Raw genomic sequence first — 115,343 nt, 5'->3', positions numbered from 1 at the left:
TCACGGCAACGCCGGATAGCGCGCCGGTGGGTCAAGACCACTCCATCACGGTTACCGAGGATACGGCTTACACCTTTAGCACCGCCGATTTTCCGTTCACCGACGCCGATGGCAACAATCTCAGCCAGGTCTGGATCGAATCCCTGCCCGGCGCAGGCACCTTGTTTTTAAACGGTGTTGCCGCGCAGGAGTTGGACGCCATCAGTGCCGCGGACATTCAATCCGGAAAATTGACCTACACACCGGCTGCCAATGGCACGGACGCAACCAGCTTTTTATTCAGTATCGTCGATAGCGGCAGTAACTATGGCGGCGGCCAAACCCTAGATAGTACGGCCAATACACTGACCATCAATATCAGCGCCGTTAATGATGCGCCGGTCCTGTCGGCCACTGAAGGCACGACGCTGGCTTACACCGAAAATGGCAGCGCCACGGCGATAACCGCGACGCTGGCATTGAGTGATGCCGACAACACCAACCTAAGCGGGGCAACAGTACAAATCACCGGCAACTACGCCAGCGGGCAGGACGTACTGGCATTCACCAACCAAAACGGTATCACCGGCAGTTGGAATACTAGCACCGGCACACTGACCTTATCCGGCACGGCCACCGTTTCTCAATACCAAACCGCGCTGCGTTCTGTTACCTATCAAAACACCAGCGATGCACCGTCCACCGCCAGCCGCGCCGTGAGTTTTAGTGTGACCGACGGCACGACGGCAAGTAACATTGGAACGCGCAGCATCTCGGTCGCGGCGGTCAATGACGCGCCGGTGTTGAGTTTTGCCACTGGCAGCGTCAGTTATCCGGAAAATGCCGGCGCCGTGATATTGGCACCCACTGCGACCGTGACCGATGCTGACTCGACAGATTTTAACGGCGGCCAGTTGGTAGTTTCGTTTAGCGCCAACGGCCAAGCAGAAGATCGTCTGGCGATCCGTAATCAAGGCACGGCCAGTGGACAAATCGGCGTGTCGGGTAGCAATGTCAGCTACGGTGGGGTCGTAATGGGTACTTTCACCGGGGGTACCGACGGCACGACACCTTTGGTCATCAGTTTTAACAGCAACGCCAGCGTGGCCGCTGCGCAGGCCTTAGGGCGTAACATTACTTATCAGAATGTCTCGGACGCCCCGTCAAATTTGGTGCGTACCTTACAAGGGTATCTGACTGATGGCGATGGCGGCACCAGCAATGTGGTGTCCGGCACACTCAGTATTATTGCCAGCAACGACGCCCCGGTTGTGACCAGTGCCAGTCTGACCTTGAGCGAGGGCCAAACCGTCACCCTTTCGGCGGCGAACTTCGGCGTAACCGATCCGGATAACAACAGTTTCACCTACACGGTCAGCAATGTGTCCGGCGGTATTTTCCAGCTTACGACCAACCTCGGCTTCAACATCAACAGTTTTACCAGCACGCAACTGTCTAACAATCAAGTGCAATTTGTTGACGATGACAATGAAGTCGCGCCTAGCTTTAGCGTTGCCGTAAGTGATGGCTCGGCGAATTCGAATACTCTGGCAGCAACAATCAACTATACCGCCGCCAACGAAGCGCCAACGGACATTGCCGCGACCCGCTATCTGTCTGAGCAGAGCTATTTGACAAAATCGATGTATGACTTAACCCTCGATACCGGACATAGTGGCTACGGCATTGTCCTGGACGGGGTCAGCTACGCCCGTGGCTTGGGAACTCATCCCGCCGCTAGCGGCAATGGCTACGGTTATGTCGACTATGCGGTCAATGGCGCCACATCGTTCAAGGCCACAATCGGCATCAACGATTACCAAACCGGCTCGTATGGCAAGGTGCAGTTCTATGTGTATGTCGATGGTGTACAGACTTATAGCAGCCCGATTCTAAACTCCACCAGCACACCTATCGACCTGAACATCGACGTGACCGGAGCCAGTACGTTAAGGCTTGCTATCGACAACGCCAATAACGGCAACGCTTTTGATCATGGTGTTTGGGCCAATGCGCGCCTGGAAGGCGGCACTGTTGCCTTGGCAAGTATCGCCGAGAATACCGCCATTGGCACGGTCGTAGGCTCGGTTGTGGGGGTTGATAACGATCTGCGGGAAAATTGGAGTTATGCGCTGATCAACGATGCAGGCGGACGTTTTGCGATAAACGCCAACACCGGCCAAATCACCGTCGCTAACGACAGTCTACTTAATTATGAAGCCGCGACCAGCCACGACATCATCATTCGTGCGACCGACACTGGCGGGCTCAGCGTCGATAAAACATTTACCATCTCGCTGGCTGATGTTAACGAGGTGCCGGTCATCAGCAGTGCGTCGCTGACCTTGAATGAAGGCGATACCGTTACTTTGTCATCGGCCAACTTTGGCGTCAGCGATCCCGACAATACCAGCTTCACCTACACGGTCAGTAGCGTCAGCGGCGGTTACTTCCAATTGAGCAGCGCGGCGGGTAACTCGATCACGCAATTCACCAGTGCCGATTTGAGTGGCGGTCTGGTGCAGTTCGTCGATGACGGCAACGAAGTGGCGCCGAGTTTCAGTATGACTGTTAATGACGGTGCGTTGAATTCCAACACGTTGGCCGCAACGATCCATTATACGGCCGTCAACGACAACACCCCGGCGATCAGCTCCGGCAGCAGCGCCAGCGTCAATGAGAACAGTCCGATCAACACCGTGGTCTACACCGCCACCGGTAGCGATGCCGACGGCAACCCGATGACATGGAGTCTAAGCGGTACTGATGCCGGGTTATTGACCATCGACGCCAATAGCGGCGCAGTCACCCTCAACGCCTTCGCCGATTACGAAAGCAAGTCCAGCTACAGTTTCGATGTCGTCGCCAGCGACGGCACCTTGAGCAGTAGTCAGGCCGTGACCTTGGCGGTCGCCAATCTCAACGACAATCCGGTCTCGGCGGTCAGTGACAACAATGCCACCGCCAACAGTGTCGCCGAGAACACCGCCAACGGCACGGTGGTGGGCATCACGGCGTTAGCGAGCGATGCCGACACGGGGGCGACGATCAGCTACAGCCTGACGGACAACGCCAACGGGCGCTTCGCTATCGACAGCAGCACCGGTGTGGTCACCGTCGCCGACGGCAGCCTGCTCGATTACGAGGCCGCCACCAGCCACAGCATCACCGTGCTGGCGACCAGTTCCGACGGTTCGACTAACAGCCAAAGCTTTACAATCAATATAACCAACCTCAACGACAATGCCCCTTTGCTCAGTGCAACCAATTTGACCCTGAGCGAAGGCCAGACGGTGACACTGAGCGCCGCAGATTTTGTCGTCAGCGATGCAGACAGTAGCGATTTCACTTTTACCATCAGCGCGCTGACAGGGGGTTACTTTCAACTAACAACGGCCCCCGGCATTGCTATCACCAGCTTCACCGGCGCGCAACTCGCCGCCAATCAAGTGCAATTTGTCGACGACGCCAACGAGGCTCCGCCAAACTTCAACGCTACAGCCAGCGATGGCACACTTAATTCCAATACGCTGGCCGCGACCATCAACTACAGCTCGCTCAACGATGTGCCAGTCCTGACCAGTGCCAGCCTAACGTTGAATGAAGGCGAGACCGTCACCCTTTCGGCCGCCAACTTCGGCGTCACGGACCCCGACAACGCCAGCGTCACCTATGCGCTCAGCAGCGTGAGTGGCGGGTATTTCCAACTCACCACCAATCCCGGTATCAGCGTCACCAGTTTCAACAGCACCCAGCTGGCCGCCGGCCAGGTGCAGTTTGTCGATGACAGCAATGAAGTGGCGCCGCGTTTTGATGTCACGGTCAGCGACGGTAGCCTCAGTTCCAATACCTTATCCGCGACGATCTACTACACCGGTATCAATGATGCACCGATCATCAATAATCTGGGCTTGACGGTAAGCGAGGGGGAAACGGTCACGCTTAGCGCGGCCCATTTTGGGATAACCGATCCGGATAGTGACAGTTTTACTTACACGGTCGGCGATGTAACGGGGGGGTATTTCCAATTGGCATCCCGTGCAGGATTACCGATCACCGGCTTTACCAGCGCCCAGCTGACCGCCAACCAAGTGCAATTCATCGACGACGGCAACAATGAATCGGCGCCGAGTTTTAGCCTCTCCGTCAACGACGGATTAGCGGGCTCCACCGCAATAGCCGCCAAGATTAACTATATTGCATCTAACGATACGACGAGTACTTTGCACGACATCATTAGGTATAATCCAAAAAATGGTTTGAATGATAAAAATCAGGGAGACGACGCTCAAACACATATTTCAGCAAGTCAGCACGCATCCACCGATCAATTTGCGGTGATTGTTGATTTAACCCCCCATGCCGATCAATTAACGCATGAATCACCACCAGATAAGCAGGCAACAGACAATCGATTTATCTTAGAATCCAACGCATGGATTGATAATGGAAATAGCCCGCGCTTATCCGGACTGATGGACACTAATAAAAACGAAGAACCACGCAGGAACGAAACTAGCCGAAAATACCACTTTGAATCCAGAATTCCCTCGATCGATGAATACAGAATTGATAGCCAGACGACTTTAAGCGAGCAAGAAGAAGTGGAGTTTTGGAACAGATTGGAAAACATTCACAAGCAAATGAGCGACCCTACGGTCGTAGAGGACGCCAATCCGGTAAACATTAAAATCATTCTGGGGACCAGCGCCGGTCTGACTGCCGGATTTGTCAGCTGGATCTTGCGGGCTGGGTCGTTAATGGCCAGCTTTATGTCCACGGTACCCTTACTGAAACGCTTTGATCCATTGCCTATAATGCGATCAGTCAAAAAATCAAGGCTGGCAAAAGACAATGAAGCCAAAGAGCTTGACTCAGTATCCTCCCTCTCTGAAGACACCCCGTGATGATCAGAAACTGTTTGCTTGAGTTTCGGTTTAATATTCCGACATCGCATCATTTAAGATCATGGACGCCCTAAAAAAAGCGGTCGGAGTTTTATTGCCGGCAATGCGCATCAGTCTGGCTTTAGTAATGCTGAGTATCTGCTTACTGTTTGCAGCGGAAATGTTGGGTTTCATGCCGGATAAATCCAGTTTTATGCTGGAGTCGCGCAAACAAATCAGCGAAGCGCTAGCCATTCAATTTTCCACCATCGCCTCCGATCAAGACCCACACCGCATTGAGCGAATGCTCAATGCCTTAATCAAGAGAAACCCGGACATTCTCTCCGCCGGCATCCGCTTGCAAAACAATCAATTAATTTTTCAAGTCAACGATCACGTTAAAGAATGGGCCGATTACGATAGCCAAAAATCCACGTCCACGCATTTGGTGGTGCCTATTTTTCGCGACTCGGAAAAATGGGGGGATATTGAATTTAAATTCGCGCCGATAGCCGGAGAATCGGCCTCAGATTTTCTTGAACACCCCAGTTTTAAAATGGCGATATTCTTTTTGGTTGTCGGCTTTTTTATTTACTTGGCGTTCATGCTCAGAACCTTGAAAGTACTCGACCCCAGCGCCGTGATTCCCGACCGGGTCAACGCGGCTTTCGATACGCTGGCCGAGGGCGTCATCATCATTGATGAGTACGAGCAAATTGTCTTGGCCAATGATGCCTTTCTGAAAAAAATCGCCAGCCCTACGTCGGCTTTGCTAGGGAAAAAGGCCTCGCAATTAAAATGGAAAAGCGCGGACGATTCGACCACCGACGTCTACCTGCCCTGGCAAACTGTTTTAAAAACCGGCAAAAGTTCGATTGGCGCGCATCTGAAACTGACTAGTCCTGACAATGACACATTTAAATTTGTGATCAACGCATCGCCCATTCTTTCTGGCAACGACACAGCTCAAGGGGTATTGATCACGCTGGATGACATCACCGAAATAGAAGAACGCAATACCAAATTGCAAACCATGGTCAGCAAGTTGGAGGAAAGTCAGGCGCAGGTTAAAGAGCAAAACAGGGAATTGCACTTTCTGGCCACCAGGGACTCTCTGACCGGCTGTTTGAATCGGCGAGCATTTAACGAACTGTTTGAAAAGGCGTTTGCCGATGCCCTGCAAAACAATTTGGAGCTGTGCTGCATTATGGTCGACATCGACCATTTCAAACGGGTTAACGATAATTACGGTCATGCCACCGGTGACGTCATCATCAAATTGCTCGCCGAAATATTAACCAACAACACCCGCAAAATTGATTTGGTTGGCCGCTACGGCGGCGAAGAGTTTTGCATCGTGCTACCGGGTTTAAGCGTAGACGAAGCCATTACAGTGGCAGAGCGTATTCGGTTACGCATCAAATCCGAATCAGTCGCCCGTTACGAAACCGGACCCTGGGTGACCGCGAGTCTGGGTGTCGCCAGTATCCTCGACCAACCGGAAGACCCGAGCGAATTGAACAAATTTGCCGATGAAGCGTTATATGTTGCCAAGGAATCGGGCCGAAACCGCGTTGTGCGCTGGCAACTGCAAAACGAATTTGCAGAAAAAATTAAACCCGACCCACAGCCCGTTGAAAAAACTCTACCTGCACCGCAACCAGAGGCCGCTAAGGCCGCCGATGATTGTTCTCATCAATGACTGAATGTTGGTTCGAATGAAAGGAGCTATCAAATGATGAATCGATACAGCACAGCAACAAAGTTGGCTTGGAGCCGGTGAAAATCAAGTCACGCAAAAAATCACGCAAGCCAAATTTCAGGCACAAAAAAACCAGCTCTGATTTCTCAGCAACTGGTTGATTTGTATATCAATTTGATGGTGGGTCGTGTGCGATTCTAACGCACGACCATCGCATTAAAAGTGCAACTTATGAATCATAACTAATTGTTTTAATTGTATTTTTTATAAACACCAAGTCGCGTAAAGTCAGTACCAATCACAACCAAGCATAACCAAGTCGCGTAAATCTCGCGTAGGGTATTTGGTGGATTCGCAGCCTTCATAAGGCTAGTGAAAAGCTTCACCTTCAGTGGGTTCAACAAAAGCCAAAACGCCTTCTTCCTCGATTGCCGACATTGCTTCATCGAAAGCAAGCTGGTCGGTTTCAAATTGATCCTCCCAACATGTTGAGTAGTTATTTTGGTCAATGATCTCAAGGAACCAATTCGTATCAGCGGATTTGAAAATATTGATTTCAATAGTACAGCCGTCTTTAGATACGGTACAGTTTAGCGGCGAGTAAGTTAATTCTATGTCGTTAGTCATTTTTGCAAAAGTATGATTTGGTGCCTTCAGGCTTGTAATCTCTGCTGAAATTAGCTTCAGCCAGTATCAACGAAACTTGTTCTGTTTGTCCAACGCGGATGATTCCAGTCTTTCCAAAATCCAGAGGTGGTGCCGAAAAATTGAACACTTGGTTAAGTGAAAAACCCTGCTACTTTTGAACGTCCGCAAGGACAAAGCAATGGAGCAGAAGATGTCCAAAAAACCGAGAAGAAAACATTCACCGGCCTTCAAAGCCAAAGTTGCGCTGGCAGCACTGACTGGCGATCAAACCCTGACCCAATTGACCCAGGAGTTCGAGGTCCATCAAAATCAGATTGTCGATTGGAAGAAGCAGCTGAGCGAGCGGGCTGCCGAAGTGTTTGGGAAACCCGCGGAGTCCGAATCGCCACCCGTCGATTTGCAAGCCCTGCATGCGAAAATCGGCCAACTGACGTTGGAAAACGATTTTTTACTTGTGCCCTGTGGGTAGAGGGCGCGCTCACCAAGGCGGGATTGCTGATACCCAAGGGGCACAAGGCGCAAAGCGATGATCGACCGTCAATCGAAGTTACCCATCAGCCGGCAGGCCGAGCTATTGGACATCAGTCGAGGTAGCGTGTATTACTTGCCCAAGCCGGTTTCGGAGCCCGATTTGGACATCATGCGCCGACTCGACGAACTGCACCTGAAACACCCGTTCATGGGCGCTCGCCAGTTACGGGATCGGCTCAATCTGCAAGGCATCCCCATTGGCCGCAAACGGGTGAAAACCTTGATGATGAAAATGGGCATCGAGGCGGTGTACTGCATGCCCAATACTAGCAAGAAGACGCTGGGGCATGAAATTTATCCTTACTTGCTGCGCGGCATGACCATCAACCGTGCCAATCAGGTCTGGGCGCTGGATACGACCTACATCCCGCTGGCCAAAGGCTTCGCTTATTTAACGGCGGTCGTCGACTGGGCCACTCGCAAAGTCCTGGCCGCCAAGGTCGCGATTACCCTGGAAGCCTGTCATGCCGTGGACGTGTTGGAACAGGCTTTCAAACGCTACGGCAGGCCGGATTGAAATGGTTTAATGAAGCCGGACACTTCTAAAAGCAGACCTTAGGTGCGAACCGCTATTCATCGCAACGGGGTATTGGCGCGTATTTATCCGCCGCTGTAATGCGTTACGTCTATGACCGTAATTATTCCTTCACGTCTCGCTGGCTCGATGGCGGTCTATAGATTCAGAATGTCTCAAAGCCTCCGGCCTGTTTAACGGGCCTTTTTTTTGTCATTTTTTCGATAGGGGAAAAATAATATGAAACAACACGGCGTCTATTATGTGACGGGTGGTTTACGGTCTGGTAAATCGCTGATTTGTACCCGCAAGATTCAGGAGTTTTTGCAACAGGGTCGAAAAGTAGCTACCAATTTCGATTTAAGGTTGGAAAATATGCTCCCAGCTCATAAAAAAGATGTGACCTGTATTCGTATACCAGATCATCCGAATGTTAATGATTTAAATAATATCGGGCTTGGCTACGATTCCGACGATCCTGACGACTATAACGAATCAAAGTTCGGCCTATTGGTTCTCGATGAATTGGGAACGTGGATGAATAGTCGAAATTGGCAGGATAGACGCTTATAGAGATCCTCAGAGATAGGCACCGATCGAGATTTTTTAGACTTGGTTTCATGATAATGAACCATATTGTTAGACAAATCGGATAAAGCCAGGCTTTGAGCCTCACCCCACCTAGCACCTGTAGCCAGGCACACCAACGCTATCAGGTAAGCATCAGATTCGCTTTTTTCGAGATAAGAAAAGAGCTTTTTTATCTGGTCAGTTGATAAGAAAACCGTTTTAGGCTCTGAAAGGCGTATTTGCTTTATCGCTGAAAAATGGTTTTTCCCCTCGTATTGACCAGAACGGATTAGGTCATTAAATACAGCTTTGAATGTTTGCAATTCACGGTTAAGCGTAGCCGGTTTAGTGCCTTCAGTAATACGAGCCGAGCGATATTCAATAAACACAACAGGCTTAAAAACGGTCATAACGGGATTACCCATTTTTGCACTAGCTTGAATCATACGCTGAAAGCTATCCTGGCCTGAATTAAGCAACTGGCCTGTAGACTGATACCAAAGATTAACGAAGTCTGAAAGCTTACGGGTATCCTTTTTCGGCAACGTGTAACCAGGATCAACAGCAACACGAGATTGAACTATTACCTCGTAACGCTTAGCAGCCACCTTAGTATCGAAGGTTTTGCGTATGCGCTTATGACCCCTGCCGCCTGGCTGAATATCAACGAGCCATTTTCCCGACTTTTCATCTTTTTTAATCATTGCGGTTAATCCCGCCTTTCAAGCTTATCAGCCAAGTCCATTAAAATATCGTCGGCTGTTTTGTTTCGCCGGATGTACATAGAACACAGCAAATCCCACAACCCAGAGTGCAATAAATGCTGTTGAGCCTGGCTAAAAGTTAAGCGCTTTTTGCGGTAAATCGAAGCTAATTGACCGAAACAAATAGAAACACTCCTATCGTTTGGCAGACCATCTTGAAGAGCAGATTTATATTTCCGTTGATAATCAATATCCAATTTTCTTTGGTGGTAAAAGTGAAGATCATCACGGAGCCATTGCCAAAAGGGATTAATGTAAGTAACTGAATCGTCAAGCCTAAAATTATTTAACGCATAAGACCACAGCCCCGACAAATGAGACGCTATATCTTTCAACGACTTAGCAGAAAAACCGGAACCATTAGCAAATTGCTCAACAACAGAATGATGAAATCGGGCCTCAAATCGCCAAATCGGAACATCTAAATCAAACTGATCAGATTGCACCCAAACAGGCAACCACAAAGGAAGCTCGCCTTTATCTTTTACTGCCTTGCCCTTGTCATACACGGCGAACTGCAACGAATCAGCCTTGCCAAAAGTAAACGATTGAGACTTGCCATAAACAATGGCCGCATCATGGGCATCGAGCTCAATCGATTGTATGCCGCTGTTACGCATGACACGACGCGCGCGGGTAGTGATACGGGAATCAAGATCAGCAGGCGGAATATAACCTTGAACATCGGCGCAAATATGAACAGCAACGCCAGAGGGTGAAATTTGATCAGCGAAGAGCTTAGCAGTTTCGGTTAAATGGTCGTCTATCTCAGTGATAGAGCGACTAAGCAGAAAAACCGGGGAACATTGTATTTTTAAATGCGGCCCGTTGGTTGTAATCGTATGTTGAAAAGTAGAGCCATAAAAGACGATCAACCCGAGATCATCGCAGTGCAATTTAAAGCGATAACCAGAACGGCCACCGTGAGAAACGCGCCATTCAGAACCGCTTAATTCAATAGATTCGCCAAAGCCCCTATCATAAGCATCCTGGATTTTAGCTATAACATTAAAATCCGGAAGGCAGTTATAAAGCTGCCTAACAGTGTCTAAACCATGATGAAGGACAAGCCAATCACGACTATCAACAATATCGCCTTGATAGTTGGCGAATAAATAACTTTTTTCATCAAAAAAAACACCTGAGTCAATTCGGGAACAATCTTTCACCATTCTAGCCATTTTTTTTTCCTATATTGAAACGCTTTGTGACGGCACAAAGCTTTTTAATTACTTTTATTAGGACGTGCTACAAGGCCGTCCACTATTGAGTGACTGCCTGTATTGCCTGCTTGAAAAAGCCGGGATTCTCACCCCCGGCCCCACTTGCAGCGGCGCCGGTGGCGGAAGAATCCGGCACATCACAAGACACGCTTAATTTGCATTCGCCTTTAGAAACGGTCATTAAGCAGTTGCTAATAGAAGTAACGGCATAACCCATTGAAACGATTTTTTTACTTGTTAAAGAATCATCACCATTACGAAGGGTATAAACGACGCCATTAGGGCCACTAGATTGACCGGTAATATTCACGGTTTTAAATTGATCCAAATCAGAGCAATCAAGCTCTTTTTTTGGAAGTTGAGGGGCGAGAGGCATAACAGGGATTGCAGGCACAACACGTTTATCCAAATCGGCAAGCTTGCCGTCAATTTTTGAGGTTTGATAAATAGCGTAAGCAGTGAGAGGCGTTAGCACCAAAGCAAGGCAAGCAAGCAGGGCAGAAGTAACGAAGGCCAAATAAGCGCGAGCGTTCAAAAATTCTTTGTAAAACGCCCAGTTTTTGACGGGTGTATAGCGACCGACTAAATACCAGGGCGGCAGGTAAGACGACAAAAACACGGCGTTTGCATTATCTTGCGGTACAAACTCTTGAGTAGTGCGATAGGCCCGGTAGAGATCAGAGCCGCGATATAGCCAGCGATCAGCGACTGTTGCCCGGTTGCCTTGACCGTTTTTGACTACTGCCAAATGACCGTCAGGCAGCTTTAAAGGATTACCGGTAATGGCCTTCCAAAGCGGAGACAAAACCGGGATGGCATAGGAACCCAGGCGACGACAAACAACGACATATTGATTTGCGGTAGCTGCGGCTACTTGATTATCAAGTAATTCTAAATCCTGAATAATTAGCATCAATATCCATCGCTTTTTACCACTATGCAAAAGCCAATCAATGACAGTTTTGCGGCTTTTACATGATCGCTTAATTCTCGGCCGGCTGACTGATAGCTATTCGACATTTACACGCCGGCTTTATGAGTCGGGAATAAATCTCCCTGAAGGTCAGCGAACCCATGTTTTAAGGCATACCTTCGCTTCTCATTACATGATGAATGGCGGTAACATTCTTGCGTTACAAAAGATTCTAGGCCATTCGTCATTAAACATGACAATGAAGTACAGCCACCTCGCGCCTGATTATTTACGTGAAATTTTACAAATTAATCCGGCGTTGACACTTTGTTGACACTGCCAGCAAACAGGCAAAAAAAAAGCTGTAAGGCGTAAACCTAACAGCTTGATTTTCTTAGTCATTTAGTGGTGGGTCGTGTGCGATTCGAACGCACGACCATCGCATTAAAAGTGCTCAAGATGCATTGTAACTGATTGATTTAATTAATTAAATCAAGACTCCCGTTGCACTAAGTAGCAGTACAATGCATAACGTACCACAACCGAATCACGCAAAAGTCACGCACGATTTTTTGAGGCTTAATCGTGCAATCTTCATCTCTTATGCCTTAGATGCACCCATTCGGATTGAAGTGTATCGATTTATTTAAATGTATACATGATTCGTAGTATATTTATGAATAAATTGATACATTCGAGATATTGCTATGGATAAAATCAAAAATCCTTTTTCACCCGGTGCTGGATCGCCACCTCCTGAAATGGCCGGACGGGACGCCATTCTGGAACACGCTCGGGTATTGCTGGGACGTGTGCGTGCTAAGCGCCCGGAAAAAAGCTTATTACTGACGGGGCTGCGAGGCGTTGGTAAAACCGTTCTATTAAACGATATCGAGCGTATGGCGATTGATGCCGGTTATCGCACGCTGTTGGTTGAAGCGCATGAAGGTAAACCCTTGGCTGTTTTACTCGCGCCGCATTTGCGACGCCTGCTATTTGATCTCGACAGGCTGGCAGGCGCCGGCAATAAAGCCAAACGCGGCATTGCTGTTCTAAAAAGCTTCATCGGCGCCATCAATATCAAAGTGGGCGACTTCGATATTGGTCTGGATATCGAACCCGAATCAGGATCGGCCGACAGCGGTGATCTGGAGGTCGATCTTCCCAGTTTATTTACGGCTGTCGCCGAAGCGGCAGAAGAACGTCAGGTCGCAGTGGCGATACTCATCGACGAAATTCAGTATTTCAGTACGGATGAATTGAGCGCTTTGATTATGGCCATGCATAAAATGCAACAGCGGCAATTGCCCTTGGTGCTGATTGGCGCGGGTCTGCCGATTTTGCCGGGCCTGGCCGGAGAGTCCAAATCCTATGCGGAACGGCTATTTAGTTTTCCGGAGGTTGGGCCATTGCCGGAGCCCGATGCCTTTACCGCCATCCAGGAGCCGATACGCGCAGCAGGTGAATCGATCGAACCAGAAGCCTTGCAGGAAATTTACCGCATGACGCAAGGTTATCCGTATTTTCTCCAGGAATGGGGCTATCAGGCCTGGAACCACGCTGTAACATCGCCCATCACTTTGCAGGATGTCAGAGAAAGCAGTGCCTTGGTTTCCAAACGTCTGGATGAAAACTTCTTTCGCGTGCGCTTTGATCGATTGACGCCGCGCGAGAAAAACTATTTGCGCGCCATGGCAGAACTCGGTCAAGGTCCGTACCGGACGGGTGACGTTGCCGATAAGCTCAACGTTAAGATTAATACTTTGGGGCCGGTACGCGCCAGTCTGATCAAAAAAGGCATGGTCTTTAGTCCGTCCCACGGCGACATGGCCTTTACCGTACCCTTGTTCGACGAATTCATGCGTCGCGCCATGCCCAATTTCAATGTCTGAAGCGGATGGCCTCATTCCCGCATCGCAACAACACTGTCTGCCTCTTTGATGATTCATGAAAGTCCTGATCTATAACGAACTCGATCCAAAAACCATCCCCGGTTTTGCCAAACTGCAAGGCTATCTGGAAAAAGACGACTTCAAATCGGCAGAGGTCAAAAAGGTCGGTGACAATCTCTACCGGGCCCGACTTAACCAGCGCGATCGCTTGTTGTTTGCCATCTATCGTTATCAGGAACAACGCTATGCGCTGATTCTGGAATTCATCAAAAACCACGCTTACCAGGATTCGCGCTTTCTGCGCCAGGTCAGCACGATCGATGAAAGCAAAATCCCCGACATCTCGGCAGTATCCATCGACGAAGCCGCAGCACTGGTTTATCTCAACCCCCAGCAGCCGCGTTTCAACCTGCTGGATAGAATCATCTCTTTCGACGAGCGTCAACAAGTCATTTATGACTTGCCCGCGCCGTTGATCGTGATCGGTTCAGCCGGCAGCGGTAAAACTGCGCTGACGCTGGAAAAAATGAAACATGCGGTGGGCGACGTGTTATATGTCACCCAATCGTCTTATCTGGTCAACAATGCGCGCGACCTCTATTACGCTCACCACTACGACAACCCCGAGCAACAGATCGATTTCTTGTCGTTTCAGGAGTTTCTGGAGAGCATCCATGTGCCGGCAGGCAAGCCGGTCAACTTTGCGGCGTTTCAAAGCTGGTTCAACCGTCATCGCCAAGGCCATGCATTGAAAGACGCGCATAAACTATTCGAGGAATTTCGTGGTGTCATCACCGGTCCCGCCACCGACAAAAGTTGGCTGAGCCGCAAGGATTATTGTTCTCTTGGTGTCAAGGAATCGATCTTCCTGGCCGAAGAACGTGATGCGGTTTACGACGTATTCGAAAAATATCTGCAGTTTCTTGCCGATAATGCACTACACGACCCGAACATCGTCAGTCATCAATACCTACAATCGCTTCACGCCCATTACGATTTTGTCGTGGTCGACGAAGTGCAGGATCTGACCAATATTCAGCTGTATCTGATCTTGAAGTCCCTGCGCCACAGTCGGGACTTTCTGCTGTGCGGCGACTCGAATCAAATCGTGCATCCCAACTTCTTTTCCTGGGCCAAGGTCAAAAGCCTGTTTTACCGGCAGGACGATTTACAAACCGGCGATGAGTTGATCCGTATCCTCAACACCAACTACCGCAATTCACCGCAAGTAACCGAAATTGCCAACCGGATTTTAAAGATCAAAAATTTGCGCTTCGGCTCCATTGACAAAGAAAGCCATTACTTGGTGGAAAGCAACGGCCACCATCAGGGTGAAGTGCTGTTTTTGCAGGACACGACAGAGATTCGCCGGGAACTGGACAACAAGACCAAGGCGTCGACCCGCTTCGCAGTGATCGTCATGAGTGCCGAGCAAAAACCGGCAGCCCAGCAGCATTTCGGCACGCCGCTGATCTTTACCATCCAGGAAGCCAAGGGCCTGGAGTACGAAAACATCATTCTCTACAACTTCCTCAGCCAGGAAGAAACCCGTTATCGGGACATCAGCAAGGGTGTAGACGCCGCCGATTTGCAGCATGATCTCAAATATGCCCGCGGTAAGGACAAGACTGACAAATCGCTGGAGATTTACAAGTTTTACATCAATGCACTGTACGTCGCGCTGACGCGGGCGATCAAGAATTTGTATTGGATCGAAAGTCAACCCAAACAGGCCCTGCTGGACTTATTAGGCTTGGGCGAAGCCCAGGCCAGTCTGCAACTAGCCAGCCAGAATTCCAGTCTCGACGCTTGGCGACAGGAAGCGCATAAGCTGGAATTACAGGGCAAGCAGGAACAGGCCGAGCGCATCCGCAGCGAAATACTCAAGCAAAAAACGCCGCCCTGGCAAGTGATCGATGCGACGGCATTGCCTGAGTTGAAGCAGAAAGCGCTGGCCGGCAACGACAAGCAGGCCAAAATGATGTTGTTCGAGTACGCGCTGGTCTACGAAGACCTCGATATCATCAACAGTCTGTTGAAAGCCGATTTCAAGGCCGCCAAACAGCCCGACAAAGGCCTGCAACTGCTGCAACAAAAGCACTACAGCGCTTACAGCTTCAAAAAACCCGATGCGGTGTTGAAACAAGTCGATCAATACGGCGCCGATTTTCGAAACATCTTCAACCAAACGCCGTTGATGGTGGCCGCCTGGATAGGCAATGCCGAAGTCATCAAGGCCATGGAAGCGCTCGGCGCCGATACCGAAAAAGTCGATAGTAACGGCCTGACGGCCTTTCAAATCGCCCTGGCACAAAGTGACCGTAGCGAAGCTTACGCCAAGAAGAAACTGGCCGATATTTATCCGCATTTGGAACCCACCAGCATGAGCATTCAGGTCGATGGCCGCCTGGTCAAACTGGATCAACACACGATGGAGTTTTTCCTGTTGAATCTGATGATCGCCTTGTTCTACCGGGTCATGCCGAACAAACTCCGTTACCGTATCGAGGGCTTCACCACACAGGACTTCATCGACGCAATTCAGCATTTGCCGGTCAGTATCCTACCTGAACGCCGCAAGCAAAGAGCCTACCTGTCCAGCATCCTGGCCAAAAATGAACTCGACAAAGAGGATAAGCACAACCGCAAGCTGTTTTATCGTGTGATGCGTGGCGCTTACATTTTCAATCCCAAGCTGGCGATTAAGGTGGAAGGCGAATGGGTCAATATTTACGATCTGCTCAGCATAGATAAACTGATGCCTCAGTACGAAGCGAGGCAAGACTGGTGGCGAGCCGATTACAACGCTTATCGCGAAAAAAGTATGGCAGCGTGTAAAGCGGAGTTGAAGCGATTAATAGCGGACAATCAGGTGGCTGTTTAAAAGGGGCGTTGGTAAATTTTTGACTGAAAGTAATACAACCGATTTTGCCGATTGCATTTATCCAAAGTGTCCAGTTAGCAAAATCCTGGGCCTGGAAATTGGATGTCCATAAAGGAGACCTTGGCGACATCAACCAACCGGCCACTATGCGACACTCAATTACTTAAACGTTTGACTGCTACAAGCCAGAAAGCTGTCTTTCAACGTTGAGCAATGCTTGAAGGTTGTGATGAGTTTACGAGTTGCACCAATCGCTAATGAGTATTCAGAACAGAATCCAAGGCTTGAAAATTTTCAGTTTCACCGATACCGAATTGCATAAACGCTAAAATAATTTCGGCATCGCGAATAATTCTATACTTTTCAGCACCTGCCCGAGTGACGATCCAAACTGCTAATAAATTATTTCTCACCTTTATTGCTGCTACGCATAAACTTGCAGGCCTTCCCTGTTTGTCAAGCTGGCAATAACTTGATGGCGTTTTGTCGATAAATTTCATTTTTTTCAACAATTCGCTAACACTGCAGCAGTTCCCGAGCTGAATGCGTTCAAGTAAGTTAACGCTGTCTTCTCTAACCAAAGTAAACTCACCTATTCCATGGAAATCAATATGTTTTTCTGCTGGGGTTGTCAAGCAAACTCGGCGAGCCCATTCTTGGCTCAGCATTTTACAAATCTCAGGAAACCAAATTGAACCTTCTGTTCGGTAGTCAGGGAAGCGGCTGTAACCTTCGAGTGGAATGTCTAAAGAATTTACGACAATTGGCTGATTGGCCTCAATTTTTTCTATGGGCAACCCGCAAAACTTGTCCTTCGCGCTGCACACGGTGCGCCTAGTCGATATAGCAACCAATGGCAATCGAATTATTTGATCAGCAATAGATATCCGAACATCATGAGCTAAAGAAGGCAAAGGAAAAACCGGTTCGGGTTTGGGCTCTGAGCCACATGAGCTCAACAAAACTAAAAGCAAATACGCTTCAAATTTAACTTTCAAATTCATACAATACCTTAAATGGCAGATCATGAAGCACAGCCGACATTAAGCATAGATCTATGGATGTCGCCTTAGGGTCGGGTGTTGACCGTCCGCTCATCAGATACATCGCCGGAAAGCTGACATTGAATTCCGATTCCCGAAAGCTGCCGTTCGTCACTGTACCCAACCGACCCAGGCTGTGTCAAAACGCAAGATTTGGTAAAATAAGCTCACGGCCAATCAACCGGGAGTGCAGATGAAACGCTTCATTCAAAGTACAGACCGAAGTCAGATAACCCTGTTTCCTGAGCAACTGGAAGATTATATTGCTGACGATAATCCTGTTCGCGTGGTCGATGTATTTGTAGAACAACTCGATCTGGGCAAATTAGGATTCGATGGGGTTTCTCCCATGAAAACAGGACGCCCAGCCTATCATCCCGCTATTCTTCTTAAGCTATACATCTACGGTTACTTAAACCGAATTCAATCCAGTCGCCGCCTGGAACGCGAAAGCCAACGCAATCTGGAGCTGATTTGGTTACTGGAACGTTTGACACCCGATTTCAAAACCATCGCCAACTTTCGCAAAAATAACGGCAAAGCTATCCGCAAGGTCTGTAGTCAGTTTGTCATGCTGTGCCGGAAGTTGAATTTGTTAACAGAAGCCACCGTTGCCATCGATGGCAGCAAATTCAAAGCGGTGAACAATCGTGACAATAACTTTACTACCAATAAGATCAAACGCCGCCGCGAACAAATCGAAGCCGGCATCGAACGCTATCTATCCGCACTGGAGACGGCAGATCGTCAGGAAAAAGCTGATTTTACCGAAGCCAAAATCCAACGTCTGCAAGAAAAAATTGCGATGTTGAAAGCGCAAATGGCCAAGCTTGATACCCTCGAAGCCGAATTAGAAAAAACTCCAGATAAGCAAATCTCTCTCACCGATCCTGATGCACGATCCATGGCGACGAGTGGTCGCGGTAGCGGTATGGTCGGTTACAATGTTCAGACTGCGGTCGACACCCAAAATCACCTGATCGTCGCTCACGAAGTGACCAACGTCGGTCATGATCGAAATCAATTAGCCAACATGGCTGAGCAAGCCAAAGCCGCGATGGGTGTAGATGAACTCAGTACCATTGCGGATCGTGGTTACTTTAGTGGTGAAGAAATTCGTAAATGCCAAGAAGCCGGGATTACAGCGTTTGTCCCCAAATGCGTCACATCCGGTGCTAAAGCCGATGGTCGTTTTGATAAGGCCGATTTTATATATGATGCTGTGAAAAACGAATACCAATGTCCGGCCGGCCAATCCTTAGTTTGGCGTTCATCCAGAGTCGAGCATGGCATGACTTTGCACCGTTATTGGAGTTCCGCCTGTCGACAGTGTGATTTGAAGGCAAAGTGCACCCCGGGTAATGAAAGGCGTGTTTCCCGGTGGGAACATGAAGCTGTCCTTGAAGCCATGCAGGCACGTTTGGATCGAGCGCCAGATAGTATGCGTATTCGGCGGCAAACAGTGGAGCACCCCTTTGGTACTCTAAAAGCCTGGATGGGTTCAACCCACTTTTTGACCAAAACACTCGATCGTGTCAGTACCGAGATGAGTTTGCATGTATTGGCATACAACCTTAAAAGAGTGATGAATTTACTGGGAACGGTTGCTTTGATGGAGGCAATGGTGGCCTGATGGCCATTGTTGCTTTTTTTACCCATTAGCCATGGCTTTGAGCATCAATTTGGTCAAATTTAGCCGATAAACCTGTAGAGTCCCCGTTCAGAAAACAAGCTGCTTAGAATGGCCTGAGCTCAACAGAATTCGTCCAAACCTTCGGTCCATTTCATTCTGTCGACGTTTTTACACGGCCTGGACCCTAAGCGGCCAATCAAACGACAGAATAGCGGACATTCGGGCGTTTGATTCCGGCAGATTGTCAAAGCTACACTTTCAAGCTGGCTGGAGTGAACATTTACAAGACTTTAGGCTTCTTGGTTACGCCACGCTTTGAGCACAGCAGCAAAGTCAATATCAGCGGGATCGGTGGTCCAATGCCTGTAGAACGAAGCATCATCGCTGGCTGGTTTCGGGTCCGGAATGTCGATGCGTATACGAGTAGGCATGAGGACTGAATCCCCCAACAGAACGCACTCACCTCGCCGAAGTGTTGAGAAGAGGCTCGCTATTCCACGCACCGAGTCTGGAAGGAGACTTTTGACGTATGACTGGTCTTCAGGATTCGAAATACGGAGACATAAAAAGCTGTTGCATTGAGAGAGAATGGTTGATGAAACCTCTCGGGGACGTTGGCTGATGACTGTAAGGCTCACACCGTACTTGCGCCCTTCCTTTGCTATTCGCTCAGCAGAATGTCTGGCAGCTTCTGAGGTTGTATCGCGTTCGTTGAGATAAATATGAGCTTCATCGGCGAAAACGGCGATTGGATGCCGAGCCTTTTTGACCCGTCTGTACCAGTAAGCGAAGTCAAATATACAGCGGAGAATCAGAGATATAACTGACCCACGAACGTCAAATGGAACAGGGCTGAGATCAATGACGACTATCTTCTTTCTATCGCCTTGCTTCTCACCTAGTAGGCGACGGAATAGCTCTTCCATCGACGCGCTGGTCAAATAGGTTTTGGGTTTGAATATTAAATCGTATCGACGGTCATTAAGCCGCGAGTCGATTCGCATAAGCAAGCGCGTAAATTGGCCGAAGAGCGGTCCCTGTTTCTCCTTTCCAGCCGCACCGGGTACCATCTGCGTGTCTAACTCCCTAAACTCCTTGAGTATCGCGTTGAAGTCAAAGAAGACAGGGGTGTCAATCGTGATCTTGGTTATCCCAAGTGCAAAACGGCGTGCAAAACTTTCCAGGGTCCTGGGGAAAAGAGCGTTGAAAAGTTTCCACCCCAGGTTGTTCAATGACCGGCTTTTTGCCGGAGAAACCTGGAGTGATAAAAATGGATGTACTACCCGAAATCAGGCGACTGCATTTTGTTGAGGGCGTGACCATCAGCGACTTGGCCAAACAGTTCAATTTGTCCCGTCCTACAATTCGTAAGCATCTCAACACGGTTGAAGAACCGGTTTACCCGACGCGTCAACACCAACCGCATTTGAAACTCGGTGCCTATATCGAGCAACTGACGAACTGGCTGGAAACGGATGCCGTCTTACCTGGCAAAAAGCGCAAACGCACCGCACAAAGGCTTTATGAATGCCTGCAAGTGGAAGGCTATGTGGGCGGTTACAGCGCGGTACAACGTTTCGTCAAAGCCTGGAAACAGGCCCGCTCATCAACGCCCACTATCAAGCAAGCCTTCGTTCCCTTGTTATTCCCTGCCGGTGAGACCTGTCAATTTGACTGGAGCCATGAAATTGCGGTGGTTGGCGGCATGGAACAGACGGTGAAAGTGGGCCACTTTCGCTTGAGCCACAGCCGACAAATGTTTGTGGTTGCCTATCCTTGCGAAACCCAGGAGATGGTGTTTGATGCCCATAACCAAGCCTTTGCTTTCTTCGGCGGCGTACCCAAGCGTATGGTGTACGATAATCTGAAGACGGTGGTTGATGCGATATTCGTAGGGAAGGAGCGTCGCTTTAATCGACGTTTTTTGACCCTGGCTAACCATTACCTGTTTGAACCCGTGGCGTGTACCCCTGAGTCTGGTTGGGAGAAAGGCCAGGTTGAAAATCAGGTCGGTAATATCAGTGAATGGCTGTTTACGCCGACACCCAAGTTTTCCGACTTTGCCGAACTCAACGCCTGGTTAGCCCAGCGTTGCCGAGAGCTGGCTTTGCGTCCACATCCTGATCAGCGGACACGCACGACCGCCGACTTGTTTGCTGAAGAACAGCCGTTACTGATGCCGATCAAAGCGGTCTTTGATGGCTACGTAGAAACGATGCGTCGCGTGACCTCATTGTGTCTAATCAACATCCATCGCAATCGCTACAGCGTGCCCGCGCAATGGGCTAATCAGGTAGTATCGGTACGTGTTACAGCAGGCAAAATACGCATGGTCGCCAATGGCCAAGTGATCGCTGAGCACGCGCGCCGCTTCGGGCGTGATCATTTGATTTGTGATCCCTGGCATTATCTACCTGTGCTGGAGAAAAAGCCTGGGGCACTGCGTCACGGTGCGCCGTTTGTGACCTGGGATTTGCCGGTGCCGATCAAGGTCATACGTGACCGCATTCTCAAGCAAGACAAAGGTGATAGAGCGTTTGTCGCGTTGCTGCAAATGGCCCGTGACCTGGGCGATGCGGGATTGGATACCTTGGAAGTGGCTTGCGATCTTACCCTGCAAACCGGCGTGATCAGCGCCGCTATTGTCCTCAACGAGATGCGCCGCCTGACGGAAGAGGCCAAACCCAAAGCTCTGGATCAGTCTGCTGTATCGCTACCGACGCTGACAATCGAGCCCATGGCTGATTGCAGTCGCTACGATGCATTACGGAGCGAACGACATGTCCATTGATCGTGCGCTGCAACTGAAAACCTTGCATTTGTATGGCATGGCGGCAGCCTGGGGTGAATGGCAAGCCGAATACAGCAACCAGCAAAAACCAATGATGCCCGAAGTCTGGCTGGATCGTTTAATCGCTGCTGAACAAGCGGATCGTCAAGCGCGAAGCCTTAATTATCAACTCAAGGCGGCCCGATTCCCCATTCATCGGGATTTGTTAAAAATCGATTGGTCAGAAACGCCGTTGCAACAAACCCGCATCGAACAACTGGCGACCGGAAACTTCATGGAACAGGCGTATAACCTGATCCTGGTCGGGGGGACGGGTACGGGCAAAACCCACTTGGCTACAGCCATTGGCATTGCCGCGATCCATCAAGGCAAACGCGTTCGTTTCTATAACGCCGTTGATCTGGTTAACCAATTGGATAAGGAAAAACAACAAGGTAAGGCTGGCAATCTGGCCAAGCAACTGACGGCGATGGATGCCGTTATCCTGGATGAACTGGGTTATCTACCGTTTCCAGCATCAGGCGGAGCTTTGCTGTTTCACTTGATCAGTCAGCTCTATGAGAAAACCTCATTGATCATCACCACCAATCTGAACTTCGCCGAATGGGTACAAGTGTTCGGTGATGCCAAGATGACCACGGCACTCCTAGATCGAATTACTCATCATTGCGACATCTTGGAAACCGGCAACGATTCTTATCGTTTTAAACACCGGAAAAAGGCGGTGGAAAACCAATAACCCTATGGTTTAACTGGAAACTATTCGACGCTCTTTAGTGGAAAATTTTCAAAGCCGTTTGACATATCCCAAGCTTCTTGTTCTCGTCAGGCGTTTCCTTGGCTGACTGAAGCACTTCCTTGAATTTAGCAATCTGATTAGGTGCGGCCGATTCACTTCGATCTACCATCAGGCCAAGAAGCTCTTCCGAATTCATTAACCAGTACGGGAGCTCAAGGTCTGCGGCCGAAATGATGTCAGCGTCTTTCGCGAATGCCTCAGAATATTCGCCATGAAGATCAAATAGAACGACAGTTGCTTGTTTAAGATTTGAAATTTTTTGGAGCAAAGACGCGACCGTCCAGGATTTACCACCGCCAGTTTGACCAAGTATTGCGGCATGTCTTGATAGAAATGAGTCAAGATTAATTTTCGCCAATTGATCCGGTTGCAGAGACAATGTGCCGAGAGTGAAATCTCCCTCCGCGTAGCTGGCGAACACGGAACTGACCAGTTGTGGTGATGCAGCAAAGACCGGTGCATTTACGGTAGGCAGTACATCTGTTCCTCGTTCAAAAGTGCCTACGCTTCCGATAGTGCCAACAGGCACAGTTACCAGCGCACGTGAAGTTGGATCAAGAAGAAGGGCTCCCGTCAGAGCTGCGTCTTTTGATTCACCTGCGGTATACCGCCCTTCCTTCATCGTGATGCCTACCACCATACAAAGCAGGCTGGCGGCAGGAAGTGCCACCACTACAAATGTCCCAGGCTGACCAATTACTACTGGTACAGGACCAGAGTCACTCGACAGATGCACTGTCATGTTCTCGGGTACGCCTAATTCGCCTGTTTCGTCAGTCTTATAGTCAATAACATTGACGAGAATCTCATCGCCGGACACACCGCAGACTTTGCCGATCTGGTAATTCATGTTTTCCTCCGTTAGAAAGCTTGAGCGAATTGATCAAATTGCCAGAGCGTCGTGGTATCAGTGGTTTCCGCTGTTTTCGACCAAGCGTGAGTTGGGAATGCTCCGACGAAAGTTGGTAATGTCTTGAATTCGGCTAATCCGGGTGGATCGAACCCGCAAAGAGCTGTCAGTCGACATCTTCCTGCGCGGAGTGCCGGTAGTAAGATGTTTTGGTTTATGTGTTCGTCTCCATAGCTAAAGCCACAACTGATGAGATATTTGCACTCACTACCGATAGCCCTGCTCGCCAGTGCAAATAACTGATCATATGGTGGGCTTAGGGTGTCCATTACCTTTCGTCGTCGCGGCAGCACAATTGTGCGCGGCAACGTCGGGGCAAGGGAAGTGGGGTGTTGCTCAAGTATTTGGGTTTTGTCCACATACCATGATAAAGAACCATGCAGTTTGACTAGTTTTACGACTAGGCCTGCATGAGGAACGAATCGTTGACCGTCACTGGTACCATGTAACTGTCCGAAGCGTCCAATATCATGAAAACTGGTAGTTGTTCCAGAGAAACCATTCTCCAAGCGAACACCAGTCATTGCTGCGGCAGTCTCAAACAGGACGTCATAGTTGGTTGTAAATATCCAGACAGTGCATGGAAGACCAAATGTTCTGCGTTTCAGTCCCTGAAAAAACCTGATGTGATGGTCAAAATTTGGAGCAGTTACGGACAGTAGTGTTTGGACTATTAATTCCCTTAGGCGCCACTCTAAGTTTGCGTATCTTGGGTCACCGGAATTGAGCGAGTGCGCAATCGTCAAATCGGCAATCTCTTCAATATTTGGCGTTGCCGTTTTGTCATCGTATGTTTGACCAGTTGCATTTAATACGTTGGTTAGGTCAATCCTTTCTGTTGCTGTGAGTTCTGCTACGACTTGGCGTGTCAATGTGGTCATTAACGGATAGCCAGCCTGAAATGAAGCGCCGGCTCCAAACAGGAAACCGATGCCGTTAATGGATTGATTAACGTTGGGTAGTAGTTGGTCGAGCGTCAATGCCAATTTCGCCTCCTTTTACTGTCTTGTGGCTATAAATCCAGCTGTTTTTTACAGTCTAAACGATATTTTGCATTCTGACGTTGTTTAAGCGCTAGGACAGTTCCTTCAAATACCCAATGACTGCAAACGATAAAAGTCTTGGTTGGCCGCTTTTGGCCGTTGTTATTCTGTGAAAATGTAAGTTTGCTCGCCTAATACCTGACATTCAGCTGATTCAACGAATACATGAACTCTTGAAGTTGGAAAGTATGGCCGACAGCCCTGTAATTGACTTCATTCAAGACAGTTTTAGCTAATAGACGTCATGGATTTTTATTCAGTCTAGCCGCCAGATGAGTAATTCTGCGCTGTGATTTTTGATTTTTCACAGCCATCGCCAGCGCTTTGGGCTGGGCAATCACGACGACTAATTGTTTGCCACGCGTGACGCCGGTATACAGCAGATTGCGTTCCAGCAGCATAAAATGCTGCATGGCCATTGGAATCACCACCACCGGATATTCCGAGCCTTGCGATTTGTGCACGCTGGTTGCATATGCCAGCGTAATTTCGTCCAAATCGCTGAATTCGTAGTCGACCTCCCGATCGTCGAATAAGATCTTGACCTGGCTTTCTTCAAGATCGATGGCTTTGATCACTCCAATGTCGCCGTTGAAGACTTCCTTGTCGTAGTTGTTGATCCGCTGAATCACCTTATCACCCGGCGCATAGGTATTGCCGAAACGGGTAATCTTGGGTTCGCTGTGTCCGTTTAACCGCGCTTGCAATTCGACGTTCAACGACCGCGCTCCCAGGCCACCGCGATTCATAGGCGTCAGAATCTGCACGTCGTTGACCGGATGAAATTTAAAACGCTGCGGAATCCGTTCGAGGACGACGTGCATCAATTTTGCGAAAATCTCCTCAGGTGTTTCGGCGTAGAGGCAATAAAAGTCGCTGAGGCTTTCAGTTTTATCCACCACAGGTATTTGCCCGTGGTTAATCCGGTGCGCATTCGTGATGATTTTTGAGGTACTGGCTTGGCGGAATATCTCTGTCAGACGCACGGTGGCAATTTGACCGGAATCGATGATGTCGGCCAGCACCGATCCGGGGCCGACGGAGGGTAATTGATCAACATCACCAACAATTAAAACCGCAGCCTCCGTCGGTATGGCTTTTAGCAACTGATTCATCAACACCACGTCCATCATCGACGACTCATCGATCACCAAGCAATCGAGGTCTAGCGGGTTTTCGTCGTTATGCTTGAAGGCAAACTGAGTCGGATCGAACTCCAGTAGACGATGAACGGTTTTCGCTTCCATGCCAGTCGATTCAGTTAAACGTTTTGCCGCTCGACCCGTCGGGGCGCACAAACCGATTCGCACCCGTTTCGCTTTGAGAATCTTGAGCAGACTGTTGACCAGCGTGGTTTTACCGACACCGGGGCCGCCAGTGATCACCGAGACTTTATGCTGGAGTACCAGCCGAACTGCTGCAGCTTGCGACTGCGACAAGGTCATGCCAGTTTGCCCTTCAACCCAAGGAATGGCTTTATCCGCGTCAATCACACCCCATGTCGCATCACCTTGATTTAATCGGTTCAGATGGACGGCACAACCTATTTCAGCACGGTGTAAAGGCGTCAGAAAAATGAATTCGTCGCTGCCGTCGATTTCGGCGATCAAATTGCCTTCGGTTAATTCTGCCGCGATCGCTTGATCGATAATCGGCAATGGAATTTCCAGTAGCTTCGCCGCCATTTCGCACAGATTGCTGCGAATCGCAGCGCAGTGGCCTTCGCCGGACCATTCCTGCAAGACATGCCGGACACCCGCTTGCGCTCGCAGCAGGGATTGCGGGCCGATGCCTAGCTTCTGGGCCAGCGTGTCAGCCGTCTTAAAGCCGATGCCGTGAATATCCAGTGCCAGGCGATAGGGATTTTCGCGCACTTTCTCGATGGCCTGATCACCGTAGGTTTTGTAAATGCGCACCGAACGCGAGGTACCGACGCCATGGGATTGCAGAAAAACCATGATCTCCCGAATCACTTTCTGTTCAGCCCAGGCACTGGTCACACGCTCCTGGCGTTTCTTACCAATCCCCGGTAATTCCAACAGACGCTCGGGTGTTTGCTCAATCACATCGAACACCAGCTCACCGAAGGCTTTGACCAGCTTTTTGGCAAAATGGGGGCCAATGCCTTTGACCATGCCGGAACCCAGGTATTTTTCGATGCCGTCCAACGTGGTCGGAGGCACAATTTTTAACGAGATGGTTTTGAATTGCTGACCATGCTGGCGATCATTGACCCAGCAACCCAGGCATTCGATGTATTCACCCGCTGTGACACTAGCGGCCGAACCGATCACGGTAATCAGTTCACGATAACCTTTGACCTTGACCCGTAACACGCAAAATCCCGAGGCCTCGCTATGGAACGTGACGCGCTCGATGGAGCCGTGTAGTTTCTCAACGGGGTTGTCGGCAGAATGTGATGGGCTGGGTTGGAAATCCATGCTGAATTCGCTATCCCTAGCGTTTTTTCATCAAGTCATCGAGTGTCAGGCCGCAGTTAGGCGCGAAGGACAGCATAAAAAATCAGACCTCAGGCTGATCCATTGCTTCAATATCCCGTTCAAGTTGTTCGGCAGCTATTTCAAATTCAGCATTGCCGGCTTTCAATTCGGCCTGGCATTTCAGGTAGGCGGATATCTTGTCAGCCGCTTTGATGATTTTCTGATGAGCTTCAGACATTTGCTGGTGATCGATCAAAACCCGGAAATCGGGTTGTAATGCTTCAGGCAGTAGATTCAATAACTCTTGTTCCGCTTGCTGCTCGATTTGCTTGTAGGCACTGAGAATTGCTGACGAATGGTATTTGATGGGTGTGGGCATATCACCGGTAATGACTTCAGTGATGTCATGGTAAAGGGCTGCGGTTGCAACGGCATTGGCATCAACTTGACCTTCAAAATAGCGGTTTTTGATGAGCGCCAAGGTATGGGCAATGACAGCCACTTCCCAGCTGTGCTCCATGACATTTTCTTCATGGGCGTTGCGTTTCAGTCCCCAGCGTTTAATCCATCTTAAGCGCGAAAGGTAAGCATAAAAATTCGAACTAATCGATGGTGACATGGGGTTAAGAAATCCTAAGTTTGTTCAAAGCAGATTAAAACACTGCAGCGCAATAGCCTTAATCTTACTGCCGCTGAATCGTTATCCCCAAATTCTGTGGATAACATTGTTTAAAATATAGGGTTAGTTCATCTAACCCGCTGTTCTACTTAAAGGCTAATCAAATTGGGCAATAATTGGTCATCAATACACCGTGACGTTTTACATTCACCAGTTACTGTGGCGGAAGCTGTCGCTCGGTTGTTACTGGTTCTGGAAGAGAAGGACCAACTGACAATAGCGGCAATGGAACCGAACAACCTGATAGACCTGCATTTCGGGCTTGGACTGGCGATTCGAAATGCCTACGACCTTCATAATCCGGATAATCCGTTACTGCTAGAATGTTCAACGTCCCATCCTGATGACGCTGCACTTTTCATCATTCATGCTCTGTGGCAACGGCTACAGTAAACAACCACTTTACGGATCAACAGATTGCCTGCGTTACGCCTTACCTTTGGATTTTTTATCGTTCTATGCTGGAGCGGTGCGCATGCTCACCCCGGTAAGGTTAATACCGAAGGTTGCCATACCCATCGAAAGAGGAGTGAATACCACTGCCATGAAGATCGCATCAAGGCAAAAGTGGAACCGGTCGTGCCACCCAGTGAAACAGCGCAGCCACCTGCCCAAGTGCAAGCCAGCATGGAGTCGAATGAGTTTCTTAAGCTTGATTACGAAGGATTCACCCTTTGGATTGATTGCAAAGAACGAGCCGCTATCCGATTTCGCTATACCGCCCAGCGAGACAATGGCAATGTAAAGCGCTACGATCATTTCGAGTTGGGGCCAGGTGCACCAGCAGCGTGCCAACAGTTCAGTAGCCAGGCCTACGGCAATGGCTATGACCGTGGTCACCAAGTGCCCGCAAATCATCTTGATGACTCGGTCAATGCGATCCATCAATCGAACTATATGGCGAACATCTTGCCTCAAACCTCGCAGATGAATCGAGGTGCCTGGTTGCTTACGGAGGAAATCATCGAGTGTTACCGAGATATTGATGATCTCTTAGTCCTAGGCGGCATAATCTGGGGTCAGGATACCAACAACGATATTTTTGCTTCCAGTCATGGCGTACGCACCCCCGACTACTTTTACAAAGTGATCGTACGGGGCACGGGCGCCGATGAACGGGCAATTGCCTGGGTAGTGCCGAATTCCACTGAGGCCACGAAACGCAATCTGGATCACTTTTTGGTAACGATTGACGAACTGGAAAAACTTACAGGAGACCAATTTCCAGTTGCCGATTATGCAAAACATGACAAACCAGCCACCAGCTGGTTAATTCCATGCGGCTGTAACAAAAGTTAATCCTGGCCTGGAGTGACCAGCTAGGCTACTAGTCATAAGCACCCAGTGAATTGCCATTGATAAGCAGCCCTTGCCATAAGTTTTCCTTCGCTTTATCATTATAAAAATTCATCGAGATCGATTAATTATTCACTCAATATGGCATATGATCACCTGTCGACTGTCAACGATCCTTGGATCCAAACGCCTTAAAGTCGCCGACGTATGTCACGCAACAGGCATTGCGCGGGCGACGGTAGATCGCTATTACTACGATCAGGTAAAAAGCTTTGATCGCGAGGTGCTTGCCAAGTTGTGTCGCTATTTGCAGGTAAAGCCGGGTGATCTACTGGTATTGGTCGACCAACAAGATCTATTTGAATCGTGGGAACAGCCCATTCAGCCCAGCGAACCGAAAATCAAGGGAGGCGTATGATTGAGCGCGAGGTGAAGGTTTTGCTTGATGCCAATGCGGTGAAGCAAGTTCAAGTTCATTATGCCGTTATGGCTCAAGGTTACATGGTGGTCATCAACGGACAACCATTGGAAACGACCAAACGTGAAACCAAGGAATTTAAAACCTTGGACGCGGCAGCCAAACAATTATTCAAACTGGGGATTGCGGATTTTTCAGTCAAGCTAAAAACCTGTACTGGCTGAATAAGTCGACATACCATTTTTTTTGCTTCAAGGAATTCGAAGTGGGCGTAATCAGAAACTGCATTTTTGGCAAACAATGCGATAAAAAATGGGCCGAGTTGACTCAAACGGACAATCAGGACGTTCGCTATTGTTCAACCTGTGAACAGAATGTTTACTTGTGCCAGGACGAATACACTTTAGCCGAGGCGATCCAAGCGAATCGTTGTGTTGCCGTTGATATTGATGAAAACGTGCGGCTTTTAGGTGAGCCATTACCTCTCCCTTATTCATAGGCTCATGCCTCTCTCTGCCTCATGAACATAAACGAAATGGGATGTTTGAAACTATGCGTGGGTGAACGCTTTGATCATGACATGCCCGCGGAAGGCATGAGCATAATCCTAGCCAATGGCACGCCTTTGCTGACGTTTAATTTTTCGGCATCCCCTCGAGAAATCCAAGCCTTTCTGAATGGGAATACTTCGTTTGCGTTATTCGCAAAAGCCGAACTCATTTTGTTTTTATTCAAAATCGACGGCTTTCTGGATTGGTCGGATTTGGCGTTTACCATTCATCTAGCCGGTGATGAGACGATTGATGAGGGTGGTGCTTATTTGCCCATTAATCTGGTCTTGGTGGATCCCGACACCAAAATTGTCAAAGGTCTACGCATAGTGACGGTTTCACCGGATTTCAGGTCAAGATTGGCCGAATTGATTCGAAAACAAGCCTCAGAGCCGTTTGATACCATAGCTTATTATCGTGCCATTGGCCGTCTTTACGAAAGATACCCCGCGGCAAGCGATTTACTTAAACAAGCAGTGATTATCGAACAAGGTGGCAAGACACTACCCGCAAGCCATGGCTAGCGGCATTCATGGACATTTAACCCAGACCCGGTACGAGAATGACGAAATCCCAACTCATCGAAAACATCAGCCTTAGATTGCCTCATCTACTGCAACGTGACGTTGAAATGGCCATTAACATCACCATTGATGCGCTGACCCACCATTTGGCCCAAGGTGAACGCATTGAGATTCGTGGATTTGGTGGATTCTCTGTTATTCAACGAGCCGCTCGGATAGGGCGTAACCCCAGGACAGGCGAACCAGTGAGTTTGCCCATTCGGTATACCTCGCACTTTAAGCCGGGGCTGAATTTACGTGAGCGTGTTGAACAGTCGAGAACCGCGTTTCCCATCACGGATGATTAGACAAAACACCTTCCGTCATGCCTAAAGGCAATCAGGGTAATTTGCAGTTAAAGGCATATTACCCACTGACTGGATTGCTTTCGCTCCGTTTTTTTTAAAAAAAATCTTCACTCGTACAATAAAAGTCGTATTTGACTTTTATTGTACGCAACTCGCCCTAAATCCTGCTCACAATAATGGCCATCCCAACCGGAGGTCATTATGGAACCCGTTGCCATCCCCCAATCGATCGACGATCCGATCCACATTTTATTGTGGAGCGCGGACGAGATCGTACCCTTCATGGTCAGCATGCTGACCGGCATGTTGATCGATCAATTCATTCCGGGCTTAGCGCTCGGGTTGATTGCGGTCAAGTTTTACCGGCGTTTTCGCGATAATCGGCCTGACGGCTATACCTTGCATGCGCTGTATTGGCTGGGCCTGTTGCCCAGTCGCGCGCAGACCATACCCAATCCCTACATCCGCCGGTTCCTGCCATGAGATGGTCGGATTTTCTGCAAACCTGGGACGGCCACGAAACCGAAAATCGGTTTAGCCGCGTCGTCATCATTGGTTTGTTAGTCATTTGCGTGATTACCTCGCTGGCTGCCTGGCGAACCGAACGTAGCATCATTCTGGTGCCGCCGAGCTTGACGCAGGAAGTCGAAGTCACACGCAGTCAGGCATCCAGCGAGTTCAAAGAGTCCTGGGGATTGTTCCTGGCCGAATTGCTTGGCAACACCACGCCAGCCAATGCCGACTTTCTGAAAACCGCAGTCGAGCCGTTATTGGCGCCGGATATTTACCGCAGTGTCCTGGATGCCATGAGCGATCAAATCAAGGCCATCAAGATGGACCGGGTCGCGATCAGTTTTACGCCGCGTCATGTCGATTACGAAGCCGAGAGCAACAAAGTCTTCGTCAGCGGCGAACTGAAAAGCCAGGGCCCCAGTTCCAAACCGGACGTGAAGCTCCGTACCTACGAATTCATCATCGCCATTAAAAACTATCGGCCCCGGCTGGAATACATCGACGTGTATCCGGATTCCCCCAGAACACTAGCCCGTTTGAAAGCCACCCAAGGCCAACCGCATAAGGCTCAACCATGAAACGATTGTTGCACCCCTGGTTATTGTTTTGCTTCGCCAATGGCGCTTGGGCCGCCGATGATTTACCGGTGACGGTGTTGCCACCGGTCACCACCGTAGCCGAAGAGTCGTCCGCATCGCCATCACAGCCCGTTGCCACGTCTCAGCCGGATTTAGGCATCGAGTTACCCCCGGTCGATGCCAGTGTCTTGAAAGCCGCCAAACAGCAAGCGGCAGCGTCAAACGCAGTCTCAGCCACATCCATCGGCCCACAGCATATTTCGGTTAAACCCGGCATCAACGAACTGATGCCGATTGCCGTCGGCCACTTGAATCGGCTGGTCACACCGTTCGAACATCCGGTGGTCACGACCACCAGCCAGGCCACCACCAGCACCAAAGGCAAAATCGTCTATGTCGCCACCGCCGACGAAACGCCGGTGACCTTATACATCACCCCTGGTGACAATCAGGATATTGCCTTGTCGCTCACATTGATCCCCAAACGGATTCCTGCGCGGGAAATTCACCTTGATCTGGATAAAGACAGCTACCAACTACTGAACCAATGGCAACGTTCGGATGCCGGTAATCGAAATTCTGGCCAACAGGAACAAGCCTACATCAGCCAGCTAAAAACCTTGTTCCGGGATTTGGGTTTGCAAAAGACCCCGCCTGGTTATTCCCTGCGCGAACCCAAGCCGCAAGAACAGATTCACTGCCTGCAAGACCGGGTGCAGATCAAAACCGGTCAAGTTCTGGAAGGTCAGGACAGGCTGATCTTGGTGGGACTTGCCAAGAATACTGGCGGCGACATGCTCGAGTTCGACGAACGTAGTTGTGCCACGACGCAACAGGACGTACTGGCCGTTTCAGTTTGGCCCAACGTGGTGTTGAAGCCGCAGGAAGCCACCGAATTGTATGTCGTGGTCCGACAATCGCCAGAGGGGTCAGTCAGTTTGCGTCCTTCATTATTGAGCGGAGGGCAACGGTAATGGCGGTCGTCGATACCTGGTGGACACGCTTGAGTCCGGCAGCCAAACGCAATCTGGCCGTCGGCAGCATCGGTACCGTGCTGTTGGCGGTCATCATCGCGTTAGCCACTGTCACCCCGGACGTCAGTAAACCGTTGAGCAAACAGGCGACCATCCAACATATATTGACCGATAGCGATCCACGTTCACTGGGCATCGACGGCATTTCCGCGCAATTGCGCGATCTGCTACAGAAAAACGACGAACAAGCCCGCCGACTAGCTGCGATCGAAGAACAACAAAAGCGCGAACGGCTATCCGACGAAATTCGTTTCAAACAATGGACCACCGCTGAGCGCGAAGCCTATGAAGCCAAATTGCAAGCTGTCACCGGTGAAGTCGAGTCGTTGAAGAACAAAGCGGTCACACCCGCAGTCACCGGTAACCCAGGCGATGCCAGTCAAAACGCACTGGAGCCATCGAAACAAGGAAGACTGTCAACTCTCCGTCCAAACAGTGCGCCCTTCGATAACAGCCAAGACGATCTCAACCGCGTCTTCGAGCAAGCGGCTATTCCTGGACCGACACCGGGCAATACCGGCGTCTCGGGAGGACGAGCCAATAGCCAGGCGCCGGCGGTGATGCAGATTCGCGTCATCCAGGAGGGCGCTAAGCACTCCAACGGTAAAGATAAAGACGCCGCGCAGACCACAGCTCACGGCCAGTCTCAGCCAGGCCACGCAAACAGCGACGTCTTCATCCCGGCCGGCAGCATTTTAACTGGCGTATTGCTGAATGGTCTGGATGCCCCGACTGGCCGCAAAGCCAAGAAAGAACCGATGCCAGTGCTGTTCCGGATCAAGAAAGAAGCCATCTTGCCCAACCGTTTCCATGTCGATGTCCGCGAGTGCTTTTTGTTGGCCGCCGGCTTTGGCGATTTGAGCGCTGAGCGCGCCTATTTTCGCGGCGAGACCTTTTCCTGCGTGCGCCAGGACGGTGGCGTGATCGAAGTGCCGATGAATGCCTACGCCACCGGCGAAGACGGCAAAAACGGGGTGCGTGGTCGCGTGGTCTCCAAACAAGGTGCGTTACTCGCCCAGTCCATGATGGCCGGTTTCCTGCGCGGCTTTTCTGATGCCTTCGGTCGTAACCAGATTCCGGTGCTGATGACCGGCGGCATCGGTGCGCTATCTGGTACCACACCGTTTCAAAGCGCCTTTTCCTCGCAGTCGATGGAAGGCGGTGCTTTGCGAGGCGCAGGTTTTGCCATGGAACGGCTGTCGCACTTTTACATGGACATGGCCGAAGAGATTTACCCGGTCATCGAAGTCGATGCCACCCGCCAGGTTAACTTCATCGTGCAAAAAGGCACGGCATTGAAGCTGAAAACCCCAAGCTGATTCTAACCCTAACCCTAACCCTAACCCAAAGGTCGTTATGACATTCCGCCACATACCTTTATTACTGGCCACGCTATTCAGTACATCGATTGCTCTGGCCGCGAATCCGCCAAAACCAGCGGTCTCGGATATTGCTGCAGGCTTGCTATCGATCAAAATCGACGGCATGCAAGACTTGCCGATCTCAGGCCTGAAGATGGTTAAGTCCGGCGAGCAGACAGTGTTTATTTCCAGCAACGGCCGCTTTGCCTTTTACGGCGGCAAATTGATTGACATCTGGACTCAGCAAGAGATCAAGGAACTGGCGGATATCGACAAAATCGCCAACCGTATCGACCTGTCACGAATGAAACTCAAGGCTGACGATCTGGGTGCGGTAACGGTCGGCCATGGCAAAGCCCAAGTCCTAGTGTTCATCGATCCGCGCTGCCCTTACTGCGGCAAGGTCATGAAAGACCTGCAAGCCTTGCAGGACCAGTACACCTTCAAGCTGGTGATGGTCCCCATTCTCGGTCCCGAATCGCAAAACATTGTCGTGCAACTGGCCTGTCAGTTGGGATCCAGCGATGCCAAGCTCAAAGACAGTGTACGTGACCGACTCTTGAAACAGGACTACGTCGGCTTACCGACCGAACCGCCCACTCAATGCAACAAAGAGCCGCTGCAAAAAGCCGTGGTCACTGCCAAGTTATTCAATTTGAAGGGTGTGCCATTTCTGATTGCGCCTGACGGCCGCACTCACAGTGGCGCACCCGAGGTGTTAGCTGATTGGTTGGCCGATAAACCGAAACCGTCGCCCAGTCTGGCAACAACGCCCGATACAAACGCACAAAACACAAACGCCACGGAGAAAAAGCCATGAAACGCTTTCATCAGTTTTCTATTTATAGCCTCAGTGTACTGCTGATCGCCATCACCACCGGCTGCGCCACCGACTACGGCTGTAAAGGCATGCCGGACGAACCCAGCTGTCTGTCGACGACACAGGCTTACCAAGTCACTAATACGGCGATAACGGAAGCGCCTCCGGAAAATAACCCCAATTCGGAGACAAACTCATCAACGGCACTCGTACCGCCGTTACAGCAACCCGTACCCAAGATCGAAGATCCCACGCCGATTCGTACCCCATCGCAGGTCATGCGCATTTGGATCGCGCCTTGGGAAGATGCAGACGGCGATTTGATGGTGTCCAACTACGTCTACACCGAACTGGAACCCAGGCGTTGGATGATCGGCAAGGCGGCACCCACCGCCAGTGCGTCGTTGATTCCCTTGCAAGTCGAACAACGTCCACCGGAGAGACGCGCCAATGTCGATACCGGGGACGACGAGCGTCCAGTCAATGGATTGAGCAAATCATTGCCTTGATGGGGTAACCCATTTAACCGCAGGTCCCACACACCCTGCGAGACTGAGCGGGCAACCGCTTAAAAACCTGCCGGACTAACCGTCCGAGATTCGACGGGCAACCGTCCTTTAACTTGAATGAGGATATTTTTGATGAAAACGTCATATCGAAGCGGGGTCTTGATGGCCTTGGCATCGTTATTGTTTATGTTGATGGCCAATGATGCCATGGCCGGTACCGCTGGTACCGAGTTCAGCACCGTCTGGAGCTTGCTGACCGGCTGGGTGGAAGGCTTGCTCGGCCGCATTATCGCTATCGTGTTTGTCATCGTTGGCTTAGTCGCCGGTGTCGTGCGCGGCAGCATCATGGGCTTTGTGCTGGGCATTGCCAGTGGTGTCGGCCTGTTTGCGGCACCGACCATTATCACCAACATCGTGACTGCCACGATTTAGGCCTCACCACGATGACCGGTTCAACGATTGATACCGAGACTGCGGCGGGCAACCGCCGCCTTGCTTCATTGGCACACGATAATCGGACCGTCAGGGTTCAAGACGCCAATGGCCAGCCAATCAACCCCTGCCATCCGGCCAGAGCCCGGCAGCTGAAACGCAACCACCGCGTATCGCTGGTGTGCCGGCATCCCTTTACGATTCGTCTCGATCCGGAATGTCCCGTTGAAGACCTGCTGCAGTTTTTTGAAGAGGATATCTTCCTATGACCACCGCACAACGCCCCCGTGCCGACCAACTGTTCCCGGTACTGGCTTATGAGTACGACCATCATCTGTTCTTGATGGCCGATAGCAGCCTTGGCTTTGGCTTTTTGTGCCGGCCGATGACCGGCGCCGATGCCAGCGTTTCTGCGCGAGTCAACGTATTACTGAATCAGGACTGGCCGCCCGAAACGCTATTACAAGTTTCACTGTGGACCTCGCCGGATATCGAAGAGTCACTGGCCGTGATGCAAACCCGGCGATTGAAACAGCAAAAACGGACTTATAAAACCATGACCCAGGCTAGTATCGAGTTCTTGCGGCAAGGCACCACCAAACCGCCGGAAGCGATTTCCGGAGCACGCCTCCGGCGCAGTCATATTCTGGTCACGGTCAAACTGCCGATGGCCTATCCCAGACCCAGTGAACAAGACATCCGTCGTGCCAGTGAATTGCAACTCGCTACCCAGCAATCGCTGTCGACTATCGGCCTGTATCCGGAACTATTGGGCGCCGATCAGTATGTGCGTATTCTGAACACGATTCTCAACTGGCAACCCGATGCCGGCTGGAAAGATCGGGTGGTACCCGAGTGCGATCCGACCACACTGATCCGCGACCAATTGCTGGATTACGACAACGCCTTACAGACCGACGAAAAAGGGATTTGGCTTGGCTCAAAACGCGTCAAGACGCTGTCCGCCAAACGCACCCCCGATCATTTTTATTTCGGCAGCGCCAAAAGTTACTTGGGCGATATTTTGTCCGGCACCCGTGGCATTCGTCAAAATGCCTTGCTCAGTCTGACCCTGCATTACCCCGATGCCGAATCAACCCGCACCCGTCAGGAAGGTGTCCGGCAATTCATCACCAACCAGGTTAATACGCCAATTGCCCGGTTTTTGCCGGTGTTGGTGCAGCGTAAACACCATTTCGACGTGTTGTTCGATGCCTACCGTGACGGCGACCGGCCGATCAGGGCCTATTTCGGAGTGTTGCTGTTTTGCGACGAAGCCGAAGAAGCCGCAGCCGTGTCCAATGCGCGGGTGTATTTCCGGGAGCTGGGTTTTCAGCTGTTGGAAGACAAGTATTTCTGCCTGCCGTTTTTCCTGAACTGTTTGCCATTTGGTCCCGAGCGTTCGGCGATTGCTGATTTGAAACGCTACCGCACCCTGGCTACCCGGCATGCGATTCCGTTATTGCCGCTATTTGGTGATTGGGCGGGCACCGGTACGCCGACCTTGAATTTCGTCTCAAGGAACGGTGAGCACATGGCGGTATCGCTATTTGATACCACCGGCAATTACAACCTGTGCATTGCCGCCGAATCGGGTAAAGGCAAATCATTTCTGACCAACGAAATCATAGTCAGCTACCTGACCGAAGGCGCACAAATCTGGGCGATCGATGTTGGCCGCTCCTATGAAAACCTCTGCGAGGTACTGGAAGGCGATTTCGTCAAATTCACTCACGGTTCGAGCATTTGCATGAACCCATTCGAGATCGTGCAAAACTTCGAGGAAGAAGCCGATATGTTAGCCGGCTTGGTCAGTCAGATGGCGGCACCAACCGAGAAACTGACCGATTTTCAAACCGCCGGTCTGAAACGTATTCTCAAGCAACTGTGGACCGAAAAAGCACAGGCAATGTCCGTGGACAACATTGCAAAATGTCTGTGCGCTGAAACCGATCAACGTTTAAAAGATGTCGGCGAACAGTTGTTTCCCTTTACTACCCGAGGTGAATACGGTCGCTACTTCAATGGCCGCAACAACGCCAAATTCACCAATGACTTTACCGTGCTGGAACTGGAAGAACTCAAAGGCCGCAAACATCTGCAACAAGTCGTACTTTTGCAGCTGATTTACCAAATCCAACAGGAAATGTATCTCGGTGAACGCAACCGACCCAAGATCGTGATCATCGACGAAGCGTGGGATTTGCTGACTGAAGGTGATGTGGCCAAGTTCATGGAGCACGGCTACCGGCGCTTTCGAAAATACGGCGGCGCGGCAGTAACTATCACCCAATCGGTGAACGACTTGTACCGCAATGCCGCAGGGCGAGCCATCGTTGAGAACTCCGCCAATATGTACTTGCTCGGTCAAAAAGCCGAAGTCATCGAAGGCATGAAGCAGGATCGCCGTCTGCCGTTGTCCGATGGCGGCTACGAGTTACTAAAAACCGTGCATACCTTGCCCGGTGCCTATTCCGAGATTTTCTTCATCACCGAAATGGGTTCCGGTATTGGCCGGCTGATCGTCGATCCGTTCAAACGCATTCTGTTCTCCACCAAACCTGAAGACGTCAACGCCCTGAAGCAGTTGCGTCGCAAAGGCTTGAGTCTGGGTGATGCCATTCAACACCTCATCGACAACCGCAGCAGCAAACCCAGGGAAAATAGTTATGGATCCTAAATCGCAATGGCTCAGCACCGTTTTAGTCGCAGCCTGTCTGGGCGGCGTCAGCGGTTGGCTGGCGACACAACAGCAGCTACAACAACCCTTGGCGCGCCTGAATCTGGTCACACCTGTGTTCGTGCTCGATCGCGCCAAGCTGATTCAAAGCATTCCACCCAATGCGAGCCAGGAACACATGGCCAAGATCGTCGATGACTGGCAGGGCCAGGCCAAAAAGCTCAGTGATGCGGGCTATCTGGTGATCGATTCGACCGCGGTGGTGGCTGCTCCGGAGGACGTCTATGTTGGACACGCCGGACGCTAAACGTATGAATAAACCACGGGCACATTCACGACCAAATTTGGGTAAGTTTCTGCTCAAGGCGGTACCGATCTTGTTGCTGGTGTTAGCGGTGGAGCGTTATATCGGCCAACGTTTTCTGATCGGTGGCGACGACCAGGTCGACCGCTGTCTGCCGGACAAATGGATATACCTGATCGATACCCACAACAAGGACATCTGGCGCGGCGATTTGATTGCCTTTCGCGCCGAACGCATGGCGCCATTTTTCAAGGATGGGCAGATCATCGTCAAAATCGCCGCCGGCGTCACCGGCGACACCATTCACGTCGATCCACAGCACACCACGATCAACGGCGAACGAATCATCGACGGGTTGCCTTTAACGGAGAAACTCCAAAAGCCTGCGACCCAATTCAAACGTCATGAAACCATTCCACCGGCTGCCTACTGGGTAACCGGGCAAACCGACAAAAGCTTCGATTCACGTTACTGGGGCTATGTCTACGACCATCAAGTGATTGGACGGGCCTATGCGTTGTTTTGAGCCCCATAAATTTCCTTGGCGGCAAACGGCGGTCTGTTTGTATTGCTGGTTCAGTGTGCAATCGGTTCAGGCGGAAGAAGCTTGGCTGCGACGTTCTCAGGCTATTTTGCAGGCATTAGAAGGTCAGGCTAGACCGGATTGGTTGAATGGCCAATCTGAACAGTTGGACGTGAAACGCCAGGCGCAACAAGTGTTGGAAGCCTCACAGGCGATCCAAACAGAGGCTCTATCGACTGGATCGGAAAACGTCCAGCCGACATCCATTTCGAACAAGCCACTCACGCTGTTGTTTGTTTCCTTCTCGCTGGGTGAGTCCGCACTGAAAAGCATCTTCGAAGAATCGGCAGGTCGGGAAGACATATTGCTGGTGTTGCGCGGCCCAAAGCCTGGTCAAAAACTACCGGCGTTAATGGCCGATCTCAAGCGATTGTTGAAAGGCATTGATCCTCTGCCCAACATCGTGATCGACCCCACCCGTTTTCAGCGCTGGTCGGTAACGTCAGTACCGGACATCGTTGTCGAACAGGAAGGCAAATCTCGGTTACACGTTCGAGGTGTCAGCAGTCTGTCTTGGCTGGATGAGCAACTCAAAGTCGGCAAACAGGGTGATTTGGGAACGATGGGCGATGTTAGCGAGATTGCCGAAATCGACTTGCTCGAAGAGCTCAAACGCAGGATGGCGGCCATCGACTGGAAACAAAAGCAGCAACAGGCCATCGCTCGATTTTGGGCACAGCAAAAATTCGAAGAGCTGCCTGTGGCTCGGGAAGATCGTGATCGGACTTTGGATCTAACCATCACCGCCCCGCGCGATCTGGCAGCACCAAATGGACAGCTGGTCATCCGTGCCGGACAAACCGTCAATCCGTTGGACAAAATGCCGTTTGGCTTATGCCTGAAGGTGTTCGATGCCACGGAGCCGGCTCAAGTCGAACTGATTCAACATCAGTCCTGCCACGACAAACAGGCCCGCGTGATGTATCTGGCCACGTCGTTGCCGCGTCAGTCCGGGTGGGACAGCTTGCAGCGTTTGGAAACCATGCTGAAAGCACCAGTGTATTTACTGACGCCGGATGTGCGGAACCGATTTCAGCTACAGCATGTGCTGGCTATCGTTGAACAATCCGGCAACCGTCTGGTGGTTCATGAACGAAAACTGCCGGTCTCAACAGGAGATCGATCATGAAACGATTCATTTTCCATTTTGTCTTGGGCGGTTTGATAACACTGGCAACCCCGCTTTATGCCGAAACCAATACGAATAGCGTCGATCCGTTGTGCTCCGATGCCGAACTGTGGTCCGGCAAACTGATCACTGATATTTGCTGGAGCTGTTTGTTTCCGATTCGGGCGGCCGGGGCATCGCTGGGTGGCGGCAATGTGCCCAGTATTGCTACCGACGAGAAGTTTTGTTTCTGTACCGATAGCATGAACATTCCGGAACTCGGTATGACCATGGGCTTATGGAATCCAGCTCGATTGATCGAGATCGTCCGCAATCCCTGGTGTTCGCCGGCACTGGGCGGCCATAAGTTCAGTGCTTCAAATGTGCGCTTGATCGCCACGACCGGCAAGGCGGACTTCGATGCCAGCGAGATGTCGTTTTTCAATTACCACTATTTCGCCTTCCCGCTGACCATCCTGCTGGATTTGTTCTGGGATGGCCGTTGCAACAGTGATGGCTATCGGGACTTTGATTTGCTGTATGTCTCGGAACTCGATCCGACCTGGAATAACGACCTACTGGCGTTTTTTACAAGTCCGGAAACGGCCCTGTTCGCCAATCCGGTGGCCATTTCCGCCTGTGTCGCCGATGCCGCGGCGGCGGCCACCGGCAATCCCCTGGATGCTTTGTTCTGGTGTGCCGGCGCTTGGGGGCATATGTATCCCTTATCCGGCATCTCGCCGACCAGTTACGGAACCGATCCCAGGATTACCAGTTTGTTGGCTACACGCGCCACAGCCTCCTTGCATCGACGCGGGCTGGCCTGGAAAACCTCGGGCAACGATGCCTTATGCGGCGGCTATATCTATCCCTTCATTCCCAAATCGCAATACCGGTTGTCGATGTTTTATCCGGTTGCGGAAACAGACTCCAATCACGCCATTGGCGAGACGACCTTCAAGTGGGGTGCGGGGCGGACTTATCCGGGGCCGGGGGAAGATCACATATATATCCAATTTCGATGGCAAGACTGCTGCGTGGGTTTATGAGGCGATGAAACAATTCTTTGATCCCCAAGCATTCGCCACACAAAGCCTGTCTGCGGTGCTGTGCGTAACCCTGGCCTGGACACCGTATGGTGTTTCCTGGGCGGATGCGATTCAGGCGGCTGGGCGCGATGGCCAGCAACTGGGCCAGCAAGTCCTCGACGGCTTTGCCTTTCCGCTCGATACTGGCAATGGTTCGCTGAACTTGAATCCGGGAACGGATCAAGAAAGCGCCATTTCAATCGGCACACTGTTTCCGGATACGAATAGCACATCCACCACGACAAGTGATTTCGCCAATCTCTACGGCAACAACCCCGGAACGATCGCAGCCGGGTTGGACGCACAGACTGTATTGAACGGCGAAACCAGCTTTACCGGTGAAGCCTATCGAACCCTGATCGACAACGCCCACCAATCGCACCCGGACTTACACGCCGATCCGATATGGGAAAACGGCGACCAAGTGTTTGCCGATTTCACCCCATGGGCACAGTCATTCACAGACTGCACGACCACCACGACCCAAACCGACACTCTGCAATCAGTGCGAGTGCCTGATTATCAGCTGTGTCTGCGGCAACCGACGGTGCCGCAAAGCTGCACCGCCACCCACCAAGTCCATGTCGAGCCCTTGATTCGCTTCGTCAGTGGTGATGGTGGGTTTTCCAGTTGCGGGCCGGGCTGCATGGATTTGTATGTCGGCCGGGTGGGTGATGATTATTGGGAATCGGATTGCGGCTTGTTTACCTGGCAGGTCAAATACGAGGTTTTGCATCCGGAAGCCATCACCAGCGCCACGCTTGAGTACGTTAAATACGATGACCACACTCGGGTCTATTACGATAATCAGTTGATCTATACCGGGGCCAGTGGCTGGTTCGGGGATTGCGAGCTTTACACCAGTTGGAACGAATATCCCAACACCAATGTGCTGTATGCCTTCAATAGCAGTGGTATCAAGGTGTTCAAAGAAGAAACCCGCGTATCTGGACGCGGCGAAGGTTATTCGCGGATTCGGCTGCGCTATGACCTGTCAAAACTGATCACCCAGGACGAATGGAGTTGGAGCGGACCGAATTGCCAGAATCTAGCCAATGCGATTACCGATGGTATTTGCCAGGCTGGCAGCCAATTGAGTTGCACGAACGATCCGGCCAATGCGTCGGGTTGTTACGTCGATCCCACTTCGCAAGTCATGGTCTGCGGTTCCGACTTGGCACAGGCCCCGGTGGTCAGTTCGACCGGGATTCGCAATACTTGCATGAATATTCAAGCCTCAGGAAACTGCGATCTGAATCAGTACGGCCAATGCTGGACCGATACCGCCGGTACCCACTGTTTAGAACCGCCGGCGAACGGCATACCCAACAAAACCTGCGTGTCGTTGGAAACCCAAGGCTGTTCATTTATCAAAAGCCAATGTACCAGTGTGTTAGCCTCCGGCACCTGCTGGGACAGTGTCGATACCTACGACTGCGGGCAAACAGTGGCTATTCCCGGTATTCAAAGCAATACCCAACAACAATGCGCCGGACCGATACGTTGCATGGGCGAACAGTGCATGACCGTGAATCGCACTCAGAGCCAGGATTTCAGCAAGGCGGTAGCCTTACTCAATAGCGCCCAGCAAATGGCGATGGATCTACATTGCGATTACGCCAACGCCGATTTGCAGCAAAAGGATCCGACTACCTGCCAGGTATTTCAGGGTAAACCGGCCAGTTGCAAAATGGTCGGTGGCGCGCTCAGTCTGGTCGATTGCTGCGAAACGCCCTCGGGTGCCATGGGGCTGGGACGTTACATTGATTTACTGATCGCCACCAGTCAGATGGACAGCGCGGTGATGGCTATGGACAGTACCTCGGCGATTCGGGGCGCCTGGGAAACCATGCGCACCCCGTTCACCTTAGCCGGCGATGCCTGGAACAGTTTTCAGGCGGATTTTGCCTCGACGGTAAATGACCTGGTCGGCACCGACATGCTCAGTACCAGCGATATTGCCTCGCAAGGGTTACTCGACTCGCTGAAAGGCGAATTGATGAAGTCGGTGGCGGAATGGATCGGCCAGACCTTTGGCGAAGCGGCCGGCAATGCCTTGTTCAGCGCTGGCGGCCAGGCTGCCTTTGACTCGGCGGGCAATCTAACCCCGGCCGCGCAATCGGGTGGTGTGCAATTAGGCGGCGGCGCGGCAGTGGCCGGACAATTACTGAGTACCTTGATGGCCGCTTATACGGCCGTGATGATCATCATCATGATTATCCAAATGGTCTATTCCTGCGAGGAACCGGAGTACGAACTGGCCGCGAAGAAACAACTGAAGGTCTGTAAGGATCTGGGTAGCTATTGCGAAAGCAAGGTATTGGGCGTTTGCATGGTCCGTAAGGAAAGTTACTGCTGCTACAACTCGCCGCTCGCGCGCATCCTCAACGAACAAATCAAACCGCAGCTGAGCATGGACTTTGGTACGCCGGAAAGTCCGAGTTGCACCGGTATCAGAGTTGCGGATCTGGACAGGGTCGATTGGACTCAGGTCAATCTGGACGAATGGTTGGCGATTCTGGCGCAAACCGGGCATCTGCCTAGCGCCGCCAATGCCGCGTCCATGCTCAATCTGGATCAACTCACCGGTACCGGCAGCCGCCTGAATCCGCAGAAATACGGCGCAGCCTCCAGCGGCAGGCAGGATACCTTAACCCGCAGCCAAGGCCGGATGACCGATCTGGATGTCCCCAGGGTCAAACGGCAGTCGGAACTGGAGGGCTGGGGAATGGGGCCGCAATAATTGCGGCCAGAGACTTACTGAGCGGCGTCTTTTAAGCCTTTACAAGCTACCTTTATAGTCGTCTAATCAGTGGACTGCACAGTGTAAAATCAGATTCTGTCTAAATGATTGTTTTTATTATAAAGTATGACAGTAGATCTCAAAAAATTAACATAATCATTCTTATGCGAAGTCACAAATATTAGTGCAATAGCGTCATGTCCTGTTTTAGCAACGTTGAAATGTCCTATCAGGAGTCACTTAACCACGCGTTAATTTACCCGGGGGTCGGTAGCTAAATTCGCTCGTAAGGATAGACGTTTTTATAGTTCCTATTGAGATAGGAACCAACGGATGAAGCAGTTCTCAGATTTTCAAACTCGTATTCGGTTACGCCTTTATATACATATACTGAACCATCAAGGAACTGAACATATACCCCCTGATTCTCTGCATCGTAACCTACAGCAGATATGTTTGATGAGCTAACTTGGTGCATTTCTGGCATTGGCATAGTTTCTCCTAATTGAATGTTTGGTTTCTCCAGTTACGGACACTAGTATTGTATTCTTCTACCTCTGGTCGGGTGTTTGTCCAAAGTTTCGATGGAATTGGATCAGAACTTTTTACCGCATTATCAGCTTGGAAAAATTTGATGCGTGAAGGGATGCGAACGGCCTCACCACTTATAATGGCTTCTCCCGTTCTCAAACTTGAAAGCACATCTGCCATTTCGCGTAACTCGTCCTGCATTGCTGATGAAACATGCCCCTTATCACGTGTATTCGTCATTCTCAGAGCGATAATTGAGCCACATTGGCTTAAAACAGTTTCGTCTAACTCTGATGGTCGTTGTGTGACGAGCAGCATACCAACTCCATACTTTCTCCCCTCCTTTGCAATCACTTGAACAGTCCGTGAAGAGATGGAGTCCTCGCCAGACTTTAGGTAGGCATGAGCCTCATCCAAAACAACGAGCAACGGTTGCTTTTTCCCCCCGACGAGAGTGTTTTGTCCCCAATAAAGCGCGTCGTAGGTGATCTTTAAAATGCAGCCTGCAATTGTCTGCATAATATTTGATGGAATTGTAGATAAATCCAAAATTGAAATTGGAGTGCCGTGGCTGAACCAAGTTGAAAACAATTGTGGTAAGTCATTAGCCGTCATCCCATTGATGTCTGGAGAATAGCCACTCGGCCTGAATAAAAAATTATAGCGTTGATCCAAAAGACGAGAACGCATGCCGTCTAGGAATCCAAGGATGCCTTTTGCTTTGGTGTTTAGAAATGGAGCACTAGTTCCTAAACCGGCTGGTGGATACTGATTTGATCTCAGTGTCTCTGCGTCTCCTTGAACTATTAGGTCTTCTGGTGTTATTCGGTCAGCCTTAAGGGTTGTTCGTTCAAAATTATCCAATTCGAACCAAAGTTGGTTAATAGAAAATGGAATTGGGCTATCCGCAGTAATTGCTTCTTCCCGCAAGTCGCCAATGGCCGTAGCCGAGACTCGCTTAAGCTCCAGAACCTTACTGCGAATATAATCTTCATTCTGATCGGAGAGTTTCCCCGGAAATATTGCCATTAGCTCCTTAAACGGAAGTGCCCAGAAAGGAACGCACAACTCCCCTTCACCAAGTTTGGCATTCGCCTCCACTCTAAAAACACGGCACTTTCCAGACAATGAGCTTGCATACTCACCATGGGGATCGATCATAAGAATTCTATTGCTCGGAAGCGGTTTTTCAGCAATTGCTTTAACGACAATGCTTACAGCGTTTGATTTGCCGCTACCTGTTGAGCCAATAATCGCACAGTGTCTGGTTATAAGCTTGTCCATGTCCAGTTGCGCGGAGAGACCTTCAGATGCACTTTGATTGCCAATAACTATCGACGACTGGGCATCGTATCCCCCATATACAATACGAAGGTCTTCATTTGTTACGAGGTGTACTTGGTCACCAGAAGTTGGTGATTGCAAAACTCCTCTCTCAAAGGAAGCGCCAATCTGCTCGCCGACTAGTATCATTCGTAACCATCGATGTCCGTCAACGATTGATGGATTTTCTTTGTACGCGATTAGCAGAGGCTCTGGCATTGCCAGCATGCCAGCCTGTGTAATGAGGCCATATAGGTTAGCGTATCCGAGGGGAATTTTGAGGAATGAGCCAATTTGCCCAATTCTATAAACAGTACCATCCACTATCGGCATGTTAGATGGATAGCTACTCGCCATTTTGATCGTCACTGAATTACCACTGACGCTCTCGACCTCTCCAATATGTGTAGGGTTATGTTTCATGCTGATTTTGCAGAATCAAAAACGGTTTCAGTTGTCGATAATCCATAGAGGAATTTAGTAAGCTGGCAAAAATCTGGGAGAAGAAATCTACCGGCCCCCGTCCATTTTTCATTTCCTTTATGTTCACCTGTTTCTTCGGATGGCATGGCTGCGTCTTCATCAAAGTATTGATCGATTCGAATTGATTCATCGGATTTTGGCTCACTCCTTAATTGCCATTTACCGAACTTACCGCCGATTACCGCATGTCTTAACCCATAAACTGACATTTTCCCACTAGTTCCATGTGTTGCCATGGAGCGAACTTTATCGGTTGCATCAGTAAGCCCAAAAACTGTTTTATCGTCACTATCCTTATATTGGTCGTAATATAGTGCGATAACGTGGGAGTTCGCTCCGCGCCTCAGTGAGGTCGCTATCCGTTCATTAATATGATTGTCTCCGAAAGAGTAGCCACAAGTAATTAGAACCGCATCGTCTTGTTGTAAAAACGTACAAAGGCGATCAATAAGACCAACATAAGGTTGCTTTTTTGATGTGTTGTATTTTAGGTGAGATGGATAAATCAAAATTGATTCCGCAGTCGCTGAGTTATTTCGGATTACCGCTTTATCGCTCTCACGGTATGTCCAGCCTAGAGAACCGTGCATCTTCCACAGCTTCACCAAATGTGGATATGCCTCGACATCTTCAACGGCCTCAGGGCAGAAAAACGGCTCATAACTTCCCGAAAATCCGTCGAAATAAGGTATTCCAGAACCTTCCAGAGCTATTTCAAAAAGATAGTCATAGTTGGTGGTAAAAATTTCTGCGGGGAAGCTCCTTCTCGCTTTTGAAACCCAGCTCGAAAGTTTTGAATGTGCCAGATTACTTCTATCTTCTGGCTTTAAAGTTTTATGAATTGACACAAGGTTTACTACATGACCTTTGACGCAAGTGGCGAGGTCTGCAAAACCTGAAGAATTGAGCCCATTTAGCGTTCCACATCCAATGACCGCTCTTTTGGCTTCAATGCTAGAAAGGAGCGATTCAATGTTGAAAAGCTCGTCGCCGATTTCTGCACGTATCTCATTAACCGCAGTGGCATATATTTCAGAACACTTTTCAACTTCAGAGACTATCTTAATAGTCATTTCAGAGACGGCTGGCACGCGGGTTGATGGGATGCCAGTTGCAAAAGATGAACCCGCTCCGAAGAGAAAACCGATGCGCTTTTTGTCGGAAATTAATATTTGATGGATACCGCGAATATATTCGCGTGGGTCGTGTGTGTGCAAATTCATAGTGTTTTTTCCGAACCAGTTGGTTGAGTTTTGGGGCTCGCTCGATAACCCGCAGACGACAAGGGCTTGCGTCAATCATCCACTATATGCAAGATGCCAAAATAGCTTGATTAAACACATCCCCACTACTTTCCAGCAAAGTGAAGTTTTCTTTCGCTCGGGTGATGCCCGTGTAGATCAGTTCACGGGTGATAACAGGACTTCTGTTTTCAGGCAGTACCAAGGCAACGTGACTAAACTCTGAGCCCTGGGATTTATGGACCGTGATGGCAAAAGCCGTTTCCACATCCGGTAGCCGCATCGGTGATATCCAGCGTATCTTGATGTCAGCCAAGGGATCGTCGTTTGGAAATGCCACCCTCAGTTTTCCGTTGCTGTCTTTAAGTGTAATGCCGATATCGCCGTTCATCAGGCCCAAATTGTAATCATTCCGAGTCACCATGACAGGACGGCCTTCATACCAAAGGCTGGGTTTTTGTTGTGGAAACAACCAGTCTTCTATCCGCTGATTAATCTCTTCAATCCCCCAGACACCACGGCGCAGAGCGCAGAGCACCTGAAAGGTATCGAAGGCTATCAGTACTTGTTTAGCCCAGTCATCGTATTGGGTGCTATCGGCAGGACGATTTTCCTCGATCACAGCCAGATAATAGCCATAGCCTTGACGATCATTTGGTTTGCCGTCCTCCTTGACGCCGGCATTGAGAGTCACCAGCTTTTTTAACAAGCGGTTTGCCGCATCCTGATTAGGCTGTTCTCTCAGCTTTAAATAGTCTGCACGCGGCTCAGGGATTAAATCCGCATAAGTGCTGAGATTATTCAAGACGGTTTGGGCTTGCTCGGCATTTCCCGCGTTCACCGCTTTGGCCAATTGGCCGATACCACTGAGTTCATTAAACCGATGGCTGTAGCGAAGCATGATGGTTTGTTGGTTGATCGCCGACCCCGTGTTGGCGGGCTCAACTAACAGCTCACCCGCATACTGGCTAATCCATGCCCGTGTTGATTCGTCGTAGGCGCTGTTTTCGGCGCCAAGGCATAAATCCCCCATCACTGAACCGGCTTCGACAGATGCCAATTGATCCTTGTCGCCCAGCAAAATCAATTGGGCGGTATCCGGCAGCGCATCGAGCAACGAGGCCATCATTTCCAGATCTATCATCGAGCCCTCATCGACAACCACAATATCCGCGACGATGGGATTATCTCGATGATGAACAAATCGCCGAGAGTCGTGCCGGCTTCCCAGTAAGCGATGCAACGTGCTGGCTTTCTTGGGGATGTCTTGTTTGATGTCCTCACTGACGTTCAGATGATCCAGCGCCTTGCCAATGGATTCACTGACCCTAGCGGCCGCTTTGCCGGTGGGTGCGGCTAATAAAATATTCAGCTTTTTCGTGTGGTTTGATTCGTATTGAGTTAGGTTAATCAATAGTGCTAAAAGCTTCGTCAACGTCGTGGTTTTACCGGTACCCGGTCCACCGGTAATTATGGTAAACCGCGAACGCAAAGCCAACACACAGGCGATTTTTTGCCAATCTGGGATCTTTGAGTTTTCAGCTGTTTCAGGGATAGCAGGAAACAAGGCTGTTAATTGATCGCGCAACGCGACGGGCAAATGCTCTCGGATTGGCAGCAAGCGTTGTTGAATACTCGTATTCAGGGTTTGTTGATAGTGCCAGTAACGCCGTAAATATAAACGCCCCCCTTCCAAAACCAAAGGTGTGCTGCCCTGCCCCAACGCAACCAGCTTCGATTGTTTCAGCGCCGATAGCCAATGTTCCAAATTAAATGCTTGCAGCGCCGATAACTCGCGGTTTGCCAATTCATGCTCGACTTTCCAGGCATCATCGGTCGGAATGGCCAGCGTTAAGCCAGGCTGTTGACAGAGTTTTTCTAAATCCAGATACACTTCACCTCGATCCAGCTGGTGACTGACCAGAGCCCCGGCCCACAGGACGGCATCGCTCGCATCCTGATCCTGATCGAGCAGAAAACGCACGAACGCTCTGTTCAAGTGGCTTAACCAGCCCCGCGCTATCCAGAGTTCCATGTGTTCCAGTACGGATAATCCTTGTGTCATAGCGCTTCTCCCTTGAGCATCGCTGCTGAAAACAGCGCATCCAGGCCTTCGATCAATTCACGCGGCGGTTTAGTCAACAGCCGGCCACCGCTTGGGCTTTGCGATCCACGCAGAAACAAGTAAAGCCCGCCGCCAATATGTTTTTCGTAATCGTACTGTGTACCCAAACGCACCTTCAGCAAACGATGCAACGCCAATAAATAGAGTGAATATTGCAAATCATAGCGTTTTGACAACATCGCCTGTTCCAGTGCCTGTAGCGTATAACTCGCATCATCATTGCCCAGGCTATTAAACTTGTAATCCACCACGTAATATTGCTGCTTATACACAAACACCAAATCCATAAAGCCTTTTAATAAGCCGTTGACGAATCTCGGCAGCAAACTCGGCCGGGGTCGTCCGGCAAAGGTATGTCGGGTCACCAGCTGGTCTAAGGCATGAACATTTACGGAGTCTGCCCCCAGCAGAAACTCCATTTCAGCTTGATAGGCGTCGGCACCCAGTTGAGCCAAACTCAGATTTTCACCTTCCAACAAGGGCATGCTTAACCAGACCGATAATGCCGAGGCAATAATCTCTTGTTTGTGAGCCCATTCAGTGGCCGAAAAGCCCTTTTGGATTAACTGTAGACCGAGCGCCGGATTGGCCTGCACAGCCGAAAAACCTAATTGTGCGCACTGCTCCAGCAGGTCATGAATCAACACCCCAGGCCCTGAGCCTCGGGCTAAACCGTGGATGCCGGCCAGTGGCCTTAGCGTCGGCGCGACATTCAGGTCCGCTTCATCATTTTGTTTATCGTCCCGAGCGGTTTCCAGCTCCTGCGGCAGAGGCGGTTGCTCCTCCTGAATCAACGGGGTCTCTTCAATTTGCAAGGCGCTGTAGCTCGCCACCCACCAATTATTGGCAATTCTGGCGGCGGCGATTCGCGTGGATTCCAGCTGGTCCGTTTGCTGCGGGGCCAGGTAAGGCTTATCGTTGATGGTTGGTAAGCCGGTCAACAGGATGGACTCGCAACTGCCTTTCAGGTGCGTCAGTTGTGAACCCAACGCGCCGACGGACAGTCCGGCTTGCCAGTTCAACAGAGAACCCATGGCGGATTTTTCCAGCTGGCATTCCTTGGTATTGCCGAATTTAATCGGCGCAACTCCTAACCAGCAGGCATGCTGCGCTCGGGTCATGGCGACATACAGTAAGCGCAAGTCTTCCTGCAGGCGTTCTTCATCGCTTAACGCCCTAATGTCATCCGCCTTCGTCAAATCGATGTTGAGGGTTTGCTGTTCATCGTGATAGCGATAGTGGGTATTGAAACGGCTGTTGATTTCCCGAAAGCTGCATATAAAAGGCAGAAACACCAAGGGATACTCAAGGCCCTTGGATTTATGGATGGTGACGATTTTGATCAGATTGGCATCGCTTTCCAGACGGATAATACCTTCGTCGCCGGATTGACTACTCTCGGCTTCGATAGCCTCCGCCAGATAACGGATTAAAGCCTGCTCGCCTTCGAGCTGGCCGCTGGCTTGTTGCAGAAGCTCCGCCAGATGCAATAGATTAGTGATGCAGCGTTCGCCTTCACTGTCCGCGGTGAGCCGCGCATGCAAGCCATAATCGCTCATCAGTTGCCGCAAGGTCGGCAAAATACCATCCTGTTGCCAGCGCGCCTGATACCCCAGGAAACGTTCCAATTGCTCTTCCCAGCCGGGCTCATCTATCGCCAGTTGCTGCAGCGCTTGATAAGACCAACCAAAGGTGGCGGTACTTAACGCGGTGCGCACCTTGCGTTCATTACGCGGTTCGGCGAGCGCTTTCAGCCACAGCAAGAGGTCTGTAGCCTCACGGCTGGCAAAGATCGAGTCGCGCTCGGACAGATAGACGCTACGCAATTGGCGTCTGGCCAGTGCGTTTCGCATCACTTTGGCTTCGGCGCCGCTTCTGACTAAAATCGCAATATCCGAGGGCTGTAAGGACTTTAACTTTTTTGACGATTTAAAACCGGTACGGCCTTGCGTCGCCAAATTCAGCAAGCCCACAATCTCGCTGGCCGTCACTTCGGCCATGGTTTGCCGATATTCCGGCAGTCCCACGGGCTTTAGCTGGCCATCGGCGTCGGTGATATCCCAATGCCAGAGCGTTAAGGCCGGCGCCGCCAGATCGTTGATGACCCAGTCATCTTCACGGCCCTGGGCGGCCACCGCAATGAACGGCAAGGGATTATCATTCTCGCGTTTGAACCGAAAGGCCCCGTTGGGCTGCTGATCGGCATATAGAAAGACCTGGTTCACCGCGTCCACCAGATGTTGGGTAGAGCGGTAGTTAGTGCCTAGCGTGTAATGCTTCCCGGCCGTATCCTGATGTGCCCTGAGATAGGTATAAATATCGGCGCCCCGGAACGAGTAGATCGCTTGTTTGGGGTCGCCGATCATCAAACAACCCAATTCTGCATCACCCTCTGCCGGATACAGAGTGGAAAAGATACGGTATTGCACCGGGTCGGTATCCTGAAACTCATCGATTAAGGCGATGGGGTATTGCTGCCGAATCACGCTTGCCAAGCGCTGACCGTTGTTGCCTTGCAGGGCTTGATCAAGGCGGGTCAGCATGTCATCGAACGTCATCCGCGCCACACGTTGCTTTTCACTGTCGTAACGGTTGCGAATCCAGTGGATGGCGTGTTTGATCAATTCCATTTTTAAATTTGGTAGTGCAGCGAGCTCTCCTGGCAATTGGCTAATCGCCTCAAAGCCAGGATGCACGGGCGGCGTTTGTCCTGCATTGGCGAGATTTTCCATGCCGGCCGGCGTTAAACTTTTAAAGCCCGTTCCTAGATCAAGCGTCTCCTGATTTGGATCTGAACTCCAGGTGACGAGTTTATCGATCCAGTTTTGAATGTAATTGGATTTATAATTTTTGGGAGGTAATACTTTATTTTTTGTTGCTGTTTCCAAGAGGGATTTAATTTCATTCGCCCATTGCCCCCAAGGCTGCTTGAGTGAGTGCAAAACCCCTTGTTTAGCGGTATTGACTGCCGTCATCAAGGTTTTGATGTCTTGATCTGGCGTCAGGCAATTCGCAATGGGATCGGCGTTATTTAACAGCGAACGAATTTCCTTCAGCAAGTTATCCGGTTGCTGGAAAAGACTATAGAGCGCCAGAAAATCCGCGTCATCGTGCGCGATGTCGTAATAGAACGTGCGCCAATAATCCCTGACGACTTCATTTAATAGCTCGGTATCATCGGTATTGACCTCTTGATGAAATAGACTGCCACTATCGAACGCATGTTGTTGCAACATGCGATTACACCAGCTGTGGATGGTGTAGACGGCCGCTTCGTCCATCCAGTTGGCGGCCAGTTCCAGACGCCGGGCACAGGCTGACCAGAGAGCCGGATCATAATCCGCGCGGATGGCTTCCAGAAAGGCATCGCTTTTCACCGGTTGCTCACGGAAAAAACGCGCGACCTGGCTAAGACGTTCTCGAATCCGTTCGCGCAACTCTTTAGTCGAAGCTTCGGTAAACGTGACCACCAGAATTTCCGGTGGCAATAACTCACGCCTTGGAAGCGAGTCGTCGGGTTGATGCCCCAGTATCAAGCGCACGTAAAGTGCCGCAATGGTATAAGTCTTACCCGTCCCGGCGCTGGCCTCAATCAAGCGGGTCCCGGACAAGGGAAACGTCACCGGATTTAACGCAATAGCCGTACTCATTCTGACGCTCCCTGTGCGATTTCGGTTTGCTGGATTTGATTAAAGGCCGGTTGATACAGCGTTTCCACCCAATATTGAAAAGCCTTGTCTTGATCGGTGTTTTGACCCGACTTTTGAGCGGTTTCCTGAGGGCTTTGGTTTAAACTGGCAAAATCCGGAAAGAATCGTGTCAGATAGGCATCATAATCTACCTCCCCTGGCGTCCAATCGTCCCCTTGGTATCGGCTGATGGCTTTTTCCAGGGCTTTATCCTGATCACTGTTGGCAGCGGCGGCCAGCCAGGCAAAAGCGGTTTTGCAGGCCACCGGCAACGGGGCTTGCATGCCTTGGTGATACGCTTCGACCAGGGATTGCAGGTGCGCATAAGCTTCGGCTTGATCAATGGCGGGGATTTCAATCACCGTATCGGCGGCAATCACCAGCGTCTGTACCGGTAAATGATCGGCACACGCCGCCAGATGTTGCACCCAATGTAATAACAAATTGGGGTATTTGAGGGTCTTGTCTTTATTGATCAATCGCTGAGCGGTCAAATAAATCAAGCCATCCCCCTGCTGATCGCTGCTACGCCGTAACTGGCTCAAATCACCCGTCAACTGTACCGTCACCCCATCGGCCAGGGTAAAGGGCGGCAAATGGGTGGCATGAGCTTCGAGTTCGCTGGACCAGACGGGCAGTATTGCTTGGTACTGCTGCCAAGCCAATTTGACCGGTTCGCTGATGGCGTCATAGGTGGCCTGAGCAAACCCGCCTAAAGGCAGCAAGCCCTGCTGGGCCATGGCGGATTGTTGCTGGGTAAAAAACGCCGCGGTGTCATCGAGATCGGCGCCGTTCGCCTGTTCGCTGTTTAAGCGTTGCAGCAAGGCTTCACTCAATACATAGGCTTGCAACGCGTCAAAGCCAAAGGGTTCATGATCTTCGCTGGTGACCGTTTCCTCATCGAAGCCAAACTTCAGGGTATGATTGCAGAAGGCTTTGACCGGGGCTTTCAAAAAACGAGCAAGCGACTCCAGGGTAAGCGTAAACCCTTTTTCTTCCGGATTGGGTACGGATCGCTCGGATAAATGGCTATCCGTTGCCGGCTCATACCATTCCCGCGCATAGGTAAACAGCCTTGGATCTCGATTTTGCAAGACATAGGCCAGGCTAAACGGTTGCAATGGATGTTCGACGGTCAAGGACGCCAGTAAGGAAACCTCATCCGCAAGCCGCCATCCCTGAGCTAACACTTCGCGTAATTGACTGATCAACACGGAAGGCGGTCGCTCACTGTTATCGCGTATGCTGCGTCCCACCCAGCTGATATACAGCTGCTGCCTTGCCGACAATATGGCCTCCAGAAACAGGTACTGATCGTCCTGCCGGCGCGAACGGTCGCCGGGACGATATTGGCCTCGGTGACTCATCAGATCAAAGCTGGGCGCTTGTTGATTGCGCGGATAGTCGCCATCATTCATGCCCAACAGGCAAATCAGCCGGAACGGAATGGCGCGCATCGGCATCAAGGTACAGAAGTTGACGCGGCCACTGAGGAAGCGTTGATGCAAGGACGGTTCATCCACGCTGGAGAGCCAGGCCTCACGCACCACATTAATCGGCATCGTATCCGTTTCCATTAAGCCCGCTTGCTCGCAGGACTGGCCCCACTTAGCTAAGGAACTGGTCAGGATTTCCAGGGTTTTTCGTTCCTGGTCGTTGCTGACGCTAAAAAGGTCCTCCAGCAGCGCTAACAAGGTCCGTTGCCAATCTTTGATATTTTGTTCACGCTTGAGTAACAAGGCGTATTTCTCAAGCGACTCCAGCAGAAAGGATAAGTCGCCCACCCATTGCGCCTCAAGCCCGCCAATTTCCGCATAAGGCTCGATCTGTGCAAAGGCCTCGCCGGTACCCACCGCATAACCCAATAACATTCGGCGTAAACCAAACTGCCAGGTATTGGCCTCCAGATGGGACGGCATACTCACCGCTTGGGTGCGTTGTTCGGCATTCAAGCCCCAACGAATGCCGGCTTCTTCTATCCATTGATGTAATTTGGGAATTGCCGCTTCATCGATAGCAAAACGGGCTCGCAGTGCCGGCACTTCCAGCAAGCCCAGAAATTCGCTGACGGCAAAACGCGATTCGGGTAAATTCAGTAAGGCCTCGACGGCCACCAGCATGGGGTTTTGACCGCGTTGCTGTTGGTCGGCCAAACTGTAGGGAATATAGCGCGGATCATCCGCTTGAATCTGGCCAAACACCGCGCGGATATGCGGCGCATATTGATTGATGTCCGGCACCATCACAATCACATCGCGCGGGTAAAGCGGTTCCCGGTGTTGTTTGGCAGCGGCAAAACGGGCGAGCAACTGATCGTACAGAATTTCGACTTCACGCTGCGGGCTGTGGGCGATATGAAAGGCGATGGAATCATCCGCTGCGGGTAGGAGCATGGGCTCTTCCGGCAAAGGCTCCAGATCGAGAATGGATTGCTGGAGATGTTGCAATAAGCTGCGTTGACCGAGTTCCCCATAGTCTTTGAATAGATCGATTTTGTTCTGCGGCCAATGCCAGTGTTTATAGTGCTGGGTTTCATCAAAATGGTCCAGCAATCGAATGTAATCACGCCCCTGTTTACCCCAGGCGGCCAATAATGGCGGCGCATGCAGATGCAGTTCTTCGACGGTCAATGAAGACGTCATCCCCGCTTTATAGGACTGACGCCGCCGCTCGGCTTTGAGGAGTTCTTTGTCTTCGATTATGTCGGCCCAATAATGCTGGCAAGGGTTATGGACAAACAACACAATCTGACAAAACTTACCCAGCTTGGCCAACACTTCTAGCGATTGTTGCGGCAGGGACGATAACCCAAACAAAATAATCCGCCGAGGAATCCCCGCAGGACGCTGTTCCAGCGTGTCGATATGCGTCATAAACTGCGCATGTACTGAAGCGCGACTGGCGAACAGCATGGATTCCTCGCCCAAATCCTTAAGCACCGCCCGCCATAAAAGGGCTTGCCAGTGCTGTTGTTCGGGTAGAGGCTTGATCTCACCGTGGGCGTTGCGCAACACATCATTCCCTTCGGCCCAATCCGACATCCAGTCCGAACGGTACACCTGATATTGGTCGAACAGATCCGCAAGTTGTTCGGCTAGTTGATAGCGTTTACGGCTGTTGCTGTCATCCGCCAAAAAGCTGGCCAGGGTTTCAAAACCAGATTGAGTAATCAGCTTGGGCAACAAACGATACAAACGCCAAATCAGTGGGGCTTTGGCCAGGAGTTGCTCTTTGGGAATTTGCTCGCCCAATACCGCACGATAGGCACTCCATATGAACAACGAGGGCAATTGCACTTTAGTCGCGGCGACAATGCCTAATAAGGCGTTTTGAGCCAAATTTTGTTTTAACCACTGCCCCATGCCATTGCTCTGCACCAGGAAAATCTCGTTCTCCAAGGGGGCTAGCGGGTGTTGGCGTAGCCAATATTCCACGACATCCAGGAGTTCTTCCAGTTGATTGGAATGAATCACGGCAATACCGCTATCCAGTGGGCTGATGTGATTTGATTCGGTCATGTCGGTTGCTTTATGGTTTTAGAGTGTCCAACTTGGAATGGGACCATTGATTCTAATCATCGCTCAGCTATTAATAGGAGGCATATAAATCTGAGGCGGCAGTTAATAGATCGGGAGCATTCGCCAGCGTAACCAGTCGTAAAACACCCATAAATAGTTATTTTGAATAAAATACCGAAATAGTGCACCGCCTGGTTTTGCATGGTCTTCAACTATTGAAATATTTGACGGATGTCGAAAATCGAAGCATTATCATTTTCACGAATGATGAAGTTGTAACTTCTGAGTATTTCGGAAAATTTTAAAAGTGTAAAATCGCCAGTGCCGCATTTATCAGGATGACACCATATTGATGTTCGGGTAAGGGCTACATGTTGACGGCAAAAAAACGGCCGATACTCATAAATACTGCAAACACCAGCTTTCAAAAATGGACAGGGTGTACCATGGAAAGTCGAAGACTGCTTAGGATTTTTTGATCGCTTGATTTTCGTAGCACCCTCAATGTATTGAATTTCAAGTTCAGAAATAGATACGTCGTAGTAACAACATGAACTGCAACCCTTTTTGCAGGGAGTGAATTGATGAACAAAAGAAAATAATTCATCCATAAAGCTGTAGAGATCCTTAAGCTTCGTTAACGGATTACCTTGATGATTAAAAAACTTCGTTAGCAACAAGCCTTCTCTCTTTGCCAGTCTGTTTGGTAATCGGATAATAACGATTTCAGAGTTTTTGCGAGCATTTTCTTGTTCTAATTCGAGTTCTTTATTCATGAAAAATCTCTCAATCGCATACAGCCAACATGCGTGTAAAAATAGGACATAGTGGCGAATATTTGTTGAATTTATAAAATATTCTGTATATTTCAATTAAATCAGCTGCCTATTCCGATTTCAAAGCCGCCATTAATTCTGAATCAAAAACTGCTAGTCATATCAATAAATTAGTCATTTATCAGGACGACCAATTTTTCAGCACATAATCAGATCTAGGGTACCCTGAAAAAACCACGCAACTTATCATTGCCCTCCACCAAGGCATTAGCACGACGAACTAGCTGCGAGCATGTCCAGTTAATGTCCCAAGGTACTTCGTCCAGTTTTTCTGCTATCTGCGTATAGTGCAGCCAGTCTTTGGTGCAAACTGACAGCACCCTTCTTCGTAATTCGATCTCATCTTCTACGATGACGTCACTATCATCCCAATACTTGTCACACCAGACAATAACATGATTCCATATGATGAAATGGCTGCAGCAGCCGGTGTCACGCCATACTGAGGGAAACACCGAAATCTGGTTGCGTTTCCGATAAAAGCGCCAAGCTTTATCTGTGCGCGCATCCAGATTGATCGTGAGCGTCTCTCCACAGCCATCAGGACAACGCATAACAAATGACCGGAGCACACCTCGATTTACTAGAACGAAATCGCCAGGCTGTTCCATTAAGGTATCGGCATCACGACGGTGAGATACAGTGCCTCTGTCCCGAATTCTTTTAGCTTTTTTTTTCATGGGAACTTTTCTCTTTGGGTCTTGATTTGGCTGATAATATGTGCGCCAATTTCTAATGCAACAACGCGACGTCCTCTATCGGTGATTGACTTAGGTGAAAATTTGCACCATCGCCACAGCGCAATCACTAAAGCGATAGCATACTCGTGCGGGTCGCTCTGTTCATAAATACTAAAGGCGCGAACCCGTTGCAAACAACCGAAAAGCCAAAAGTCAGGTCTGGGCGCTGAATCCCGATCGGGTGTGCGCAAGATTGCGTCGAGTTCGTAAAATGGACGGATATTTTGTTCCCATTCTTTTAGTTTAAACTGTTGACTCGCATTTTCTTCATCCGTGCAGGTAAAAACTAATGCTACCTCTAGCATTGCTACGTCGAAACAAATCGGAGCTCCCTTTCCAAACTCATTAGTTCCCTTCACTTCACCAAGATCAATTAAGATTGCGTCATCACCACGCACTCGAATATTGTCACCATGTAGGTCGCCATGAATAATGGCGGATCGATGCTCGAATGAAATATTTTTAAGAGTCGCCCATAGTGTATTGACATTAATTCCTGCATTTTGAATTGGCTCAGAATCCAAATAATCCTTTTGAATTTTATCGGGAGAAATTATTCCAAGTCGTTCGGCAGCCAGTGCGAGTGATTCATTAGACTTGGTTTTCTGCCAAGCAATGTCACGCCAACGTAGTAGTGTTCGATTAAATAAATTGGAAATTGCATTTTCTGCCCGGCCAGCTCTTGCAGCAATTAACATAGATTCAGAGTTTTCAACGAAGTCTGCGACATAAACTGACTTTGAAAATCCTTCTACATACACTTCAAGATTTGGCCTTAACTCAAACGGTATGAATGGTGAAGCATCCTTCATGGCTCCAACTTCAAGCTCTAGCACTTTGCGCTCCCCAATTTTAACTAAACGTGGTAGTGTCCAGTGAGCGGTCGAACTCAATCTCCGTTTTTCGTAAGCCATGAAAACTCGGGATGTAGTGAATCCGGATTGAAGTTCATGAATGCGTAATTCTTCCGCATTCTGAAAGGCTCGACAAATCAAAAGACGCTCATCCGATTTAAGCTTTTCGGAATGGTCGAGTTCCACAATGTTGATGTGCTTCCATTTTAGAGCCGGTTGATACTCTATAATATTGTCGAAATTTTGTTGCCTTAAATCGTTTAGAAAGGTTACTTCTTCGTCCCAAGGGAATACAGGGTCAATTAGTTTTAAATATTCTTCATGAATTCGCGATTTATCTTTGCGATTAGCTAAAATAAGGACAAGGATTCCATGATTAATAAAGCGTGGCAGTTGTCTATAAGTAACCTGATTGAATCTCGCATCATTCGCTTCATGGCTGAATACCACGATTGAGGTTACGCCAAGCAATGAATCATTGAGATCGGCTACATCTGGATTCTCCAGTACCGTGAAACCCCGCTTGTTTAACCTATCAAAGATGCCAGGTAATGGAGTTGGACCATACCACAAAAGTTTTCCAGGCATACTCATACGTCTCTTCATTCTAAAAAGCTCAAATGCCGTGAATCCCCAGCAGCTATAACGCCATTCGCCCCGCAGATAGGGCAATCAGGATCAGGTTTAGTAGCAAACACGCGCACATTACCCGTTAATGCATCGTAGGATTGCCATCTGGCGCGCACGGGAGTTCCTGTGAATGCAGCTAGAAACATTGTCACCGCCAAAGATACCATCGTACTATTGATGGAAATAACAGCTGGTTGGTTAACACCGCCTCCACCATTAAAGTACGGATCAGATTCACGTTGTTCTGGAGTCATTAATTCTTCGCGGATGACTCGCGCATCGAGTGCATTACTGCATAGAAGGCACGGTAAACCGGGAGCTAGCATTTGGGTGCGTCCTGTTACAGCGTAAACGTGATTATCTCTCAAGGTAATTGATACGCCGATATCGAATGCGGGAATGAGATATTGGAAAGCAAATTCCGATAAAAAGGCTCTGCTCACGTGAGAATCAGTACACATAAAAATGCAGTCCGCCGAGCACATTAATCGCCTTGCGCTTTCGGTAATGACGGAATCCGCGTAAATATGAACTTGAGCGGATGGGTTAATTGTGCGAATAAGGATGGACGCAACATCAATCTTCGATTTTCCAACGGATTCAGGCTGCGTACCAACTACACGATTCAAATTGGTTTCTTCTACAGTGTCAGGGTCAATGAGAATAAACGTCCCAACACCAAGATGCGCTAATTGTTGCACGGCGACCGATCCAGTTCCTCCCAAGCCAACGATTACAACCGATAAATTGCGTAATACCCTTTGACCGTGCTCGCCAAATGCTCGAACTTGTCGGTCATAGCGTTCGTTATTTTCGTCCTCTGAATTTCTCGTGGCTGGAAAAGTGATTATTGAGCCAATTTGCCGCACAGAAATAGATTCTTGAGTTCCAAACCACCGAGCTTTTAGTTTTCCATCGCAGAGTATCATTGAGAACGCGTCTCCATCAGGAATACGCTTTTTTATAAATTCGACAAGCCCAAATTCGGTTGCATCATCTATTAAAGAAAACTCTGTTGCCCCCTTGGGATGCGTATGCAGCAGCGCCAAATGTTGTTTTTGTTCGCGAGCACGCCTAGTTATGCGAGTTAGAAACTGCGGCGCAAAGGTAATTTCGATTTCTGACGCAGAAAGTACATCTGCTTCATTTGCGATTTCTATGTCGTGTACCAGATATCGATTACTAACCGCGTCATAACACAAATATAATGCTGCCCCTCTCTCAGTGTCCGCTTGAAGTGAGTTTATTAAGGCGGTAATTGTCGATACCCCAACAACAATTTCAGTCATTTCAGCTCCACGAATCGGCTTCTAATAATTTTCACATACGTTAACAAGTCGCAGGTTGCTGCATTCCATGCCCCATTAGCCACATGCCAGGAAAACCATAATGTCTGCGCGTCAGGTTGCCCGGGTACGACTTGGCCGATCTGTGCATTTTGTGGCATTTGTCCATTTTCCAGCCGCAATGAGTGATCTGCCCAGAAACAGTCTGGAGAGGCATATGGGTAACCATTAGGAACAACGAAACGAATATGAGTCTCTGGGGCTGACCACCCTTGTGGTAACGTTACGGAAGGAATAACTACGAGATGACATCCGTTCTCACCGGTCATTTTGGAGTCAGGAAAAACCTCGATCAGTGACGTAAACTGGTCCTGAACAGATTTCATAGCATTCCAAATGTTGCGGGTGGGACAATAGCGAAATGTGCAGGTGTTTCGCGCCCTTTAAACTCTACTATTGTGGATGGGCGAATTACCTCATCTGGCTCAGTTCCTTCCCCTTCCAATACCAAAGAATTAGCTGCATCCCAGTCGGGAATTTTCGCCATAATTTGAGCGCCAGTTAGCTCTGGTTGATCAGTGCGATATTCGACACCGTCTACGAAATAGTGATACTCGACTTCTGGCTTATGACGCTTGTGTGTTTTGAGGTGTTCGATACCGCTTTCATTGAGATCAAAATAACCTTGCAACGCAAGCGTCTGGTCTTCTTCATCAACACGCTCCCAGATAAGGTCTTCATCCTCCTTCACATTTGCAAGTGAGCGTATTGTCGCGATCTCAATTTTTGGGCTTCCCCACCAGATTGAATGCCCATTGACTGTTAATTCAAATACAGTGCCCGTTTCGAAGGCAAAAAATTCTTTGATTGATCCCGTCAATTCAAGAATTTCATCCGACGAGACCACGCGGGTCCCATGTGCAGTGCGCATGATCAGTACAAAATCTTCCGCTGGTTCAAAGCAGGCATCGGCTAACACCTGACCTGCAGTAGGAGTTTTATCAAGGGTGTTAGCCGGTTGACCGTTAATTTTGTAGGGATAGCTATGTTCTGTTGTCATTTTCGGTCCTCAAGTGAGAAATCTAACGATAATTGGGGGATTTCACATCAATGATCAAACGACCGTGATCATTGATGCGATTGTTAACCTTGCCGTGGCACACAAGTGGTTGAACACTTATGCATCACATCAGTACAGTTTTAATATACAATAAAGAAAGCTAATGCGTAAAGTTTTTTTACTGATAATGAGATGCCAATGAAGCAATCAACACAAAAAAAGCGGTGGGGGGTGGAGCGACGCCTTGAATTTATTGAGTTTGTATCTTATTGGGAAGGTACAATTAATCGATCTCATATAATGGAGCATTTCGGGGTATCGGCGCCGCAGGCGTCTAGTGACTTAACCACTTATCAAAAACTTGCCCCTCAAAATCTCCGATATGACTTAAGTTCCAAACGATATGTTGCGACGGATCAATTCGAATTTAAACTCATCGAGCCGGACGCGGATCGTTATCTCAAGCAACTGACTGCACTATCCACCCAATCGGTGGAATTAGAAGATACTTGGCTAAATACCACCCCAGCGGCTGAAGTTATTCCAATTCCAACCCGTAAAGTCGAACCAACTATCCTTTTCGGAATTCTTAAAGCTATCAGGTCAAAAAGATCCATTGAAATTGAATATCAATCGTTAAATCCAACAACAACTGAGACTGCGTGGCGCCGTGTTACACCGCATGCCTTTGCCTCAGACGGATTTCGTTGGCATATGAGAGCGTATTGCCATCGGGACAATAGATTTAAGGATTTTCTCCTTTCCCGTTGCAGCAATACAAGAGCGGAGGGAGCTCCTGGGCCTGGTGTAGAAAGCGATGACAAATGGCTCACCTATTTCGAGGTTAAACTTGCACCTAATCCGCGACTCTCGACTTCTCAAAAAAGAGCAATTGAGCAGGATTATGCAATGCAAGATGGCTATGTTGTTTTGCCGGTTCGATATGCACTACTGTATTATTTCGATAAGCGCCTTAGGTACGATCTATTGCCGCAACGTTCAACAAATTCGCTAGGAGACCCGAGAGAAATACCTATCGTTGTAGCAAATCAAACTGAATATGAAGCGGCTTTGGAGACAATAGGCGTTCAATTTCGTACTGACTACACAAACAAGCTCGTTGATAATCAGTAGAGAAAGCCGTCTGGCATCTCTAAATCAGCAATATAGAGGTGCCGGACCAGCGCAGCTTACCGAAGTAGCAAATTGGAAAGAGTGTTGCTCAAATTGAGCAGATCGAAGCCTTGGAGCAAAGTGCAACCCGCTCAAATTATCTACATCCATACTTCACCTAAAGCCTGTGCTTGCTGCAAAACCAGCTCAATCGCAGTCTCCTGCTGATCTGGCGGATACTTGTACTTACGAAGAATACGTTTCACCATCAAGCGTAACTTGGCCCTCACGCTTTCCCGTTGCGACCAATCCACCGTAATGTTCTGGCGTAGGTTCTCTGTAAGTTCATGGGCGATAAGCTTCAGGGTTTCATCGGTCAGTTCGCGGACGGCTGATTCATTATCGGCCAGGGCATCGTAAAAGCGGATTTCATCTTCACTCAACCCCAGAGACTCCCCTCGTCTGGCGGCTTCCCTAAACTTCTTCGCCATCTGAATCAGCTCTTCAATGACCTGAGCGGTTTCAATAGCCCGGTTCTGATACCGCTTGATGACATTGACCAGCAGCTCGGAGAACTTCTTCTCCTGTACCACGTTGCCGGCAAAGCGGGATTTGATTTCGCCTTCCAATAGCCTTTCCAGCAGCTCCACAGCCAGATTGCGTTCCGGCAAGTTACGCACATCGGCCAGAAAAGCATCATCGAGGATACCGATGTTAGGCTTGTCCAGACCAACAGCTTCGAAGATGTCCACCACTTCTTCCGAGACCACGGCGGAATTGATGATTTGCCGGATCGCCAGATCACGTTCCTCGTCGCTACGTTTTTTCCGGCTGATGTCGGGTTTGGTGAGAATGACTTTCACCGCCTGAAAAAACGCTACTTCCTCCCGTATCGCCTTGGCTTCATCCAGCGTACAGCACAAGGTAAAGGCCTTGCTCATGGCTAGGGCGGTATCAGCGAAGCGCTTCTTGCCGTCTTTCTGGCCGAGGACATGGTTGGCTGCGCCGGCCAGTCGTTTGTGGCCTGTGGTTAAAAAGTCACTATAGTCATAGCCGTACAGTATGCCCCGCAGAATATCGAGCTTTTCCTCCAGCACGGCATAGGCTTCGGCCGCATCGACGGTGGGTCGGCCACGGCCCTGGCTGGCGGTGTAGTCCTTCAAAGCCGACTTCAATTCGTTGGCGATACCGATGTAATCCACCACCAGGCCGCCTTGCTTGTCCTTGAAAACCCGGTTGACGCGGGCGATGGCCTGCATCAGGTTGTGGCCCTTCATCGGTTTATCGACATATAGCGTATGCACACACGGCGCATCAAAGCCGGTCAGCCACATGTCGCGGACGATGACTAATCGCAACGGATCGGCCGGGTCTTTAAAGCGCTTTTCAAGGCGCTTTTTCTGCTGTTTGCTGTAGATATGCGAACGCAGCAAGGCCTTGTCACTGGCTGAACCCGTCATCACGATCTTGATGGCGCCTTGCTCCGGGTCGTCGTTATGCCACTCAGGGCGCAGCTTGATAATCTCGTTATACAGATGCACACAGATTTCCCGGCTCATCGCCACCACCATAGCCTTGCCGTCCTGGGCTTTGTTGCGTTCCTCGAAATGGGCGATTAAGTCCGCTGCTACGCTGGCGATACGGGGTTCGGCGCCGACCACCTTTTCCAAGGCCGCCCAACGGCTTTTCAAATTGGCTTTTTGATCGTCTTCCTCATCCTCGGCCAGTTCGTCGACCTCATCATCGATCTGCGGCAATTGCTCCGGCTTCAGTGCCAATTTGGCCAGACGCGATTCGAAGTAAATCGCCACTGTAGCCCCGTCTTCCTTGGCCTGCTGCATGTCGTAAACGTGGATATATTCGCCAAACACCGCCCGCGTATCGCGGTCTTCCAACGATACTGGCGTGCCGGTAAAGGCGACAAAGGTGGCATTGGGCAGAGCGTCGCGTAAATGCTGGGCATAGCCGACCTGATAGACAGCACTGGGTTCGGCGGCCTGAGCCAGAGTGTCATCGTTGGCGCTGGGCTTGGGGGGTTTGACGGTCTTCAGTTTGGCCTCAAAGCCATATTGGGTGCGGTGTGCCTCGTCGGCAATCACGACGATATTGCTCCGCTCGGACAGCACCGGAAAACTGTCTTCATCGGCACCCGGCATAAATTTCTGGATGGTGGCGAAGACGATGCCACCGGAGGGCCGGTTAGCCAGTTTTGCGCGCAAGTCCTGACGGGTTTCAGCTTGCACCGGCTGTTCACGTAATAAATCTTGCCCCAGTGAGAATACCCCGAACAATTGCCCATCCAGGTCGTTGCGGTCGGTGATCACCACGATAGTGGGATTCTCCATCACGGTTTCCTGCATCACACGGGCAGCAAAGCAGGTCATGGTGATACTCTTGCCACTGCCCTGGGTATGCCAGACCACGCCGCCTTTATGGTTGCCATCAGGTCGGGAGGCGGTTACAACATGTTGAATGGCGGCGCGTACCGCATGGTATTGATGGTAGCCCGCGACTTTCTTGACCAGGCCGCCGTCATCCTCGAACAGCACGAAGAACCGTAAGTAATCGAGCAAAGTCGCCGGGTTCAATAAACCGTGTATCAGCGTTTCCAGTTCGTTGAATTGGCCTAACGGGTCCAGTGCCACGCCGTCGATGGTGCGCCACTGCATGAAGCGTTCGGCATCACTGGACAACGAACCCAGCCGCGCTTCGCTGCCATCAGAAATCACCAGTACCTCGTTGTACTGGAACACATCCGGGATTTGTTCCTTGTAGGTTTGAAGCTGGTCGAAGGCCTTCCAGATGTCGGCTTTTTCATCGGCCGGATTTTTCAGTTCCAGCAACACTAACGGCAGACCATTGATGAACAGGATGATGTCCGGCCGGCGCGAGTGTTTCGGCCCCTTGATGGCAAATTGATTGATCGCCAACCACTCGTTTCCGGAAGGCTCGGCAAAGTCGATCAAGCGCACCCGATCACCCCGCGTATCGCCTTCCTTCTGGTACTCAACCGGTACGCCGTTGACTAACAGACGATGAAAGTGGCGATTGCCCGCCAACAAACCAGGTTCTTCCAGATTCAATACCTGCTGCAAGGCATCTTCCCGCGCCGCCAACGGAATGGCCGGGTTTAAGCTGGCAATCGCCGATCGCAACCGTTCGACCAACACGACTTGCTGATAGCTTCCGCGTTCTGGACTTTCACCGTCCGGAGCCAGGTTGGGGCCGTAAATCGTAGAGTATCCAACCTCAGCCAGCCAGCCGAGTGCTTCCTGTTCCAGTTGGTCTTCGGTCATGGCCTGTCTCCGATAGGCTAGTGGTGTGTGGTGCTAGTTTTCATCAGCGCGTCAGCAGCTCGATGTACGACTGGTAACTGTAGCTACGGTTTTTTTTCTGCCCGGTAAATTCCACCACGATCCCCAACTCCTCCAGGACTTTGACCGCTGCCGTGGCGGTTGGGAAGGTGGTGTTGAATTTCTGCCGGACCTGCTCAATGCTGAAGCGCGGCATCATCGGCAGCAGCTCAAACAAGCGATAGCTGGCCGGGCCGACTTTCGCCGCACCCAGCAGACGCCGCCGGTCCGCCGCTACCAGGCTGGCAATCGCCACAATGCTGCGCTCGGCGTCGGTCGCCGCCACTGCCACCGCTTCCAAAAACAAAGACACCCAGCCCTCCCAGTCGCCATCGGTGCGGATGGCCGACAAGCGGCGGTAATACTCGCTCTGGTGCTGTTTCAAGTAGCCGCTGAGATACATCAAGGGTTCCGGCAATAAGCCCCAATGCTCCAGCAAGGCGGCAATCAACAAGCGGCCAATCCGGCCGTTGCCATCCAGAAACGGGTGGATGGTTTCAAATTGAGCATGAACCAAGGCAATCTTCACCAACGGCGGCAAATCATCCGGCGGCGTGGTGTGAATGAAGCGTTCCACATCGGCGAGCAAATCCGCCACCCGCTCCGCCGGTGGCGGCACAAACGCCGCATTGCCGGGGCGGGTGCCGCCAATCCAGTTTTGCGAACGGCGCAACTCGCCGGGTTGTTTGCCCGTGCCTCTCGCCCCATCCAGCAGCAGCTGGTGTGCATTGCACAATAAGCGGACGCTGATCGGTAAGCCATCGGCAGCGCGTAAGTTATCCTGCACCAAGCGGAAGGCGCGTAGATAGTTGGTCACTTCCTCCACATCGTCGGTATTGCTGACGGCAAAACCGGCTTCCTGATCGAATAAGTCAGTCAGCGTTGCTTGCGTGCCCTCGATCTGCGAGGTCAGCAACGCTTCTTTGCGGATCGCGCTGTAAAGCAGCCAATCCACCGACGGCACCAGCCCGGACACCCCGGACAACCGTGCCAAGGCCAACTCGGCGGCATGATTCAGCGCGGTATAGCTTTCGACGGCCAAAACCGGATCGCAGGGCGGCAACGGATGAGGAACAAACGCCCGCACCGGCTCGCCCAAGGTTGTAGATATGAAGTAGTCGCCGGTGCTGCGCATGGTATGCAAATTTTCTTTAATAGAGAGTCATCATATTAAAGCACTCTTTAATACTCGGCGCGAATATCAAAGAAAACTTGAATAAGCACATGGTCGACATATCAGACACACTCCAGCAGAGCTTCGGCTTCTGGCAGGCGGAGTTGGCCGGAGATTAGGCGAGGTAACAGGCTATCACGGAGGGTGGCGAGGGTTTTGGCTAGACACTGATTTTCGGCAACAGATGCAAGCAATGGTGCGGCTAAATCGTGAAAGGCTTTAATCACGCTGTCGCAGGGTAATATGCATTGAATGCCAACAACTATTTCCGGTCTCACCGCTGGATACGCTCCACCATCAGCCACATGAGCAAGATGATCAATGCTTGAATCTTGGGTTGCCGTCAGATAAACGTATTCAGTGTTTTCAATCTTACGGGGCCTTAAGACCGCAAAGCCGGTACTTGCTGTCAGATTACTAGCTGGTTGATGGATAAAAGCAAAGGAGCGATTCCCTGGTCTCACCGTACCAACAATTGTATCTCCATCGCGCAATACTCTCCGGGCTCGGCTGGGAGCAGCGTCGAACGAGTATTCGGTTACTACGGTAATTTCGTTATCCTTGGCGCTTGCCAAGTCAATATAAGTTAAGGTGTCTGGGTGTTTCTTTGTCGTCCATGATTCAGGATTGAGAACCGCAAAATTGATCAGAGAGCCAACCTGCCACCCCCTCGGCACCAAACCCAATTCCGATTCCTCAAAACTATCGGGAAATAGCGCGGCGGTGGCTTCATCCATGCCTTCCGGGGCGCGGCCTTGTTGTTTGGCGTGGACGGGGTCGAAATCGACAAACCACGATTTGAACAGCGCCTGGGCGATTGCTTCCAGCGTGGCGTTGGTTTCGCGTAGCAAGGAAATGCGGTCGTCTATTGAGCCTAGAAGTTCCGCAATCTCCTTTTGTTCCCTCAGCGGCGGTAATGGAATGCTGATTGATTTTAATGATGTCAGTGGCTGGCCAATGCCTGGAGTTCCAACCTGTGACGAGTTTTTTAAAAGCTCGAACCTACCGATGTCTGATTTGAAAAAGTAATAGACAAAAAGTGGTAAAGCCCTCGAAGGATCACAAGTTAGCTTCATTAAGCTGGAAGAAATAACATATTTCTCACCATCATTTGGGACAACTCCTACTTCACCAATAGATCCACGATGCGGAAAAACCAAGTCGTTTGGTTGAAGATTTGCGCCTCCAAGCTCCTTTGCTTTTTCAGGAGTAATAAATACAAAATCGCCAGAGAAAGTCCGGCCTGAAGAGATATTTGTCCCGCGAACTACCCGAATACCATCATCCACATAACAATCACTTTTCATCCTTGATCCAAACGGGCCAATTGCAATACTGCTTTGAATCGGTGCTTTTATTTCGTCAATTAAGGCATTTGACCACTCAAAACTCATACCCCAACCTCCTCGTCATCCATCTCGCCCCAGCCCTTCAGTCGTTCGGCGATCTGTTCCGGGCTGGGCAGGTCGTTGCGGTAGTCTGCCGGGAGTTGCGGGGTGACCGTGTAAGTCGCAATACCCAACGGGTGGTTGGTGGTGCGTAGCGCATATTCGACCATGGTTCTGGTTTTGCTGCGGCAAATAACGATGCCGATGGCGGGGTTTTCGCCGTCCAGTCGGTGGTGCTGGTCGAGCTGATCGAGGTAGAACTCAATCTGGCCTTTGTGTTCGGGTTTGAATTCGCCAATTTTCAGTTCAATAGCGACCAGACAACGCAGGCGGCGGTGGAAGAGCAGCAGATCAATGAAGTAGTCCTTACCATCCGCCTCCAGCCGGTACTGGTTGCCAACAAAGGCAAAATTGCCACCCATTTCGTCCAGGAAGCGGCGCAGGTTGCGGACCAGCGCTTCTTCCAGTTCGCGCTCGGAATGCGCGTCGGCCAGCCCGAGAAAATCGAAGGTGTAGTGATCTTTGACCGCCAGCATGGCTTGCGCCTTGCCGCTTCCCGGTATGGCGGCGTCAAAGTTGGTTTGCCCGCTGAGATATTGCCGGTAACTTTGGTTGTCGAGCTGGTGTTGCAGCACCTTGGTTGTCCAGCCGAAACGGGCAGTGGCGCGCAAGTAAAACTCGCGTTCCAGATCGTCCTTGCAGCGGGCCATGATCAGCAGATTTTTTGCCCAGCTGATTTCTCCTATCAGTGATTGGAGAATTGGCTTGTCCTTGTATTCGCCGTAAAACTGGCGCATCGCCCACAAGTTCTGGACGGAAAACCCGTTACGCCCTGGAAACTCCGCCTGCAAGTCGGCAGCCAGATTTTCAACAACCGCCTTGCCCCAGCCTTGTTCAGACTGACGGCGGCTGATGTTTTCGCCCAACCACCAGTACAGAGCCAGCAGTTCCTTGTTGACTGCCCGGAGAGCCTGATGTTGACACTGGCGGATTTGTTTTTTAATGTCGACGAGAAAATCGCCATACCCCGCTGGCCTTGCTGGAATCACAGGACGGTCAGAACTCATACCCCAGCCCTCCCAGCTTCTGCCGGATCAACTGATCGAGTTCCGCGCCTTTCGCCATCTGCTCGCCCAGCTTCTCGGTGAGCTTTTGCATCTTGTCGGCAAAGGCTTCGTCGTCGTCCTCAATTGCTTCGGCCCCGACATAGCGGCCAGGTGTGAGTACGTGACCATGCTCGGCGATTTCGGTTAGTTTGACGCTGCGGCAGTAGCCGGGGATGTCTTGATAATCGCCAGCACTAACTTCCCCTCGCCATGCAGCGACCGTACCGGCAATGCGTTCGATGACTTCATCCGTCAGTTCCGCCTGCACCCGACTGATCATGCTGCCCAACTTGCGGGCGTCGATGAATAGCACTTCGTTTTGGCGACCGGTCTTCTGTTTAGCCAGGAACCACAAACAGGCCGGAATCTGGGTATTGAAGAACAACTGGCCGGGCAAGGCGATCATCACTTCCACCACGTCGGCGTCGACCATGGCGCGGCGGATGTCACCTTCGCTGTTCTGGCTGGAACTCATCGAGCCGTTGGCCAGCACGATACCGGCGCGGCCGTTGGGCTTGAGCTGATACAACATGTGCTGCAACCAGGCATAGTTGGCGTTGCCTTGCGGCGGCGTGCCGTAAACCCAGCGCGGGTCGCCTTCCAGGCTGCCGTGCCACCAGTCGCTGATGTTGAACGGCGGATTGGCAAGGATGAAGTCGGCGCGTAAATCCGGGTGCTGGTTGCGGGTAAAGGTGTCGGCGGGTTCTCTCCCTAAGTTGAAATCGATGCCGCGAATAGCCAGATTCATGGCCGCCAAGCGCCAGGTAGTCGGGTTGGATTCCTGACCGTAGATCGACACGTCACCGAGCTTGCCGCCGTGGGCTTCGATGAACTTTTCCGATTGCACGAACATGCCGCCGGAACCGCAGCATGGGTCGTAAACCTTGCCATGATGCGGAGCGAGGACGGCGACCAGCGTTTTTACTATGCTGGCAGGCGTGTAGAATTGGCCGCCTTTCTTGCCCTCGGCGCTGGCAAACTGGCCGAGGAAGTATTCGTAAACTTGGCCGAGAACGTCGCGGGCTTGGCTGGGATCGTCACCAAAGCCGATGGTCGACACCAGATCGACCAGTTCGCCGAGTTTGCCATCCGGCAGTTGGGCGCGGGCATAGCGCTTATCCAGAATGCCTTTCAGCTTGGGGTTTTCGGTTTCGATGATCGCCAGCGCATCGTCGATGCGTTTGCCAATGTCCGCTTGCTTAGCGGCGGCGCGGATAGCTTCCCATCGGGCCGTTTCCGGCACCCAGAACACGTTGACCTCTTTGTAATAGTCGCGGTCTTCCAGTTCCTCGGCCAGCATCTCGTCGTCGCATTCATGCAAGAAATATTCGTCAGCTTCATCGGTAAAGCGGCGGGTGAGTTCGGCACGGCGGGCGGCGAAGGTATCGGAGATGTATTTGACGAAGATCAGGCCAAGAACCAAGTGTTTGTATTCGGCGGCGTCCATGTTGGCCCGCAGCTTATCGGCTGCGGCCCAGAGTGTCCTTTTAATGTCGTCTAGCATGATTTTTAAGTGTACTAGGTAAAAAGCCTCTAATTATGTAACGAATTACAGCCCCCATTGAGTTATTTTAAACGATAACCCTTTTTAATTTTTTTGCTGCTGATTTTTTGGCTGGCCAATTCTGCATCTTGTTCCGTGGTAAACCACTCCTTCCGCACCGTACCCGGAGAACCAACCCTGCCCCATTCCTTGATCAGCGACCAATCGTCAAATAAGCCTGGCGTCACAAACATCTGATAAAAACGATGCATGTTGTTTTCGGTATCGTGCCGTTCCAAATACACATGATTCATCACTTACTCCCCAGAAAAGTGGACCGTATTTTCACTTTGCGGTGATTTCAACGCCGCTTCCCTAATGCGCATAATGGTTTGCCGGGTAGTTTTGAATTCCCGAGCCAACTCCGAAACGTTGCTGCCAGTGGCCAAGCGTTTGACAACTTCAGCACGAGCTTCCGCATTGAGTGCCGGCGGCCGGCCGAACTGTTTACCCGCTGCCTTCGCGCGACTAATGCCCGCTTGGGTTCGCTCAATCAGCAAGTCACGCTCAAATTCAGCGACCGCTGCGATGACCTGCATGGTCATCTTGCCGGCAGAACTGGTCAGATCAACCCCACCTAACGCCAGACAATGAACGCGCACCCCAGAATCAGAAAGGTGCTCGACCGTGGCTCTGACATCCATGGCGTTACGGCCGAGTCGATCCAGCTTGGTCACCACTAACACATCGCCCGATTCCAGCCGCTCGATTAACTTATTAAAGCCTGGTCGTTCTTTAGCCGCGACTGAACCACTGATGCTTTCTTCAATCAAACGGTGCGGTTGGATGGCAAAACCAGCAGATTGAATTTCCAGGCTTTGATTTTGGGTAGTCTGGTCTGTGGTCGACACTCGACAATAAGCAAAGACGCGTGACATGCGCTAATACCGTCCGAAATGAATGTACGAAATATAACACATGTACGAAAGCCGTTTTGACTACTTTAGTACATATTTTTTAAGCCCTGTCCGAAACCGGTCGATTATATACGGCGTCCGTCACGTGTTCTTATAAATGAGTCGCTGAGAAATTACTCCAAACTTATTGCTACTATATGTTTAATTCAAATGAAATTTAAACATCAATATGAATTGTCCATTTTGCACTCTCCCGAAAGAGCGAATCATCTTATCAAATACCCTTGGAATGGTAATACGGGATGGTTATCCCATTTCACCCGGGCATACATTGGTTATCCCTCAAAGACATACTGGGTCATTCTTTGAGCTAGAGCCCGAGGAAAGAGACTCGCTTTTTTCATTGCTGGAAGAATCTAAACGTGGTTTGGATAAAGAGTTTCAGCCGGATGGATACAATATAGGAATTAATGATGGACCATCAGCAGGGCAAACAGTGCCACATCTGCATATACATCTCATCCCCCGATATTCAGGCGACCAAGAAGACCCACGGGGCGGCATTCGTTGGATTATTCCTGAGAAAGCAAAGTATTGGTCTTAATGATTCCAAGTGCTGAACGCCAACTTCTTTTTCTGCAACAACTGCAGCGTCTTTTTGACGAAGGTGAATTTGTCGCAACCTACAAATTTGCTTTGCTAATGGCTTTGGCAGAGATTTCGGTCGAGTCGGATCATGTTGATGGGAAACTCGAAGTCCCAATGATTGCCATAGCAGAAAAATTCGCCGAATTGTACTGGCCGCAAACAGTACCGTACTCGTCGGGAACAGCGGGAACGGCCACCGAAATTTTATACCAGAACCAGGGCAAACAAACGGCTGTAGTCAATGCGCTACTAAGATTACGACAAGAGGGTGCTACGACGATTTCTGAGGCAAAAAAATACGCTAGCTGGTCGACAACACTCCGCACAATTGCTAGAACTGTTGCCGAAATGCCGGTTAAGTATCTTCAGAATTTTGGTGGCACTCAAATTCCATTTCTTTACGAATACCCAAATCCTTCAGGAAAAATTGTTCTCAATGAGGGCGTAGCCCTGATGTTAAGAACATTTCATTCCTTTATTCAACAATTGGCCCGCGCTGGATGGATTACACACATCCGAAAAAATAAACGCAATAGTCTGATCTTAGGACAAGTCGATGCCCTAGAATCCTTTATGTTTGAGACCCCGCGATCATGCCTAACTCAAGTTTCTGAGTTATTGCGAAAAATTCAATCCAATAAATGCTTCTATTGTGGCTCGACCCTTCTTAACCAGGCAGATGTTGATCATTTCGTACCCTGGTCAAAGTATCCTCGTGATTTAGCTCATAACTTCGTTCTAGCCCATGCCTCCTGTAACCGGCACAAATCTGACATGTTAGCGGCTGAACGGCATCTCGATAATTGGCTCGAAAGAAACCTTCGATATAATATGGAAATGGTCTACGAATTAACTAATTTCAGCTCTGATCTGGAATGCTCAAACCGGGTGGCATATTGGGCTTATGAACAAGGCATAAACATTGGATCCCATAGCTGGGTAGATAAACAGCTTACGGAACCTTTGAGCAGACATTGCCTTGGGTTAATTCTGTCGCCATAGAAATTTTATCCTTGAATCGAATCTGGTCGAATTTGGGTTGGATTGATGAAAATCAGGGCTCAGCCTGAAAATTTTAATTTATTTTACTTGTACTTTGCCTCCACTCCATGACTCACCCAAAAGCCAATCGAATTGCGGTATTCGTTGACGCCGAAAATGTTACGAATTGGATCAAGCACGACGGCGTCAGATTGCTGATGGAAGAGTTGAATCAGCTTGGCCAGATTATTATCCGTCGCGCTTATGGTGTTTGGAGTAAGCCCAATTTGGCGATGCACCAAGCAGCTATCAATCAAGCGGGTTTTGAACTCATCCATTGTTACCATCCTGTGACCGGCAAGAATACGGCGGATATTCAGATGACAGTAGATGTCATCGAATGCGCTTGGCAATTACCGAACATTTCCTGTTTTGTGCTGGTTACCGGCGACTCAGACTTTACGCCAGTGTTTCGCCGACTGCGGGAGATGGACAAGGATGTGATTGGCGTTGGCCAGCATTCCACATTGAGCGAATGCGTAAAGACCTCGTGCACTCGGTTCATTTATACCGACGATGTCATTAACACATTGACCAATAATGACGTTCTGCCCCAAGCACCCCAAGCACCCCAGGCGCCACAGCCATTACCCAATGCCCAGTCAACGCTTACGCGGGCAAAGGCTGATGAATTGGTCATTGCCCACTTGAAGGCCTCGCCCACACCGATCAATGCCTCGCAAATCAAGACTTTGCTCAAGCAGCATGCGGCCGACTTCGACGAGAAGCATTACGGCTTTAAAACGTTTACCGATTATCTAAACGCCAACGACGCCATTGAAGTCAGCAAAAGCGGTACGATTAATTTCGCCAGTCTGGCAAAGCCAATCCACCCGACCGAAAAAACCGAAGTCGTTGCCAGCGCGGAGGGTTATAAAGCCCTGTTAAAAAAATACAATACGCTGCCAGACAATGCCGATAGGCTAAAATCAATTTACAAACACGCCGTGGCCTTAAAGGATGTTTATCCTGATCCGGCACAGTTTAGAACGGCCTTATTCGATCTGTGCCATAAGGCTGACCCGAACATTAGTAAAACGACCGTGAACAAAGCATTTGCGTATTTTATGATCATGGGACTGGTACATACCGAAAAGGCTAAAGGTGGTGTCGATGCCGTTCGTGTGAAAAAAATGACACTCAAGGATTTTTTATTGAAATCCGACAAACTGGTTATCGCTAAGCTACTGGAACTGGGTAAATACCAGCCTTTGGATTTGAAAGCCAAGGAAATTAAAAAGCTGACCCTATCAACAATCAGTAAAGACACCATCAAAAAATTGATCGGAGAATGAGACCACAGGTTACCTCGGATTTATTCCATGTACTTCCAGGTTTATTCTGATCATTTCGGCCACAGCCAACATGCGATAAGCCTCTTCATCATTGGCGGCCTGACTGCGAAAATCAGCAAATCCAGTTCTCTTTAGAAATTGCGCAAAATCCCAAGCCTCCTGTTCGGATAGCGGCACCCTCAAGCATATTTCATTGGTATTAGCAGTCATCGATCGCCGACCTTTTCCGAACTTGGAGATAATTCATTGTCATCAACCATTGAATCCTCGTCTTCTGAGATTCGTTCCGGCTCAGCCAACAGTCCTGACTCTTGCCGAGCCAATCTTACCTCTTCACCATGACCTTGTTCATACGCTGCTTGATGCGCATGTCTTTCCATTGTCACAATTTTATTGGCTAGTCGCTGCAGCCGTTGCTGCCACTGGTAACGGGCATCAATGCAGTGTTTGTTGGAGATGACCTGGCATAGCCACAAGGTGTCCATCACAATCATCAATTGATCCAGCAATCGAATCAACTCGACGAATTGCGCAATCTGCGGTGAGGCGATTTTCGCCACAAACTCCCTGGGGTGCGTGTACGTCGGCGTTTCGGTGATGCCATTGTCGGCCTTGAGTTTTTCTAATCGTAGTTTTTCCTGCTGCAGTTGCTCCGCGCAGTCAGCAATCATCTGGCCGACGATGCTTTCGATTTCATCGACGGTTTCTTCCCGACCGATGATGCGCAGGATCACGTCGATCGCGTACAAGGACACCATCAACCGGTTATAGCTGTTCCTGATGACGCGAATGGCTTGTTCGCTGTTGATGTTAAACGTACGCTCGAATATCGGCCGACTAATGGCACGACGCTGGACTGGTTTGGGCTGTGGAGCTGTTTCGGACATGACCGTTTCCCCTGTTGGATAAATGAGCCATGATCGTAAGCCAAATTTTTTTTGGCCTTTTTACAATAAAGGTCGAATTCGACCTTTATTGTACGAGCACCCTTTAATTTTTCTGTTTCAATGCCTGCCAATTGAATCGGTTAGCGTTCAGCTTGCCGGTTTTTCTAATTTTCTCGGCTGATCTTTCATGATTGCCTTGATCCGACTGCGGTCGGCGTTCCGTTTTTAAGCGGCGACGGTGGTTGTCCATCGGCGTGTCAGGTGCGTCAAGCCTGATGTGATGGTTGTGCTTTAAATTTTCATTCTGTCTGGGAGTGCTTATTCCTAGCCGGGAATGTGCCTGCCGGATGTGACCCATCGCCGCGCAGGTGGGTTTCATTTTCACTTGTCGGGCGCGGCCGATAGGAGGACATCATCATGACCAATCGTGGTGTAAACAAAGTCATCTTGCTGGGCCGTCTCGGCGCCGATCCGGATATTCGGTATTTACCGAATAACGGCGGCAAAGTAGTGGCGGTGCGTTTGGCAACCAGTGAGGTTTGGAAAGATGCAAAAAACGCCAAACAGGAACGAACTGAATGGCATCGGGTCGTGTTTTTTAAAAAACTGGCCGATACCGCCGGCGATCTTTTGAAAAAAGGCAGCAAGATCTACGTGGAAGGCACTCTTCGCACCCAACAATGGGATAAGAACGGCGAAAAACGCTATCGCACGGAAGTGGTTGTGCATGAGTTGCAACTACTCGATCGCCCAACAGCGCCTGCATCGGTAAACGGTTCTTCATCGAACCCGGCATCAGAAGACGCCGATTGGGATGACGAGTATGCCGATATGCCGCTCAACTAAATCCAGGCGATACATAGGCTGCCGCAAGCGCGGGTAAATTTTTACGTACTGCCGACCCGTTTATGCGGTGACGGCTTTTCAACCCAAAGGGGACGACACTCCCCGTTGGGGCCATGGCGTTCCCATTTTGATAAGGAGACCCACCATGAGCAATCAAAACCGAAATTATCCGCCTAAGTCGCGCGACTTACCCATGCCGATGGCAGCCCAGCAAGGCTATGGCATATCCGAGCAGTCGTGGAAGGTATTGACGGAAGTCACTTTCCCAACCGCAAAAACCCCGGAAGCCATTCTAATGGCACTGGATTATTGCAAGGCCCGCAAGCTCGACATCTTCAAAAAGCCGGTGCATATCGTGCCGATGTGGAGTGCTGCGTTAGGCCGTAATGTCGAAACCGTCTGGCCGTCCATCATGGAAATCCAGACTACCGCGTCCCGAACCGGTGTTTGGGCTGGCATGGACAGACCCATTTGGGGTCCGGATATCACCAAAACCTTTACCGGTCGCTACAAGGACGACAACGAGCAATGGCAGGAATCCAGTGTCACCGTGACCTTTCCCGAATGGGTGGCGGTTACTGTGTACCGGATCGTCGCCGGCAAACGCTGCGCCTTTACCGAGGAAGTCTATTGGCTGGAGGCTTATAGCACGGCCGGTGGTAAACACTCGCAAGTGCCGACCGCCATGTGGATCAAACGCCCTAAGGGGCAATTATCCAAATGCGGTAAAGCGGCGTCGCTCAGGGCCGCCTTTCCGGAGGAATGCGGTTATGCCGCCGAGGAAATGGATGGCAAAACCCTTGACGATATTGCCGACGCTAGCGTGATCGATGGCAGTGCCACGGTTGTAAATGCAACCGAGGTTGGCAGTGACGATCACGATTTTGGGGGCGATGCTGGCGTTGATGCAAATCGTGTCATCGATCTGTCGCAAATCCATCCCAAGGTGCAAAAAGCAGTCGCTGAACTGGTTAGACGTACTGCGGGGGCAGGAGCCTGGAAAGCCGCCTACGACTATGCCCATCAGAAGTTCAAAGGCATCAATCTGACGTTTGCTCTGGCCGAGTTGGACAAGGTCTCTAAGGTTGAACCCAGGACCACACCGGTATTGGAACAATCTGAAGCGACGGCCATGCCGCCATTGTCACCGAAGGACATGGCTGTGACACAGGCGCGTCAGGCTTTGAGTACCAACCGTTAGTCATTTCACTGTATAGGGCTGTCCTGTTGCTTAGTCACGCAATCGGCTAGGCCATTTTCATATTGATGTGTGCTGTATTTCAGCATCCATCACATTCAACTACCACCCCTTCAGGGCGTCATGACTCGCCCGTGTGGGGATTCATGATGCTCTGAGTTTTTAGTAAGGAGAGATCATGAATGCAATTGATCAATCGTTAAATCGTCTGCCGTGTCATACCGATTGGCGGCGTTACGACTCACCCACGGTGATTCGCCGGCATGGGCGCGGCTTTTTAGAACGCAGTATTAAACCGGGCGTAGCCGTAGCAGACGTCGACAAACCCTCCAAAGCGGAATTACACCATTTGGTGGAAAGCTTTGGCGGCTTGGTATTGCCAACTGCGGATGCTGTGTTGTTGCTATTTGCCGATTTCCATTGGGCCAAGCGGTGTGAACAGCATTTAACCCAACGCGGCGTGCCTTCGTTGCGGTTAGGCTGCCACATTCAGTTGCCGGATGCCTGGCAATGAACGTCGTCGACGTTTCGCAACGGTCCGACGCATGGCGGCAGTGGCGTTCACAAGGCGTCAGTGCCAGTGAAGCGGCCATCGTCATGAATCGCTCACCGTACAAAACTCCGTGGCGCCTCTGGGCAGAGAAAATCGGCCTGGTGCTGGAAGCCAGCCTGGACAACAACCCGTTGATCCGCGCCGGCATCCAGCAAGAGCCCGAGGCTTTGCAACGCTTCGAAGACAAACACGATCTGATGTTGTTGCCGCTGTGCGGCGAATCAGAACAGTATCCCTTGATGCGGGCCTCGTTCGATGGCTTGTCCGAATTGAATGAACCCGTGGAAATCAAATGCCCGCACGAAACCACGTTTCTGGATGTGTTGTTGAATCGGGAAGCGTCCGAGGCCTATCAACTGTATTGGTGCCAGGTGCAACAGCAACTGCTGGTTTCCGAAGCGCAACGCGGCTTTTTGTTTTTCTACCACCAAGGCCAGGACATCGAGTTTGAAATTCAGCGCGATGAGAGATTTCTCACCGCCCTGGTCGAGTCCGCGATGGACTTCTGGTCGGCGATCAAATCGAAAAAGGAACCACATAAGGATCCCGAACGCGATTTGTATTTGCCGCATGGCGAGGCGGAACGGCAATGGCAACAACTGGCGGCGACGTATCGGCAACGGGCGTTGACCATCCTGGATCTCAAAAGTGAACTCAACCAGTTGGAGGAGGAGCAGTCGCGCATTGAAGACAGCTTGGTGGCGTTGATGGGCGATTACGTGGCTGCGGAGCATTCCGGGTTACGGATCAGCCGGTTTCAAAGCCAGGGTGCTATCGATTACAAGGCGGCACTGCAAGCCTTGCAACCGGATGTTCAGGCTGGGGCGCTGGAAGTCTATCGAAAACCGTCGGCCATGCGGGTCCGGGTGACCTGCCGGGACGACGACGGTAAACATGCCGAAGTGCCATTCGATGCCCAAGCCTTGAAAGACCTAGTGGGTGTGGACTTTTGGTTTTGAGGGTTAGATTCAAGACATCCTGTAACCCTAGTGGTTACGGGGTGTTCATTGATGATGGTCGGCTACGAGAGTTGACGCCGGACAACTCATGGAATCCTTCAGTTTAGGCATGTCGGTTTTAGGCTGGGCTTTTAAAAAAGTCCAACCCAAAACCCGCATCGTTCAGGCATTCCCTTCGTGGAATCCCGAATCCGGTTTCGACCGGCGTTCCGTTATTAAGCGGCATGAGCGTTTGCCTCGTGTGCCAGGTGCGTCAAGCCTGGTGTGTTTAGTTTGTCCCGTTGGGGTTCATCACCCTCACGGGACTCGATGACCCATTTTAATCATTGAAGGAGGTCATCATGAATCACGACTTTTGGAAAACCTTGCAGGGCTGGTTGAACGTTGCGCATAGCGACGACATTCATGCCAAAAAACGGTTGCTGCTGGATCTGCACGGTCAACTCTCGGACCCCGGTTTGAGAAGCGACATTCAGCGCATCCTGCGCTTGATGGATCGGGAGCTGTTGGCCCGCGCCGAATGGGCGATGTACTGCGTCATGCAGTTGCGCTAGCCATTTTCTATTTACCCTGGTTTGTCAGGGTTTTAATCACCCGTTGGGGCTCATTACCCCTCGGGGCGGTGCGCCCCTTGTTTTCTGAGGCTAGTCCTCGAGGAGCTCACCATGTATCAATCCTATTCTATTGCCGACACCTTCGGTATTCAGGCCCCTGCTTCCATGAAAGTGGAAGGCTTTGCCCCGGCCAATAACCTGTATGTACCGGCTATCAAGCCGTACGTGTTTCGCAAGGATCATTTGCGCGATGTATTGGCGTTTTTAGGCGCACACAATGGTGACGGCTTATACCTGACCGGTCCTACTGGTTCCGGTAAAACCTCGTTATTGGAGCAAGTCGCGGCGCGTCTTAATTGGGGCGTGCATTCGGTCACCGGTCACGGTCGATTGGAACTCAACGACCTGTTGGGTCAGTACATGCTGGTCGATGGCGGCGCGATGAAGTGGATCGACGGCCCGTTGACCCTGGCAGTACGCCTGGGTCATGTGTTGTTGATCAACGAAATCGATGCCATCGATCCCGCGGAATTGATCGGCCTGAATGAAATCGTCGAAGGCAAACCGTTGACGATTCCGCAAACCGGCGATGTGATTACGCCTCACCCCAAATTCCGTTTGGTCGCCACCGGCAATAGTGCAGGGTCCGGTGATCAATCGGGATTGTATCAAGGGGTGTTGCGGCAAAACTTGGCGTTTTTGGATCGGTTTCGTTTGATGGAAGTCGGTTACCCCGAACCTGAAGACGAAATGAAGCTGCTGGCCGACGTGGTGCCAACCATGCCGGAAACGGTGCGCGAAAGCATGATCAAAGTCGCCAATCAGATTCGCAAAGTCTTCATCGGCGGCGCGGATGGCGGCGGCATGTTGTCAGTCACGTTATCGACGCGCGGTTTAGTGCGTTGGGCGTCACTGGTGGCCACCTTCAAAAGTGCGCCCAATGCCTTGGCGTATTCCCTGGATCGGGCTTTGACCTTTCGGGCCGAACCCGCCGAACGCGAAGCGATTCATCGCATTGCGAAAGATGTGTTTGGCGATGACTGGACGGTTTAAGCATGGCCGCCTGGAATCTCTATCGTCATCGTAACCCTGACGGCAGTTCCAAGGACTGGGCAGTTACAACAAATACGGATGGCAGTATCACCACCCGTTGGGGGAAAACGGCATCTAATTTACCTGGTGTCAGCAACCGTAGCGGTGTTCAGCAATTCGACATTGAACGGCAAAAACAGGCCAAGGGCTATGTGTTGGTCGGCGAGGTGGATATTGATGTTAACGGCAATGTGGTGTTTCCGGGTAAGACTTCGGCAACACCATCACAATTGCCTGAATCTGATGCAAATCCCGTGTCTGTGCCAGCACCACCTGTCGAAGCACTGTATTGGACCGTTGATTGCCATGCAAAACAGTATATCCGCGTGGAATTGGGTATCGAGGTCAGGCGACTGATCGCCGCTATTCAAAACGTGTCGGATGATCATGCTACGCCTGAACAGGAATGGAATGGCTGGCAACAGTGGATTGATGTCACCCTCAATGCCGAAACCTTTGAACTCAGTGGTCAGATCAAATCAATGCATGGTGTTTTGCCCTGGCTGTTTTTACTGGCGCTGAAAGCAAAAAGCTTTAAAGGCGTGGAGATTGATATTGCCACCGAAACCGCTCGAGACCTCTCAGTCGATCTGAAAGTTGAACAGGAGGTGCTGGCATTTTTTGGCACCGATCTGGACAGCATTCGAGAAACCGCTGAAGTCTTAGGCCTGCTCAAACCCCGATTAAATCTGGCAGCAGCTATATCCAACACGGAAGACTGCTGGTTTTAACCGAATTGTTATTTTCATTTAACCCGAAAGGGGCACATCGGCCCCAACGGGATGGGTGTGCCTCTCATTTTAGGAGGTTCCCATGTCGCATGAAACGCAAATGTTATTAGACCGCGTGGTCTTGGTTAAAGTCGAAGCCAATATCTACGGTGCCCGCAAGAAACTGAAAAAAGAAGACCTAGTGCTGGCCGATGGTAGCAAATTGCCGCCGGAAGATTTAGCCAGCTTAGGCTCCAAGCGTTTGCTCGATCCGGATAAGCTGACTGTGTTCAACCGCCTGAAGAAGGAAGCCGAACGCATTTGTTTGCGCGTCGGCACTCGCTTTCTGGGTGGCTTTGCGGTACCGGTTGAATCGGCCGCAAGTATTACCGCGGAACTGGAACGCATCGCGCTGGATTTTACAGCGGCTAAAACCGAATTTATTGCCGGTTACGATGCGGCGGTGACGGACTGGGTGATTCGCCATCCGGAGTTCGCCGGTATCATCGAGCAAGCGGTGGATTCGGTGGAATTTGTTTCGACGCGGTTGTCGTTTGATTTTCTGGTGGTGAGTGTCGGTTTACCCGATAGCTTGCCGCCGGCGGACGTCGCGCGTCTGGAAAGCAAAATCGGTTCGCTCAGTGAACAGATGTTCTACGAAATCTCCGTGGAAGCCAATCAACTCATCGAGCAATCATTGCTGGGCAAGGAGCAAGTGACGCGGAATGCGTTACGGCCGATTCGCCGCATGCGTGACAAACTCGATGGATTGGGCTTTTTGGATCATCGGGTCGCCCCGGTCGTCAGCACCATTGACGATCTGTTGGCGAGAATTCCCAACAAAGGCGCCATTGAAGGCAGCATTTTGCAGGAGATTCTGGCTACAGCCATGCTGTTGTCCGATCCGGATAAAACCCGTCGGCACGGTGAAGGCTTGTTGGTTAATCAAACACCCGTTTTTGAAGAGACAGACGTTGATGAAACCTTCGAATACGTGGATTTAGAGCTATCAACGGTACCAACAGAAACAACAGTCTCAACCGAAGCAAAACCCGTCATCGCTGAATGCGTTTCAGACAATTCCGATTTTACCGATCTGTTTGACGGCATCTTTGACGATGAACTCGAACCGACACCGGATGACTGGGCGCTGGAGGTTTTGCTGGACAAAAGCCAGACCAATCTGGAAACCGGTAACGATGCCGATCGCGCCAATGATTTGGAAAACGCAGCGAAACCGGAACCGGTGACGGCAGGAGACGATGAGGAGGCGGACGATTCCGACCAGGATTACTGGTTCTGATCCTACGCCATTTAACACTTCACCCACTGGGGCAAATTCATGTCCCGCTGGGGTCATGGTTTGCCCCAACTTTTGGAGCACACCATGAAAAATAGAACCTTACACAACGCATTTCCCATCGTCGCGGCGGCCATTGGCAATCGCTTTGGCGTCAAAGTCAGTGTCGGCGGTGATAAAGCCGAAACCGATGGCCAAACCATTTGGCTGCCGGCCTATGAGGGCGACGATCCAGATTATCAGGATGTCGCCTGGGGCCTTTTAGCCCACGAGGCGGCGCATATTCGTTATTCGGATTTTACGCTACGCTTTGGGCATTCGGTATTACGCAGGCGCTTATGCGGTGCCATCGAAGATGTCCGCATCGAGCACGAACTGGCCAAGGACTTTCCGGGCACGCGGCTGACAATACGCACGGTGATTGAAAAGATGATTGCCAAAGGCGACTTTGTCGCCAGCAATATCGATGATCATCCGGCCAATATTCTGTACAGCTTTGTCTTGAAGAGTCTGCGGGCCAGGGTGTTGGGTCAATCGGCGTTATTGCCATTGGTCGAGCAAACTGAAGCGACATTGAAGGCAACTTTTCCGAAAGGCGCCGTAACGCGGCTGAAAGGCTTATTGTCCGAAGTGCCGGAGGGTTTGCAATCGGAGAGTGATTGCCTGCAATTGACCGATCGCATTCTGACCATGATTGAGCAGGAGTTTGAGCAACAACGGCAACGCAATCACGCACAGCCATTGGCAGATGAGGAAACCACGCCTGAACCGGATGATACGAATCAGGATGCTGAATCAACCGATTCGGACGATTCGAGCGGCTTGGATTCCCAGGATGACATGGAGCCCGATGAACAGTTACCCAACGACACTGATGACGAATCGTCGTCAGAACCAGCCGGTAACGATGATTCGGCTTCCAAAAAACCTGACGATGAACCGGCAACGCTATCCGACAGTTCGACATCCACCCCGCAAGGTGAATATGAAGAAACTGCGGAGATTGCCGATCCGATGGGTGTCTTGCAAACCTTGTTGTCCGCTGGTGACAGTGACATCGAGCAGGATGTGTTTGAATCGCTGAAATCGGCCTTGTCGTTGGCGGCGGAAAACGTGTCGGAATTGCTGATGCCCAGTGGCCACGAGCCACCCATGGACGATCGGGCCGGTGCGTTTTTACTGTGTAAGGTGCAAAGCGAATCGGGAAAAATCCGTGCCGCGTTGCAAGGACTGGTGCAATCGCAAACCTTAAACCGGTCGCAACATGCGTGTCGTGGGCGGCGGCTGGATGGCAAGCGTTTGCATCGGCTGCCGTTGGGTGAAACCAAGCTGTTTCAGCGCAAGCAGGCCAAATCGGCCCCCAATACGGCCATCCATCTGTTACTCGATAAATCCGAAAGCATGGGTTATCAGGTCACCGATAGCCAAGGCCAACCCATTGGATCGCGAATGCCGATTGCATTGGAAGCCACCTTGGCACTGGCGTTGGCCTTTGAAGGTATACCCGGAGTCAATACTGGCGTCACAGCGTTTCCAGGTCATCAAGATGACTCGGTGTTCCGATTACTGGAACATGGCCAACGCGTCAATGCCCGAACTGGCGCCTTTTCGCTGGCCGCTACCGGCAGTACGCCGATGACCGAAGCGATTTGGTTTGGTGCGGCGTCACTGCTGCGATGCCGGGAACCGCGCAAAGTGTTGATGGTGATGACCGATGGTCAGCCCAATGACACGTTGAGCACACTGGAACTGTTACAGCGTTGTCGCGATAGTGGTATTGAAACGGTCGGCGTGGGATTGGGGTTGGATGTCAAGCATCTGTTCCCGATTGCCATCACCATTAACGATCTTTCGGAGCTGAGAGCGCAATTGTTCGAACTCTCGAAATCAATATTGTTGGCAGCCTAAGTCTAATCCAGTCAATTATCCGTAGCCCAATCCTTAGGTCATAACCTAAGCGATTGTGGCTATGGGTAGCTGATTGCAACCACAGTTTGTCGAATGCACTCTCTTACTGGAGCCCATTCGACAAACAGACATTTCATGCGTTCTTTTATGAATGCTGAATCCGACTTTGGTCGGCGTTCCGTCTTTAGGCGGCGAGCACGTTAAACCGTGATCGTGTCGGGTGCGTTAAGTCCGATGTAAAGCGCAGTGGTATTCGCTGCTGCAAACCTAAAACCCGCTTCGGGCGACCATCGCCCGGCCGGGTGCTGTTCATTCGAAGTGTTTTCTTAAATTTTTAAAGGAGAACTTCAATGAACTTTATTTTTGGTGTCATCTTACTGGCTATGTTTATCCTCGCCTTGCGGGTGATTTGGACAACGGCGTTGCAACTGCTGGGTGTGTTGAAAAATGCGACTCTAGTCTTGCACCGGTATCGTGCGCAGCGTTTGGCACGTAACCGGCTACCGGTCATCATGTCACGTAGCCGCGAGGATATGGATTGGTTGGCGATATCGGATTCGGTGCGTCAGGAAATTCAGTCGCGCAATCACGGTGTCAATCGTGAGGAGGTCAGACTGGAAGGGCAATTACAGGCCAAGTTAAAAACGATCGAGATCTACGAGGCGGATATTCAAATCGCCAAGCTCGAACGGGAGTTGTTGAAAATCAAACCGGTGATAGAAAGTCCCGAGCCTGAAGTCAAAAAAACTCGGCGCTCTAAAAAGCAATCGCTTGCTGTTGCTGGTGTAGAAACTCAGAAAGTTCCGCATCAGGTCTCTCAACTCCGGGCAGCACTGAAAGGCAATGGTTTATCAGTGCCGGTTAGAGAGTCTGTCCGCCATTGAATACCGCAAGCGTCGCGCCGGTTTGTGTCATTACGGTGCGTACCGGTCTGGCCAAATCAATCGTGGGTTCGTCGAAACGAAAGCCGTCCGGTAATAGCGCTTGGAGATCCTCAAAGGTTTCCCGTCGCAATTGCCGGATATTGCTCAACAACGGCCATGCTCGCTTCGGATCGTCGATGTTTTGCAAAACATCGGCTTCCGCAGCATCCAACTTGGTCAAGATAGTTTTGCAAAGATTTAACGCATTCAGTCTGGGATCGAGTGGTATTGCCATCGATTTTCGTACTGGTTGCATGCTCTCCGTCCGCTTAGGACTGAGGAAATCAAAAATGCGCAAAATATCGTCAAACATGGCTATTTCTCGGCTTTTTAGTGAGTTTTAGCCACCATATACCGATTTTTGCGTGAATTCAACCCCGCTGTGCGAGCCGATTTTTGGCTTTGAGCAGCGTTTTTACCTGCAGGAACGTCATCCTGCCGGGTGGTCGTTCCTGCGTTTTTTGGAGGACATGACCATGAAAACAATCAACCAACCCAGCGTTGGCGCAATCCCACTTGAAAACAGGACGGTTCGCTATCTGAATCAGTACCGCTGTCCCTACTGCCAGACCGAATGGGAGGATGTTTGGGATTGCGGGTGTAACGATCGCTGTCCGGATTGCAATAAAGAGATCGAGCCTTATGAAAGCGCATTAGTAGAAGGTGAATTGGCGGAAACCGAATCACCAGTCGAAAAACCCACCTCAGCCAATGTCACGGTGACGGTAGTGAATCGGCACTTCGTAGTGTCCTACGAAATCGATTATGTGCATCGCGTGTCGGTGGGTATCACCGCAGATAGTCCCGAAGCTGCACAACATCTTGCCGAACAGGCATTCAACGATGCCACGATTTGGGATGACACCGCTGCCATGCCGTTATTGTCCGATGACTATCATGAATCGGAGGGTGAAAGCTTGGTCTGGGAATGCGTTGCCGTTGAACAACTGCCGGAACCGGATTATTCGGTACGGCAATTGAAGAAGGAACAATCGGCCATGCGGGTTTGCCGGGGATTGGTTGAAGCCTATCAACAAGGCGAAACCAACGGCGGCAGTATCGATTGGGAGGATCTGGATCAGTTGATCCCTCTGGCATTACAAGCCTTGGGAAAACCTGCTCTGGACATCCAATCCTGAAAAATGCGCGCGGTATTTATGTGCGCAATTTGTAAAAGCCTGAGTTAGCCAAATCATCCGATTCGGCACTCAGTGTTATCCACCCACACGGGAATGTCCTATTCCCGCTGGGGATGCGTGATGTTTCCGTTTTTCATTGAGGACAACATCATGACACAAATCTTTGAACCCACCTTCGGCACGGGGCATTGCATCCAATATCAGCGATTGCCATCCGGCACCTGTTACCACGCCGACACACCGGAGCCGGTGGTTGAGTTATTGGAACAGCTTCGCCATAGCCGACGCAAAATCCGGCTGTATTACGGCGATCCAGCTACCGGTCAGTCGTGGCTCGATGAACACGATGTCATCGGCTCGATTGGTCGCTCAATGGGATCCATCAAAGTCCCATTGCTAATCGAACCCGGCGATATCGGCGGTCCGGCATTACTGGATCAGTGCATCGTCCGTATCGATAGTCCCCGCCAGGTGCTTTACCAACACGATGAATTTCGGGTTGGCACAGTAGAACTGGTCAGAGGCGAGCTTAACCGCTTGCCTTGGGAAATTTGGATCGACGGCAGCGTGCATGCCCGGTTCAAAGCAAAAACCGAAGCCCGGCAGTATCAGGACTTCATTCAAGGTAAGCGGTTCGCGTTGATCTGACGCGCCATTTTCATTTTTGACACTCGGTTAAGCCGAGTTTTTCACACTACCCCTGCGGGATGATTCTATCCCGCCAGGGATACATCGGTCGTCAGGGGTCTTATCGGAGATCACCATGATAGACAATCTTCAGTATTACCCAACGCCGGAAGCGTTAAGTATCAAGGCTTGGGAAACCTTCAAGAACAAGAATTTTGTGCGTGTATTGGAACCCTCTGCCGGGGAAGGTCATTTATTACAACCCAGGCCTTATAACCGCTGGCAGCAAATTCCAGTCGATTGCATTGAAATCGATATCAGTAAACACCCGATCTTGCGTTCGCAAGGCTATGCCGTGGTGGGTATGGATTTTATGCAGTTCAAAAACGGCAGTCTGTATTCCCATGTGTTGATGAATCCCCCGTTTGCCGACGGCGTGCAGCATGTGCTGAAGGCGTGGGAGATTCTGTTCGACGGTGAGATCGTGGCCATTCTCAATGCTGAAACCTTGAAAAACCCGTTTTCCAAGGAACGAAAGCATTTGCTTCGATTGGTTGAACAGTTTGGCGAAGTGGAATACTTATCGGACATGTTTGCCGGCCAGGATGCCGAGCGCAAAACGGATGTGGACATCGCCCTGGTCTGGTTGAAGAAAACCTCAACCTTTGAAGAGGCGCTGTTAGGCAACATACTCGACGACTTACGTCGCGATCAAGTGAGCGCCGATGGTTTGGCGGGCGATTGCCAGCCCATGCATGAACTGGCATTGGTTAATGCTGTTATCGACAATGCGGTGCTGATGTTCAATGCCGCCGTCGAAGCGGCCCGGCAATCAGCATTCAGTGAAGCGCGCGCCATGCGCTATCGCAAGATGCTGGGACAAACGCTCGGTGAATTGAATGGTGATGCGGCGGTCAAGTCCACGCAGTCCACGCTGGATTGGGTGAAGAATCAGCTTTATACCGATTACAGCGATCTAAAAGATCGTGCCTGGTCCGGCATTTTGCGATCCACGCAGGTGACGTCGCGCTTGTCATCGGCGGCGCAAAAACGTCTGGAGTCAGATTTCGAAACGGTGAAGTCCTTGGAATTTACCGTGCCGAATATCTACGGCTTCTTACAGGGCATTATCGATCAGCAAGGGGATATTCAGCTGAGCATGGCATGCGACATATTCGATTTGATCACCCGCTACCATAGTGACAATACCGTCTTCTATATGGGCTGGAAGTCGAACGATAAACATCGCACGCTGGGCATGCGCATCAAAACCACCCGCTTTGTGCTTCCTGGTCATGCCACCGAATCGTATCAAAACGATTTGCCGTGGGAATCCCAACGGATGCTGGCGGATTTTGACAAAGTGTTTGCCATGCTGGATGGCAAGTATGAAGCGGCTATAGGGCTGGAATCGGTTTTCCGAAATCACTTCCATGCCCTGCGTTCTGGGCAACGGATGAGCGGCAGCTATTTTGATGTTCGCTACTATCCCGGCGTGGGCACGATTCATTTCTTTCCAACCAACAAAACGCTAATTGATCGGATGAATCGTCTGGTTGGCAATCATCGCCGTTGGCTACCGCCGGCGGAGACCAAAGCAGGAAACGGTTTTTGGCAGCAGTTCGACCAAGCGGAAAAACTTGATAAAGCCTTCCGTACCGAAGTCAGTCAACACTGTAAACGGGATGGCCGGCATGTCCACTTTGATCCCTTTTGGGCAGTCAAATACGGCGGCGAGTCGGAACGGGAGCGTGGCAATGCCATGCTCACCGGAGCAATGAACACTGTATTGGCGAATCATGGCATCGATCCCGATGCGGTATTGGAAAACGAACAATCCAGCTTGCTGGAATGGACGGGGTCTTTACCATCGACTACAGACCTAGCTTTGGCATCGTAATCCGGTGTTATACAGGTCTTTAACTTAACCACTGGCCTAGCCAGTACTACCCGCCTCGGGGAGATGATCCGTTCTCCCCGTCGGGGTTGGACTGTGTCTTTTCCTCGGGGCTTTTTTATTCGAGGAACTCACATGAACACCACACAATTATCGGTCAACCCCGAGAAACTGATCAACAACCTGCGTTTCAGCTTTACCCAGTCCACCACGGTACTGGGAGAGCTGATGCAAAATGCCCGCCGCGCCGGCGCTACATTCGTCAGCTTCGAGTATGCTGAAGACACTCGAACCTTGACGGTGTGTGACGATGGCTGCGGCATCGCCTGTTTGAAAACGTTACTGACCGTAGCCGAGTCCGGCTGGGATATAGAGTTGATTGAACGCGAGCATGCTTTTGGGATTGGCTTTTTGTCAGCACTATTTTCGTGCGAAGCCATCAGCGTCGACAGCAAGTGTGGTCGCTTTTCGGTGGATACGGCTGCGCTTTTGGCCTTCCAACCGATTGTGATCGAACCCGCGGACTGGCAAGGCATCACGCGTTTGACGTTGACCCAGTTCAAACCGGAAGCGGATCAGATCGAATCCCAGTTGCGTCGCTTGGCGCGGGGATTTCCGATTGAAGTGCGCTTTAACGGTGTCAGCCTGGATCGGCCGCGTGCGGTCAATTCAACGTTACCGTTCATCGAGACCGAACTGGGTGAGCTGTATGTGTATGGCTTGTCCCAGGGCGAAGATTGGTTGCGACAGTCGGAGTATTTTCATCTGTATCTGCAAGGCTTACCGGTCTATCACAGTCACCACGAACGAGACCCCGGTCATGTCATCCACTTGGATTCCAGCCGCTTTTTCGCGCGGCTGCCAGATCGGGATAAGTTGATCGATGAAGCGCAGGTGATCGCTGAGGTTAAGCAGGTTCTGCAACGGGAAGCCAGGCAACGCCTGGAAGCGATCAAGAACCATCTATTGGCAGAGGACTTTGTACTGGGCTACGACACCCTGAAAACTTACCGCTGCCTGGATTTACTGAATGATGTGCCGTTGTTGCCCCAACAGGTATTGGCGATTATTCAGGACTATCCAATCAAGGAAGGTTGCAGCAGCGTTAATTTGACAGCGGTTTCACAACCGGTCAGTCAAAGCGATGTGGAAAACGGCCTTGTCAAAGTGGCCGACCTGGATGATCTCGATGCGGTCGGTGCGCTACGCTGGATGTTCGCTTGGCACCGCGATTATCGGGTATTTCGGCCGGGGTTGGATGCCAAGCATTGGCTATTTTCGTACCTGGTCGATTTGAACGGACCGGCCATCACCTTGGACATCGTCAACGAAACGCACCGCGCGTTTTTTGCAGGGCAATGGGTGAGTGGTCAGGCGGTATTTTGTGAAAAGTACCGGTTAACCCTGAATGGCGAGTCCGTCGACATCGATCACGATGCCGTGTATGACGAGGATCAGGACCGCTTCATCGTACCTAATCGGGAGTCATCCGGGTTGGTGGTTTGCCAAGCTTCGTCCTACTACGACGAATGGGATACGTTCATGGAATCCGCCAAGGAAGCCGATGAATGGGATTTTCATAACTTCGTGGTAGCCAATACGGCAGATAAGCCTGCGGACGCATTGCAACGACTGCTGCCGACATTTGGCAGTTGTCCGGCGCTGTTTTCCAGGACCTTTCAAATCGTGCTCGGCAATGATGGCGATGTCGTCACCGTTGCGGAAATGTAGTCTAAACCTAATCGGGTCAATGGCCGCAGCTGTGTTAGCGCGTGGCTTTTGGCTGGTTATCTGGCCAACGACCATGTAACAAGCATCATTCCAAAACACCTGACGCAGAAATGGCGTCAGCTTAAGCGTCTTTAGCGAAATGTGTTCTGCCGACGGTCAACGTCGGAAGACATCGCTGACGAGGCTTTGCACATTTTTGACAACCCTTCCGGAGAAAGTCCACCCCGGAAGGGGACGGCTTTCTCCAAATTTTAAGATTACCGGAGAAAGCCCATGTTATACATTCGAGGAACCAATAATCGTTACCGTATGGCCGATGAACAGGATGTCATTTTAGAGGCCATTCAGATCTACAACCGCACGTTCAGTCAAGGCGAAGCCTTGACCAGTCCGGACAAGGCGAAGGACTGTATTAAATTGAAATTGGCGCCGTATGAGCACGAAGTATTTCTGTGTCTGTTCTTGGACAATCAACACCGGGTCATCGCGTGCGATGAATTATTCCGGGGTACGATTGATGGTGCAAGCGTGTATCCGCGCGAAGTGGTCAAAGTCTCGCTGCACTATAATGCGGCGGCGCTAATTATTGCGCATAACCACCCGTCCGGAATCAGCGACCCTAGTCAGGCCGATCGTGTGATTACAGCAAAACTTAAAGAAGCCTTGGCCTTGATTGACGTTCGCGTACTTGATCACTTCATCGTCGGCGAAACCGTGTATTCATTCGCTGAACATGGCTTGTTGTGAGTTAGCTCATAGGCAATCAAGGCAGGTCTACACGTCACAGAACGTGGATCTCTGCCCAATAGGCTATCTAAAAAAAAGCTGATAACAGCGCCCCGTCCTTGAGACGGTGGCGCATTTCTCCATCACGAGGCAATATTTGTGAAACATTTCACAAATATTGCTAACGCCTTGCGTTTTATCCCGTTTTTCTCCCGTCTTCCAGCCAACGCCCCGCAAAGCCTTGCGAGGAAGGTACCCCAAAACAGACCACTTTCCGTGTGAGCTTTTTCCAATTGATCCCCCTAGCATATCGCCTAAAGCAACCACTTGACGCAGAGATAACGCTAATGTCGACACTGGAAGAGGATTTATCCCGACTCAATTTTGAATATCTGATGCTGGCCCGCGAGGCTGTCCGCAGCAATGCGCTGGAAGCCGCTTGGCGTTTTGGTTTGAATCAGAAACAACTCAGTATCATGGAAACACTGACACTGGAAAAGATTCGGGAATTGGCGAGTAACAGTCGGGCAATGATTCGCTTATTACCCCTAAAGACGCCACAGCATATAGCGCTTTCCCTGCATAGCGCATTGTTATTGCCCACTCATAACAACGGGGAGGGTGCCTAAATGTACCGGTTACCCAGCGAAACTGCGTTGCCTGAGTTTTTGGAAACCCTTTCCATGGCCAACAAACTCATTCGATTAGGCGCTAGGCCGCCAGTTGTTCAGCATCTGTGCGGCATTGGTCGAAAAGTGGCGATCCGCCTGTACAAGGAAGTCCATCACTGCCCCTCTAAGTCTGGCATGTTGCCTTACGATTCCTATTGGATTGCACGATCATCGATGAATGCACTGCATGCTTCGATTTTCCTGGGTATGTATTCCGACTTCTCTCAACTCGTAACGCAGAAACCTGCCCACGCCACCCGATTCATGACGGCCTATGGATTGTACCTTGAGACTGTTGGGCGTGTTTTTAATGACAATAGATTAGACGTTAGCAGTGACCAGGGTAATTTCTTGGGTATCAACCGTGCCTGGCATCTTATTCAGCAGGTTAATAGTCGTGAAAGTCGACTTGTGCTGTGTGCAACCTGTCAGTCCCGTCATATCGTGCTGAATACATTGCCGAAATTTTATCAACGCTGCCCAATATGTGAGGTTTGGGCTGAAAAAAACATACGCCGCAACAAAGCGGCTTGTAGTGGCTGGCAACGCACCTTAGCCTCAGGTTCACGGTTATCGACATCTTAACCACCGACAAGGAGACTGTTATGTATGTCGTAATCAAACACCTCACTAAACTGAAAACACCCCAAGCCTGCCATGGCAAGCAGTTGGTGCAACGGGCGCAAGAATGTTTTTTACGCAACGAATGCCTGACGCTGGATTTTGAAGCGGTCGAATCCATCGCCACAGGATTTTTTCAGGAAGCTATCTTCACACTACTAAACGAATTCGGGGCTGACTTCCTAAAAAGCAAGTTGCGGGTGGTCAATATGACTTCTGCTGTTGAAGCCATCATGCAAGATGATTTGACCCATGTGGATGAATTTATTGAGCGATTGATGAGCCGGCAACAGGACGTGGTTGATCAAGAGCTCTACGATCTGAATTTGGCTTGGCTGGTAAAGGTGCGGGCACTCGCCCGAGAGAATGCCCTACAAGCGCTGTTGATCATGGGGGTTGCCGATGAAAAATTGCGTCTGGCAATTGCGAATTTGTCCATGGACGAGATGCAAACACTGGCTCGATCTGGCTGCTTATGTTTTGCGCCACGCTTTACTTCGCAATTTATTCAGGGATTTGGACAGCGGCGCCATGATCTGGTGGATTTGTTGTTGGCTTTCACGGCAGCGTAAAGGGGGGTTGGTCATGTTAGATAACTACAAGCAACAAACACTGGCCCTTGAACTCATCAAGCGCAAGGCCCGTATTACCATGATTCATCAAGAAACAACCCTTTCAATCAAATGGCTGCGAAAAGCTTATCGTGAATATCATGGGATTTCTGCGCGATCCGGTGATAACAAGCAATCGATCCACGCGCTCACGCGAACTAACAAGCAATACAAGGAGGCGACAGCCTTTGCAGTTTGTTATAGGCATGCTGAGTTAGTTGTTGAACAGGTGGAAATTTACAAAGTCATCAATGCTTTTGATGCGTTCAAAAAAATACACCCGATCAGCCAACTTGGTTTTTCCGAAACCGGTGTGATTGTTGAAGAGCTTAAAGCCAATACGATTGAACTGACGCGATGTCCTGTTTGTAATTGCTGGAATTTGCTGCGCGCCCGCCCGAATCATATTGAGCGGTGTGGCGTCTGTAAAGAGCTTATAAAAGCCAAATAACTCCCAACATGCATATGGCGAGCATTTTTTAAGTATCTGGTTTATGGGCAAATCAGTTCCAAAAATCTCTAAATTATTGCCGAGGCTCATAAGGTTAAGAGATGCGGCATTTTATTTAGGCATGGACAGAAATCGATTTAATAACCTTGTGCGTCCCCTGCTTGCCGAAATACCAATCGGCAAGCAGGGTATTGCATTTGATAGGCTTGACTTGGACGCCTGGGCAGACGACTATATCGCCCGCAACGGGCGTCTTGATCAACCTGATGGAGGTTCATCATGGGACGCAAAAAAACACCGGGACTCGTCAAACGTGGCGATTGCTGGCACATCGACAAACAAGTCCGAGGTCGACGCCTTTGCGAAAGCACTGGAGAAAGCGACCTTGGCAAAGCGGAAGAGTATCTCGCCCGCAAAATTGAAGAAATCCGGCAAGCCTCCGTCTACGGCGTAAGGCCTGTCAGGACTTTTCGAATGGCGGCGACGAAATTCCTCAATGAATCAACCAAGCGCAGTTTGGATCGGGATGCAGATTGCCTTAAGCAGTTGGATGCATTCATTGGCGATATGGACATCAGTAAAGTGCATATGGGTACGCTTCAACCCTACATCGAAACTAGAAAGGCGCAGGGGATAAAAAGCGGAACAGTTGCACGAGATTTGGCTGTTGTTAGGCGAATTCTCACGCTTTCAGCGCGAGTTTGGAGGGATGAAAATAATCTACCCTGGATTGATACTCCGCCTCTGTTACAACTACCGGACTGGGAAGATTCTGCCGAACCTTATCCATTGACCTGGGAAGAACAGAGGCGATTTTTCAAGCTGATGCCTGATTATCTTCACAAGATGGCGCTCTTTAAAGTAAACACAGGTCTGCGAGAACAGGGTGTTTGCTGGCTGAGATGGGATTGGGAAGTTAAGGTTCCAGCTCTAAATACATCGATTTTCATAACACCCGGCAAACCGGTTGCTTATGACGATGGTATTTGGCCGGGCGAAAAAAATAAGGAAGATCAAATCGTGGTTTTAAACCGTATCGCCCAGTCGGTCGTGGATGGGCAGCGAGGACTTAATTCGAGGTATGTTTTTCCTTATAAAGAAAAACGTTTGGAACGTATGCACACCACGGCATGGAAAAATGCCTGGAAAAATGCAAGTCTGCCTTGCAATGGTTCTTTCAATAAGGGGCCTCATAACTTGAAGCACACTTTTGGAAGACGATTAAGAGCCGCAGGGGTTTCATTTGAAACACGTAAAGTACTTTTGCATCATACGACGGGGGATGTTACCACGCACTATTCTTCGGCTGAGCTGAAAGAATTGATTGATGCGGTAAACAGTATTTGCGACATGGGAAGTGGTGTTTCGCTTACCGTGCTGAAAAGAGCAAAAACTGGCTAGGATAAAATCCCAGGTCACGCAAAAGTCACGCAAGGAAATTTTGAGCATAAAAAAACCAGCTGCCCGCGAAAGCTAACTGGTTGATTTATATAGCGTTTGATGGTGGGTCGTGTGCGATTCGAACGCACGACCATCGCATTAAAAGTGCGGTGCTCTACCGGCTGAGCTAACGACCCCCTGAATGAGCCGCCCATTATACTCAGAAATATTAGCTTTGCAACGATTAATTGTAATAAATACAAAAATAATATCTTCCTTTCCTAAATGGTGCTGGTCACCTACTCTTTTACCGGCCGTTTTTCCAGCTTTCTTTGCAAGGTTCTTCTGTGCATATTCAATGCTCTGGCGGCGGCAGAGATGTTACCGTCGTGCTGCATCAGCACCTTTTGCAAGTGTTCCCACTCCAAGCGCTTCACCGATAGCGGATTGTCGCTGATCGCTACCGAGGCATCGCCTTCGTTTTTATATAAGGCACTAACAATCTCATCGGCATTCGCCGGCTTGGTCAGATAATGAATCGCGCCCAATTTGATAGCCTCCACCGCAGTGGCAATACTGGCAAAGCCGGTCAGCATGACGATTTGGGTATTGTCATCTAAAGAAATCAGTTTCTTGACCATTTCCAAACCGGAGTCAAAACCTATCCGCAAGTCGATTACCGCGTATTCAGGCTCGGTTTGCTCCGCCAGTTTCATTGCCGTATCAACATCATTGGCGACAGTCACTTGAAAATTGCGCTTTTCCAACGCCGGCTTCAACACCGAACAAAAGGTGACGTCATCATCGACAAGCAATAAATTGGGCTTATCCATAGGTAATTGGTTCATGCATACTCTCCTTAGCTAAAAGCGGCAAACTGATTTCAACGCAAGCACCGCCCGACTCTAAATTACTGAACTGTATTTTACCGCCGAGTCGCTTGATAGTGGTATAAGTCAAAAACAAGCCAACTCCCATACCTTGCTTATTGCTCTTGACCGGTTGGTGCCCTGCAAACTCGATAAATTCAGCCGGCAAGCCTGGACCGAAATCCCGGATTTTCAAGTTTAGTGTTTCGTCATCCCATTCCACATGAAACTCGATGCCCGCATCGACCGGCGATGCCTCGGCAGCGTTATTTAGGATATTAATGATGGAGTGAGTCACCGTACGTTCCGCAATCACGCGCGCTTCCATATCCACATTCGGCGAAATAAATAGCTTGAGCCGGGTAGCGGCTTTATGCGTGCGCCACTGGCCTAATACTTCATCGATATATTCGCTCACCAGCATCACCTTGCCGGATTCCGCCCGCATCTCGCCGGCGGAGGCCGACATCACCGACAAAGCTTGTTTGCAGCGATCAATCTGCTGCTGCACAATCATCAGTTTCTGATGCAGATCCGGATAGCGATGCGCCGACAGCTCTTCCGCCATCTCATGCGTCAAAATGGCGATCGTCCCCAGCGGCGTACCCATATCATGCGCGGCGCTGGCCGCCAAGGTGCCTAGGGACACCACGCGCTCGTCGCGTAGCGCACTCTCGCGGGCATCCGCTAAATTACGCTCCCGCTCTTTCAAGGTCTTGGACAGTTCGACCACAAAAAAAGCGACTAAGCCGGCGCTAAACACAAAACCAAACCACATACCGAATACATGCAGATTGAAATAACGCCGGTCGTTCATCAAATGCATTTGCAGGCTCATTTCCGGCGTCATCTCCGTCATCGCCGGATGGGCCATGTGCGGCTCGACTGCCGGCAAGGGTACGTTGTAGGCAATCAGCACCGTATACACGCAGGAGGTAATGATCACCATATTCCAGGCATAAGCCTGCGGCAGCATGATGGCAGTTACAATCAAAGGCAGCAGAAACACCCAAATGATCGGGTTTGACGCGCCGCCGGTCAAATAAAGTAAATAGGCCAACGCCAGTACATCCATGCATATTTGCGAAAAAATCTCGTGCTCGGTAACTTCTTCCGGGGTTCTCAGCCGCAGCCAGGTGTACAGATTGAGTATGGAAATCGCAAAAATCGCCAGCCACAGCTGGTTTTGAGGCAAATTAATACCCAGGCCGTTCACCGCAATAAACACCGCCACCGTAACGGCAAACAGCATCAAATTTCTAAGAATGTATAACCACCGCAGGTTTTCGCGAATGGATATTTCGGCTTTAGGCAGAATGTGTGAAAGCATAGAAACAACACTAAATTGAAGAAAGCATCGCCGCTAGATACTACCGGCGCTTGCTTACCAAGGTGGAAAGCCGATCAAACCTGGATGGCGGCCACCTAAGTATTCAATCGATTTTTGATAGCAACCTTCACTCCAACCACTAGGTGCCAGAGCAAATACGGAATCAAGCTCGCCGCTTACAAGATCGAAAGATAATCTACGAGCTAATCTTTTAGGAACAAGCGTCACGATCTGACGAATCATGCCTCCAAAAAATAGTGCGGCATATCACGCACCAGCCAAACGCCAGCCGCCGTTTTTATCCACCCATCTCATGCTCAGCCAGTACCAAAACGTCATAGGCAGCATCATCGCAAACCATTCCCAATCGTCGATCAAAAATAATTTGGCAACCCAGCCATTGCCATCGAAATAGAGCGGCCAAGGCACACAGTAAAGAGTAAAAACAATACTACTCCAGATCAACAGTAACGCGCCTTTGCGGGTTTCTATACTGGACAGGGCCAGGAACACCCACAGCGGGGTTTTATCGGTTTTTTGCATACATCTCTCCACTGAAAAATCTCGTGCCAACCCAATGAGCGGCGCAACAACCTAACAATAAACGACTAGAAAAGAAAGAAATTCCTAATCAAATCCACCAAAACAAACTTCACCACCAAGCGGGGATTATTTCCCAGCAATTGAACTGTGTTATTTAAAATAAGCGTATGAGCTATTTCGCTGAATTTCGCCCGCAGCTCACTCATGCCATCCCAGGCAAAATAAGCAGCAATACAATGATATTTATATATTTTATTAAGTTGGCCCACTATTCGCTTTAACTAGTGTACTTGCTTCGTGGTTTGCTTTCCGAAAAGCGGTTAGTAGGTCTCTATCCCTGCCATGTCTGCCGCTGGCGGAATGAGCAAATCTCTGAAAGCAAGCTTTGCCACACCCGTCGTGAGGCGGGGCCGGAAAATCACGGTTCTTAAAAAACGATTTAAAGAAGGCCGGATTGCCCCCATGCGCGCCATGGGCGAGGGCAAAGTTTGGCTCGCTGCTGTTGGTCAAGTTTTGTCAGTTTCGCTGTTACCTTTAATTCCAATAACAAAGAGGACGATCATGATCTTTCATAAAACGGCTATAGCAGCTATTTTGACAACTGGCCTGGCGGCTGTTTCCAGTCAAGCATTCGCGCACTCTTACTACAACCTGACCGGCGCGGGCACAGTAGCCTCCGGTAACTCCGCCATCGGCTTCGGCATCGCCAACAGCATCAACGGTACAGACGGTGTATCTGCAAACTCCAACGGCACCAATAGAGTCGCCAACGGTACCAACGTTTATACAGTCGGCGACTTAAACGCGAACACCTTAATTCCGGGCACAGGTACCGCGGCTGAGACAGCCACAGAAGTAGCAGGCAACCTGCCCTATATGTGGTATTCAGGTCAGCATACAACAGCTACAGGTTTCACCAAACGCGAATTACATACCGGCTCCAGCGCTACAGACAACGATGGCGCACTGACAGCAAACCTTATTAGCTCAAACCCTAGCTTCGGCACCAACACTATCGGTAGCTTGTGGAAAGCTTACTCGGACAAAAACGGCGGCACCAACGCCGCCACCTGGGGCACCATCATGGCCGACCTACCGGCTGATGGCGACCATCCTTACTTAGCGGTAGCAGGCAATTCGGCATCAACCGGCCTGGGACTGGACTATGGCTTGATTCATATTAGCTGCGGCGCAAACACAGCAAGCGCTAACTGCGCCAGCGCGGGCAATATCAAAACCACCATTACCGTGAAAAACGACGCCGATTACAGCCAATTTAACGGCTTATTGGACGTGGCCCTGTATCGCAATGTGGACAGCAGTTCCACATCTGACCGTAACGCGGCTGCCACAATCGGCGAAACGGGCCTGCAAGGCTCAAGCTTGGGCGAAGCTATCTGGACAGCCAGCATGAGCAGCACTTCCGACACCTTGTTCTACTCGTTTGTGTTCGACCAAGCCGAGTGGAATGCCACAGGCACACCCGGGTTGCACACCAATGGCTTTTATACCTTGGTTGTAGGCGCGCACGGTGGCGGCGCGCTCGATGGCGTAACCTACGACGTACTGGTTACCACTTCGGCAGTGCCTGTTCCAGGCGCAGTCTGGCTGTTCGGCAGCGCGATGGCCGGCTTGATCGGTTTCGGCCGCCGCAAACAAGCACTAGCGGCTTAATTACCCAGCGGGATTGCCGCCAAACAACGGTAATCTCCTCACCAAGCACTGTTTAACAACAGGCTTACACTCATATATTTGATTCGATAGAGATCCAAAATGACTGCAAACTTAACCTTTAAGAAACTAGCATTAGCCGGCGCCATGGGCGCGTTAATGTCGATCAGCGGCATGGCTAGCGCTCACGTAACCTACAATTTAGCTTCCGGAGATCCCTTACCGGACGGTTCTGCCGCAGGCCCATGGTCTGCCGGCGATCCAGGCTATATTGGCAATTTGCCCGCCACCTGGGTAGCGATGATCCACAATGACGGCGGCGTTGCCAACTCGCAAACCGCCAGCGGCCACGGCATAGGCATGGGCGCCAAAGCTTATAAAGACGGCGCGACAAACTGGGGGCATACCGCCGATTACGGTTTGTTTGAACTGCATGCCGACGCAGAAGTGACTATCACCGTATCGTCGGACGGCTCCAATCTGCGCCCGGCTTTTGGTTTGTGGAGCGGCTGGGATACCGCGGGTAGCAGCAGTCGTCATCAAGAATACCTGAACAACGGTGCTCTAAATCCCATGGCTGCCAGCCCACTTGGCACAACGCTGGGTTTGGTTGACGCAAACGCCTGGGCCTTCGCAGCCACTCAAGGCACCACCGCCACCGCGACGCTGACCCGTTTCCTGACTGCCGGTACTTACACACTGATTTTGGGTGGTTACGACGGCACGGTAGGCGGCGCCAATCTGGCCTATACCGCTACCATCTCCGCCGCCGCATCACCGGTACCCGTGCCGGGTGCAGTTTGGCTGTTCGGTAGCGCGATGGCCGGCTTAGTCGGTTTCGGCAAACGCAAAACCACAGAAAACGTCTGAGACGTATCTATGTCACTTAAAGCTGATTTTTAACCCGGCGCCCTTAATTACCAGTGTGATCAAGGGCCAGGTTAATCAGCAAGAAATTGGATCGGTGTCGGTCAAGGATGACCGGGGGCACGGAAGCTCCACTTCTACATCCGCTAGAATCTAGCCTGCTTGATCAAAAAGCTTGAACAACCCTGCCCATTCGCTTCATTCGTAACCGAACGCATCGATATACGGCGCCAAGATCGGCAACACGGGTTCGTAAAAACTTTCATAATGCTGCCAACGCGCCACCGAGCGCGAATAAATCGGCTGAGCGACAGCGGCAAAACTCGGCGTGGCAATGTAACGGCCCTTAGCCTTCTCGTGAAACGCGCTAACTTCGGCCACCCACTCCAAATCCAATAACTCAAACACCCGGCGAAAACTGTTTTCGAAATCGTTAACCGTGTCCTCGTAACGCAATTCCATATAACGCGGCTGCATCATCGGCTTCATGTACAGCCACAGATCCATCACAGCGGCATATTGCTTGGCGACACCTTCCCAGCTCAGTAGATTGACTGTCACGCTAGACGGCTTAAACGCCTGTTGAAAGCAACTCAGACACACATCGCGCGGATCGCGTAGCGCAAAGATAATCCTGGCCTCCGGAAATAGGCAGCTAATCAAGCCTATATCGATACTATTCAGCGCCACTTTATCGATAAAGCATTTATTCAACGCATCCGCGCCGTATTCTTCGCCAACCCGCCGCCAATAGTACGCACGTAACTTCCGGACATCATCCAGACCAAGCTGGCGGAGGGCGGCCGGAATGTCTTCTCGCACACCACTCAACCTTTGCAGCTCTTGAATCAAACCATGAATCAGATCATTTTCATCGGAGGTAAACACCTCGGGGTGCGCCGCCAGTACTTGCTCGGTCAACGTCGTGCCGGAACGCAAAAAGCCCAGCAGAAACGTCGGCACCGGTAAGTTATCGGCAAAGTCGCTTAGCGCCCATCGATGCAATAACGCCTGATCAAAGCCCTGCTTGTTACGTTGAATCGCACGAAACACTTGTCCGGCGTCAAGCGAGCTGATTTCAGGTAATTGCTTATACAAAGCCTTAGCTTGCTGGCAAGCCGCAAACGATGCTTCATATTCTTCCAGCTTATCCAGCACCCCTACCAACTCCTGCCAGGCACGTGCAGTCTGCTGCATATTGCGATTAGCGGCTATTACGGTCTGAAAGCGCTGCTTGGCTGCCGGCAATCGGTTTAAATGCGCCTCCAACACCGCCAGCATGTTATTGCAGGCTGGATCGTCGGGGCGTAATTCGCAAACCTTGCTGGCAAACGGCAAAGCCTCTTCGAATCGATTAACCCGCGTCAAATACAGGGCGCGATTATTCAGTGCGGCAGGATTTTCAGGTTCCAGCTTAACCGCCAATTCGGTCAGTTTCAGCGCGGTATCCAGATCGCCCCAGTGATGCAATTGTTCGGCCAGCTCCAGCATAAAACGGATATTGCGGGTTTGCTGAGCGTCGATTTCCAGTTGAAGAGCGGCCTGCTGTAGATAGGCTAAGCCTTCCCGGCGCTGCTGCTGCCAACACAAAGCCTGTCCCAATCCGGCCAGTGCTTCCGCATGATTGGGTTGGATCGCTAACACTTGCCGAAACCCATGCAACGTACCCGCCATATCGCGCCGGGCCACGGCTTGCCAGGCTTGCTTTAAGGCGTCGTCCACACTGGGTATAACCGGCCTCGCCGCCGCTTCGGCCAGTTTTAGACAACAGGCTTTGTATTTCTTGCCGCTGCCGCATGGGCACGGATCGTTACGGCCAAATTTAGCGTTGACGACTGCTGTGTTTTTCATATCGTTCCCTGACGAAGTTTGGCATTGATTATGGGCAGCAATTATAAATCCGCCAGCACGGCCAGCGCTTCTTGAATGTTACTGACTGCATGAATTTGCAAGTTTTTCACCGGATCCTTGGGTTTGTTGCTTTTCGGGATGATGGCCCGTTTAAAACCGTGCTTGGCCGCCTCGTTGAGCCTAGCGTGACCGTTGGCGACCGGGCGAATCTCACCGTTTAAACCCACCTCGCCGAAGAACACCGTGTCGTAAGGAATAATCCGGTCGCGCAGGCTGGAGACCACACCGACCATAATTGCCAGGTCGGTACTGGTTTCGGACACCTTGATACCGCCGACCACATTGGCGTAAATCTCGTCGTTGCCGGTAAAAATCCCGCCGTGGCGCGACAACACCGCCAGCAACATGGCTAGCCGGTTTTGATCCAAACCCACCGCCAACCGGCGCGGATTGCCGTACTGACTTTCGGTGACCAGGGCCTGAATCTCCACCAGCAAGGGCCGGGTGCCTTCCCACAGCACAGTCACCACGCTACCCGGCGAGGGCTTTTCCGCTCTCGATAAAAACATCGCCGACGGGTTTTTCACTTCCTTCAAGCCACTGCTTTCCATCGCGAAAAAACCCAGTTCGCCGACGCTGCCGAAGCGATTCTTGTCGGCGCGCAACACTCTAAAGCGCGAATCGTCGGTGGACGACAACACCACTTGCGCATCGACGATATGGCTCAAGGTCATGGGCCCGGCCAACGATTGATCCTTGGTCACATGGCCGACCATGAAAAACGACACGCCGGTACGTTTGGCATATTGGGTCAGATAGCTGGCGGATTCGCGCACCTGCGACACCGAACCCGGCGCCGAATCGGAATCGGCGGTGTACATCACCTGAATCGAATCGATGATCACCACTTTGGGCTGTTCCTCGTCCAAGACTTGGCAAATCTGTTGCACCGAGGTTTCCGCTAGCATCTTGATGCCAGCCGTATTCAATTGCAGACGGTGCGCGCGCTCAGCAATCTGTTGCAGCGATTCCTCACCGGACACGTACAACACCGGCAATTGCTGGGCGATATGGGCGATGGCTTGCAACAGAATGGTACTCTTGCCCGCGCCCGGCGCGCCGCCAATCAACACCACGCTACCGGAGACAATGCCGCCGCCCAGTACCCGGTCGAACTCGGCCAGACCGCTGGAAATCCGTTCGGCTTGGGCCAGGTTGACTTCGGACAACAAACGCACTTCGCTGCGACTGCCGGCATAACCGGAGTTATCGCGCGCGGTTTTACCGCTACTCAGCTTCACTTCCTTGATGCTGTTCCACGCCCCGCACTGATTGCACTGCCCGGACCAGCCAGGAAAATCGGCACCGCATTCGGTGCAGACGTAGGCAGATTTTGATTTTTTAGCCATTTCTTTATCCGAATGATTGGTGTTATGTACTTGTTAACACATCAAATCCACATTCTGGACATTGAATAGTACTAATTAAATAAGGTGCTTCTATTAAAGATTTCGAAAATAAGTACCTGCAAGCTTCGCAAACAAACCATCTAGGATCGTAATGATTGATTCCACCGAGAGAGTTAGTGGATTTTTTGTCCCGAACAACGAATATTGTTTTATTAGGCTTTTGACTTGAAGTCGACTGAAGACTTATTATTCTGTTGGCGATTTTTTTATTTTCTTCGTCAATTTTTGCCTTTAGTTTTTCTTCTAGATCTTTCTTTGCTTGTACAGCTTTTGGATTAGATAGCCACTTTTTTTTCTCTGAGTTTTTTATTACATATTCTGTCAGTTCATTTTCAGTAACGTTGTCACGAACATCCGACAGATCTATTTCTATTGCAGGTAAAGCTAGGCTTCTAATTTTCTGCTTTTTTTGAGAACTTGAAAAATTAGTAACAGCTATTTCAATCAAAAACGGTTGTTGACCTTCAGTGTATCCGATTATGTCGGGCCGAATTTCGCCTAAACGCTGCTCCAAAACAACGCGACTGAACATTAAATTAGTTTCTTCAAAAACCTGAACTTCTTCAGAATGGTTAACCCCATCATCATCCTCCATAGACATGGATATTTTAAGCTCAGGCAATACTATAAAATTATGTTTTTCAATAATTTGTTTTGCCATCAAATGAATTAATGTCTCAAAAGAAAACTCACATTCAATTTCATGTTCATTGGGATCGTGTGAAAAGTAATGGTCCCTTTTTGATCCTTTATTTGCTTGTAGTTTTCTAAAACAAAATGGACATACACAATTACAGGCAAGCCCAGACTTAACGCCAGAAACGTCTACGAGGATGTCCTTGTGCAAACCGAATGGTATTTTATTACTGGATTTTTTCATTTTATTGCAGATTCAACTGGGTTTTTATTTTACTCACCTTTTGCCAAAAATCCCTCAATCGTCCGGGCAATTGCCGGAAAGGCTTGCAGCACTTTTCGGTCGGCGGTAATCAACGGGACGTTCAACAGTTTGGCCAGCGCGACGAATTCGCAGTCGTAAGCCGAACAATTGCTGCCGGCCACCAATTGCAAGACCTGGACGGAGGAGATTTCGTATTCGTTTTGCTGCAGCAAGGTTTCGGCCTGGCGCACAATCCGTAAGGCATCGTCCAAGGTCAACAGTTTTTTGCGTAGATACAAAGCCAAGACATTGCGAAATTCGCTTTTCCAGAGATTGGGTGCAAGCCAGTGCGGCTCCCGTCTTAACAGTTGTTCGGCTTGTGCGGATTTTTCGCTATTGAGGTAAAGATAAGCAATCGTGTTGGTGTCGGCAACAATCATGGCCGGCCGGCGGATTTGGCTTGATCGATGTCCTGGTCGGTTAACAGGTAATGCGCGGTTTTCTCGCGCAGTTGCCGAGCCTGAGCTAGATGCTGATCGACACTGATTCGGTGCGGATCGATGATCCTTTCCACGCAGTAAATGACTTCGCTGTTAATGCTACGGTGGTGTAGCTTCGCTGCGGCTTTTAGCTGTTCGTATAAATCATCGGGGATGTTTTTTAGGGTCAAGGTTGCCATAACGCTCACCTGAAAAATAAAGCGGATTCCATTATGGAACCAAATCAATACCTGTCAAGCGTCCGATCAATAAAACACCCTAAACAAACGCTGAATCTGCCCAAACTCGTACAAATACGGCTGGGCCACGTCGCGGTTGGCGGCGACCACGATCAAGTCGTGGGAAAACACCGAGGTGTTGTACCAGTTGAAACTGCCGTCGATGACGATGTAATCGTCGATCACGCAGTATTTACTGTGGATGGGCGAGTACGGCACCGGCAGATCGTCCTGACCATAGACCAGACCCACCCGAATCCCGGCATCGCGCAAACGTTGCACGGCCGGCAACAGCGGCCGGGCCAGTTCGTCGGCCATGCTGCGCTCGACACCGATTTTGCCTTGACGAGCCAAGTGGCCGTTGAACAGCAGTTGCACATCGACACCGCGGTCGCGGGCCTGGATCAAGGCGTTGACCACGCTGTCGTGATGGTCGCCCAGCAAGTCGCCGATTAAAAACAAACACAGTTTCAAGGAACGGCGGGCGCGATGAATTTCCGCCAATATGGCGTGATGCGGGCGATACACTCTGCCATTAGCCATGGTGTGGCGGCCAAAGGTATATAACAAGTTGAATGGACTGAGCGGATCGACGCCATATTTTTGAATCACGCCGCCGCGCTGGCTCTGGAAGATGTTATCCAGCAAGCGGCACACGCCCTTGGAATGAAAACTCATCCCGGATTCCCAATTCGCCCACCAGCGATCAAAAGTGATGTTGAACGAACCGATGATGCAATCCTCGTCGTTGAAGATCACGAACTTGGTGTGCATGTCCGGCTCGACTTCGATCAAGTGGTGTTTGGGGGTGCAAAACACACCCACCAGTTCAATGCCGGAGCGTTTCAGGCGCGCATAATTCTGGCTATTGGTCAGCGTCATTTTCCGCCAATCGACGATGCATTGCACCCACACACCCTGCTGGCTGGCGTGAATCAAGTGGTTGATAAAATCGCCGTCGTCGATGCAATCCACGCTGACTTTGATGGTGCACAAACGGTCGGGCTGACTGTGTTTGGCCGCGATGACTTTATCGATATGATCGTGAATAAAACGCTTGGGGTGGTAAGGATGAAATTGCTGACCCTTGGTGAATTTAGGCGTCAGTTGCAGGGAATCGAAATGATGGTTGTACCAATCCACATCACTCTGCAATTGACCTGGGTCCAGCTCATAACTGCGGAAATGGTTGGGCGTGGCCCAATTTTCGTTAATATGGCGCTGCTGCGGGTGATTGTCCCGTAACTGGTCGCCGTCCATAAAAATATACTCATGGCGCGAGGCGATGGAATGCTCACCCAAATGCACGATAAACGAGAACTTGATGCAGCTGATCTTGCCAAATTGCCCGGAATACGGCATCACGTAAAAATCCCGCGTCGAGCGTTTATGCTTGTCCCATTCCACGTCATAAGCATCGGTGTCGACGATATAGGTCTCGCAAATCGACTCCCGATACACCTTCAGCACCACCTTCAAATTAGCGGCGATGCCGTGCGAGAGATGAAAGTCTATCTTGCCCCAGCGCACGTCGAAGGTTTCCCTAAAATCGTTACCGCGTTGAAAACAACCGCCCAATTTGCCAAATACCGGTTTGGCGTAATGTTCTGCTACTTGCATATGGTGCTGCCTAATTAAACAAGCTTTATCTTAATTGTAAAATCGCCTACGGGGACCTCAAAACATTAAAAACCTCCTTCTCCCTCAGGGAGAAGGTTGGGATGAGGGGATTAAAATCCATTGTTTACATCCCTCACCCCAGCCCTCTCCCTGAGGGAAGGGGATTTTTAGAGGTTGCCCCTTTGCAATTCAGTTTATAACGGCTCAAAGGTTAACAGATAGCCGCAATGATCCGATACCGGCCCGTAATCCTGCTCGGTGAACACGGTTCGCGCCGAGCTGGCCCGCAAGCCGCTATTCCTGTCCATGAAAATGTAATCGATTCGATAATCGTCAGCCAGATAATCCCGCCAATGCGCATCGTTAACCCGAAAAATCTGTTCAAACAAGGCCGGGGCGTTGGCGGCCAGATATTGATCTTCGTATTGATGGCCGTTGACCACCAGTTGATAACCGGTCGAACCGGCGGCGATATTGAAATCACCGCATAGCAAGGTGGCATCCACCTCGGCGCTGCGTTTATCGTTCGCCCACGCGGATAGCCGTTGAAATTGTTGCTGAAAGCCGTCTTCCCACCAACTTAAATGCGCGGAAAACACATCCAGGGTGCCGATATAAGGCACCTTGATCCGCGCCGACACCACTTTGCGGGAATGAATGCTGTAGGCGTCGTGGCTATCCGACACGTAGCGCGCCTCTTGCTCTATAAAGGGATAGCGGCTAAGAATGGCCACGCCCTCGCGGAATTTGTCGAACCCCAGGTGCGACCAATCCGTGTACAGATGAAACGGTTGCGGCAAGCGCTGGTTGATGATATTCGCAGAATTGGACGGCCAATCGCCGCGCCCGTCATTCCAATACTCGGCCACTTCCTGTAAGCAAACGACATCCGCACCCAACTCGTCGATAGCGTTAGCAATTTGCCAAAATTTCCGGTCTTGGTCTTCCTCTTGGTAACAATGCAGATTCAAAATCAACAGCCGTAGCGGCGTGCGGCTTAGCGCGTAATTTTGTCCGGCATTGTTATCCCACAGCCGTTGCTGTTTGCTTTCACAGCAGATGCTGTATTGCAAACGAAAAGCATCCCCTACCCTGATCCGCCCGTTCCATACTTGCGCAAGATGCAAGCCGGCGTAGATGGCTTTATGGGCAGACTTTCTTTGCGCCTGGCGGCGGCAGCTGGTGGTATGACTGTGTTGCCAATCGTCGATAGTCCAATGGATCGTGACATGGTCTATTTCCAGCGCAGCGTCCACCGCCAGTTTGACCGGCACGGAATGTTGCCCGTCCTGAAGTTGTTCGGCGTGGCTTAATTGCAGCATGGCCGCGGCGTTGGTCAATCTAGCACCACTACCCGCGCCGCTGAAATAATCGCCACCTTCGTTGTTGTCCCAATATTCGCTGCCGGCTGCTTGCAGACGCAATGCAAAACGAATGTCGCCGGGCATGTCGGCATGCGGCTGCGGCGGAAATACGATGTCGGCCTGCCAATACTCCTGCCCGTCTTCCGCCTTACGGTTGAATAAGGCCGGCAAAACATGCCAGACGCCATCTTCGCCGGCCCAGAGCACGTCAACTTGCTTGTGATAATCCAGGTCGGCCACCCGCATCAAAAACTGCAAGGATTGCTGACAGGCGGCGGCTTTGCCGGTGACGTTATTGGCTACATACAACAATTGGATGTTATCCATAGCTCCCCCTGGAGGTTGGGTTAAGCAGTGCCCAAAACGGGCCTTTGTCTAGGCGGCATAATGGCGAAAATCGATGTCAGGAAAAATATCGTCCATGATTTCCAGCGCGGTCAGATAGCGTTCATCGATACGGTTTTTACGAATCGCATCATGCAGATAATTAAAACGGGCCAAATGATCGGTGATGCGTTTACGCGCATAATCGATAGTGGTGCCGGCCTTCATGATAAACGGCCAATCCGAAGACTGCGCCAGCAACAATGATCGGGCGGCTTGATTTAAAGCCCGTTGCTGTAAATCACTCACAGTAAAACTGCGTAAATCGTTGGCCAGCTTTTCCATTTCGGCGGCGGCCTTGTGTAACAGGGGATAAATCCAGTCATTGCTTTCGTTCAGCCAGTAACTGGAATACCCATGTTCGCCCCAACTGGAAGCGGCCGGCCTGGCCTGCACATGCTGCAACGGCAATTGTAAATAATCGCCGCAACTGACGGTCTGCACGCCGTTTTCGCTGCTGGCCGCCAAGCGTAACACTTGTTCAAGCCATAAAGGCCCTTCGAACCACCAGTGGCCGAATAGTTCAGCATCGTAAGGCGCGACGATAAGCGGCGCTTGCGGCATTTCCGCAGTCAGCGCGTCAATTTGCTGCTGACGGCGCAGGATAAAATCCTCGGCATGTTGGCGCGCCTTCAGCTTGGCCCGCTCCGGTTGGTACACCTGCTTGGTTTGCTTGGCGCCGGTAATCCGGTAGTACTTGATGCCGGTATTGATCCGGGTTTCGCCGTCCAAAATATAAGGCGCGATATATTCCAGGGGCAAATCAAAGCCGATGTCGCGATAATACTCGCGATAATCGCCATCCCCCGGATAGCCTTCCTCGGCGCTCCACACCTGCCGCGAGGATGCCGGATCGCGGCCGAACGCCGCCACGCCATTGCCGCAATCCAGCGGCGCATACACGCCATGAAGCGGCGGCCGATCAGCGTCCATGACTGCATGGCTATCGACGAAAAAATAAGTGATGCCTTCGGCTTTTAGCGCCTGTTCCAGGCCCGGATAGTAACCGCATTCCGGCAACCAAAATCCGCTGGGCGCAAAGCCGAATTGGCTCTTAAAGCTGGCGATACCCACGCCGATTTGATTGCGCACCGACACCGGGCTGACATTTAACAAGGGTAAAAAACCGTGGGTGGCGGCCGTGGTAATCAACTCCAGGCAGCCCGCGCTGTGATGCCGTTGAAACGCCGTCAGCAAATCACATTGATAGCGGTGCTGGTAGCGATGCAAGGCATCCTGAAACCACTGCATATACATCTGCGCCAGCGGCTCAAACTGCGGCAGCCTGCGGGTGCGTTCCAACTCCCGCTCCGCCAGCTCCAGCCGGCCTTGCAGATAATGCAGATAGCGATTTTGCAGCAAGGGATCGCGCAGCATCGTCATTAGTGTCGGCGACAAGGACAAGGTCAGCCGGTACGGCACTTGATCAACATGCAAGCGTTCCAGCATCGCCAACAAGGGCAAATAGCATTCGGTAATGGCTTCGAACAACCAGTTTTCTTCAAAAAAACTGTCGTGTTCGGGATGATGCACATAGGGCAAATGGGCATGCAAAACGATGCTGAGATAGCCTTTGTTCATCGCGGAATTAGTTTTGTTGGCCGGACGCGGTTACGGCAAGCGCCGAAGACGCCTGGGAAGGCAGCATTATAAACTGCGCCATCGCCGGCGACAGCCTTTCCGTCATCGGCGACACTTGCGGCGCGACTGCGGCAGCCTGCGAATACGCCAAGGGATTGAATTCCTGCTGAGCACTGAGCCGACCAATCGCCACCTGGTAAATCCCGGCGATGCAGGTGTCACCGCTGGGCAGCGTAATCTGCTGTTGGCTGCGTTCGGCGGCAACCGGCACATCGAACCAGGTTTTGGCCGATTCGGCCGGCAACGAGACCGCTTTGGGCGACGCCGGATGACTGTAAACGCGCAAGGTCAAAGGCTGTGCATCTGCCGGTGGCTCGGCAAGCGGCACAGACGCCTGATCCGCTTCATCCAACTGCCAATAGACATGGATATGTTCCGGATCGACCGGCAACGCCACCAGCTTGGCGCTTTCAACTTGGGCGGCAGCCCGTTGCAGGGGTGGGGCAAATTCGCGATTAATCTGCTGACTAATGCTTAACAACTCTTGCGGCGAGAAGCCGGTACTCGTCAACCGCGCCGCGCCCGCTCTAAACCGGCGCGGGGCAAAACCCCGGCTAATCTCCAGACTAATAGCCCGCATTTCCTCCGCAGAAAGCGGCATGCGGACTTGAGACGGTGAGGAGGAAAAGGCCATCGGCAATGTTAACGGGTCGGGTGACTAGGTTTTATCCTGTGGGTAGCGGACACTCCGCGACGTATCCCGCAGCGACCAGGCTTTATAGACTCTAACCGTTGTCGATTATTTACGCAAGGCGTAGGCCCGCAGCCCTTATATGCAGTAAAATCAGGACTAATTCACAGTTTCTCGGTAAAGGGCATGCACAAACCATACAGTTTAAAGTCAGGGAGTCCCTATCCTCACGGCGCCCGGGTCAGCGAGGGCGGCGTCAACTTCTCCATTTCCAGCCGCCATGCGACGGACGTGGAACTGCTGTTATTTGCCGAATCCGACAGCATAAAACCTTTACAAGTCATACCCTTACAAAAAGAGAAAAACCATACGTTTTTCTCCTGGCACGTGTTTGTCGAAGAACTTCCGGTCGGCACCTGGTATGCGTGGCGCATCGACGGCCCCGCCAACACGCGCGAGTCGGGCTTGCGGTTTGATCGCGAAAAATTATTGCTGGACCCTTGGGCGCGCGCAATCAGCGATAAATTATGGAACCGCGCCGCCGCCTGCAAGCCAGGTGATAATAGCCAACATGCCATGCGCGCGGTGGTGGTAGATGACCGTTACGACTGGGAAGGCGACACACCGCTGGCTATTCGCAGCGAAAAAGCCATTATTTACGAATTGCATGTCGGCGGCTTTACCCGTCACACCTCCGCCAAGGTTAAACACCCCGGCACCTTTATCGGCCTGATCGAAAAAATCCCTTACCTGAAAAAGCTGGGCATTACCCATGTCGAACTGCTGCCTATCATGGCCTTCGACGAGCAAGACGTGCCGCCGCATACCGCCGATCTGGGCTTGAAAAACTACTGGGGCTACAGCACGCACAGTTTTTTCAGTCCGCATCCCGGCTATTGCGTCACGCCGGAACAAGGCACGCATATCCGCGAGTTCCGCGATCTGGTGAAAGCGTTGCACAAGGCCGGCATCGGCGTGATCATGGACGTGGTGTTCAATCACACCTCCGAAGCCGGCGCGGACGGCCCTGTCATCAATTTCAAAGGCATTACCGGCAACAGCTTTTATTTGACCGACAAGCACGACAAACGCATCTTTCACGACTATACCGGCTGCGGCAACACCGTGAACGCCAACCACCCGCTGGTCACCAACTTCATCATCAGCTGCCTGGAATACTGGGTGCGGGAAATGCATGTGGACGGCTTTAGATTCGACCTGGCCAGCGCGTTGGCGCGCGGCGAAGACGGCAGCGTACTGCAGGATCCACCGCTGGTCTGGGGCATAGAACTATCCGAACAACTAGCTAAAACCAAGCTGATTGCGGAGGCCTGGGATGCCTCGGGACTATACCAAGTCGGCAACTTTCCCGGCTACCGCTGGGGCGAATGGAACGGCCGCTACCGCGACGTAATTCGCCGTTTTCTGCGCGGCGACACCGGCATCATCGCCGAAGTGGCCACCCGAATTTGCGGCAGTAGCGATCTCTATCAACATCAGCACCGCTTGCCGATCAGCGGCATTAACTTTGTCACCTGCCACGACGGTTTTACGTTAAAAGACTTGTTCAGCTACAACGAAAAACACAATACCGCCAACGGCGAAAACAATCGAGACGGTTGCAGTAATAATCTCAGCAGCAACTGCGGCGTGGAAGGCCCAACCCCCGACCCGGCCATAGTCAAACTGCGGCGGCAACAGGTGAAAAACGCCTTTACGGTTTTGCTGCTTAGCCATGGCGTACCGATGCTGCTGGCTGGCGACGAATTTCTGCACACTCAGCAAGGCAACAACAACTGCTATTGTCAGGATAACGAATTAAGCTGGCTGAATTGGGATAAAGCCAAGGACAATGCCGACGTGCTGCATTTTGTGCAGCAGATGATCCGCTTGCGCAAACGCCATCCGGCCTTGATGCGCCGAAACTTCCTCACCGGCCGAAAAATGGAAGATAAGGATATGGCCGACATCAGCTGGCATGGCCTGGAAGTAGATCAACCGCCGCGTTGGGACGACCCGAACACGCGGATTCTGGCCTTTACGCTGGCGGCATTAGGCAAAGATGAACCCGACCTGCACGCAATAATGAACATGTCCGACAGCAAACACAACCTGCAGCTACCGGAGGTTGAGGGCAAGAGCTGGTGTCTGGC

Annotated in this window: 103 protein-coding genes, 1 tRNA gene and 1 riboswitch (2 of these 105 cut by a window edge); of the genes, 58 read left to right on the top strand and 46 right to left on the bottom strand. The window is 50.7% G+C overall.

Annotated features, from left to right (window positions below; translation table 11 throughout):
- Together DDY07_RS01055 and DDY07_RS01050 are read left to right on the top strand one after the other, a co-directional pair.
- Nucleotides 1-4,886, top strand: the 3' end of a protein-coding gene (locus DDY07_RS01055) for a cadherin-like domain-containing protein (protein WP_171694472.1). It extends 5,086 nt beyond the left edge of the window; 4,886 of the gene's 9,972 nt are visible here — the last part of the coding sequence; its start codon lies off the left edge, out of view; its stop codon occupies nt 4,884-4,886.
- A 61-nt stretch (nt 4,887-4,947) separates the two neighbouring features.
- The gene (locus tag DDY07_RS01050) at nt 4,948-6,567 is read left to right on the top strand and encodes a sensor domain-containing diguanylate cyclase (RefSeq protein WP_171694471.1); all 1,620 of its coding nucleotides are present in this window, start codon (nt 4,948-4,950) and stop codon (nt 6,565-6,567) included.
- A gap of 369 nt (nt 6,568-6,936) precedes the next feature.
- Here the strand turns inward: DDY07_RS01050 and DDY07_RS01045 are convergent, their stop codons facing one another.
- Nucleotides 6,937-7,194 carry a hypothetical protein gene (locus tag DDY07_RS01045; protein ID WP_171694470.1) on the bottom strand — a complete coding sequence of 86 codons (258 nt, stop codon included), beginning with the start codon at nt 7,192-7,194 and terminating at the stop codon, nt 6,937-6,939.
- Nucleotides 7,195-7,405: 211 nt separating this feature from the next.
- Between DDY07_RS01045 and DDY07_RS01040 the strand changes: the two genes are divergently transcribed.
- The 3 genes from DDY07_RS01040 to DDY07_RS24380 all read left to right on the top strand — a co-directional run bounded on the left by DDY07_RS01040 (nt 7,406) and on the right by DDY07_RS24380 (nt 8,833).
- The gene (locus DDY07_RS01040; protein WP_171694469.1) at nt 7,406-7,684 is read left to right on the top strand and encodes a transposase; all 279 of its coding nucleotides are present in this window, start codon (nt 7,406-7,408) and stop codon (nt 7,682-7,684) included.
- 57 nt (nt 7,685-7,741) lie between these two features.
- The gene (locus tag DDY07_RS01035) at nt 7,742-8,263 is read left to right on the top strand and encodes a DDE-type integrase/transposase/recombinase (protein WP_171694468.1); all 522 of its coding nucleotides are present in this window, start codon (nt 7,742-7,744) and stop codon (nt 8,261-8,263) included.
- A 237-nt stretch (nt 8,264-8,500) separates the two neighbouring features.
- Nucleotides 8,501-8,833 carry a zonular occludens toxin domain-containing protein gene (locus DDY07_RS24380; protein ID WP_171694467.1) on the top strand — a complete coding sequence of 111 codons (333 nt, stop codon included), beginning with the start codon at nt 8,501-8,503 and terminating at the stop codon, nt 8,831-8,833.
- Here DDY07_RS24380 and DDY07_RS01025 read toward each other — a convergent pair.
- The 3 genes from DDY07_RS01025 to DDY07_RS01015 form a co-directional block, all read right to left on the bottom strand.
- Nucleotides 8,746-9,534, bottom strand: coding sequence for a tyrosine-type recombinase/integrase (locus tag DDY07_RS01025; protein ID WP_171694466.1), 789 nt, complete (start codon nt 9,532-9,534; stop codon nt 8,746-8,748). The genes DDY07_RS24380 and DDY07_RS01025 overlap by 88 nt on opposite strands.
- A 5-nt stretch (nt 9,535-9,539) precedes the next feature.
- Complete coding sequence (locus DDY07_RS01020; RefSeq protein WP_171694465.1) at nt 9,540-10,775, bottom strand: hypothetical protein; 1,236 nt, start codon at nt 10,773-10,775, stop codon at nt 9,540-9,542.
- An 82-nt stretch (nt 10,776-10,857) separates the two neighbouring features.
- Nucleotides 10,858-11,730: a hypothetical protein gene (locus DDY07_RS01015; RefSeq protein WP_171694464.1), complete on the bottom strand. Its 873-nt coding sequence runs from the start codon at nt 11,728-11,730 to the stop codon at nt 10,858-10,860.
- A gap of 40 nt (nt 11,731-11,770) precedes the next feature.
- Here DDY07_RS01015 and DDY07_RS01010 point away from each other — a divergent pair, with 40 nt between their 5' ends.
- The 3 genes from DDY07_RS01010 to DDY07_RS01000 all read left to right on the top strand — a co-directional run bounded on the left by DDY07_RS01010 (nt 11,771) and on the right by DDY07_RS01000 (nt 16,506).
- A complete protein-coding gene (locus tag DDY07_RS01010; protein ID WP_171694463.1) occupies nt 11,771-12,064 on the top strand; it encodes a tyrosine-type recombinase/integrase in 294 nt (97 codons plus the stop codon).
- Nucleotides 12,065-12,437: 373 nt separating this feature from the next.
- Nucleotides 12,438-13,622, top strand: coding sequence for an AAA family ATPase (locus DDY07_RS01005; protein WP_171694462.1), 1,185 nt, complete (start codon nt 12,438-12,440; stop codon nt 13,620-13,622).
- Between the two features lie 55 nt (nt 13,623-13,677).
- Nucleotides 13,678-16,506, top strand: coding sequence for a UvrD-helicase domain-containing protein (locus DDY07_RS01000; RefSeq protein ID WP_171694461.1), 2,829 nt, complete (start codon nt 13,678-13,680; stop codon nt 16,504-16,506).
- Nucleotides 16,507-16,760: 254 nt separating this feature from the next.
- Here DDY07_RS01000 and DDY07_RS00995 read toward each other — a convergent pair whose 3' ends face one another.
- Entirely contained in the window at nt 16,761-17,510 is a 750-nt protein-coding gene (locus tag DDY07_RS00995) for a hypothetical protein (protein WP_171694460.1), read from the bottom strand.
- 232 nt (nt 17,511-17,742) lie between these two features.
- Here DDY07_RS00995 and DDY07_RS00990 point away from each other — a divergent pair, with 232 nt between their 5' ends.
- Nucleotides 17,743-19,182 (top strand): IS1182 family transposase, encoded by a 1,440-nt coding sequence (locus DDY07_RS00990; RefSeq protein WP_171694459.1) that lies wholly within the window; start codon nt 17,743-17,745, stop codon nt 19,180-19,182.
- A gap of 290 nt (nt 19,183-19,472) precedes the next feature.
- Here the strand turns inward: DDY07_RS00990 and DDY07_RS00985 are convergent, their stop codons facing one another.
- Complete coding sequence (locus tag DDY07_RS00985) at nt 19,473-20,414, bottom strand: ATP-binding protein (RefSeq protein WP_171694458.1); 942 nt, start codon at nt 20,412-20,414, stop codon at nt 19,473-19,475.
- Between the two features lie 38 nt (nt 20,415-20,452).
- Here DDY07_RS00985 and istA point away from each other — a divergent pair, with 38 nt between their 5' ends.
- Nucleotides 20,453-21,973 (top strand): IS21 family transposase, encoded by a 1,521-nt coding sequence (gene istA, locus DDY07_RS00980; RefSeq protein WP_171694457.1) that lies wholly within the window; start codon nt 20,453-20,455, stop codon nt 21,971-21,973.
- Nucleotides 21,963-22,712, top strand: coding sequence for an IS21-like element helper ATPase IstB (gene istB / locus DDY07_RS00975; RefSeq protein ID WP_171694456.1), 750 nt, complete (start codon nt 21,963-21,965; stop codon nt 22,710-22,712). Before istA ends, istB begins: the two co-directional genes overlap by 11 nt.
- Before the next feature lie 34 nt (nt 22,713-22,746).
- Here the strand turns inward: istB and DDY07_RS00970 are convergent, their stop codons facing one another.
- The 4 genes from DDY07_RS00970 to yfbR all read right to left on the bottom strand — a co-directional run bounded on the left by DDY07_RS00970 (nt 22,747) and on the right by yfbR (nt 27,785).
- The gene (locus DDY07_RS00970) at nt 22,747-23,622 is read right to left on the bottom strand and encodes an ATP-binding protein (RefSeq protein ID WP_171694455.1); all 876 of its coding nucleotides are present in this window, start codon (nt 23,620-23,622) and stop codon (nt 22,747-22,749) included.
- Between the two features lie 11 nt (nt 23,623-23,633).
- The gene (locus DDY07_RS00965; protein WP_171694454.1) at nt 23,634-24,668 is read right to left on the bottom strand and encodes an SIR2 family protein; all 1,035 of its coding nucleotides are present in this window, start codon (nt 24,666-24,668) and stop codon (nt 23,634-23,636) included.
- Nucleotides 24,669-24,967: 299 nt separating this feature from the next.
- A complete protein-coding gene (locus tag DDY07_RS00960) occupies nt 24,968-27,166 on the bottom strand; it encodes an ATP-dependent RecD-like DNA helicase (protein ID WP_171694453.1) in 2,199 nt (732 codons plus the stop codon).
- Between the two features lie 82 nt (nt 27,167-27,248).
- Nucleotides 27,249-27,785, bottom strand: coding sequence for a 5'-deoxynucleotidase (gene yfbR, locus DDY07_RS00955; protein WP_084153243.1), 537 nt, complete (start codon nt 27,783-27,785; stop codon nt 27,249-27,251).
- A 219-nt stretch (nt 27,786-28,004) separates the two neighbouring features.
- On the opposite strand from yfbR, the gene DDY07_RS00950 reads away from it, so the two are divergent.
- From DDY07_RS00950 to traN, 20 genes are all read left to right on the top strand, one after another.
- The gene (locus tag DDY07_RS00950) at nt 28,005-28,238 is read left to right on the top strand and encodes a DUF6794 domain-containing protein (protein WP_367650841.1); all 234 of its coding nucleotides are present in this window, start codon (nt 28,005-28,007) and stop codon (nt 28,236-28,238) included.
- Between the two features lie 24 nt (nt 28,239-28,262).
- Entirely contained in the window at nt 28,263-29,144 is an 882-nt protein-coding gene (locus DDY07_RS00945) for a DNA/RNA non-specific endonuclease (RefSeq protein WP_171694451.1), read from the top strand.
- Nucleotides 29,145-29,289: 145 nt separating this feature from the next.
- Nucleotides 29,290-29,559 carry a helix-turn-helix transcriptional regulator gene (locus tag DDY07_RS00940; RefSeq protein ID WP_026600320.1) on the top strand — a complete coding sequence of 90 codons (270 nt, stop codon included), beginning with the start codon at nt 29,290-29,292 and terminating at the stop codon, nt 29,557-29,559.
- Nucleotides 29,556-29,783 carry a hypothetical protein gene (locus tag DDY07_RS00935; protein WP_054758235.1) on the top strand — a complete coding sequence of 76 codons (228 nt, stop codon included), beginning with the start codon at nt 29,556-29,558 and terminating at the stop codon, nt 29,781-29,783. Before DDY07_RS00940 ends, DDY07_RS00935 begins: the two co-directional genes overlap by 4 nt.
- Nucleotides 29,784-30,079: 296 nt before the next feature.
- Nucleotides 30,080-30,634, top strand: coding sequence for a hypothetical protein (locus tag DDY07_RS00930; RefSeq protein ID WP_253734367.1), 555 nt, complete (start codon nt 30,080-30,082; stop codon nt 30,632-30,634).
- Nucleotides 30,635-30,672: 38 nt separating this feature from the next.
- Nucleotides 30,673-30,981 (top strand): integration host factor subunit beta, encoded by a 309-nt coding sequence (locus DDY07_RS00925; protein WP_171694450.1) that lies wholly within the window; start codon nt 30,673-30,675, stop codon nt 30,979-30,981.
- A 201-nt stretch (nt 30,982-31,182) separates the two neighbouring features.
- Nucleotides 31,183-31,464, top strand: a complete 282-nt coding sequence (gene traL / locus DDY07_RS00920) for a type IV conjugative transfer system protein TraL (RefSeq protein WP_033155943.1) — start codon at nt 31,183-31,185, stop codon at nt 31,462-31,464.
- Nucleotides 31,461-32,072, top strand: coding sequence for a TraE/TraK family type IV conjugative transfer system protein (locus DDY07_RS00915; protein WP_171694449.1), 612 nt, complete (start codon nt 31,461-31,463; stop codon nt 32,070-32,072). Before traL ends, DDY07_RS00915 begins: the two co-directional genes overlap by 4 nt.
- Nucleotides 32,069-33,046, top strand: a complete 978-nt coding sequence (locus DDY07_RS00910; protein ID WP_171694448.1) for a type-F conjugative transfer system secretin TraK — start codon at nt 32,069-32,071, stop codon at nt 33,044-33,046. Before DDY07_RS00915 ends, DDY07_RS00910 begins: the two co-directional genes overlap by 4 nt.
- Nucleotides 33,046-34,425, top strand: coding sequence for a TraB/VirB10 family protein (locus tag DDY07_RS00905; RefSeq protein ID WP_171694447.1), 1,380 nt, complete (start codon nt 33,046-33,048; stop codon nt 34,423-34,425). Before DDY07_RS00910 ends, DDY07_RS00905 begins: the two co-directional genes overlap by 1 nt.
- A 37-nt stretch (nt 34,426-34,462) precedes the next feature.
- Nucleotides 34,463-35,287: a DsbC family protein gene (locus tag DDY07_RS00900; RefSeq protein ID WP_171694446.1), complete on the top strand. Its 825-nt coding sequence runs from the start codon at nt 34,463-34,465 to the stop codon at nt 35,285-35,287.
- Nucleotides 35,284-35,796: a TraV family lipoprotein gene (locus DDY07_RS00895; RefSeq protein WP_171694445.1), complete on the top strand. Its 513-nt coding sequence runs from the start codon at nt 35,284-35,286 to the stop codon at nt 35,794-35,796. The genes DDY07_RS00900 and DDY07_RS00895 overlap by 4 nt, the downstream gene beginning before the upstream one ends.
- Before the next feature lie 132 nt (nt 35,797-35,928).
- The gene (gene traA, locus DDY07_RS00890; protein ID WP_036275516.1) at nt 35,929-36,228 is read left to right on the top strand and encodes a TraA family conjugative transfer protein; all 300 of its coding nucleotides are present in this window, start codon (nt 35,929-35,931) and stop codon (nt 36,226-36,228) included.
- A gap of 11 nt (nt 36,229-36,239) precedes the next feature.
- The gene (locus tag DDY07_RS00885) at nt 36,240-36,497 is read left to right on the top strand and encodes an RRXRR domain-containing protein (protein ID WP_171694444.1); all 258 of its coding nucleotides are present in this window, start codon (nt 36,240-36,242) and stop codon (nt 36,495-36,497) included.
- On the top strand, nt 36,494-38,908 hold the full coding sequence (gene traC / locus DDY07_RS00880; protein WP_171694443.1) for a type IV secretion system protein TraC: 2,415 nt from the start codon (nt 36,494-36,496) through the stop codon (nt 38,906-38,908). Before DDY07_RS00885 ends, traC begins: the two co-directional genes overlap by 4 nt.
- Entirely contained in the window at nt 38,898-39,215 is a 318-nt protein-coding gene (locus DDY07_RS00875) for a hypothetical protein (protein WP_171694442.1), read from the top strand. Before traC ends, DDY07_RS00875 begins: the two co-directional genes overlap by 11 nt.
- On the top strand, nt 39,193-39,738 hold the full coding sequence (gene lepB, locus DDY07_RS00870) for a signal peptidase I (RefSeq protein ID WP_171694441.1): 546 nt from the start codon (nt 39,193-39,195) through the stop codon (nt 39,736-39,738). Before DDY07_RS00875 ends, lepB begins: the two co-directional genes overlap by 23 nt.
- Nucleotides 39,725-40,924, top strand: coding sequence for a TrbC family F-type conjugative pilus assembly protein (locus tag DDY07_RS00865; protein WP_171694440.1), 1,200 nt, complete (start codon nt 39,725-39,727; stop codon nt 40,922-40,924). Before lepB ends, DDY07_RS00865 begins: the two co-directional genes overlap by 14 nt.
- Nucleotides 40,921-41,952, top strand: a complete 1,032-nt coding sequence (locus DDY07_RS00860; protein ID WP_171694439.1) for a TraU family protein — start codon at nt 40,921-40,923, stop codon at nt 41,950-41,952. Before DDY07_RS00865 ends, DDY07_RS00860 begins: the two co-directional genes overlap by 4 nt.
- A gap of 4 nt (nt 41,953-41,956) precedes the next feature.
- Nucleotides 41,957-44,734, top strand: a complete 2,778-nt coding sequence (gene traN / locus DDY07_RS00855) for a conjugal transfer mating pair stabilization protein TraN (protein ID WP_171694438.1) — start codon at nt 41,957-41,959, stop codon at nt 44,732-44,734.
- A gap of 274 nt (nt 44,735-45,008) precedes the next feature.
- Here the strand turns inward: traN and DDY07_RS00850 are convergent, their stop codons facing one another.
- The 12 genes from DDY07_RS00850 to DDY07_RS00795 form a co-directional block, all read right to left on the bottom strand.
- Nucleotides 45,009-45,212 (bottom strand): KTSC domain-containing protein, encoded by a 204-nt coding sequence (locus DDY07_RS00850; RefSeq protein ID WP_253734590.1) that lies wholly within the window; start codon nt 45,210-45,212, stop codon nt 45,009-45,011.
- 23 nt (nt 45,213-45,235) lie between these two features.
- Nucleotides 45,236-47,011 (bottom strand): ATP-binding protein, encoded by a 1,776-nt coding sequence (locus tag DDY07_RS00845; RefSeq protein WP_171694436.1) that lies wholly within the window; start codon nt 47,009-47,011, stop codon nt 45,236-45,238.
- The gene (locus DDY07_RS00840) at nt 47,008-48,294 is read right to left on the bottom strand and encodes an SIR2 family protein (protein WP_171694435.1); all 1,287 of its coding nucleotides are present in this window, start codon (nt 48,292-48,294) and stop codon (nt 47,008-47,010) included. The genes DDY07_RS00845 and DDY07_RS00840 overlap by 4 nt, the downstream gene beginning before the upstream one ends.
- A gap of 82 nt (nt 48,295-48,376) precedes the next feature.
- Nucleotides 48,377-50,377, bottom strand: coding sequence for an exodeoxyribonuclease V subunit alpha (recD, locus tag DDY07_RS00835; protein ID WP_171694434.1), 2,001 nt, complete (start codon nt 50,375-50,377; stop codon nt 48,377-48,379).
- Nucleotides 50,374-54,087 (bottom strand): exodeoxyribonuclease V subunit beta, encoded by a 3,714-nt coding sequence (gene recB, locus DDY07_RS00830; RefSeq protein ID WP_171694433.1) that lies wholly within the window; start codon nt 54,085-54,087, stop codon nt 50,374-50,376. The genes recD and recB overlap by 4 nt, the downstream gene beginning before the upstream one ends.
- A complete protein-coding gene (gene recC / locus DDY07_RS00825) occupies nt 54,084-57,644 on the bottom strand; it encodes an exodeoxyribonuclease V subunit gamma (protein ID WP_171694432.1) in 3,561 nt (1,186 codons plus the stop codon). The genes recB and recC overlap by 4 nt, the downstream gene beginning before the upstream one ends.
- 212 nt (nt 57,645-57,856) lie before the next feature.
- Complete coding sequence (locus DDY07_RS00820; protein ID WP_171694431.1) at nt 57,857-58,420, bottom strand: YkgJ family cysteine cluster protein; 564 nt, start codon at nt 58,418-58,420, stop codon at nt 57,857-57,859.
- A 215-nt stretch (nt 58,421-58,635) separates the two neighbouring features.
- On the bottom strand, nt 58,636-59,160 hold the full coding sequence (locus tag DDY07_RS00815) for a DUF6527 family protein (protein ID WP_171694430.1): 525 nt from the start codon (nt 59,158-59,160) through the stop codon (nt 58,636-58,638).
- On the bottom strand, nt 59,157-60,668 hold the full coding sequence (locus DDY07_RS00810) for a hypothetical protein (RefSeq protein WP_171694429.1): 1,512 nt from the start codon (nt 60,666-60,668) through the stop codon (nt 59,157-59,159). Before DDY07_RS00810 ends, DDY07_RS00815 begins: the two co-directional genes overlap by 4 nt.
- Before the next feature lie 8 nt (nt 60,669-60,676).
- Nucleotides 60,677-61,993, bottom strand: coding sequence for a ThiF family adenylyltransferase (locus tag DDY07_RS00805; protein WP_171694428.1), 1,317 nt, complete (start codon nt 61,991-61,993; stop codon nt 60,677-60,679).
- Nucleotides 61,990-62,319, bottom strand: a complete 330-nt coding sequence (locus DDY07_RS24375) for an E2/UBC family protein (RefSeq protein WP_367650902.1) — start codon at nt 62,317-62,319, stop codon at nt 61,990-61,992. The genes DDY07_RS00805 and DDY07_RS24375 overlap by 4 nt, the downstream gene beginning before the upstream one ends.
- Nucleotides 62,320-62,372: 53 nt before the next feature.
- Nucleotides 62,373-63,050 (bottom strand): multiubiquitin domain-containing protein, encoded by a 678-nt coding sequence (locus DDY07_RS00795; protein WP_171694426.1) that lies wholly within the window; start codon nt 63,048-63,050, stop codon nt 62,373-62,375.
- Between the two features lie 198 nt (nt 63,051-63,248).
- Here DDY07_RS00795 and DDY07_RS00790 point away from each other — a divergent pair, with 198 nt between their 5' ends.
- On the top strand, nt 63,249-64,184 hold the full coding sequence (locus tag DDY07_RS00790) for a WYL domain-containing protein (protein WP_171694425.1): 936 nt from the start codon (nt 63,249-63,251) through the stop codon (nt 64,182-64,184).
- Between the two features lie 140 nt (nt 64,185-64,324).
- Here DDY07_RS00790 and DDY07_RS00785 read toward each other — a convergent pair whose 3' ends face one another.
- The 7 genes from DDY07_RS00785 to DDY07_RS00755 form a co-directional block, all read right to left on the bottom strand.
- Entirely contained in the window at nt 64,325-67,459 is a 3,135-nt protein-coding gene (locus DDY07_RS00785) for a type I restriction endonuclease subunit R (RefSeq protein ID WP_171694424.1), read from the bottom strand.
- Between the two features lie 43 nt (nt 67,460-67,502).
- The gene (locus tag DDY07_RS00780; protein ID WP_171694423.1) at nt 67,503-68,651 is read right to left on the bottom strand and encodes a Fic family protein; all 1,149 of its coding nucleotides are present in this window, start codon (nt 68,649-68,651) and stop codon (nt 67,503-67,505) included.
- A gap of 101 nt (nt 68,652-68,752) precedes the next feature.
- Nucleotides 68,753-70,084 carry a restriction endonuclease subunit S gene (locus tag DDY07_RS00775; protein WP_171694422.1) on the bottom strand — a complete coding sequence of 444 codons (1,332 nt, stop codon included), beginning with the start codon at nt 70,082-70,084 and terminating at the stop codon, nt 68,753-68,755.
- A complete protein-coding gene (locus tag DDY07_RS00770; protein WP_171694421.1) occupies nt 70,081-71,145 on the bottom strand; it encodes a YhcG family protein in 1,065 nt (354 codons plus the stop codon). The genes DDY07_RS00775 and DDY07_RS00770 overlap by 4 nt, the downstream gene beginning before the upstream one ends.
- A complete protein-coding gene (locus DDY07_RS00765; RefSeq protein ID WP_171694420.1) occupies nt 71,135-72,688 on the bottom strand; it encodes a class I SAM-dependent DNA methyltransferase in 1,554 nt (517 codons plus the stop codon). The genes DDY07_RS00770 and DDY07_RS00765 overlap by 11 nt, the downstream gene beginning before the upstream one ends.
- A gap of 62 nt (nt 72,689-72,750) precedes the next feature.
- Complete coding sequence (locus DDY07_RS00760) at nt 72,751-72,981, bottom strand: WGR domain-containing protein (protein ID WP_171694419.1); 231 nt, start codon at nt 72,979-72,981, stop codon at nt 72,751-72,753.
- Between the two features lie 3 nt (nt 72,982-72,984).
- Nucleotides 72,985-73,605: a recombinase family protein gene (locus DDY07_RS00755; protein ID WP_171694418.1), complete on the bottom strand. Its 621-nt coding sequence runs from the start codon at nt 73,603-73,605 to the stop codon at nt 72,985-72,987.
- A 208-nt stretch (nt 73,606-73,813) separates the two neighbouring features.
- On the opposite strand from DDY07_RS00755, the gene DDY07_RS00750 reads away from it, so the two are divergent.
- The 3 genes from DDY07_RS00750 to DDY07_RS00740 all read left to right on the top strand — a co-directional run bounded on the left by DDY07_RS00750 (nt 73,814) and on the right by DDY07_RS00740 (nt 76,568).
- Nucleotides 73,814-74,188: an HIT family protein gene (locus DDY07_RS00750; RefSeq protein WP_171694417.1), complete on the top strand. Its 375-nt coding sequence runs from the start codon at nt 73,814-73,816 to the stop codon at nt 74,186-74,188.
- Entirely contained in the window at nt 74,188-75,234 is a 1,047-nt protein-coding gene (locus DDY07_RS00745; RefSeq protein WP_171694416.1) for an HNH endonuclease, read from the top strand. The genes DDY07_RS00750 and DDY07_RS00745 overlap by 1 nt, the downstream gene beginning before the upstream one ends.
- Before the next feature lie 107 nt (nt 75,235-75,341).
- Entirely contained in the window at nt 75,342-76,568 is a 1,227-nt protein-coding gene (locus DDY07_RS00740) for an NYN domain-containing protein (protein ID WP_171694415.1), read from the top strand.
- Nucleotides 76,569-76,577: 9 nt separating this feature from the next.
- On the opposite strand, the gene DDY07_RS00735 is transcribed toward DDY07_RS00740, so the two are convergent.
- Both DDY07_RS00735 and DDY07_RS00730 read right to left on the bottom strand, forming a co-directional pair.
- Entirely contained in the window at nt 76,578-76,778 is a 201-nt protein-coding gene (locus tag DDY07_RS00735; RefSeq protein ID WP_171694414.1) for a hypothetical protein, read from the bottom strand.
- Complete coding sequence (locus DDY07_RS00730; protein ID WP_171694413.1) at nt 76,775-77,455, bottom strand: hypothetical protein; 681 nt, start codon at nt 77,453-77,455, stop codon at nt 76,775-76,777. The genes DDY07_RS00735 and DDY07_RS00730 overlap by 4 nt, the downstream gene beginning before the upstream one ends.
- A gap of 417 nt (nt 77,456-77,872) precedes the next feature.
- Between DDY07_RS00730 and ssb the strand changes: the two genes are divergently transcribed.
- From ssb to DDY07_RS00680, 10 genes are all read left to right on the top strand, one after another.
- Entirely contained in the window at nt 77,873-78,301 is a 429-nt protein-coding gene (gene ssb / locus DDY07_RS00725; protein ID WP_171694412.1) for a single-stranded DNA-binding protein, read from the top strand.
- Nucleotides 78,302-78,446: 145 nt separating this feature from the next.
- Nucleotides 78,447-79,502, top strand: coding sequence for a phage recombination protein Bet (bet, locus tag DDY07_RS00720; protein ID WP_171694411.1), 1,056 nt, complete (start codon nt 78,447-78,449; stop codon nt 79,500-79,502).
- 175 nt (nt 79,503-79,677) lie between these two features.
- Nucleotides 79,678-80,013 carry a hypothetical protein gene (locus DDY07_RS00715; protein ID WP_171694410.1) on the top strand — a complete coding sequence of 112 codons (336 nt, stop codon included), beginning with the start codon at nt 79,678-79,680 and terminating at the stop codon, nt 80,011-80,013.
- Nucleotides 80,010-81,011, top strand: a complete 1,002-nt coding sequence (locus DDY07_RS00710) for a YqaJ viral recombinase family protein (protein ID WP_171694409.1) — start codon at nt 80,010-80,012, stop codon at nt 81,009-81,011. The genes DDY07_RS00715 and DDY07_RS00710 overlap by 4 nt, the downstream gene beginning before the upstream one ends.
- A 341-nt stretch (nt 81,012-81,352) precedes the next feature.
- On the top strand, nt 81,353-81,565 hold the full coding sequence (locus DDY07_RS00705; RefSeq protein ID WP_064008141.1) for a hypothetical protein: 213 nt from the start codon (nt 81,353-81,355) through the stop codon (nt 81,563-81,565).
- Between the two features lie 111 nt (nt 81,566-81,676).
- Complete coding sequence (locus DDY07_RS00700; protein WP_171694408.1) at nt 81,677-82,618, top strand: MoxR family ATPase; 942 nt, start codon at nt 81,677-81,679, stop codon at nt 82,616-82,618.
- A 2-nt stretch (nt 82,619-82,620) separates the two neighbouring features.
- Complete coding sequence (locus tag DDY07_RS00695; protein WP_171694407.1) at nt 82,621-83,388, top strand: hypothetical protein; 768 nt, start codon at nt 82,621-82,623, stop codon at nt 83,386-83,388.
- A gap of 82 nt (nt 83,389-83,470) precedes the next feature.
- Complete coding sequence (locus DDY07_RS00690) at nt 83,471-84,670, top strand: DUF3150 domain-containing protein (RefSeq protein WP_171694406.1); 1,200 nt, start codon at nt 83,471-83,473, stop codon at nt 84,668-84,670.
- Nucleotides 84,671-84,754: 84 nt separating this feature from the next.
- A complete protein-coding gene (locus DDY07_RS00685) occupies nt 84,755-86,575 on the top strand; it encodes a VWA domain-containing protein (RefSeq protein ID WP_171694405.1) in 1,821 nt (606 codons plus the stop codon).
- 350 nt (nt 86,576-86,925) lie between these two features.
- Nucleotides 86,926-87,459, top strand: coding sequence for a hypothetical protein (locus DDY07_RS00680; protein ID WP_171694404.1), 534 nt, complete (start codon nt 86,926-86,928; stop codon nt 87,457-87,459).
- Here DDY07_RS00680 and DDY07_RS00675 read toward each other — a convergent pair.
- Complete coding sequence (locus DDY07_RS00675) at nt 87,437-87,733, bottom strand: hypothetical protein (protein ID WP_253734366.1); 297 nt, start codon at nt 87,731-87,733, stop codon at nt 87,437-87,439. The two genes, DDY07_RS00680 and DDY07_RS00675, sit on opposite strands and share 23 nt — an antisense overlap.
- A 241-nt stretch (nt 87,734-87,974) precedes the next feature.
- Between DDY07_RS00675 and DDY07_RS00670 the strand changes: the two genes are divergently transcribed.
- From DDY07_RS00670 to DDY07_RS00625, 10 genes are all read left to right on the top strand, one after another.
- Entirely contained in the window at nt 87,975-88,637 is a 663-nt protein-coding gene (locus tag DDY07_RS00670) for a hypothetical protein (protein ID WP_171694402.1), read from the top strand.
- Nucleotides 88,638-88,787: 150 nt separating this feature from the next.
- Nucleotides 88,788-89,285, top strand: a complete 498-nt coding sequence (locus tag DDY07_RS00665; RefSeq protein ID WP_171694401.1) for a hypothetical protein — start codon at nt 88,788-88,790, stop codon at nt 89,283-89,285.
- A 115-nt stretch (nt 89,286-89,400) separates the two neighbouring features.
- Nucleotides 89,401-91,164, top strand: coding sequence for a DUF4942 domain-containing protein (locus DDY07_RS00660; RefSeq protein ID WP_171694400.1), 1,764 nt, complete (start codon nt 89,401-89,403; stop codon nt 91,162-91,164).
- 132 nt (nt 91,165-91,296) lie between these two features.
- Entirely contained in the window at nt 91,297-92,892 is a 1,596-nt protein-coding gene (locus DDY07_RS23795; RefSeq protein ID WP_216614690.1) for a hypothetical protein, read from the top strand.
- 273 nt (nt 92,893-93,165) lie between these two features.
- Entirely contained in the window at nt 93,166-93,639 is a 474-nt protein-coding gene (gene radC, locus DDY07_RS00650) for a DNA repair protein RadC (protein WP_171694399.1), read from the top strand.
- Nucleotides 93,640-93,965: 326 nt separating this feature from the next.
- The gene (locus DDY07_RS00645) at nt 93,966-94,247 is read left to right on the top strand and encodes a flagellar transcriptional regulator FlhD (RefSeq protein ID WP_171694398.1); all 282 of its coding nucleotides are present in this window, start codon (nt 93,966-93,968) and stop codon (nt 94,245-94,247) included.
- Complete coding sequence (locus DDY07_RS00640) at nt 94,248-94,874, top strand: FlhC family transcriptional regulator (protein WP_171694397.1); 627 nt, start codon at nt 94,248-94,250, stop codon at nt 94,872-94,874. It abuts the gene before it with no gap.
- 20 nt (nt 94,875-94,894) lie between these two features.
- Nucleotides 94,895-95,482, top strand: a complete 588-nt coding sequence (locus DDY07_RS00635; protein ID WP_171694396.1) for an STAS-like domain-containing protein — start codon at nt 94,895-94,897, stop codon at nt 95,480-95,482.
- Between the two features lie 13 nt (nt 95,483-95,495).
- The gene (locus tag DDY07_RS00630) at nt 95,496-95,972 is read left to right on the top strand and encodes a FlhC family transcriptional regulator (protein WP_171694395.1); all 477 of its coding nucleotides are present in this window, start codon (nt 95,496-95,498) and stop codon (nt 95,970-95,972) included.
- A 279-nt stretch (nt 95,973-96,251) separates the two neighbouring features.
- Nucleotides 96,252-97,373 (top strand): tyrosine-type recombinase/integrase, encoded by a 1,122-nt coding sequence (locus tag DDY07_RS00625; protein ID WP_171694394.1) that lies wholly within the window; start codon nt 96,252-96,254, stop codon nt 97,371-97,373.
- A gap of 100 nt (nt 97,374-97,473) precedes the next feature.
- Here the strand turns inward: DDY07_RS00625 and DDY07_RS00620 are convergent.
- The 5 genes from DDY07_RS00620 to DDY07_RS00600 all read right to left on the bottom strand — a co-directional run bounded on the left by DDY07_RS00620 (nt 97,474) and on the right by DDY07_RS00600 (nt 100,094).
- Nucleotides 97,474-97,549, bottom strand: a tRNA-Lys gene (locus tag DDY07_RS00620).
- Between the two features lie 102 nt (nt 97,550-97,651).
- A complete protein-coding gene (locus tag DDY07_RS00615) occupies nt 97,652-98,200 on the bottom strand; it encodes a response regulator transcription factor (protein ID WP_026603562.1) in 549 nt (182 codons plus the stop codon).
- Nucleotides 98,178-99,551 carry an ATP-binding protein gene (locus tag DDY07_RS00610; RefSeq protein ID WP_171694393.1) on the bottom strand — a complete coding sequence of 458 codons (1,374 nt, stop codon included), beginning with the start codon at nt 99,549-99,551 and terminating at the stop codon, nt 98,178-98,180. Before DDY07_RS00610 ends, DDY07_RS00615 begins: the two co-directional genes overlap by 23 nt.
- Before the next feature lie 54 nt (nt 99,552-99,605).
- Nucleotides 99,606-99,794, bottom strand: a complete 189-nt coding sequence (locus DDY07_RS00605; RefSeq protein ID WP_171694392.1) for a hypothetical protein — start codon at nt 99,792-99,794, stop codon at nt 99,606-99,608.
- Between the two features lie 24 nt (nt 99,795-99,818).
- Nucleotides 99,819-100,094 (bottom strand): hypothetical protein, encoded by a 276-nt coding sequence (locus DDY07_RS00600; protein ID WP_020483075.1) that lies wholly within the window; start codon nt 100,092-100,094, stop codon nt 99,819-99,821.
- Nucleotides 100,095-100,471: 377 nt separating this feature from the next.
- Nucleotides 100,472-100,556, top strand: a riboswitch (cyclic di-GMP riboswitch).
- 99 nt (nt 100,557-100,655) lie between these two features.
- Here DDY07_RS00600 and DDY07_RS23980 point away from each other — a divergent pair.
- Nucleotides 100,656-101,768, top strand: a complete 1,113-nt coding sequence (locus tag DDY07_RS23980; protein WP_253734365.1) for a hypothetical protein — start codon at nt 100,656-100,658, stop codon at nt 101,766-101,768.
- Nucleotides 101,769-101,867: 99 nt separating this feature from the next.
- A complete protein-coding gene (locus DDY07_RS00590) occupies nt 101,868-102,635 on the top strand; it encodes a hypothetical protein (protein WP_171694391.1) in 768 nt (255 codons plus the stop codon).
- A 195-nt stretch (nt 102,636-102,830) separates the two neighbouring features.
- On the opposite strand, the gene DDY07_RS23790 is transcribed toward DDY07_RS00590, so the two are convergent.
- The 9 genes from DDY07_RS23790 to DDY07_RS00545 form a co-directional block, all read right to left on the bottom strand.
- Entirely contained in the window at nt 102,831-104,483 is a 1,653-nt protein-coding gene (locus tag DDY07_RS23790; RefSeq protein ID WP_216614689.1) for a sulfotransferase, read from the bottom strand.
- Nucleotides 104,484-104,524: 41 nt separating this feature from the next.
- Entirely contained in the window at nt 104,525-105,892 is a 1,368-nt protein-coding gene (gene radA / locus DDY07_RS00580) for a DNA repair protein RadA (RefSeq protein ID WP_171694390.1), read from the bottom strand.
- A 22-nt stretch (nt 105,893-105,914) separates the two neighbouring features.
- Entirely contained in the window at nt 105,915-106,832 is a 918-nt protein-coding gene (locus DDY07_RS00575) for a hypothetical protein (protein ID WP_171694389.1), read from the bottom strand.
- Between the two features lie 29 nt (nt 106,833-106,861).
- Complete coding sequence (locus tag DDY07_RS00570; RefSeq protein ID WP_171694388.1) at nt 106,862-107,272, bottom strand: type II toxin-antitoxin system VapC family toxin; 411 nt, start codon at nt 107,270-107,272, stop codon at nt 106,862-106,864.
- Entirely contained in the window at nt 107,269-107,511 is a 243-nt protein-coding gene (locus DDY07_RS00565) for an Arc family DNA-binding protein (RefSeq protein ID WP_171694387.1), read from the bottom strand. The genes DDY07_RS00570 and DDY07_RS00565 overlap by 4 nt, the downstream gene beginning before the upstream one ends.
- Before the next feature lie 66 nt (nt 107,512-107,577).
- On the bottom strand, nt 107,578-109,170 hold the full coding sequence (locus DDY07_RS00560) for a phosphatidylserine/phosphatidylglycerophosphate/cardiolipin synthase family protein (protein ID WP_171694386.1): 1,593 nt from the start codon (nt 109,168-109,170) through the stop codon (nt 107,578-107,580).
- 194 nt (nt 109,171-109,364) lie between these two features.
- Nucleotides 109,365-110,861 carry an endonuclease/exonuclease/phosphatase family protein gene (locus DDY07_RS00555; RefSeq protein WP_171694385.1) on the bottom strand — a complete coding sequence of 499 codons (1,497 nt, stop codon included), beginning with the start codon at nt 110,859-110,861 and terminating at the stop codon, nt 109,365-109,367.
- A 48-nt stretch (nt 110,862-110,909) separates the two neighbouring features.
- Nucleotides 110,910-112,499, bottom strand: a complete 1,590-nt coding sequence (locus DDY07_RS00550; RefSeq protein WP_171694384.1) for a glycoside hydrolase family 57 protein — start codon at nt 112,497-112,499, stop codon at nt 110,910-110,912.
- Nucleotides 112,500-112,506: 7 nt separating this feature from the next.
- Nucleotides 112,507-113,160 (bottom strand): DUF4912 domain-containing protein, encoded by a 654-nt coding sequence (locus tag DDY07_RS00545; protein WP_171694383.1) that lies wholly within the window; start codon nt 113,158-113,160, stop codon nt 112,507-112,509.
- A 216-nt stretch (nt 113,161-113,376) separates the two neighbouring features.
- Here DDY07_RS00545 and glgX point away from each other — a divergent pair, with 216 nt between their 5' ends.
- On the top strand, nt 113,377-115,343 hold the 5' portion of the coding sequence (glgX, locus tag DDY07_RS00540) for a glycogen debranching protein GlgX (RefSeq protein ID WP_171694382.1). Its footprint extends 232 nt past the window's final position; the window shows 1,967 of its 2,199 coding nt (coding positions 1-1,967); its start codon is at nt 113,377-113,379; the stop codon falls past the right edge of the window.

The sequence above is a fragment of the Methylomonas sp. ZR1 genome, from assembly GCF_013141865.1.
Taxonomy (GTDB): Bacteria; Pseudomonadota; Gammaproteobacteria; order Methylococcales; family Methylomonadaceae; genus Methylomonas.
The sequence above is the reverse complement of the archived record's forward strand: the minus strand, read 5'-3'. Positions and strand labels throughout refer to the sequence as shown.

What these genes read in the sequence shown, in the direction of transcription:
- DDY07_RS01050 (WP_171694471.1), top strand. Translation starts at nt 4,948, where the DNA reads ATGGACGCCCTAAAAAAAGCGGTCGGAGTTTTATTGCCGGCAATGCGC.
- DDY07_RS01045 (WP_171694470.1), bottom strand. Translation starts at nt 7,194, where the DNA reads ATGACTAACGACATAGAATTAACTTACTCGCCGCTAAACTGTACCGTA.
- DDY07_RS01040 (WP_171694469.1), top strand. Translation starts at nt 7,406, where the DNA reads ATGTCCAAAAAACCGAGAAGAAAACATTCACCGGCCTTCAAAGCCAAA.
- DDY07_RS01035 (WP_171694468.1), top strand. Translation starts at nt 7,742, where the DNA reads ATGATCGACCGTCAATCGAAGTTACCCATCAGCCGGCAGGCCGAGCTA.
- DDY07_RS24380 (WP_171694467.1), top strand. Translation starts at nt 8,501, where the DNA reads ATGAAACAACACGGCGTCTATTATGTGACGGGTGGTTTACGGTCTGGT.
- DDY07_RS01025 (WP_171694466.1), bottom strand. Translation starts at nt 9,534, where the DNA reads ATGATTAAAAAAGATGAAAAGTCGGGAAAATGGCTCGTTGATATTCAG.
- DDY07_RS01020 (WP_171694465.1), bottom strand. Translation starts at nt 10,775, where the DNA reads ATGGCTAGAATGGTGAAAGATTGTTCCCGAATTGACTCAGGTGTTTTT.
- DDY07_RS01015 (WP_171694464.1), bottom strand. Translation starts at nt 11,730, where the DNA reads ATGCTAATTATTCAGGATTTAGAATTACTTGATAATCAAGTAGCCGCA.
- DDY07_RS01010 (WP_171694463.1), top strand. Translation starts at nt 11,771, where the DNA reads ATGACAGTTTTGCGGCTTTTACATGATCGCTTAATTCTCGGCCGGCTG.
- DDY07_RS01005 (WP_171694462.1), top strand. Translation starts at nt 12,438, where the DNA reads ATGGATAAAATCAAAAATCCTTTTTCACCCGGTGCTGGATCGCCACCT.
- DDY07_RS01000 (WP_171694461.1), top strand. Translation starts at nt 13,678, where the DNA reads ATGAAAGTCCTGATCTATAACGAACTCGATCCAAAAACCATCCCCGGT.
- DDY07_RS00995 (WP_171694460.1), bottom strand. Translation starts at nt 17,510, where the DNA reads ATGAATTTGAAAGTTAAATTTGAAGCGTATTTGCTTTTAGTTTTGTTG.
- DDY07_RS00990 (WP_171694459.1), top strand. Translation starts at nt 17,743, where the DNA reads ATGAAACGCTTCATTCAAAGTACAGACCGAAGTCAGATAACCCTGTTT.
- istA (WP_171694457.1), top strand. Translation starts at nt 20,453, where the DNA reads ATGGATGTACTACCCGAAATCAGGCGACTGCATTTTGTTGAGGGCGTG.
- istB (WP_171694456.1), top strand. Translation starts at nt 21,963, where the DNA reads ATGTCCATTGATCGTGCGCTGCAACTGAAAACCTTGCATTTGTATGGC.
- DDY07_RS00970 (WP_171694455.1), bottom strand. Translation starts at nt 23,622, where the DNA reads ATGAATTACCAGATCGGCAAAGTCTGCGGTGTGTCCGGCGATGAGATT.
- DDY07_RS00960 (WP_171694453.1), bottom strand. Translation starts at nt 27,166, where the DNA reads ATGGATTTCCAACCCAGCCCATCACATTCTGCCGACAACCCCGTTGAG.
- yfbR (WP_084153243.1), bottom strand. Translation starts at nt 27,785, where the DNA reads ATGTCACCATCGATTAGTTCGAATTTTTATGCTTACCTTTCGCGCTTA.
- DDY07_RS00940 (WP_026600320.1), top strand. Translation starts at nt 29,290, where the DNA reads ATGATCACCTGTCGACTGTCAACGATCCTTGGATCCAAACGCCTTAAA.
- DDY07_RS00935 (WP_054758235.1), top strand. Translation starts at nt 29,556, where the DNA reads ATGATTGAGCGCGAGGTGAAGGTTTTGCTTGATGCCAATGCGGTGAAG.
- DDY07_RS00930 (WP_253734367.1), top strand. Translation starts at nt 30,080, where the DNA reads ATGAACATAAACGAAATGGGATGTTTGAAACTATGCGTGGGTGAACGC.
- DDY07_RS00925 (WP_171694450.1), top strand. Translation starts at nt 30,673, where the DNA reads ATGACGAAATCCCAACTCATCGAAAACATCAGCCTTAGATTGCCTCAT.
- traL (WP_033155943.1), top strand. Translation starts at nt 31,183, where the DNA reads ATGGAACCCGTTGCCATCCCCCAATCGATCGACGATCCGATCCACATT.
- DDY07_RS00915 (WP_171694449.1), top strand. Translation starts at nt 31,461, where the DNA reads ATGAGATGGTCGGATTTTCTGCAAACCTGGGACGGCCACGAAACCGAA.
- DDY07_RS00910 (WP_171694448.1), top strand. Translation starts at nt 32,069, where the DNA reads ATGAAACGATTGTTGCACCCCTGGTTATTGTTTTGCTTCGCCAATGGC.
- DDY07_RS00905 (WP_171694447.1), top strand. Translation starts at nt 33,046, where the DNA reads ATGGCGGTCGTCGATACCTGGTGGACACGCTTGAGTCCGGCAGCCAAA.
- DDY07_RS00900 (WP_171694446.1), top strand. Translation starts at nt 34,463, where the DNA reads ATGACATTCCGCCACATACCTTTATTACTGGCCACGCTATTCAGTACA.
- DDY07_RS00895 (WP_171694445.1), top strand. Translation starts at nt 35,284, where the DNA reads ATGAAACGCTTTCATCAGTTTTCTATTTATAGCCTCAGTGTACTGCTG.
- traA (WP_036275516.1), top strand. Translation starts at nt 35,929, where the DNA reads ATGAAAACGTCATATCGAAGCGGGGTCTTGATGGCCTTGGCATCGTTA.
- DDY07_RS00885 (WP_171694444.1), top strand. Translation starts at nt 36,240, where the DNA reads ATGACCGGTTCAACGATTGATACCGAGACTGCGGCGGGCAACCGCCGC.
- traC (WP_171694443.1), top strand. Translation starts at nt 36,494, where the DNA reads ATGACCACCGCACAACGCCCCCGTGCCGACCAACTGTTCCCGGTACTG.
- DDY07_RS00875 (WP_171694442.1), top strand. Translation starts at nt 38,898, where the DNA reads ATGGATCCTAAATCGCAATGGCTCAGCACCGTTTTAGTCGCAGCCTGT.
- lepB (WP_171694441.1), top strand. Translation starts at nt 39,193, where the DNA reads ATGTTGGACACGCCGGACGCTAAACGTATGAATAAACCACGGGCACAT.
- DDY07_RS00865 (WP_171694440.1), top strand. Translation starts at nt 39,725, where the DNA reads ATGCGTTGTTTTGAGCCCCATAAATTTCCTTGGCGGCAAACGGCGGTC.
- DDY07_RS00860 (WP_171694439.1), top strand. Translation starts at nt 40,921, where the DNA reads ATGAAACGATTCATTTTCCATTTTGTCTTGGGCGGTTTGATAACACTG.
- traN (WP_171694438.1), top strand. Translation starts at nt 41,957, where the DNA reads ATGAAACAATTCTTTGATCCCCAAGCATTCGCCACACAAAGCCTGTCT.
- DDY07_RS00850 (WP_253734590.1), bottom strand. Translation starts at nt 45,212, where the DNA reads ATGCACCAAGTTAGCTCATCAAACATATCTGCTGTAGGTTACGATGCA.
- DDY07_RS00845 (WP_171694436.1), bottom strand. Translation starts at nt 47,011, where the DNA reads ATGAAACATAACCCTACACATATTGGAGAGGTCGAGAGCGTCAGTGGT.
- DDY07_RS00840 (WP_171694435.1), bottom strand. Translation starts at nt 48,294, where the DNA reads ATGAATTTGCACACACACGACCCACGCGAATATATTCGCGGTATCCAT.
- recD (WP_171694434.1), bottom strand. Translation starts at nt 50,377, where the DNA reads ATGACACAAGGATTATCCGTACTGGAACACATGGAACTCTGGATAGCG.
- recB (WP_171694433.1), bottom strand. Translation starts at nt 54,087, where the DNA reads ATGAGTACGGCTATTGCGTTAAATCCGGTGACGTTTCCCTTGTCCGGG.
- recC (WP_171694432.1), bottom strand. Translation starts at nt 57,644, where the DNA reads ATGACCGAATCAAATCACATCAGCCCACTGGATAGCGGTATTGCCGTG.
- DDY07_RS00820 (WP_171694431.1), bottom strand. Translation starts at nt 58,420, where the DNA reads ATGAATAAAGAACTCGAATTAGAACAAGAAAATGCTCGCAAAAACTCT.
- DDY07_RS00815 (WP_171694430.1), bottom strand. Translation starts at nt 59,160, where the DNA reads ATGAAAAAAAAAGCTAAAAGAATTCGGGACAGAGGCACTGTATCTCAC.
- DDY07_RS00810 (WP_171694429.1), bottom strand. Translation starts at nt 60,668, where the DNA reads ATGAGTATGCCTGGAAAACTTTTGTGGTATGGTCCAACTCCATTACCT.
- DDY07_RS00805 (WP_171694428.1), bottom strand. Translation starts at nt 61,993, where the DNA reads ATGACTGAAATTGTTGTTGGGGTATCGACAATTACCGCCTTAATAAAC.
- DDY07_RS24375 (WP_367650902.1), bottom strand. Translation starts at nt 62,319, where the DNA reads ATGACCGGTGAGAACGGATGTCATCTCGTAGTTATTCCTTCCGTAACG.
- DDY07_RS00795 (WP_171694426.1), bottom strand. Translation starts at nt 63,050, where the DNA reads ATGACAACAGAACATAGCTATCCCTACAAAATTAACGGTCAACCGGCT.
- DDY07_RS00790 (WP_171694425.1), top strand. Translation starts at nt 63,249, where the DNA reads ATGAAGCAATCAACACAAAAAAAGCGGTGGGGGGTGGAGCGACGCCTT.
- DDY07_RS00785 (WP_171694424.1), bottom strand. Translation starts at nt 67,459, where the DNA reads ATGACCGAAGACCAACTGGAACAGGAAGCACTCGGCTGGCTGGCTGAG.
- DDY07_RS00780 (WP_171694423.1), bottom strand. Translation starts at nt 68,651, where the DNA reads ATGCGCAGCACCGGCGACTACTTCATATCTACAACCTTGGGCGAGCCG.
- DDY07_RS00775 (WP_171694422.1), bottom strand. Translation starts at nt 70,084, where the DNA reads ATGAGTTTTGAGTGGTCAAATGCCTTAATTGACGAAATAAAAGCACCG.
- DDY07_RS00770 (WP_171694421.1), bottom strand. Translation starts at nt 71,145, where the DNA reads ATGAGTTCTGACCGTCCTGTGATTCCAGCAAGGCCAGCGGGGTATGGC.
- DDY07_RS00765 (WP_171694420.1), bottom strand. Translation starts at nt 72,688, where the DNA reads ATGCTAGACGACATTAAAAGGACACTCTGGGCCGCAGCCGATAAGCTG.
- DDY07_RS00760 (WP_171694419.1), bottom strand. Translation starts at nt 72,981, where the DNA reads ATGAATCATGTGTATTTGGAACGGCACGATACCGAAAACAACATGCAT.
- DDY07_RS00755 (WP_171694418.1), bottom strand. Translation starts at nt 73,605, where the DNA reads ATGTCACGCGTCTTTGCTTATTGTCGAGTGTCGACCACAGACCAGACT.
- DDY07_RS00750 (WP_171694417.1), top strand. Translation starts at nt 73,814, where the DNA reads ATGAATTGTCCATTTTGCACTCTCCCGAAAGAGCGAATCATCTTATCA.
- DDY07_RS00745 (WP_171694416.1), top strand. Translation starts at nt 74,188, where the DNA reads ATGATTCCAAGTGCTGAACGCCAACTTCTTTTTCTGCAACAACTGCAG.
- DDY07_RS00740 (WP_171694415.1), top strand. Translation starts at nt 75,342, where the DNA reads ATGACTCACCCAAAAGCCAATCGAATTGCGGTATTCGTTGACGCCGAA.
- DDY07_RS00735 (WP_171694414.1), bottom strand. Translation starts at nt 76,778, where the DNA reads ATGACTGCTAATACCAATGAAATATGCTTGAGGGTGCCGCTATCCGAA.
- DDY07_RS00730 (WP_171694413.1), bottom strand. Translation starts at nt 77,455, where the DNA reads ATGTCCGAAACAGCTCCACAGCCCAAACCAGTCCAGCGTCGTGCCATT.
- ssb (WP_171694412.1), top strand. Translation starts at nt 77,873, where the DNA reads ATGACCAATCGTGGTGTAAACAAAGTCATCTTGCTGGGCCGTCTCGGC.
- bet (WP_171694411.1), top strand. Translation starts at nt 78,447, where the DNA reads ATGAGCAATCAAAACCGAAATTATCCGCCTAAGTCGCGCGACTTACCC.
- DDY07_RS00715 (WP_171694410.1), top strand. Translation starts at nt 79,678, where the DNA reads ATGAATGCAATTGATCAATCGTTAAATCGTCTGCCGTGTCATACCGAT.
- DDY07_RS00710 (WP_171694409.1), top strand. Translation starts at nt 80,010, where the DNA reads ATGAACGTCGTCGACGTTTCGCAACGGTCCGACGCATGGCGGCAGTGG.
- DDY07_RS00705 (WP_064008141.1), top strand. Translation starts at nt 81,353, where the DNA reads ATGAATCACGACTTTTGGAAAACCTTGCAGGGCTGGTTGAACGTTGCG.
- DDY07_RS00700 (WP_171694408.1), top strand. Translation starts at nt 81,677, where the DNA reads ATGTATCAATCCTATTCTATTGCCGACACCTTCGGTATTCAGGCCCCT.
- DDY07_RS00695 (WP_171694407.1), top strand. Translation starts at nt 82,621, where the DNA reads ATGGCCGCCTGGAATCTCTATCGTCATCGTAACCCTGACGGCAGTTCC.
- DDY07_RS00690 (WP_171694406.1), top strand. Translation starts at nt 83,471, where the DNA reads ATGTCGCATGAAACGCAAATGTTATTAGACCGCGTGGTCTTGGTTAAA.
- DDY07_RS00685 (WP_171694405.1), top strand. Translation starts at nt 84,755, where the DNA reads ATGAAAAATAGAACCTTACACAACGCATTTCCCATCGTCGCGGCGGCC.
- DDY07_RS00680 (WP_171694404.1), top strand. Translation starts at nt 86,926, where the DNA reads ATGAACTTTATTTTTGGTGTCATCTTACTGGCTATGTTTATCCTCGCC.
- DDY07_RS00675 (WP_253734366.1), bottom strand. Translation starts at nt 87,733, where the DNA reads ATGGCAATACCACTCGATCCCAGACTGAATGCGTTAAATCTTTGCAAA.
- DDY07_RS00670 (WP_171694402.1), top strand. Translation starts at nt 87,975, where the DNA reads ATGAAAACAATCAACCAACCCAGCGTTGGCGCAATCCCACTTGAAAAC.
- DDY07_RS00665 (WP_171694401.1), top strand. Translation starts at nt 88,788, where the DNA reads ATGACACAAATCTTTGAACCCACCTTCGGCACGGGGCATTGCATCCAA.
- DDY07_RS00660 (WP_171694400.1), top strand. Translation starts at nt 89,401, where the DNA reads ATGATAGACAATCTTCAGTATTACCCAACGCCGGAAGCGTTAAGTATC.
- DDY07_RS23795 (WP_216614690.1), top strand. Translation starts at nt 91,297, where the DNA reads ATGAACACCACACAATTATCGGTCAACCCCGAGAAACTGATCAACAAC.
- radC (WP_171694399.1), top strand. Translation starts at nt 93,166, where the DNA reads ATGTTATACATTCGAGGAACCAATAATCGTTACCGTATGGCCGATGAA.
- DDY07_RS00645 (WP_171694398.1), top strand. Translation starts at nt 93,966, where the DNA reads ATGTCGACACTGGAAGAGGATTTATCCCGACTCAATTTTGAATATCTG.
- DDY07_RS00640 (WP_171694397.1), top strand. Translation starts at nt 94,248, where the DNA reads ATGTACCGGTTACCCAGCGAAACTGCGTTGCCTGAGTTTTTGGAAACC.
- DDY07_RS00635 (WP_171694396.1), top strand. Translation starts at nt 94,895, where the DNA reads ATGTATGTCGTAATCAAACACCTCACTAAACTGAAAACACCCCAAGCC.
- DDY07_RS00630 (WP_171694395.1), top strand. Translation starts at nt 95,496, where the DNA reads ATGTTAGATAACTACAAGCAACAAACACTGGCCCTTGAACTCATCAAG.
- DDY07_RS00625 (WP_171694394.1), top strand. Translation starts at nt 96,252, where the DNA reads ATGGGACGCAAAAAAACACCGGGACTCGTCAAACGTGGCGATTGCTGG.
- DDY07_RS00615 (WP_026603562.1), bottom strand. Translation starts at nt 98,200, where the DNA reads ATGAACCAATTACCTATGGATAAGCCCAATTTATTGCTTGTCGATGAT.
- DDY07_RS00610 (WP_171694393.1), bottom strand. Translation starts at nt 99,551, where the DNA reads ATGCTTTCACACATTCTGCCTAAAGCCGAAATATCCATTCGCGAAAAC.
- DDY07_RS00605 (WP_171694392.1), bottom strand. Translation starts at nt 99,794, where the DNA reads ATGATTCGTCAGATCGTGACGCTTGTTCCTAAAAGATTAGCTCGTAGA.
- DDY07_RS00600 (WP_020483075.1), bottom strand. Translation starts at nt 100,094, where the DNA reads ATGCAAAAAACCGATAAAACCCCGCTGTGGGTGTTCCTGGCCCTGTCC.
- DDY07_RS23980 (WP_253734365.1), top strand. Translation starts at nt 100,656, where the DNA reads ATGATCTTTCATAAAACGGCTATAGCAGCTATTTTGACAACTGGCCTG.
- DDY07_RS00590 (WP_171694391.1), top strand. Translation starts at nt 101,868, where the DNA reads ATGACTGCAAACTTAACCTTTAAGAAACTAGCATTAGCCGGCGCCATG.
- DDY07_RS23790 (WP_216614689.1), bottom strand. Translation starts at nt 104,483, where the DNA reads ATGAAAAACACAGCAGTCGTCAACGCTAAATTTGGCCGTAACGATCCG.
- radA (WP_171694390.1), bottom strand. Translation starts at nt 105,892, where the DNA reads ATGGCTAAAAAATCAAAATCTGCCTACGTCTGCACCGAATGCGGTGCC.
- DDY07_RS00575 (WP_171694389.1), bottom strand. Translation starts at nt 106,832, where the DNA reads ATGAAAAAATCCAGTAATAAAATACCATTCGGTTTGCACAAGGACATC.
- DDY07_RS00570 (WP_171694388.1), bottom strand. Translation starts at nt 107,272, where the DNA reads ATGATTGTTGCCGACACCAACACGATTGCTTATCTTTACCTCAATAGC.
- DDY07_RS00565 (WP_171694387.1), bottom strand. Translation starts at nt 107,511, where the DNA reads ATGGCAACCTTGACCCTAAAAAACATCCCCGATGATTTATACGAACAG.
- DDY07_RS00560 (WP_171694386.1), bottom strand. Translation starts at nt 109,170, where the DNA reads ATGCAAGTAGCAGAACATTACGCCAAACCGGTATTTGGCAAATTGGGC.
- DDY07_RS00555 (WP_171694385.1), bottom strand. Translation starts at nt 110,861, where the DNA reads ATGGATAACATCCAATTGTTGTATGTAGCCAATAACGTCACCGGCAAA.
- DDY07_RS00550 (WP_171694384.1), bottom strand. Translation starts at nt 112,499, where the DNA reads ATGAACAAAGGCTATCTCAGCATCGTTTTGCATGCCCATTTGCCCTAT.
- DDY07_RS00545 (WP_171694383.1), bottom strand. Translation starts at nt 113,160, where the DNA reads ATGCCGCTTTCTGCGGAGGAAATGCGGGCTATTAGTCTGGAGATTAGC.